The following is a 115343-nucleotide window of genomic DNA, read 5'->3' as shown; positions in this document are numbered from 1 at the left end:
TGCTTGCCCAGTTCCTTGAAGACATTTTCAATCTCTTCATCGCTGGCAACATCGCAGGGGAAGGTCAGTGTGCTGCCCCATTGCTCGGCGAATTTCTCAACACGTGGCTGGAGCTTTTCGTTCTGGTAGGTGAAAGCCAGTTCAGCGCCTTCGCGGGCAAATGCCTCGGCGATGCCGTAAGCAATGGACAGTTTGCTGGCTACGCCAACGATCAGTGCTTTTTTGCCACTGAGGATTCCCATGGGTCGTTCTCCCTGTGTTCCTGATTTGGGTGCATTATCCCTGAGTGCTCTGGCCGGGGTAACGCTCAAATAGTCGTAGTTGTGTTCTGGTAAAAGAACGCGGCACTCAGCAGCTCACGGGTGTAGTCCGCGCGAGGTGAATGGAAGATCTCATCCGCATTACCGTATTCCACGATCCGGCCGTGTTGTAGAACCAGGAGTTTGTGGCTCAGGGCGCGTACAACGGCCAGGTCATGGCTGATAAAGATATAGCTTAGACCATAACGGGACTGGATATCCCTCAACAGTTCAATGACCTGCTTCTGTACCGTGCGGTCCAGGGCAGAAGTGGGTTCATCCAGAATGATCAGGTCGGGCTGCAGTACCAGTGCCCGGGCAATGGCAATGCGCTGACGCTGGCCGCCGGAGAATTCATGGGGGTACCGGTGACGCGCCTCGGGATCCAGGCCGACATCGGTCAGCGCACGTATGACTTTCCCATCGTGTTCGGCGGCGTTATCCGCATCGTGGATCTCCAGCCCCTCGCGGACGATTTCTGCGATGGACATTCTCGGGCTCAGGCTACCGAACGGGTCCTGGAAGACGATCTGGACACGCCGACGCCAGGGCCGGAATTCCTTCTGGTTGAGAAATGCCAGTTCTTCGCCGGCAAGGCGGATACTTCCAGTGCTTGCGGTAAGCTTCAGCAAGGCATGGCCTATGGTGGTTTTGCCGCTGCCGCTTTCCCCGACAATACCAAGAGTTTCTCCCCGACCGAGCTGGAAATCCGCACCTTGGACGGCGTGGAAGGATTCCTTTACCTTGCCCAGAAGGCTTTTGCTGATCGGGAAGCGCACGTCCAGGTTCTCGACGGCCAGCAACGGCTCTGCGTGTTTTCCAGGGGGCAGGGGCGCTTCCGGAGGTTCGGCATCCAGCAGCTTTCGGGTGTAGGCATGCTGTGGGCTGGCGAAAAGGGTGTTGGTATCGGCTTCTTCCACGAGCTTTCCGCGCTCCATCACCGCCACCCGGTCTGCGTAGCGTCGTACGATGGTCAGATCGTGGGTGATCAGAAGGATGGCCATTCCCAGTTTCTTCTGCAGATCCCGGAGCAGCTCCAGAACCTGCTTCTGGACGGTGACATCCAGCGCGGTGGTGGGCTCATCCGCGATCAACAGGTCTGGCTCGTTGGCCAGGGCCATGGCGATCATCACACGCTGCTTCTGTCCGCCCGACAACTGGTGAGGGTAAGCACACAGCTTGGACTCCGGATTCTGTATCCCCACAAGGTTCAGCAGTTCCAGGCATCGCTGCCTGGCCTGGGGACCACGCATCCCCTTGTGCAGCTCCAGGGTTTCGCCAATCTGCTTTTCCACGGTGTGCAACGGATTCAGGGATGTCATCGGTTCCTGGAAGATCATGCCGATCTCCCGGCCACGAATCTGGCGCATTCGCTTTTCTGTAGCAGCCAGCAGGTCTTCGCCCCGGTACCGGATTTGCCCGCTGGGGTAGCTGGCGTGGCGTGCATCAAGAAGCCGAAGGATCGAAAGCGCGGAAATGGATTTTCCGGAGCCGCTTTCGCCTACTAGCGCCAGGGTTTCTCCTTCCCGAATAGCCAGCGATAGCGATTCGACCGCTGCGGGCCCCTGATCGAAACAGATGGAGAGATCTGAGATCTGAAGCAGTTGGTTCATATCAGCTCTTCCTGGGATCAAAGGCATCGCGCACGGCTTCGCCAACAAACACCAGCAGGGTGAGCATCAGCGACAACGAGACAAAAGCAGAAATGCCCAGCCAGGGGGCATGCAGATTGGCCTTGCCCTGGGCGATCAGTTCACCCAGCGAGGGCGAACCAGAGGGCAGACCGAAGCCAAGGAAATCCAGGGAGGTCAGCCCAGTAATCGCTCCGGTAAGAATGAACGGCAGAAAGGTGAGGGTGGCCACCATGGCGTTTGGCAGGATATGCCGGAACATAATCTTGCGGTTGTCCAGCCCGAGCGCTCGGGCCGCTTTGACGTACTCGAAGTTGCGGGCCCGGAGGAATTCCGCCCGGACCACATCCACCAGACCCATCCAGCTGAACAGCAGCATGATGCCCAGCAGCCACCAGAAGTTTGGCTGCACAATACTGGACAGAATGATCAGCAGATACAGAACCGGCAACCCAGACCAGATCTCGATAAACCGCTGTCCCAGCAGATCGATCTTTCCGCCGTAAAAGCCCAGGATAGCACCGACAACAACGCCAACAATGCAGCTTGCAATGGTCAGGGTAAGACCAAACAGAACCGAGATGCGGAAACCGTAAATCACCCGGGCGGCAACATCCCGGCCCTGGTCGTCGGTGCCGAGCCAGTTCTCGGCACTGGGTGGCGCCGGTGAGGGCACCTCAAGATCGTAATTGATGGTGTTGTAGCTGAACCGGATGGGTGGCCAGACCATCCAGCCATTGGCACTGATCTCATCTGAGATAAACGGGTCCCGATAATCCGCCTCCGTGGGCAGAAAACCACCAAAGGTCTCTTCTGGTACCGACTGGATAACCGGAAAATACAGGTCACCCTTATAGGAGACGATCAGCGGAGAATCGTTGGCAATCAGCTCGGCCGCCAGTGACAGACCGAACAGAGCCAGAAAGATCCACAACGACCAGAAACCACGCCGGTTTTTCCGGAAGTTACGCAGGCGTCTCTGCTGGATTGGAGTCAGGGAAAGGAAACTCACGCACCCTCCCGGCTTTCAAAATCGATCCGGGGATCGACCAGGACATAGGTGATGTCGCTGATCAGCTTCAGGATGAGCCCCATCAGGGTAAAGATATACAGGGTGCCGAAGATCACCGGGTAGTCACGATTCAGGGCGGCCTCAAAACCCAGCAATCCGAGCCCGTCGAGGGAGAAGATGACCTCGATAAGCAGTGAGCCCGTAAAGAAGAGGGCGACCAGAACACCCGGCAAACTGGCAATCACGATCAGCATGGCGTTGCGGAACACATGCCCGTAGAGCACCTCTTTCTGGTCCAGCCCTTTGGCGCAGGCGGTCACCACGTACTGTTTTCCGATTTCATCCAGGAACGAGTTCTTGGTGAGCAGGGTGAGGGTGGCAAAACCGCCAATCACGTTTGCAGTCACTGGCAACGCCAGGTGCCAGAAGTAATCCCCGATTTTCTGGTACCAGGTAAGCTCGTCGAAATTGGACGAAGTAAGGCCGCGAAGCGGGAACCAGTCAAAGTAACTGCCGCCGGCGAACAGCACGATGAGGAGTATGGCAAACAGGAAGCCGGGGATCGCATAGCCCACCACAATGGCCGAACTGGTCCAGACATCGAACCGGGAGCCGTCAGTGACCGCTTTGCGGATGCCCAGGGGAATGGATATGAAATAGATAATCAGCGTCGACCAGAGGCCCAGTGAGATGGATACGGGCATCTTGTCCAGAATCAGCTCAATGACGCTTTTCTCGCGAAAAAAGGAATCGCCGAAGTTGAAGGTGGCGTAATCGCCGAGCATCTTGAAGAAGCGTTCGTGGGCCGGCTTGTCGAAGCCATACATGACTTCGATTTCCTTCAGGAGTTCGTCCGGTATGCCCCGGGAGCCACGGGTGTCGCCGGAAGAATCGGCCACCTCGCCACCGGTACCGCCGCCAGAGGCCCGGGCAAGGGCGCTGCCTCCATGGCCTTCCATTTCCGCAATTAACTGCTCAACCGGGCCGCCCGGAGCGGCCTGCACGATAACAAAGTTGAGCAGCATGATCCCGATCAGCGTGGGAATGATCAGTGCCAGACGCCTGAGTATATAGATGCCCATTTAGCGGCGTTTTCCTCAGGGCTTCGCCCACCAGTTGTCCAGGTCGATGCCGTTCTTGGGCGTCTCCGCCGGACGTTGCAGATGGTTCCAGTAGGCGACGCGATCGCTTCTCAGGTGCCAGTGGGGAATCACATAGTGGTGGTGCAGCAGAACCCGGTCCAGCGCACGAACCCGGTGCACCAGCTCCTCGCGATCGGGGGCCTGAATCACCATGCTTACGAGCTCGTCGATCACTGGATCGCTAACGCCCATGTAGTTCCGTGAGCCTTTGGCGTCCACGGTAGAAGAATGCCAGTATTCCCGCTGCTCGTTGCCCGGTGAATCCGACTGGCCGAACACCTGGGTGATCAAGTCAAAATCGAATTCCCGCAAACGCTGGATATACTGGTTGCTGTCTACCAGGCGGACAGTGATATCAATGCCAAGCCGGCCGAGGTTGTTCTTGAAGGGTAACACCACCCGCTCGAAACTCTTCTGGAACAGCAGTATTTCGAACGCCAGTGGTTCGCCGGACTCTCCGTGTACCATTTTGCCGTCCCGGATCTCATAGCCCGCTGACTTCAGCAGCTCCATGGCTGTCCTGAGATTTTCTCGCAATCCCTGCTGACCCTCTGTTGTGGGCGGCTGATACTCTTCTGTGAAGACCTCTTCGGGGAGCTGATCCCGGTAGGGCTCCAGTATCTCAAGTTCCCGACCTTCTGGCAGCCCAGAGGAAGCCAGGTCGCTATTCTCGAAATAGCTGTCCGTGCGGGTGTACTGGTCAAAGAACAGGTTCTTGTTGGCCCACTGGAAATCAAAGCCATAGGCCAGGGCTTTTCGCACAAGTGGGTCGGAAAACACCTTACGGCGGGTATTGAAGGCGAAACCCTGCATACCCGAGGGGCGGTGGTGTTCAATGGCTTCCTTGATAATGGTGCCATTTTCAAACCGTTCACCAGTGTAGGCCGTTGCCCAGTTCTTGGCGGAAGACTCCAGACGGAAATCGAAACTGCCCGCTTTGAAGGCTTCAAGGGCCACGGTGTCATCGGTGTAGTAATCGTAGGTGATCTGGTCGAAGTTGAACCGGCCCTTCCGGACCCCGATGTCTTTGGCCCAGTAGTCCTTTACCCGCTCATAGGTTATGGACCGGCCTGCCTCGAAGTCGCCGATCCGGTAGGGGCCACTGCCCACCGGCGGATTGAGCCCGTTCTTGCCAAACTCACGATCGGCCCAGTAGTGCGCCGGCAAGATCGGCATCTGGCCCAGAATCAGCGGCAGCTCCCGGTTGCTGGTATCGCTGAAATCAAAACGTACCCGGCGGGGGCCCTCTACCGTCACCGAACTGACGTCGGCGTAGTAGTTTCGAAAGAAGGGGTGCCCCTTGGTTGTCAGGGTTTCGAACGAGAATTTCACATCTTCTGCGGTAATGGCTTCGCCATCGTGGAATTTCGCCTGTTCCCGGATATTGAATACCACGTAGCTCCGGTCTTCAGGGGTTTCCAGGGATTCGGCAATCAGGCCGTAGGCAGAAAAGGGTTCATCATCCGAGGATTCCAGCAGGGTGTCGTAGAGATAGGTGCTGATACCTGCTGCCGCCACACCCCGGATATCGAACGGATTAAAGGAGTCGAAACCGTTTGCGACAACGGCCATCTTTAGTATACCGCCTTTCGGGGCGTTCGGATTCACATAGTCAAAATGACTGAAACCTGAGGGGTATTTGGTGTCTCCGTGCATGGCAATGCCATGTGCTGGCATTGCCTCTTGGGCGGCGGAAAATGGAGAAATGAACGGTGTGGCAATCAGAGCCAGGGCTGAAAAAAACGACGTAAGGGATGGGGCTTTCCGTGTTCTTGTCATAAGTCTCGCACGTCAGGGACTGTTTCGGATATCAACGTAGAGTACCAGACTTTGCCCGGGTTGCAGATAACGGGCCGTATTCAGGTCATTCCAGCTTGCGATGTCCCGCACATTCACGGAAAAACGGCTGGCAATCCGGGCCAGAGAATCGCCTTTGCGTACCCGATAGCCGACTTTGCGCACCATGGCTTTGCCGCGAGTACTATTGGCTGCCACCATCGTGGGCTGACTGGTTTTGGACCAGATGACCAGTTCCTTGCCCGGGATCAGCGGGTCACCGGGAGCCATACCATTCCAGGCAGCTACTTCACGCACAGAAACCCGGTGCTCCCGGGCAATGTCCCAGAAGGTATCGCCTTTGCGAACGGTGTAGCGCACCTTGTTTCCTTCTCGCTTACGCTCCTGTTTGCGCTCGAGGCGCTGGGAGGCGCTCAGGGCGTAAGCGTCACTACCCTTGGACGCGGACGGGATCATAAGGCGCTGGCCAATGCGGATCAGATCGCCGTCCAGGTTGTTCACCTGCTGCAATACAGATGGAGTCGTCGAGAATTTACGGGAAATTGAATTCAGGCTGTCGCCGGATTTGACCTTATAGTTGCGCCAGGAGACCCGCTGATTTGCAGGAATCTGGGCCAATGCCGTGCGGAATTTCTCGGCGTTCTGAACCGGAACAAGCAGCCGGTGAGGGCCGTCCGGGGAGGTTGCCCAACGGTTGTAGGAGGGGTTGAGCAGGTAGATTTCGTCCACATCGACACCGGCCAGTTCAGCAGCCTGGGCGAGATCCAGCTGGGAGCCTGTTTCAACAATCTCGAAGTAGGGCTCGTCCTTCAGTGATGGCAGCTCTATGCCATAGGCCTCGGGATTATCGAATATTTTCGCCAGCGCAATCAGCTTGGGAACGTAATGGCGGGTTTCCCGCGGCAACTGCAATGACCAGAAGTCGGTCGGCTTGTTGCTGTTACGATTCCGGCGCATGGCGCTGGAAACCGTGCCACCACCGCTATTGTAGGCGGCCAGGGCCAGGGTATGGTCGCCGTCAAACCGGTTCGCCAGACGGTCAAGGTAGGTGAGGGCGGCATCGGTAGCGGCAATAACGTCCCGACGCTCATCGTGCCACCAGCTCTGGGTAAGGCCGAAGTACTTTCCTGTCGACGGAATGAACTGCCAGAGACCGGCGGCCCGGCCATGGGAATAGGCGAAGGGATCGAACGCGCTCTCAACAATGGGGAGCAGGGCATACTCGGCCGGCAGGCCGCGCTTTTCAGTCTCATTGACAATGTAGTGCAGGTAGCGGCTACCACGCTCCACCACCCGGTCGATGTAACCGGGATGGCGGGCATACCAGTTTAACTGGTCCCGGACGCGCTCATGGTCGATATCATGATCCAGTACGAATCCGGAGCGAAGCCTGGCCCACAGGTCCTGCTCGACCGCTTCTGCTTCTGCTTCTGTTGTTTTCTGTACCGGATTGTCGAGCTTCTCCCGGGCATCCCTGGCAGCGTCCTTGAGTTCGGGCGCAATGGCTTCGTCAAGCGGCTCGTTGCGAGCGACGTCGACGTTCTCTCCGGTTTCAACGGCTTTTTTCAGCCCCTCGTCGCCAGCGGCAACGGCAACTTCCTGAGTGTTCAGGGGGCTTTCCTCGCCCTGATTGATCAGGCTACTGCAGCCGCTGGCCAAGGCTCCGGCGAAAAACATCAAGGACAATCGACTGACCGACATAAAGGCATCCGGTTTCAGGTTGAGGCCGGACTCAGCAACTGAAAACCCGGCGTATTGAATAATTTACGGTAACAAAGTTGAAACGATTCTATGGGACCGCTTTTTAAAGGGTCAAGAAACCTCTCGTTACGGCTCTGAGAGGATTTGTTAAGTGCGTAGCGCAGGCCGTCAGAAGTTATCCTTGCCGTGGCGTATGGCCGCAAAGATGGCGTTTTCGGAATCCGCCGGCAGACCGTGGCTCGCACAATAGGCTCGGGCCGAATCCACGACAGCCGGATCATCCCAGCGGAGAAATGGATTCAGCCGTTTCTCGTCATCCAGTACCGAGGGGACGGTGGGCCTTCCCTCATTACGAGCGGCCTGGCACTGCTGCTCGAAATCCCGCAGTCCCTCGTCTTCAGGGAGCCAGCTTCTGGCGAAACGGAGATTGGCGAGGGTATATTCGTGGGCGCAATAAACCGCGGTTTTACCCGGCAGGGCCCTCAGGGTCTGGAGCGATTGGCGCATTTGCTCAGGAGAACCCTCGAACAGGCGACCGCAACCACAGACAAACAGGGTATCGCCGCAGAACAGAACTGGCCGGCCCTGAACCTCTACATCCGTGAAATAGGCTATGTGGTCCAGGGTATGACCGGGTACGCCCAGCACCTGGAAAGTGATTTCCCCCCAGATCACCTCGTCGCCCGGGTGAACCAGGTTGGTACTACCTTTATAGGGGGAGTCCGCGGGGCCGGTGACACGGCAATCCGGAAAACGGGAAACCAGCTCTTTGACGCCGCCAACGTGGTCCGGGTGGTGATGGGTCACAAGGATGGTGTCCAGTGTCAGGTTGTTCGCGGCCAGGTGGTCCAGAACCGGTTGAGCCTGCCCCGGGTCCACAATCAACGCTTTATCGCTGTTGGTGTCCGAAAGGCACCAGATATAGTTGTCACTGAACGCGGGTATGGCAGAAATGGTCAACATAGGGCCCCACATGTGCTTATCGAATGTGACTGATATGATAGAGCATTAAATACAAGGCCCCAACCACAGGTTCCGGCTTCCGGGAGTGCCGCTTTGGTGAGTGAATCCGACGCAGTTGATTATTCCGCCAGACATGAAAGCTTTGAGCGCTGGTTCCAGACCCCGCTGGGGCGGGCACTTCTGGCAGACCAGAGGCGGTTTGTGGATGCTGAGCTTCAGCGCCTCACTGGCGCCAGACAATTGCAGGTAAGCATCAGCCACCGCCTGCCACTGGCTACGGGAACGGATTTCTCCCAGAAGATCATGACAACGCCGCGATGGTATCCCCACATCCCCGAGGGAGTCGCCATTTGCGATGCTGACGAGTTGGCCTTTCCAGGTGACTCCATGGATCTGGTGGTGCTGCACCACGCTGCGGATTTTTCACCCTATCCGCATCAGGTGATTCGGGAGGCAGCGCGTGTGCTTCGCGGAGAAGGGACCATGGCTTTGTTTGGATTCAATCCGCTCAGCCTCTGGGGAGCACGGAAACTGATCACCAGGAGTAGCGAAGGCCCATGGGGCGGTCGTTTCCTGTTGCGCGGTCGGATGGAAGACTGGCTTCACCTGCTGGGCTTCAATGTCGAGGCGTCCGTCACGAGGTTCTTCCGAGCGCCTCTCCAACGCGCCGGACGAAAGCCACGGTCCCGTATCGATGATCGCCTGTCGGGAAATCGACTCCTGCCAGTGGGCGCCTATTACTGTATCCTTGCCAAAAAACGCGTGCATGCACGGCTGCCAAGACGCCCTGTCTGGCGACAAAGCAAGGTCATTGCCTTGCCGGGGACTGGCACCGTTGGCGCCTCCCGGGGCTGCAGCCGGAGCGGTTCGTCCCTAAGCAAGCGTAAGTGATCCATTGATTATCGAACCAGGAGACTGAATGGCCGGCAAGGTAACCCTTTACACTGATGGCGCCTGCAAGGGCAATCCGGGCCCGGGAGGCTGGGGAGTGGTTCTGCGCTATGGCGATAACCGCAAAACCCTGCACGGCGGCGAAGCCAGAACCACCAACAATCGTATGGAGCTCATGGCGGCCATTCGGGGCCTCGAGGCCCTGAAGCGCCCGTGTGAAGTGGAGTTATTCACAGACTCACAATACGTGCGCAAGGGTATTACTGAATGGATGGCGGGCTGGAAACGCAATGGCTGGAAAACCTCTGCGAAAAAACCCGTCAAGAACGAGGATCTCTGGCGGGAGCTGGATTCCGAAGTCGCCCGGCACAAGATTAACTGGCACTGGGTCAAGGGGCATTCCGGCGTGCCCGACAATGAGCTGGCGGATGAACTCGCCAATCGCGGTGTCGAAGAGCTTTCCAACGCATAACTGCAGATAACCAGGTACAGGCAATGAGACAGATCGTACTGGATACAGAGACTACGGGTATTGATCCCGCAGAAGGCCATCGAATCATTGAGATCGGCTGCGTTGAACTTATGGAGCGCCAGCTCACCGGTCGCAACTACCACGTTTATATCAATCCCGACCGAGAGGTTGAGGCCGAGGCCATCACGGTCCACGGCATTACCAATGAGTTCCTGGCCGATAAACCCCGATTTGCCGAGATTGCCGACGAATTCTTCGAGTTCATCAAGGGAGCGGAGCTGGTTATCCATAACGCCGCCTTCGACGTTGGCTTCATGGATTCGGAATTCGCCCGGGTGAAGCCGGTGCGTAAGACCGCTGATCACTGTTCGATTGTCGATTCGCTCGCTATCGCAAGGGCACGCCACCCCGGGCAGAAGAACAATCTGGATGCGCTCTGTAAACGCTATGGCGTGGACAACAGCAACCGTGACCTTCACGGCGCTTTGCTGGATGCGGAAATTCTGGCCGACGTTTACCTGCTGCTCACCGGCGGCCAGACCGCGCTGTCACTGGATGCCGGCTCCGAAAGTGGTGGCGGCAACGGCGGAATCAGGCGGCTTCCGGCTGACAGAAAGCCGCTTTCCGTTGTTCGGGCCTCAAGTGCTGAAAATGAAGCCCATGACGAGTTCATGTCGCTGCTCGAAAAACAGGCCGGTGAAACCGTCTGGGGTAAACTCCAGAGCGCAGAATGAGAACTGGGTCGGCCTGTACTAAATGTTACATTCCGCCTTTCTTGAGGTACTTGAGTTTTATGTTATAAGTAATGATAAGTTCGCCAGTTTTTTGCGAACTGTCTTTGGCCGGATAAGGGGTTAACCGGCCCAGAACAAAAAGGCCTGGTCCGCTGCAGCCGGACCAGAGACCACCAAAGAGGATGCGGTAGTCTCCGCAATATTAACGGGAAGCGTTTATGGTTCAGTCGTCTCTCGCGACGAAATCGCAGTCGTTTGATCTGGTCAAAAGTGAAATCGAACAGACCATCAAGCAGGCAGAATCCAGCCTTGAACGCTTTCAGGAAAACCGCGAAAGGGGTGAGGATCTCCAGAACTGTGTTGATTTCATCAATCAGTTGCGGGGCATTTTTATCCTGGTGGAGCTTCGGGGCGGCACTTTGCTGTGCCAGGAAGCGGTCACCATGGCCAACGACGTACCCGTTGGTGCCAACGACGACAAAAACATCCTCCTGACCACACTGAACAGCGCGCTATTTATTCTCCGCCGCTATGTAGAGTATTACCACCAGCAAAGGGAAGATCATCCCGAACTGCTTCTTCCTGTTATCAATGATCTCCGGGAAGCCCGGCGGGAGAAACCTTATCCCGAATCCTGTTTTTTTGATGTCGATGTCAAGGAGCGCCCGGATTTCTGTGCCGGCATGACGCTGCAGGCCTTTGACGGCAATGAGGCCGATTACGAAATTATGGCCCGCCGCATGCGGCTGACTTTCCAGGTTGCGCTTCTGGGCATTCTGCGCGATCGAAACGACGTGGTGAATAAAAAGCTGATCGGGCGAGCGTCTCGTGGTTTTGCACGCCTGTGCCAGGGAGCGCCCATGGGGCAGATGTGGTGTCTTGTCGGGATAGTTGCGGACACCATGCTTGATCGGGCGATGGTGTTCACCAAGGCCCGCAAGCGCATGTTCATGCGGATCGAAAAATACGCCCGGGAAGTGGTTTACGTTGGCAAAGTCGCCACCGGCAAAGACGCCCCGGATTCCCTGATCCGCGACCTGGTCTATCTGTTGTATCGCAGTGGCTCTGCCAACCCTGAAGTCACCCAGGTGCTGTCCGCCTATCATCTCGCGCCAGCCGATTTTCCCGACTCCATGCTCGAGGCCCACGCCCGCAGGTTATATGGCCCCGGCAGCGACGTTCTCAAGTCCCTGTCAGAAGCGCTGCAGGATGAATTGAACCAGTTAAAAGACAAGCTGGACATCATCGAGCGTGGCATAGAGCCGGATCTGGCCGAGTTGTCTTCCATTGCTGATGCCCTAGAGCGTCTGGCAAACACCCTGGTTATGCTCGACCTGAACAAGCTGGCGAGCGTTTCACGGGAAGAGGCGGGCAAACTCCGGAGCTGGGAAGAAGAGTCCCGGCTGCCTGGTGATGATGAGCTTTACCGGCTGGCGGATTCCGTTCTGGGCATTGAAGATGCGGTAATGCAGATTGTCACCCGGGGTATCACGTCGGAAACCGATGCCCTGGCCAGTGGTGGGCGCAAGCGTGAAGAGTCTGTGTACCTTCGGGAAGCGCTGTATGTGGTTGCCGATGAAGCCCGTGGTGCTCTGACCCTGGCCAAACGAGCGATTACTGCCTTTATCGAATCCGACTACGACAAACTCCATCTGGCGAATCTGCCGGCAACCCTGCACAGTATCTGGGGCGGCCTGCAGATGGTTAACGACCCCGGGGCGGCAGGCGTTCTTGAGCGTGTGGCAGCCTCTATCCAGGAGCGTTTGCTGGATGCCAAGGAAGCCCCCGCAGCTCAGGTGCTTGAAGCCCTTGCCGACGCGCTGACGTCACTCGAGTACTACATCGAGAACATCGGCAAGAGTGAGGACCGTAATGTTGACCTGTTGAAGTTGGCAGAATCGTCGCTGGACGATGTAGGTTTGTAGTTCCATGTCCTATACGCTCGCGACCATTGTCCTTGCCGCTGCAGGCGCGGTGATGGTTATCGCGGGCCTGCTGTTTTTCAGACACCCCGGATGGCTGTTGACCTGGCTGAAGGGTACGGTGGTATTCAACGTTATCCTTGCCGGGCTTTACGTCCTTGTTATTGCGGTAAACCTCACCAGCTACCAATCGCTGGTCGGCATGCAGACCGTGGCAACCATTTCTACCCAACGACAGGCCGAGCAAATCTGGGAGGTTTCTCTCCAGGGCCAGAATGACATAGCCGCCATACGGACACTTCAGGGCGACCAGTGGCAGATCGATGCCAGGATTATTCGGTTTACCGGCCCGTTCCGATGGCTGGATATTGCTCCCGGCTATCGGCTGGAACGATTGAGCGGGCGTTACACGTCTCTTGAGCAGGAGCGGTCTGCGCCAAGAACAGCCGTAGGGCTTTCCGAGGACATCTGGCCGGATCTATGGCAGTGGGATCAGCAGTACAACTTGCCGTTTCTGGAGGCGGTGGACGGCAGCATGACTTTCATGCCAATGCGGGATGAGGCTGTTTTCGAGGTTAAACTTTCCGCCTCGGGACTGGTGGCCGTTCCGGTGAACGATCAGGCGAGGGCAGCCGTCCAGTTCTGGAACCAGTAGAATCCCGGGGTACAAAAAAACCTGCGTCGAAACGCAGGTTTTTTTACAACACTTGCCGGGGACAATCAGCCCATCTTGAACAGTTCGCCCAGCTTGGTTGCCAGCATCATGTCGCCTTCGGCGCGCAGCTGGCCTGCCATGAATGCCTGCATGCCGTCGGTCTCGCCGGAAACGATGCCGTGCAGGGTTTCGGAATTCATGATCAGGGTGACGGAAGGGTCGTCATGGGCGCCTTCGTGCATCTTGCAGGTGCCGTCATTGATGACCAGGTGATAGGTTTTGTCGTCTTCGATGTCGAACTGGAATACCAGGTCCAGGCCTTGAGCTGCGTCTGCGTTGAAATTCTGTTCGAGTTGTTCAAATACCTGAGCTACAGACATTGTTTTACCCTTTTGATGGTTGTCTAGTCATGATCACGACGGCTTGATGTCCCTGGCTGCACGAGCCTGATCGGTTGCCCGGGTAGAGCCGACCTCGCAATCCGACTTTATGGTTAGTGGTCCGGTCTGTCAAGATCGATCGAACGCTTGTTTTAATTTTTTTGCTCTCCTTATCACCATAAATTCGGTAAGTTACACTCTTGCCTTTGTACATTCAGTTGGAGAAGCACTTTGGAGTTCCTGACAGAATACGGTTTGTTTTTGGCCAAGATCGTTACCTTCGTGGTGGCGGCTCTGGTGGTGATCTCTGTCGTCATGTCCGCCGCCCAAAAGGATCGGGGTGATCATGAGGGCGAGGGAGAGCTCAAGATCCGGAAGCTCAATGAGAAATACGAGAAACTGCGTGAAACGATTCAATCCCGGCTGATGTCGGATCAACAACGCAAGCTCTTCCAGAAGGCCCGGAAGAAAGAACAGAAGGCCGAAAAAAAGGCGGCCAAGGCCAAGAAAGATAGCGACGAGCATGAGGACAGTCGCGGCCGAGTTTACGTTCTCGATTTCGATGGCGATATCAAGGCAAGCGACACCGATCCGCTTCGCCGCGCCATTACCGCCGTACTGAGCATCGCCGATCCGGAAAAGGACGAAGTTGTTATCCGCCTGGAAAGCGGTGGCGGACTGGTTCATTCGTATGGTCTGGCTGCCGCCCAGCTGGATCGCATTCGAAGCAAGGGCGTACGCCTCACCGCCTGCGTTGACAAGGTCGCGGCCAGCGGTGGCTACATGATGGCCTGTGTGGCCGACCGGATTGTGGCATCCCCGTTTGCCATACTTGGCTCCATTGGCGTGGTTGCCCAGCTCCCGAACTTCCACCGTTTCCTGAAGAAAAACGATGTGGACTTCGAAGTGCTGACTGCCGGCGAGCACAAGCGAACCATGACCATTTTCGGTGAAAACACCGATAAAGGCCGTCAGAAATTCCTGGAAGACCTTGAAGACACCCACGGTCTGTTCAAGGAATATGTCAGCGAACGACGGCCTGACCTGGATATCGCTGCAGTTGCCAATGGCGATATCTGGTTTGGCAAGCGGGCCCTGGAGGTAAAGCTGATCGATGAGATCAAAACCTCCGACGAATATCTCATTGAAGCCTGCGACCGCGCAGACGTAGTCTCAGTGGCATACCAGCGCAAACGGAGCCTTCCGGAAAAGCTCGGATTGGCAACCAGTGCGGCGCTTGAACACACGATCTGGAAAGTACTGGGCGCCTTCCGCAACCAGAAGTTCCAGTAGACCACTGAAAACGGGGAACAACGATGACAACCAATACCGAATTCAAAGCCTGGCGTGTCGAAGAGCAGAACGGAGAGTATGTCGGCGCCGAGAAAACCCTGAGCACCGGTGATCTGCCCGATGGCGAGGTCCTGATCCGGGTCAGCCACTCCTCGCTCAACTACAAGGATGCGCTGTCCGCGTCCGGCAACAAGGGAGTCACCCGTTCTTTCCCTCACACCCCGGGTATCGACGCCGCCGGTGAGGTCGTTGAGTCAGCTACGGGAACGCCGTCTAACGGCAGTCCCGTTATCGTAACGGGCTATGACCTGGGCATGAACACCGACGGTGGCTTTGGCGAATACATCCGCGTTCCTGCCGCCTGGTGCGTCCCCATGCCTGCCGGTTGGAACGCCCGCACCGCCATGATCTATGGCACCGCCGGTCTCACCGCAGGCCTCTGTGTCCAGAAGCTTCTGACCATGGGTGCCAAACCGGAGCAGGGTAAGGTTGCCGTTTCAGGTGCCTCCGGTGCCGTTGGCACCGTTGCCGTTGAGCTGCTTTCCAAACTCGGGTTCGAGGTCGTCGCCATCAGTGGTAAGGCCGAGCACGCGGATGATCTCAAGGCCCTGGGTGCCAGCGAAGTGGTGGGTCGTGAGACCCTGGCAGAAGAAAAGAAACCTCTGGTCAAACCTGCGTTTGCCAACGCGGTGGATACGGTCGGTGGCGGCCCGCTGGCCGAACTGCTCAAACAGATTCAGCCTGGCGGCTCCGTATCCTGCTGTGGCCTTGTCGCGGGACCCGGTCTTCAGACCACGGTACTTCCGTTTATCCTGCGTGGCGTGAATCTGCTGGGTGTGGATTCGGTAGAGATTCCGCTGGCGGAGAAAGAAGCCGTTTGGAAGAAATTCGCAGGGGAGTGGGCGTGTCCTAAAACGGAAGCTTCAGCCAGAGATATTGGCCGGAAGGATCTGGATGGCGCATTGAAGGCGTTTCTAAAAGGTGAGTCGTCCGGGAAGATTGTTCTGGATCACGCCAAGTAATTGGGAGTGAAGAGAGGGGTGAACCCCTCTCTTCATTCTTCCGATCTAAATCAGGAGGCCCGACGGCGGAAGAGAGGCATGTCGGTGTCGGTGGCGGCCTGATAACCCTGGCTGAAGAAGTTCAGGCACCGTGCGGCTTTGTTGATGTCCTTGTCAGCTCGAAGCACATAGGCGTCAAAACCGCAGCGCTTCATGAACTGCAGCTGATCCAATAGCACGTCGCCGATGGCACGCAATTCGTTCACGTAGCCAAAGCGTTCCCGCAGCAAACGGCCAATGCTGTAACCCCGGCCATCACTGAACTTCGGGAAGTTCACCGCAATCACCGGCAGCTCATTGACGTGGCCATTCAGGATCTCCGGCTCGTCGTGGCTGTCAAACCACACGCCGATATCCTGTCTGCCGGTGAAATGCTCGTAACCGGCCAGCCACAGATCCGCCGGGATCAATGCCGGCTGGTCAGCCGGGATGTCCAGTGATTCACCCTCAGCCGGGCGGGGAACCACAACCCAGTTGTCCTGACGGATGCTGCCGTCCGGAGAAATAACGTTAGGCATATACCCGCTCCTTGAAAGGATCAATTCCGACACGACGATAAGTATCCAGGAAGGTCTCTTCTTCCGTGCGCTTATCAACGTAGACATCAATGATCTTGGAAATCACCTTGGGCATCTCGTCCCGGGCGAATGACGGCCCCAGGATCTTGCCAATCGAGGCGTCGTGGTGGGACGAACCGCCAAGGCTGATCTGGTAGAACTCTTCACCCTTCTTGTCGACGCCAAGAACACCGATATTGCCGACATGGTGGTGGCCGCAGGCATTCATGCAGCCGGAGATGTTCAGATCAATGTTGCCCAGGTCGTACAGGTAGTCCAGATCATCGAACTGCCGCTGGATGGCTTCGGCCACAGGGATGGACTTGGCATTAGCCAGCGCGCAGTAGTCGCCGCCGGGGCAGCAGATGACGTCCGTCAGGGTGTTCAGGTTCGCGGTGCCGAAGCCCATCGGAGTAATGGCCTGCCACAACTCTAAAAGGCGATCCTGGCGCACATCTGCCAGCACCACATTCTGCTGGTGGGTGACCCGAACTTCGCCAAAACTGAACTCGTCCGCCAGATCGGCAATCTGCTCCAGTTGTTTGTCGCTGACATCTCCCGGAGGTGTACCGGTCTTTTTCATGGTCAGGGTGACAATGGCGTAGCCCGGCTTTTTGTGGGTGTCCACATTGTGGGTCAGCCACTGATCGAAGCCCCGATTCTCAAAGCGCTGGCTGGCCAGCAGGTCTGTGGCATTATCCAGTGCCGCGTAATCCGGCTCGGTAAAGTAAGCCTGGATGCGTTGAATCGCCTCCGGTGTCAGCCGGGTAGGGGAATCCTTGATGTGCTGCCACTCGGCTTCCACCTTCTCGGCGAAGCCTTCGGGAGTGAGCGCCTTCACCAGAATCTTGATCCGGGCCTTGAACTTGTTGTCCCGCCGGCCATACCGGTTGTAGACGCGCAGCACGGCTTCCAGGTAGGTCAGCAAGTCCAGTTCCGGAAGGAACTCACGGATAACCGGGCCAACCATGGGTGTCCGACCCAGGCCGCCACCAACATGAACACGGAAGCCGAGTTCGCCAGCCTCATTACGCGCCATCTGCAAGCCGATATCGTGCACCTGGATGGCGGCGCGATCGGTATGCTCGGACGCATTCACGGCAACCTTGAACTTTCGCGGCAGGAAGGCGAATTCCGGGTGAAAGGTGGACCACTGTCGAATGATTTCGCAGTAGGGGCGCGGATCCGCAATTTCATCGGACTGAACACCGGAGAACTGGTCTGTGGTGGTGTTACGAATGCAGTTGCCGCTGGTCTGGTTGGCATGCATTTCCACCTCGGCGAGTTCCGCAAGAATATCCGGAACGTCTTCCAGCGCCGGCCAGTTAAGCTGAACGTTCTGGCGGGTGGTGAAGTGCGCATAGCCTTTATCGTAGTCCCGGGTAATCCGGGCAAGTCTACGAAGCTGGTCCGAACGCATCATGCCGTAGGGAACACAGATCCTGAGCATGGGGGCAAGACGCTGAACGTACAGGCCGTTCTGCAGGCGAAGGGGAAGAAACTCGTCTTCTGCCAACTCACCGGCCAGAGCCCTTTCGGTCTGGTCACGGAACTGGGCAACCCTCTCGGCGGCCATTTGCCGATCGTGTTCATCGTATACGTACATAGTGGGAAGATCCTGCTTGAAAGCGACATATCGAGGCCGACGGCCTTATATCTGGGGGGAAGGATAACAGCGGGTTTATATTCTTAAAATGATTATTTCAAAATATGTTTATCGATTCAGGCGATAAGCAAGCGGAACAATGGACTGGACGAATATCAATTAACTGCTTAACTTAACAAAGGCAGCCGGGCCGATGTGCCGGGCTGTGTGAAAACAAGAAAAACACGAGACCCAACTCGGAAAGAGGAACAGACATGAAAAAGACCGTACGCTCAGATAGTCAGGCCGATGCCGTTGCCGCCGTTCTGCTGGTGGTGCTTGCCGTTGCGTTCGCCGTTGTCTGGGTGGCTGGCCAGTAATCTTACTGGCTCGCCAGGACCAGATTCACGATAACGATCAGGCCAACCACAAAGCTGGCTGTGAACAGAATGCCGGCGATGATATAGGGCCAGGGGCTATGGCTTGAGAAGTCCTCTTCCCGGCGCTTGTCGGACTGTACCCCGAAAGCGCCGGCCAGAATGCTTTGCATGACTTTTAAAACGCTAGGCCCGCGCTGCTTCTCTTGATCCTTTCTTTCTGCCTTTGAAGTCTCCGTCATACATCCGCCCCTGGTCTGTGCGTTGGCCGAAGTTTATTCTGCCGGATCGTAGGCCAGGCTTGGCGCTAGCCAGCGCTCTGCTTCGGCCTTGGAAATGCCTTTGCGTTCAGCATAGTCCTCAACCTGGTCAACGCCAATTTTGCCTACTGCAAAGTACTTGGATTCCGGATGTGCAAAGTACCAGCCGGATACGGCCGCAGTCGGGAACATGGCGAAATGTTCAGTCAGCTCAATACCTGCCGTGTCAGTGGCTTCAAGCAGGTTGAACAGGGTTGCCTTTTCGGTGTGATCCGGGCACGCCGGATAGCCCGGTGCAGGCCGTATCCCGCGGTACCTTTCCTTGATCAGGTCTTCATTGGCCAGCTTTTCATCGGCCGCGTAGCCCCAGAACTCCTGTCGGACCCGTTCGTGCATGCGTTCTGCGAACGCTTCCGCCAGACGGTCGGCCAACGCCTTCACCATAATGGCGTTGTAATCATCGTTGGCGTCTTTGAATTCCAGTGAGAACTCTTCCGCGCCAATGCCTGTGGTCACAGCGAAACCACCCACGTAGTCCAAAGTACCGGAGCCCTCAGGCGCAACGAAATCAGACAGTGCCATCATGGGTTTGCCGGGTGCCTTTTCATCCTGCTGACGGAGGTGGTGCAGGGTGGTCAGCTCCTCTCCGCACGACTCGTCTGCGTACAGAACAATATCGTCGCCCCGACGGTTGGCTGGCCAGAAACCAATAACGCCACGGGCCTGGACCCGTTTTTCGTCAATCATCCGGTGAAGAATCTTCTGGGCATCGTCGAACAGATGACGAGCCGCCTCGCCGCGTTTCGGATCATCAAAGATGGCCGGGTACTTGCCGGAAATGTCCCAGGACAGGAAGAACGGTGTCCAGTCGATGTAATCCACCAGCTCAGTGAGGTCATATTCCTCAAATACCCGGATACCGGTGAATGCCGGCCTGGGAGGCTGGTAGCCTTCGAAGGAGATTTCCGGCGCGCGGTCGCGGGCTTCTTTCAAAGACACCAGCTTGGTCCGGTCGCCGCGGTTTTTCCGGCGTTCACGAATCTCGTCGTATTCGGTGCGGGCCGCTTCGACAAATTCCGGCTTTGCAGTCTTGCTGAGAAGCTGGGATGCCACGTTCACGCAGCGGGATGCATCCGACACATACAGGGCAATGTCATTTTTGTATTGGGGCTCGATTTTCACCGCTGTGTGAGCCTTCGATGTTGTCGCACCGCCGATCATCAACGGGATGTTGAAATCCAGCCGTTGCATCTCACGGGCCACGTGGACCATCTCGTCCAGGGACGGCGTGATCAAGCCGCTCAGGCCAATAAGGTCGACATCATGCTCTTTGGCGGCGGCAAGGATCTTGTCGCAGGGCACCATCACGCCTAGGTCAATCACCTCGTAGTTGTTGCACTGGAGCACAACGCCCACGATGTTCTTCCCAATGTCATGGACATCGCCCTTCACCGTGGCCATGAGGATCTTGCCCTTGGCTTTCTGGTCTTCGGTTTTTTCTGCCTCAATGTAGGGAATCAGGTGCGCGACGGCCTGCTTCATCACTCGGGCGCTCTTGACCACCTGGGGCAGGAACATCTTGCCGTCGCCGAAGAGATCACCGACCACGTTCATGCCGTCCATGAGCGGGCCTTCGATTACCTCGATGGGGTGGCTGGCGTTTAAGCGACAGGCTTCGGTGTCCTCGACGATATAGGTTGTAATCCCTTTCACCAGGGCGTGTTCGAGGCGTTTTTCGACAGACCATTCACGCCAGGCGAGGTCTTCTTCCTGGGTTTTGCCGCCTTTACCTTTGTAGCGCTCGGCAATCTCGAGCAGGCGGTCGGTGGCATCATCGCGCCGGTTCAGGACAACGTCTTCCACCAGCTCCTTGAGCTCCGGATCAATTTCATCGTAGATCACCAGCTGGCCGGGGTTCACGATACCCATGTTCATGCCGGCCTTGATGGCGTGATACAGGAACACCGAGTGGATGGCTTCCCGGACCACGTCATTGCCCCGGAACGAGAAAGAAACGTTGCTCACGCCGCCGGAAATCGAAGCGTGGGGCAGGTTTTCCCGGATCCAGCGGGTGGCGTTGATGAAGTCCACCGCGTAGTTGTTGTGCTCTTCGATGCCGGTGGCAATGGCGAAGATGTTGGGGTCGAAGATGATATCCGCCGGGTTGAAGCCAATACCGGTCAGTACATCATAAGAGCGTTTGCAGATTTCTGTCTTGCGCTCGTAGGTGTCGGCCTGGCCCTGTTCGTCAAAGGCCATCACCACCACAGCGGCTCCATAGCGCATGCAGTCCCTGGCCCGTTTTATGAACTCCTCTTCGCCTTCCTTGAGACTGATGGAATTCACCACGGCCTTGCCCTGGATGCAGCGCAGGCCTGCTTCGATCACATCCCACTTGGAGGAGTCGATCATGATCGGTACCCGCGAGATATCCGGCTCGGAGGCAACCAGGTTCAGGAAGGTAACCATCACCTCCTTGGACTCCAGCATGCCCTCATCCATATTGATATCGATGATCTGGGCACCGTTCTCAACCTGGTCCCGGGCAACGCTGAGGGCTTCTTCGTACTGTTCTTCTTTGATCAGACGCAGGAAACGCTTGGACCCGGTGACGTTGGTTCGCTCGCCCACGTTAATGAAGAGAACATTGTCGTCGCCGGTGAACGGCTCGAGGCCAGACAGGCGCAATGCTCTCGGACGCTCTGGAATTTTCCGGGGTGGGTATTTGGCCACCGCCTGCGCAATCGCTTCAATGTGGTCCGGTCGCGAACCGCAGCAGCCGCCGATGATGTTCAGGAAGCCATCACGGGCAAAACCTTCGATAATCTCGGCCATTTCCTCGGGGGTCTGGTCGTATTCGCCAAACTCGTTGGGAAGACCGGCGTTCGGGTGCGCGCTGACGAAGGTTTCCGCCTTGTCAGAGAGCTCCTCCACGTACGGGCGTAAAGCATCTGCACCCAGCGCACAGTTAAGGCCGACTGAAATGGGTTTGGCGTGCGCTACCGAGTTCCAGAAGGCTTCGGTGGTTTGGCCGGAAAGGGTCCGACCGGAGGCATCGGTGATCGTGCCGGAAATCATGATCGGCAGGGTGACGCCACTGTCTTCAAAGTATTGCTGCGTGGCGTAGATCGCCGCCTTGGCGTTCAGGGTGTCGAATATGGTTTCGATCAGGATGAGGTCGCAACCACCCTCGGCCAGGCCTTCGACAGCTTCATAATAGTTATCGACCAGGGTCTGAAAATCGACGTTCCGGTAGCCCGGGTTATTCACGTCCGGTGAAATGGATGCGGTACGCGATGTGGGCCCGACGGCGCCGGCCACAAAACGGGGCTTGTCCGGATTTCTGGCGGTGTATTCGTCTGCAATCTCACGGGCCAGCCTGGCAGCGGCCACGTTAAGTTCCTTGGCAATTGCCTCCAGTCCGTAATCTGCCTGGGACAGTTGGGTGGAGTTAAAGGTGTTGGTTTCGATAATATCTGCGCCGGCATCCAGGTAATCCGCATGAATGTTGCGGAGCAGGGCAGGCTGGGTCAGGTTCAGAAGATCATTGTTACCCTGGACTTCCCGATCATAGTCGGCAAACCGATCACCACGGAACGCCTTCTCGTCCAGCTTGAGATTCTGGATCATGGTGCCCATGCCGCCATCAAGGATCACAATGCGTTCCTGCAGGGCCTTTTGGAGCTGGTCGAGACGGGTGGTGCGATCGGTCATAGAAGTACTTCCGGATGTCGTTAATAACGCAGTATTAATGTCAATGGCGCGGGATCATAGCAAAAATGCCTGAGCCCGTCTTAGTACGAATGACGATTATCAACTGCCTTCTGCAAATACCTGCCAATACGGGAAATTGATTACCTTCGTAAAGCCCGACTATTTTACTTGGTCTTTCATGTTCCCGCGAACTCCCTTAAAATGAACTCAAACTTTCAAACGGGTTGAAAACATGGCTCAGGTTACTGTGACAGATCCCGCACGGGACTATCTTGCACAACTTATCGAAAAACAGGATGTGGAAGGCATGGGTGTGCGTATATTCGTTACCCAGCCCGGCACCAAGAACGCCGAGACCTGTCTGGCCTACTGCCCACCCAACGAAGTTGTACCGACGGACGAGCAGGTGGATCTGGACAAGTTCATCCTTTATCTGGACCACAATTCCGTTCCGTTCCTTGAAGAAGCGTACGTGGATTACTCCAAAGACCAGATGGGTGGCCAGCTCACCATCAAGGCACCGAACGCAAAGGTGCCGAAGATTGATGACGATGCGCCGCTTCCGGACCGGGTGAATTACATTCTGGCTTCCGAAATCAATCCCAACCTGGCAGCTCATGGCGGCGAGGTGTCTCTGGTAGAGATCGTTGATGAATCAGTGGCGGTGTTGCGTTTTGGTGGCGGCTGCCAGGGTTGCTCTGCAGTCAGTCTGACCCTTAAACAGGGCGTAGAGACCACCCTTCGGGAGCGTGTTCCGGAAATCACTGCCGTAAGGGATGTGACCGATCACTCTTACACTGAAAACGCCTACTACCAGTAAGCGCCAAGGTCTTTTCTTTCCTGTGGACCGCGCCCTCAGGGCGCGGCGCCCACTCAAGACTGCCGCAGTACCCTCATCTCCCTGGCTACACGGCCAATGTTGTGACATTTCAATTACTTCATCATTCGTCACATACACGGAAACATCAGGCATGTACCATCCTGGCTGCCTGTTAACAGAATTATCACCAGCTTGAACGGATTACACTCTTACACCGGGGTCAAACTTGTACGACGTTGCGCTTCTGTCTGTGCCACTCATGGCGGCCGTTGTTGGTTGGCTGACCAACTGGCTTGCCATCCAGATGTCCTTTTACCCGGTTCAATTCATCGGCGTGGGCCTGGTGGGCTGGCAGGGGGTTATTCCCCGCAAGGCGGAAAAGATGGCGCACATCTGCATCGACAGGACCCTCCAGCAGTTCGGCGACCTCAACGCCGTCTATCAGAAGCTCGAACCCCAGCGCATCGTTGAGCAGGTTGTTTCCCAGGTCACCCCCAGAATGGATGAGTACATTGATGAAGTCATGTACGAGATTCAGCCGGTCCTCTGGGACAATCTACCCCTGTTTCTGAGGAATCGGATTTACCAGTGGGCACGGGAGCAATTGCCGTCCCGGGTAAAGGAGCTGGTCGAGGACTTTGGCGATGATCTGGATGAGTTGGTGGATCTCAAGGCGTTGCTCAGCCGGGAACTGGAGAAGCAGCCGGATATGATGAACCGGATCTTCCAGCAAGCCGGGGCGGTGGAACTCCAGTCCGTGATCAACCGTGGCGCGATTATCGGCGGCATCCTCGGGGCAGTCCTCGTGCCTTTGTGGACCCATTATCCAGAACCCTGGCTGTTGCCCCTCGGGGGCTTTGTGGTCGGGTTCGTAACCAACTGGATTGCGATCAACCTGATCTTCTCCCCGCTCAGGCCGCGCCGGTTTCTGTTCTGGAAAATCCAGGGACTGTTTCTGCGCAGGCAACCAGAGATCAGCGATGTCTGGGCAAAGTTGGTGGCCGAAGAACTGATCACGGTTGAGAAAGTTGCCGATGCCATGATCAATGGCAGTCAGGGCGACAGGACCCGGGCGATCATCCAGAAACATCTTCGCCCCTTGCTGGACAATTCCGTCATCATGAAACTGACAGCGCAGGTGACCATGGGCATGACGGGTTACACCGAACTGCAACGGGTGATGAACCAGAAGGCGGTTCTGGCCACCGGAGATGTCTTTAGCGACCCCGCGTTTAACCGGGAGAGGGCGCCGGTGGTGGCGGAAGTGTTGTCGGGGCAGATGAAGGCACTGAAACCGGATGAATTCCAGGACATTCTTCGCCCGGCGTTCAGGGAAGAGGAACTCCAACTGATGCTCGTGGGCGGTATTTTCGGTGCCCTGGCAGGGCTGCTTCAGTTCCTATCCTTTGTCGGTATGTGAGCTGCTGCGCGGCGCTACAGGCAATTGGTGGGGCGGGGAAGCCCGGCTATCCGGCAGGCGGTCTTGGCTGGGGTTCCGGGAAACAGTTGCATCAGATAAATGCTGTTGCCCCTGTCCTCGCCCAAGGCCTCTTTGACCGCTTTCACGAACAGGCGGTTCGAGGGTGGCGATATTTCATGTTCCTTATAAAAAGACCGCAAAAACTCTATGATTTCCCAATGTTTTTCGGTCAACTCCATTCCGTCCTCAGCGGCTATGGTAGCCGCGACATCTTCCGTCCAGTCTCGGGCGTCTTCAAGAAAACCTTCGTTATTTCGTTCCGGCATTGTGGTATTGGTCATGGCTTACCAACTGATTACCCGTTGTGCTTGAACTGACAGCGAAACCATCTCCGCGTAATCCACAGCGCTGACGTTACCTGCCAGATTGGCCAGTCCCCGGGCATCGAGGTCCTGCGTGAGTGCAAATACCCTGCTGATCCCAGGCAGATTATCCGTTGCAAGAAGTAGAACGCCCCCGCCGATCAGCAAGAGGCAATCCTCCTCAGCGACCATCTCAAGGCAGCGGGTTGCACGCGGGTGGTCCGGAGACTTGTTCAGAATGTGCAATGTCTGGATGGCAGTCATGGATCAACCTGCGAAAGCGGTGTGGTCATAGGCGGCAAGTAGGGCGGCGTCTGCATCTACCAGAGTTACGCCCTCAATGAGCGAGTTCTCATCCAGTCCGTAGGTGCGGCATGCGGCGCGATCCGCCAGGATGGCTTCTATACCGAAAATAGGCGCAGCCGCGAGATTCTTGTCCACTGACTTCTGGCCAATGCCTCCGGCTTCCTGGCCCTTTTTTAACCAGTTGACGCCAGCTCCGGTGAATAGGAGTGACGCCGCTTGGTCAAAAGCTGCCAGCGAAAACGCCATATCCAGTGCTTCCCGCCCGCTCCAGGTGCCGTAAGGAGCCTGGTCAATCATGATCAGAGTGCTCACGGTCAGTCTCCAGCGTGAAAGTAGAGAGTTCGGGTGGACTTTATCCGTCCTTCGACCCATTCGCCGAGCCCTGCGATTTCAAACGGGGCGCGCAGATTGGATGCGGGCAACTCGTAGCGTTTCTGCTCGGTTTCGTTTACCAGCCCACGACGCAGCGCAGAGGCAATGCAGGCAACACCGGGAATGCTGTGCTCGGTGAGAAACTGCGACCACGCCTCGGGCCAGTGGGTTTCGTCCGATGGCGGTGCGCACAGTGCTGACGCAAGATGCACGCCATCCCCGTAGAGAAAAACCCGGTCGATGCGATGCCCGGCGTTAACGGCAGCCTGAGCAAAGCCAAGGGCGGTCTGGGGCGCCTGGGACGAGTAGGGTGCGCCGGTAATTACCAGGGTGAAGCTTTCAGAAGCAGTTTCGGCCATATTTCCTGTGTGTTCCTGATCTGTCGTTCAGGGCTTTCAGTTTACCGAAAGCAAAAACCCCGGCAACTGCCGGGGTTTCGAGCAAGCTTAATCAGTCTGGCATCAATCTTCGCCGCTGAACGCAGACAGCAAGTGCAGCAGGCTGACGAACAGGTTGTAGATGGATACATACAGTCCAACGGTGGCAATCACGTAGTTGCGCTCTCCACCTTTGATGATCTGGCTGGTTTCAAACAGGATCATGATGGAGGCGAAAATAGTGAAGCCAGCAGACACTGCCAGATGCAGAGCAGAGCTCTCCATCAGGAAGGCCAGCAGCATGGCGCCGATCAATACGAAGGCACCAGCGGTCAGGAAGCTCGACATGAAGCTGAAGTCTTTTTTGGTAATGATTGCCGTGGCAGACAGGCCAACAAAGGCGACAGCCGTCAGTGTCAGAGCCTGGGCAACAATCTGGGAAGCGCCGGCGGCTACGAATGCGCCGATGATCGGGCCCAGGGTGTAACCCATGAAGCCGGTCAGCGCGAACGTGGTCACGATGCCCCACGGGCTGTTCTTCAACTTATAGGTTGCGAACAGCAGGCCAATGTATCCCACAATGGTGATCAGGAAGCCCGGATGGGTTCCGTTCATGTTCAGGAATGCGGTGAGCGCCGAGAAGGCGAGGGTCATGCCCAGGAGCATGTAGGTGTTGCGCAACACCTTCATCGCGTCATCGCTGATACCAGTGGTCGCGCGCTCGGTCTGGGGAGTCGAATAGGCTCCCTGAGAGTTCTGAACGCCGAATCGTCTGTCTTCCATTGTCATCTCCGTTTATAACGACTGGATACTGTGTCCCATAATAGTGTCAGATACGCAACTTTCAATCATTTACGACAGGAAACCGGCTCCCGGATTCCATTAAAAACCGTTAATGTTGAAAAATACGGCGGGTTTTATGCAGAGCGTTGACAGCACAGGCAATTCCGGTATCATGCACACCGCTGTCGCAATGGCGGCGAATGGAAAAACCGGTGGGCTGGCAGAGTGGCTGAATGCAGCGGTCTTGAAAACCGCCGAAGGTTAGTAGCCTTCCCGGGGTTCGAATCCCTGGCCCACCGCCATTTTTCCTTCTATCCCTTGTCTCCCCGAAGAACTCTTTAGCACCAATTCCCCACGGATCGTCGTGTTTATCCCTACTTGGTTTGGCGCCAGGTCACCCTCACTATCCAGTTATCGAACGTATGAGGGCGAAACATGACTAACTTCCAGAAGAATCACCCATCACGCGACCGCTCAATGGAACGCCGCGATCGGAAGTTCTCTGTCTCCGCAAATCGGGGTAAGGCCAGTCACAGGGTGCGTTACGTGGAGGCAGGCGGTGCTGCGGTTGATACTGAGGAATGCACGTTCTGCCAGTCTGTACCGGATCTTTCAGCGAATGAGCGGGAGACGGGGGAGGAACGGAGCAGCTGATACTGCCCCGGTTGTAAGCCTGGGCCGGCTCAAAGATCCCGGCCCGGATAGGTCATTTCTTTTTGCTCATCGGCTCTTTGTTGCCGTGCAGCCAGTGCATCAGGTTCGTTCTTCGGCACCTGCCAGCCTTCCAGATTATCCTCGATCAGTTTCACCAGAGCTTCGATGTGGCCGGGCGTGGCGTTCAGTGCAGTGATATAGCTGAAGCCTTCACCGCCGGCTTCCATGAAGTACTCGCGGTTTTCCTCGTCGATTTCCTCAATGGTCTCCAGGCAGTCCGATGAGAAGCCGGGGCAGAACACGTCGATGGATTTCACGCCCTTGCCCGGCAGAGATTTCAGGGTTTCATCCGTGTAGGGCTTGAGCCACTCTTCCTTGCCAAATCTGGACTGGAAGGTGGTCATGTAGTCTTCCTTGCTCAGGCCAAGGCGTTCCGCCAGCAACCGTGAGGTTTTGTGGCATTCGCAGTGGTAGGGGTCGCCTTTGGTCAGGTATTTCAGTGGCACCCCGTGATAGGAGAACACCAGCTTCTGGTTCCGCCCGTGGTTCGACCAGTGTGCCTCGATGTGGCGGGCCATGGCTTCAATGTACGGCGGGTAATCCGGGTAATGGGAAATAAACCGGAAATCCGGCAGCCAGCGCCGTTTGGTGAAATCCCTGGCGATGGCGTCGAAAGTGGAGGCAGAGGTCGAGGCGGAGTACTGGGGGTACAGCGGCAGAACTAGCAGCTTCCGCACTCCCTGTTCCTGCATCTCATCCAGAACCCGTGCAATCGACGGATTGCCGTACCGCATGGCAAACCCGACGACCACGTTGGGCCCATACTTGCGTTTCAGGGCCTCCCGGATGCCCTCAGCCTGCTTTGCGGTGTGCAACAGCAGTGGAGAGCCTTCTGGCTGCCACACACTGGAATAGGCCTCCGCACTGCGCTTGGGCCGAATGCGGAGGATAACCCCGTGCAGGATCAGCCACCACAGAGGCCTCGGCAGCTCCACCACTCGCGGGTCCGAGAGAAATTCAGCCAGGTAACGCCGGAGTGCCGAAGTGGTCGGGGCATCCGGGGTGCCCAGGTTGGTGACCAGCACCCCCAATCGGTCGGGCTGGTTGTGGCTGAAATTCTCTGAACCTTTGTATTGCATGCGGTGGATCCTGAACGTAGATGAAACGGTTGGATTATCAGCTGTTATCGGCGGCCTGCTGTGCCATCCTCGGAGCAAGGCCTGAGATGTCGTAGCCGGCGTTGCGTGCCTTGGTAAAGATTTCATTGGCTGATGTATTTCTGGCCGAGCTCAGTGCCCACAACACGGTGCAGCGGGTTCCGGAGCGGCAGAAGGCCAGTACGGGCTTTTCCGCGTCCCGGATCATTGGCGCAAATCGGTTTACATCGTCATCGGTGATGTTGCCTGACTCCACCGGCATATAGACCCACTCAAGGCCCTGTTCCCGCGCGGCCGCTTCAATGTCCGCCATTGCGGGCTGGCCGGGTTCCTCGTGATCGGGGCGGTTTGCTACCAGGGTCTTGAAACCCAGCCTGGCGGCCTCTGCCACATCTTCGACGGAAATCTGGGGTGCAACTGAAATGTTGTCATCAATCTTTCTGATATCCATGGATGTCCTCTCCGGATCGAGTAGTGGGGCTGCCGCCATGATCGCATAGCCTCCGGGCTGTGTCAGAATGGCGGCAGGGAAATTAACAGAAACTACTTATGCTTTCGCGCGGCTGCGCTCAATCACCTCGAAGATGCCCATACCCGCGACCATGGCGGCCACAAACACCGCTGCCTTGATTTCGCCGGCACCGAGCGCGACCAGCCCGGGGCCGGGACAAAAACCGGCTATGCCCCAGCCGATGCCGAACATCAGACCGCCCAGGATCAGCCGTTTGTCGATATGGTTGCTGGTGGGCATCTTCATGTGGAAGCCGAGAAAGGAGAGGGTACGTTTACGGGCAACGGCAAACGCGACCACGCCCACCATGATGGCGCCGCCCATCACAAAGGCGAGTGAAGGATCCCAGGCGCCGGCAATATCCAGGAAGCCGAGCACCTTCTCGGGATTTGCCATACCGGACACGATAAGGCCCAGACCAAAAACCAGGCCGGCAAACAGGGAGGCAAGTGAAAATTTCATGGTGTCAGACTCCCAGAAGATGACGAATGACATAAACAGTGACAAATCCGGCCGCCATAAAGCTGAGGGTGGCGGCCAACGAGCGAAGTGAAAGCCGCGACAGCCCGCAAACTCCGTGACCACTGGTACAGCCGGAACCGTATCGCGTGCCGATACCGACAAGCAGTCCGGCAATAATCAGAGCCGGATAGCCGGCTTCGATTTCAATGGGGGGAAGTTCAGTAGCCAGTACCCAGACAACCGGAGCACCGATCAACCCCAACAGAAACGCGAGGCGCCAGGCGATATCGCCCTTTGCCGGCGCAAGAAGCCCACCGAGAATTCCGCTGATGCCGGCAATGCGACCGTTCAGAAGCAGGAAGCTGGCAGCGGCGATGCCCACCAGAATGCCCCCAAGAAGCGCGGACCAGGGGGTGAAGTTACTCCAGGCGATTTCAATCATCTGTTACTCCGAACGTGAGACGAGGTTTTTGGAATAAGCATATATCTGGGGGCGATAATACCAAAAAAAAGCCCGGCAAAGGATGCCGGGCAGAGGCGTGCGAGTAGTATCCATGAAAGACTTCCAGACAAACCGGCATCAGCAGGGACGCCGGTATTGGGAAGTATTGACTATATTTTGAACACTTCAAGCGAGAGTCACTTTCGTTTGAAAACATTTTTTCATATCGGATACGTCTTTATACTGCGGCCTTTCACTGTGCGGCTCTCAGGCCGACTGAAATCCGGCCAAACCTGTAATACAATAGGCCGTCGAAAGAAATATCCGTACCCCCGAGGTTGTTACATGTCTGACGAGAACGACAATAAGCCGGAGAATGATCCGCAACTGGCGGCAAAAATCAAGGATTCCGCCCGCCAGATCTGGTTGGCCGGGCTGGGTGCCTATACTAAAGCCGAAGAGGACACCGGCCGATTCTTCGATCGTCTTGTTCAGGAAGGTGAGCAACTGGAGAACAAGACCCGGGGTGTGGTCGAGAAGCAGATCAAGTCCGTGGAAGACCGGGTCGAGGGGGTTCGTGAACGTGCCACCGGTACCTGGGACCGGCTTGAGCACATGTTTGATGAACGGGTTTCCGGGGCACTGAGGCGCCTGGGGATCCACCGCAGGGAAGAGATCGAATCCCTGGAACGGAGGATTGAAGCCCTTGAATCAGAGCTTGCCCGCCTGCGCAATCGTGCCGGTGACGATGAAGAGGAATAATCGCGCCCCTCAGAGATAGTCCCGGCTCATCAGTCGGGCTTCTTCGCGGTGGCCGGGTTCGAGGTAGGGAAGGATCAGGTGCATCATCTGGTAGACCCCACGCCCCGGATCGACTGATTCCCTGTCATCCAAGTGGGATAGGGTGTCAAAAGCACTCCAGTAACAGGCAGTTAGCGTTAACTGCTCACACAAAGACTCAAGTTCTTCAGCGTCTATTGCCATGATTTCCTGGCGCCGGAAGCTGTCGCAAATGGTTCTGAACGCGACGATTTTCTTCTTCTGGATGCGCTTGAAACGAACCTGCAGTTGATCGTAGCGGGACAGAACGTTCACCAGATCCTGGTAGAGAAACCGGTAGCGGGCGACGGTCTCAAACAGTAGGTGCAGGAAAAACCCCTGTTGATCGAGGCTGATGTCGGCGTCTTCCGGAACCGCCAGAAGATCCACCATGTCGTGCTCGAACTGGTCGAACAGCTCCTCGACAATGTCGCCCTTGCTTTTGAAGTGGTAGTAAAGGTTGCCCGGGCTGATATCCAGCTCATCCGAGATCAGCAGTGTTGTGACATTGGGCTCGCCAATACTGTTAAACAGCGCCAGGCTGGTCTGAAGAATACGGTCGCGGGTTTTGATTTTTTTCATGTCGCGCCCGGCCAGCCCCTAGAGTTCGAAGCTCGCCCAGACCGGACAATGGTCGGACGGCCGTTCCATGGCTCGAATGTCGTAGGAAACGCCTGCCTGGCGGGCTTTGGGCAGCAGACTGTCGCTGGCCATGATCAGATCAATCCTGAGACCGCGCTTGGGATCCCGTTCAAATCCCTTGCTGCGGTAATCGAACCAGCTGAATGTGTCCGCCTCGTCCGGGTGCAGGTGGCGGAATACATCGGTGTAGCCGCGCGACTCAACCTGGCCCAGCCATTCCCGCTCCTCGGGCAGAAAGGAACATTTGCCGGTGCGCAGCCAGCGCTTGGCGTTGTCTGCGCCAATGCCAATGTCCTTGTCGGTTGGAGAGATGTTCATATCGCCCATGACCACGACATGCCCTCCGGCTTGCTTGAGCTCGTCCAGGTAGCGCATCAGATCGGCGTAGAATTTTTCCTTGGCAGGGAACTTCACCGGGTGGTCGCGGCTCTCGCCCTGGGGAAAGTAGCCGTTAATTACTGTCAGTTTTTCACCATTTACGGTGAACTGGCCGGTGATCAATCTGCGCTGGGAGTCCTCGCCGTCCCAGGGGTAGCCTTTGACAATCTCGTCCGGCTCAGCCTTTGAGAGCAGCGCAACGCCGTAGTGGGTCTTCTGGCCATGAAAGTGGACGTGGTAGCCGAGTTCGCGGATTGCTTCGACGGGAAAGTCGTCGTCCTGGACCTTGGTTTCCTGAAGACCGATAAAATCCGGAGCCAGGGCGTCGATGACGGCCTCAAGCTGATGCAGGCGGGTACGGATACTGTTGACGTTGAAAGAGACTAACATCATTACGAAAAACTCTCCGGCGTTGGTTCCCGGCGGAGTTTAACACACTGACCCCCTGGGTCTGCCTTGGCAGGGGCGACAGTTTCAGGGGGTCAGTTCACAATCCGGGCTGGTTTGCACGGAATAGCGAATATGTGCGGTGTAGTTCTCGTCCTGGTTTTTCCGGATATTGGTCAGGCCAAGATAATCGGAAAGGGCACCGGCGTTGTTGTAACCCAGCACGATAGGATCCACCAGGAACCTCAGCACCATGCCTGTCGGACGTATCTGGACTACATGGTCGGCGTCTACTTGTTCGTTCTCGACACGTTCCAGCACAAAGCCATAGTGCTCGCCCCGGGTAGGCCCGAGGAAACGGAATTCTACCGGATCACCGGCCAGTACGCTTTGCCAGTTCTGGCGGACAAAGTTGTCGAACCCCGCATCGACAACGGTATTGGACGAGTACCCCACCTGGAATCGCTCCGAATCGCCCACAGGCGTCTGCCAGTTGATCATCAGAGTATCGGGTTCGGGATAGGTGATCTCCATCTTTTCGTCGAACGTGGGCTGCAAGAAATCCACGGTCGGTCGCAGAACTGACGCCCCATATTCCAGGGACTTACGCGCGAACGACGCTTCCGAGCCAGGCTTGTGATAGGCCACTTCATGCTGTCGGGGCCGGAAGATTCCTTCCTCACAGGTTCCATCAACGGCATGCCGTTCCTCGTAGATGACGTTACCGCCGTCGGTGGTCGCGGTACCGGTGAAGCGAAAATCCTGTGCCACCGCCGGCAACGCTGCAGTCATCAAGGCAAAGGAAACGACCAAAGGCCTGGTTCTCATTGCACCAGCTCCGGATATAGCGTTTTGCGGGCGTACAAAAGCAATGGAAAAACCACTAGCCAGCCAAATGCGAGTGCGATCAGTGAGGGCATCAACTCCGGCAGCTGCACGGCGCCGAGCTGGCTGGCGGACCAGTAGGCGAACGGGCCAGCGAAGGGTGCAAGAACGAACGGCAACCACGCCTTCTTGCTGATCCAGTCCAGAGAATGGCTCAGAGTGGTCATGAAAATGGCCCAGATGGCCACCAACCACGGTGGCGTCAGCATCACCTGTCCGGTTCCGTCGTCCAGAATTCCGGTCCGGAACCAGATGCCGTCCAGAACGGAGCCAACCACGGTTCCCAGGCCGATGAACTGCAGCTCTGTCATTCGGTTCTGGCTCACAAGCACAAAGTGCAGCACCAGAAAAACCACCACCACGCCAGCTCCGATCAGGCCCGGATAAAACACGCAGGCAAACCAGCCTGCCTGGAACAGCAGAAAGTTCAGGATGTTACGGGCAGTTTCAGAGGCGATCATACGCTCAGGATGTTCTCACGTTTGTTGCCGGGCTTGGCGAAAACCAGCTGCGCCACGCCAATGGCACGTTCACTGAAGCCCGCCTCGCAATAGGCAAAGTAGAAGTGCCACAGGCGACGGAAGGCCTCGTCGTAGCCCATGGAATCCAGCTTGTCACGCTGAGCCATGAAGCGTTCACACCAGTCGTGAAGCGTTCGGGCATAGTGAAATCCGATGTCTTCGGCATGGGTCAGCACCAGTTTGCTATCATTGCGGACGGACTCCAGGATCGCGCCGAAAGAGGGAATAAAGCTGCCCGGGAAGATGAAGCGCTGAATAAAATCGACGTTTTTCAGGGCCCTGTGGTACCTCTGCTCCGGCATGTTGATGGCCTGCACAAGTGCCAGCCCATCGGGCTTTAACAGCGCGTTGATCTGGGAGAAGTAGCTGTCCAGGAACTGCGGGCCGACGGCTTCGATCATCTCGATGGATACCAGCTTGTCGAACTGGCCTTCAAGATCCCGGTAATCGTCAAACAGAAGGGTAATACGGTCTTCCAGGCCTTCCTTCTGAACCCGCGCCTTCGCCAACTCCAGCTGCTCTCTGGAAATGGTCGTGGTAGTCACATGGCAGCCGTAATGTTTGGCGGCGTGAATCGCAAAGCCGCCCCAACCGGTGCCGATTTCAATCACTTTGTCCCCAGGCTGGAGATCGAGTTTCCGGCAAATGGTATCCAGCTTGTGCACGGCCGCTTCTTCGAGCGTGGATTCGGCGCTTGGGTATATGGCTGAGGAATACATCATGGTTGGGTCCAGGAACGCCTCGAACAGATCGTTACCCAGATCGTAATGGGCGCTGATGTTCTTCCGCGAGCCTTCCTTGGTGTTCCGGTTTAGCCAATGCAACCCTTTCAGGGCCGGTTTGGTAACCCAGCTGAACCGATCTTCAAACTCGTTCATTCGGTCAACGTTACGGGTAAAGAAACGGAGCAGGGCAACCAGGTCGGGCGTGGACCAGTCACCGGCCACAAAGGCCTCCGCAGCACCGACACTTCCGCCGGTCAGAAGATCACGCCAGGTACTGTGATCGTGAACGATTAATTCGGCAGGTTGGTACTGGCTGTTGTCATCTCCGAATACCAGGTCTTCAAAACCGGATTCTTTGACTGTCAATTTGCCTTCGCCCAGTAGACGGAGCTGCTGAATCACCAGAGTCCTTGCAAACCGGCTAAGAACCGGCAGGCTGCCCGAGTCGGATGAGGTGTTTTCAACTGAGGTATTCAGGTTCTCCATGAGCTTACCCTTCCACGGATCTTGTCATTGGTCTCGGAGCTGGTGACATCCAGCCCGGAATCATCGTGCCCACGGCGGTAGGCGCTGTCGTCTTCGGGAAGCTTGTCCGGGTGGCTGTAGAATGGCGCCCCCTTCAGCTTGAGGCGCAGCGCATGCCAGTAAATGCCGGCCACAACCTTGAACGCTTCCAACGGAAACTTTCGAAGACTTCTGTGCACATCTTTACGATTGAGAGGGGTGCGTTGGACTACCAGGGTGGCATCAAAATGTTTTCGGTCGCCCTCAAGAACATTCATGTGAATTCTGAGATCCGGGCCGCGGAAACTGAATGTCCATTCGTAGTGCTGGTTCATGCCATTGAATGGCGAGACGTGAAAACGCTTGCTGAAGCCGAACCGCTCGGTGCGCCACCCGGCCTGGTTAGGTTCTGCCCCCATGGTTTCCAGACAATAGACATGGCGATCGTGCCAGGGGGTGTTGGTAATCTGGGCAACGATCACTTTGGGAACCACGCCATCAGCCGGGCGCTCCCCGGACCGGTAGCAAAAGTAGAAACTGACCGGGTTGAACACATAACCGAAATACCGGGGATGGGTGATCAGCTCCACTTCGCCGTCGGGGCGCCAGCCTGTGGCTTCCTCAACGTGATCGCGAACCGCAACCGAGAGGTCCCCGGTGTCCGGTCGGAAATAATCCCTGCGTTTCAGGGAAATCCAGTTAAAACGTTCCAGGGAGAACAGCGGACTGACCCCTGAAACCGTGTCCCACTCGTCGGTGTCCAGGGCCAGCATGCCCGTGCTGTAGCTGAATTCGTGTTGCACCGGGTACTTCCGTCTGTGCCGGACAGTACCCTCCAGCCACTGGCTGTTCATGATCAAAGCTCCACCCCGAAGGCTTCGGTTACCCGCAGCGCACTGCGAACACCGTCTTCGTGGAACCCGTTGAACCAGTATGCACCGCAGAAATGGGTCCGATTCTGATTGCCGATTTCGTCGTAGCGTTCCTGGGCAGCCACCGCGTCCAGTGTGAATACCGGGTGGGCATACTCGAAGCGTTTAATAACCTTGTCGGGATCAATATCACGGCTGCGGTTCAGGGTCACACAGAAAGTTTCCGGGGCATCGTGGAAATTCTGCAGGATATTCATGTTGTAGGTAACCGAGACCGGTTCGGTACTATGGGTCGGGATGAAATAGTTCCAGGCCGCCCACGCCCGGCGATTATCCGGTAACACACTGCTGTCGGTGTGGAGTACCACATCATTATTCTGGTAGGCCATGGCGCCCAGAATGTCGCGTTCCTTGTCGGTTGCGTCGGCGAGCATCGCTAACGCCTGGTCGCTGTGACAGCCAAAGATCACCTGATCGAAGTGGTGTTCCTCGCCTTTCACAGTAAGCATAACGCCGCCTTCATTCCGGACAACCCTGTCAACAGGGCTGTTCAGATGCATGCCATCACCGAGCCTGTACATCATTTTCTTTACGTACTGGGCGGAGCCGCCTGAGATCACCCGCCAGGTTGGGCGGTCATCCACCGAGAGCATGCCGTGATTGTTGAAAAACTGGAGGAAGAAGCGGATCGGAAACTGTTCCAGCACGATTTCCGGCGCTGACCAGATGGCCGCTCCCATGGGTACGATGTAGTAGTTCCGGAAGTAACGGGAATAGCCGTTCCGGTTCAGGTATTCGCCCAGGGTTTCTTGGTTGTTGATGTTGCCCGCTTCCAGGTCAGCCCGCGTTTCCTTGTTAAACCGCAGAATCTCCCGGACCATCTTCAGGAATGGCAGGTTGAGCAGGTTCTTCCGCTGGGCGAACAGGGTATTGAGGCTGGTGCCGTTATACTGCAGGCCGGTGCTGCTGCAATCCACACTGAAGCTCATATCGCTGACCTCAGATGCAACTCCGAGCCGCTCCATCAGCTTGATGAAATTGGGGTAGGTCCAGTCGTTGAACACGATGAACCCGGTGTTTACCGGCCAGGTACGACCACCGGCCTCTACCTCTTCGGTGTTGGTATGACCACCGGCGTAGTCGCCGGCCTCAAAAACCTGAACCTCGTGTTTCTCGGCCAAAAGCCAGGCAGCCGTGAGGCCGGAAACGCCGGCCCCAATGACAGCAATTCGCTGACGTTCACTACTCATTCATTGTTTTCCTGTTCGGCGTTACTTTTACGGGCCATGGAGGCCGACATCCGGTCAATCAGGGGCCGGGGAAGGGCACCAAGCACTTTGAGCATCCAGGTAAATCGCTTCGGGAAAGCGATTTCGTTTTTACCACGTGCCAGCCCGCTTACAATCCGTTCTGCCGCGTCCTCGGCCGAGACCAGGAAGGGCATCGGGAAATCATTGCGGTCGGTCAGAGGGGTTTTTACAAAGCCAGGAGAGACTACGACCACATCAATACCCTCGGCCGCGAGATCCGCCCTGAGGGATTGGGCAAAGTAGGTCAGCGCAGCCTTGGAAGCGCCGTAACCTTCGGCCCGGCCAAACGGGAACCACCAGGCAGACGAACTGACAATTACCAGGGTGGCCGGTTGCCCCTTTGCCCGGCTGCGGCGCAGAGCGGGCAGAGCAATCTCCAGGCACCTGGCCGTGCCAATCACGTTGGTGTGGATGTTCTTCTCGATAACATCACTGTCATAGTGTGCTATCTCCAGATACTCACATGTACCGGCGTTGAGAATCACCATGTTCAGGTCGCCGTGGTTCTCAAGCGACCCCGCAATGGCTTGAAGATCCTCCTTGCTGGTGGTGTCCGCTGCAGCCGGGATAATCCTGTCGGGCGCCACGGATGCCAGTTCTTCGAGCGCTCCCTTGCGTCGCCCGGTAATAACGAGCCGATGACCGCCGCGTGCAAGTGCGCGGGTAACGGACTCACCAATGCCGGAACTGGCACCCGTTATCCAGATATTCGAGGTTTCCTGAAGTCGATCACTCATCCTGCCTGATCCTTGATCCAGCGAATGACCCTGCCAACTACCGGCAGGTTTTCGTAGAGCATTTCCCCTGCGTCAAAGTAGTCACGGTGGTAGCACACCATTCCATCACGTATCTCCAGATGGCTTATGCCCCGAACCTGGACCTCCCGCCCCTTGCGAATCCGCTTGTGGCGCAGGTGCATCACCCAGGGCACGGCGGCAAATTCTCCCTGTACAATCGCTTCGCCAAAATCGAAGCGGCAGGAAATAACGTTTGCATAGGCACCGGCGAAATAGCGGGTGAGCTCATCAAGCCCTTGTACTGTCTCCAGCGGGTCCTGAAAGCGGATATCCTCGCTGTAGACCTCTGAAAGTTTGTTCAGATTGCCTTTATCGAGTTCGTTGAAGAGCGCCCTGAAATGGCCGAGCGCCGCCGGAAGCGCCGAGTTCCGCTTACCGACTTCGATCTTTGAGGCGGTTGTCATTTGTTGCTCCTCCTCGCTTTATCCAGTTCGCGTGTCTCCTCCTGAATATGCTTGGGAATCGGATTAAGCTCCCAGATGATTCCCAGCTTCGACATCAGCCACAGTCCATACCATGTGATATCGATTTCATACCACCGAAAGCCCTGCCGGACAGACTGTGGCCAGCGGTGATGGTTGTTGTGCCATCCTTCCCCGAGGGTAATCAGAGCCAGCCAGAAATTGTTTCTGCTGTCGTCGGATGTCTCGAACCGGCGTTTGCCCCAGACGTGGGAGAGGGAATTGATCGACACAGTGGCGTGGAACAACACCACGGTCGAGATAAAGAAACCCCACACCAACAACTGCAGCCCATTGGTGCCCAGGCCCGGAGCCCAGGCTGCCAGAGCTTCGCCCAGGGCATAGATGCCGACGGCTGCAAGGGCAGGAACCAGCGCATCGAACCGGTTGATCAGTTTGAGCTCTGGAAACTTGAGCCAGTCGCGAACGCGGCGTTCGTCCGTTGCAAACCCGGCGTCACAGGTGAACCAGCCCATGTGTGACCACCAGAAACCGCCTTGGTGAGGCGAATGAAGGTCCAGTTCGTCATCGGAGTGCTGATGATGGTGTCGGTGATGCGCTGCCCACCACAGGGGGCCACGCTGGGCAGCGCTGGCGCCCAGAACAGCGAAGACGAACTGGGCAGGGCGACTGGTCTTGAACGTTTTGTGGGCAAAGTACCGGTGATAGAATCCTGTAATCGCGAACATCCGCACCAGGAAAAACGCAAACGCAAACCCGATGGCGAATGCGCTTGCCCCCGTGTAAAACGCCAGCAAACATGCCAGATGAAGCGCTATGAACGGGATAACCCGCAAAAAATTGAATGATCTGGATGTCGTGTCGATGTGATCCGAACCCGCCTCGGAATCGAACCACCTCAGAATGTTTGTAAACCAATGCTGCATTCGGGTCATACCCTGATTGCCCTTTCTCTTGTATGGAACCTTGATCGCACGCTCAGCCCTGTGGCCGAAGCCGTTTCATGGGATGTTGTACGATCTGACTACCGGAATTGGATGCACGATAAACCATGTTTAATCAAACCTTTGATTCACCACTTATACGCCGTATCGCTATCGTTGGTTCAGGCCTTGCCGGGCTGACAGCGGCGATCCAGTTACGAAGCCTGGGCCATGACGTTACGGTCTTCGAGAAAAGCCGGGGGCCCGGTGGCAGGCTCGCGGCAAAACGGGTAACCGGCGGTTCGGCAGATGTCGGGGCGCAGTACTTCACCTCCCGGAATCCGGATTTCCTGCCGTTTCTCCGCAACTTCGCCGGCCCGGAAAGTTTCGGGCCGTGGGAAGGGCGGTTTGGTTTCCAGACCGAAGCAGGCAATTGGGAGCCATTTCCGGACGAAACGCGTTTCGTTGGAACCCCGCGCATGACGGCCATTACCCGCGCCCTGTCGGTCCACGCAACCGTTGTTGCTGAAACCCGAGTGGGTAAGTTGGCCCGAAACGACCAGTCCTGGCGCCTCCTGGATACCTCTGGCACCCAACTTGGCGACTTTGACCAGGTGATCATTACCGCTCCGCCGGCACAGGCCCGGGATCTTCTCGCCGACAGCGGTCTGGAAGAGCTTGCTTCGCAACTTGATGATCCGGTGAGTCGGGTTTTGCCATGCTGGGCTGTCGCTGCTCATTTCCCCGAGTCGCCCTGGCCGCACCATGAGGGAATGCGCTGCCAGCATCCGGCATTGTTCTGGGTGGCCAACAATTCCAGCAAACCCGGTCGGGAAGACAAAGGGCAGTGGTGGGTTTTGCACGCCAGTCCGGCCTGGACCGAAGAGCATGTGGATGCGCCTGCCGAACAAGTCGCCGACAAACTCCTGGCCGCATTCCGGGAATTGACCGGCTTTGAAACCCCGCCAGACGAATGGGTCACGCACCGCTGGCTCTATGCCCGCTCCGAGGGTGGCGACCAGCCCGGGCACTTATGGTTTCCGGATTACGGGCTGGGGCTTGCCGGCGACTGGCTCAGTGGCGGACGGGTTGAAGGCGCCTTCGACAGCGCCAGCGGCCTGGTTGCCGAACTGACCACTGCGGCTGTTACTCAGTGAGAGCCTCCTGGCTGCCCGTAGTAACATCCGGGCGAGTGTAGAAATGGGTGATGGTGCCGTCGCTGAATTTGCTGAAGAAGGCGCTCACATCGGTGATCTTCTTCAGTGAACGGCCACGGTGAATGGGCTCGCGCACCAGCACCTTGATGCCGTTAAAATTGTCCTGGATATTCGAGAAGCGTGCCCGCATGGAGCAGGTCACCACCTGGGCCGGGTTGAGCGAAAGCTCGCCAGCCAGCCAGGCGCTGTGCCGCTCAATGCCCCTGGCGGACAGGTCTTCACGGGTATCCAGGTGGTTCAGCTTCACCCGGTTTACGATGCAGAAGGAAAAGCTCTTGGGGTGTTTGCGGGCCACTTTCCGGAAGGCCTCCCAGAAAAAGTTGTCGGTCAGCTCTGCAAAATAGGCCATGTCGCTCAGGCAGGTATCCACCCATTCAAAGTTCTCCGGGTCATCAAGTACCTCATTGATCGCTTCCCGAAGCAGCCAGTCAAAGCCGAGTGCGGTCTTGTGGGCATACACCTTCCGGTACATCTGGTGGCGACTGTAGACAAAGTCTTCCAGCGCCCCCAGCCCCTTCTGGGTAATGGCCAGCCCCAGCCAGGGTTCAGAAACATCCCAGCCAAAGCGCAGGTTGCTCAGCAGGTGGTCCAGATTGAAGCCGCCGATGGTCACCGACGAGTGGAAGCCATCCCGCAACATGTAATCAGCGCGGTCGGCATCGATTTCGCCCGATACAATGGATGACAGCAGATCCATTACCAGGCCCGGAATGTCTTCGCTCAGGGGAGAACCGGCGGCCGCATCCTCTCCCGCGATAAAGGCCCAGAACGTTCGAGCGTGGCGGCAGAATGTTTCGCTGGGCCTTACTTCGGTCGTTTCCATGATGCCGATGACATCCCGGGCGTATAGGCCTGCACTCTCCAGATCCACGGCCGTTAGTACATCGTGGGCGACTCGCACGGAGTAGTGTTCGTGTTCGAGTTCATCGGGCTCTTTCGGGTGGTACGTGGAATAATCCACGCCGTGCCAGAGATCCCGGAATCGTCCCGGCCGGGACATCAACTCCCGAATGCGTCGAGCCTGGGTGAACTGATGCGAGAAACTGGAGTGGCCACTGTCGTGCAGCAGACAGCCCAGACGGATGGTTTTTGCCAGGTAGTCGATGGCGTCGAGCTGGCTCAGGCTCAGGTCGGTTTGTTCGCTCAGCTGGCGTTCCCGCAGATAGGCGTCAATCATCGAGCGGAACATACGGGTGCCCACGTGCATCACGCCGATGCTGTGGAGAAACCGGGAATGGGTTGCTCCGGGGAAGACCAGGCTGAGGATGTCGTTCTGGCAGATGTTTCGAAGGCGCTGGAACAGCGGATGGTCGATCACCTGGATTTCGTGCCGGTAGAGTGGAATGCCTCCATGAACCGGATCCATGATCAGCTTGTCATAGGCTCCGAGTAGATCGTTTACGGCACGTCGCATCAGCTGGAATCCTCCGATTTCATGAACTTGGCCTTGTTATATCACAGGGGCGTGCCAGAATAGGCTTATTCAAGCCAATTTATCGTTTATCGCTGGTAGTTTAGGGCAGTCGCCATGACCTCGCGCACCGAGCGCATACTTATAATAGACGCCGATGAAAAGGCCCGTACGGATCTCGCCCGATACCTCGAAGCGCGGGGGTTCTACGTAACGGGGTATCCGGATCTCGCCGGCGCCAAGGCCCTGTTTGACGATAACATTCCCGATGTCATCTTTGCAGATCTGTCTCCGGAGGCCATCCGGGACCTTGCCAGCCGCCTGGAAGAAGCCGAAACCTTCACCCCGATCGTGGCCTGTTCCTCCAGTGAATCCAGTGCCGATGTGGTCAATGCGCTCCGGGCCGGGGCGGCCGATTTTGTCCTGAAACCCTGCAACGACGACAAAGGTGCCCTGGATGATGTCCTCGGGAAACTGTTTGACCGGGTTCGGGTCAATCGGCTGAATCAGCTGTACCGACAGGAACTGGAAGAGGCCAACCGGGATCTCCGGGACGGCATTGCCGAGTTACGGGCAGACCAGCGTGCCGGACGGAAAGTCCAGCTACGAATGCTGCCCGAGCACGAGCAGGTCATGAGCGGCCTACACGTGGACCACATGATCAAGCCGTCGCTCTATCTGAGCGGCGATTTTCTGGATTATTTCCGCATTTCCGACGACAAGGTACTGGTCTACATTGCTGATGTCTCCGGCCATGGCGCCAGCTCAGCTTTCGTGACGGTATTGCTGAAAAACCTGACGAACCGCCTCCAGCGCAACCTTCGCCGGGGCTCCAGTGAAGATATCCTGCACCCGGACCGCTTCCTGGAACGAATCAACTCGGAATTGTTGGATACCGGTCTCGGCAAACACGTAACCGTATTCGTTGGCATCATTTCCCTGAGTGAGCGTAAATTGAACTACGCAGTGGGCGCACATTTCCCGATGCCCATCCTGTCCTTCGAGGGAGGGAAGACGGCTTTCCTGGAGGGGAGCGGGCTACCGGTCGGGTTGTTTGAGACCCCGGAGTGGGAGGTGTACGAAGTCCCCCTGAACAAACCGTTTCATCTGACCCTGTTTTCGGATGGAATTCTGGAAGTTATCCGGGAAAAAGGTCTGGATGAAAAGGAACGGACACTACTTGAACTCGTATCGGGAGGTCGTCACACTATCGCCTCTCTGAGCGATGCTCTGAATCTCGACCAGATCACAGAGCTGCCGGACGATATCGCTATCGTATCGGTTACTGATACCATTGGGACATCAGATAACACCCCGTCGAATTAGTGGCAGTGTGAGACATGGCTGGTTACAAGATCCTGCAAGCTGAAAAACAGGGCATTTATGTCCTGAAGTTTATCGGGGAAATCCGGCTGAACCTGTGTTCGACGCTGGACAATCTGGTTGAGTCCATTACCCAGGACCCACAGTTCAAGACTGTGGTAATCGACCTGACCGAAACCGAGATCATCGACAGCACCACGCTCGGACTGCTTGCCAAAATAGCCATGGCGGCCCAGAAACAAAGCCACTTCCTGCCCACACTGATTTCGACCAACCCTGACATTACCCGCATTATCACTTCCATGGGGTTCGACAAGATATTCATCATCGTTCGAGAACCCGCGTCCCGTATTGAAGAGCTTGAAGAGATACCTGTACTCAGAGCCAGCGAACAGCAGGTTCGGGACAAGGTGCTCGATGCCCACAAGGTACTGATGGGCCTGAACAACCGAAACAGGGAAGAATTCAAGAATCTGGTGCGCGCTCTGGAATGTGAAGAGCCCGGTTAATGCCTCCTTGCCTCGATGTGAGGCGCTGCCGGTTTCACACCTGATCTGACAAAACGGAAGAACTATGTCTGAACAATCGACGCCTCAAGACACCGGGGCAACCAGACCGGTGCACGACGTAGCGGTTCTCGGCGGTGGCAGCTTCGGCACCGCCATGACCAAGGTACTGGGTGAAAACGGCCACCGCGTGCACTTCTGGATGCGCGGCCAGGACCAGGCCGCGGAAATTCGTACCACCCGGGTGAACAGCCGCTATATGCCCGGCGTTGAACTGTCCGGAGATATTCAGCCCACCACGGACCTTGCGGATGCGGTCAGCAAGGCCGAAATTGTCTTCGTCGCCATTCCCAGCAAGGCCTTTCGGGCCGTCATTCGCGAAAACTGTGAAAAATTCCGCGATGACCAGATTGTGATCAGTCTGACCAAAGGCATTGAAGAGCACGGCTTCAAGTTGATGAGCGAGATTCTCCAGGAGGAGATTCCCCGTTGCCGCACAGGCGTGCTCAGTGGTCCCAATCTGGCAGGAGAAATCGTCAATCGAGATCTGACTGCTACCGTTATCGCCGCCAAGGATCCGGACGTGCGCCGTTCCGTTCAGGATCTGTTGGGCTGTGAATACTTCCGCGTATACGCCAATGTGGATGTGTATGGCGTAGAACTCGCCGGAGCACTGAAAAATATCTATGCAATCGTTGCTGGCCTCGCCTCTGCCCTGGAGATGGGCGAGAACGCCAAGGCCATGCTGATCACGAGGGGGCTTGCGGAAATGAGCCGGTTCGCCGTCAGCCTCGGTGCCAACCCGATGACCTTCATGGGGCTGGCGGGCGTCGGTGACCTGATTGTCACCTGTACCTCATCCAAGAGCCGAAATTTCCGAGTGGGCTATGCAGTAGGCCAGGGCCAGAAGCTGGATGATGCGGTGGCAGAGCTCGGGCAGGTAGCCGAAGGTATCTATACCCTGAAACTGGTTAAGGAAAAGGCCGAGGCGATCGGTATCTATATGCCGCTGGTCCGTGGTCTTTACGAGATTCTCTACGAGAACGCATCCATCAAGGCGGTGATCAACAGCCTGATGATGTCGGTCCAGAATTCCGACGTAGAGTTCATCTTGCCGCGTACCATCAGCCAGTAAAACGGTTTGCAAAGGCCGGAGACGGTCTGAAAGGAGAGAGCCCTTGCAACTGCTCATCATGCGTCACGGCGAAGCCGGCTGGCACACGCTGGATCAGGAGCGTGAACTGACAGAATCCGGCCGCCTGGGCGCGGCCGAAGTGGCTGCCCGCATCGCCGAGTCGCCCTGGCGCCCCAAACTGATATGGAGCAGCCCATACGTCCGGGCCCGGCAAACAGCGGCGATTGTTTCCGAGATCCTGAATTGTCCCGTTGAAGAAAAGCTGTTTATCACCCCGGACGACGATCCCGGCGCTTGCCTCGATGCATTGATTGAACAGCACGAATCGCCATTGATGATTGTCTCCCACATGCCGCTGGTCGGTAGTCTTGCCACCCTCCTGGTAGATGCCCACCGCCGGGGCATTCCGTTCATGACTTCCCAGGCGGTGATGCTCGATATGCCGGTGGTTGGCCCGGGCTGCGCAGACTTGAAAGCGCAGTTTCTGCCCTGATACTCGGTTTATCCGATTTCTGAATTCTCAAATCCGAGCCTGATTATGTACAGCTTTCCGATTGACTACGTAGAGCCGGTATTCCGGCCTCCCAGTGAAGCCAAGTCATTGATCCTTCCGGTTACCAACGGCTGTTCCTGGAACAAATGCACCTTCTGTGAGATGTACACCCAGCCCCAGAAGAAATTCCGGGCCCGCAAGCCCGACGACGTGCTTAAGGATATCCAGAATGCAGCTCGCAGTCTGGGTGGTGTGCGCCGTGTCTTCCTGGCGGATGGGGACGCCATGGTGTTGCCGACCCGTCGCCTGCTGGAGATTCTCGGGCAATTACGGGAAGCTTTTCCCGACCTCCAGCGGGTTTCCAGCTACTGCCTGCCTCGTAATCTTGCCAAAAAAACCGTGGAAGAGCTGGCACAGCTGAAGGAAGCCGGCCTCCAGATTCTCTACGTCGGGATGGAATCCGGCGATGATGAGGTTCTGCGCCGCGTCAACAAAGGCGAAACCTGGGAATCGACCCGCTCGGCGCTGGTCAAGATTCGCGAAGCGGGCCTTACCAGTTCTGTGATGGTGCTGAATGGGCTTGGCGGTGAAAGTCTCTCCCGTCAGCATGCGATCAACACCGCCACCCTCTGTAATGAGACCCAGCCGGACTACCTGTCGACCCTCGTGGTGAGCTTTCCGCAGGGGGAGGGGCGTTTCCGGGAAGGGTTCGGTGACGATTTCGTTCCACTGTCACAGCAAGGGCTGTTCGAGGAAATCCGCCTGTTCCTGGAGCACCTGGAACTGGATAAAACCATCTTCCGCAGTGATCACGCCTCCAACTATCTCGTTCTCAAGGGGACGCTGGGCAGGGACAAACAGAAGATGCTGGACCAGGTGAACCTGGCCATCACCAATCCCGGTGCGGCGCCGCTGCGTGCGGAATGGATGCGCGGGTTGTAATTTACCGGACCGGGAGCCACGGTTATGAGCATGAATCCGGATAATCTTGCAAAACAGGTGGAGGAAACCGTGAAGAATGCCGGAAACCCGCCCCTGGATAAGTGGAACCCCGAGCTCTCGGGCGATATGGACCTGCGCATCACCCGTGATGGCCAGTGGATATTCAAGGGTGAGCCATTGGCGCGGGAAGCCATCGTGCGTCTCTTCTCCACCATTCTCCGCAAGGAAGAAGATGGCGAGTACTACCTGGTGACCCCGGTCGAGAAGTGGCGAATCCAGGTTGAGGATGCACCGCTTCTGGCGCACTCGCTCCAGGTAACCGGAGAGGGCGACCGGCAGGTCATCTCACTGACCACCAATGTGGGCGAAACCCTGGAGATTGGCCAGGACCACCCGCTGGAAGTGGGGACCTATCCGGGCTCCGACGAGCCACGCCCGGTTGTGAAGGTTCGCCATGGCGTCGACGCGCGCCTGGTCACGGCTGCCTATTACGATCTGGCCGAGCATGTGGTGGAGCGAAACGAGGGTGGCCATCCGACCCTCGGCGTATTTAGCCACGGAATTTTCTATAAAATCGGGCAGGGTGGTTGAAAACCCGTACCGCGGCCCCAGAATTACGGTAGAAAACGCATCAACTCAGTTGTTAAACTGTGTTTTCATACTTGTTATGAGCCTGGCTCTCTAACGAGGCCCGGTGGTCGTTAGTCCCTCTGTTCAGTCTGGCTGTTCACGATCACTTTCGATTGCCTAAATCAATTAAACAGTCATTGCGGACACGCAAGGAGATCACATGGCCCAACCTCGTGTTGTCACCATCCATTACACGCTCACCAACGATCAGGGAGAGCAGCTTGATTCCTCCCGTGTAGAAGGTCGCGAGCCTCTGTCTTACCTGGAAGGTGCACAGAACATTATCGGTGGACTGGAAAGTGCACTGAACGAAAAGAACGCAGGCGATCAGGTTAAGGTTTCTGTAGAACCTGCAGAAGGCTACGGCGAAGTAAACGAAGAACTGATCCAGCCGGTTCCACGTTCTGCATTTGAAGGCGTCGACACCATCGAGCCGGGCATGCAGTTCCAGGCACAGACCCCGGGCGGCCCCCAGGTTGTTCGCGTGGTTGAAGTTGGCGACGAAACCGTCACCATCGACGCCAACCATCCGCTCGCCGGGCAGACTCTGCACTTCGACGTAGAAGTGGTAGAAGCTCGCGACGCGACTGACGAAGAGCAAGAGCACGGTCACGCTCACTAAGCTTTTCTGAAGCGCAACGAAAAACGGCTCCTCATCGAGCCGTTTTTTTATGCCTGGAATTAATTCAGCCGTAATCGGACAACCCGATATCCAAAAAAAACGGCCCAAAAGGGCCGTTTTGCAACAGAAGCCGAACTTACATGTTCGGATAGTTCGGGCCACCGCCCCCTTCCGGAGTCACCCAGTTGATGTTCTGGGCAGGATCCTTGATATCGCAGGTCTTGCAGTGAACACAGTTCTGGGCATTGATCTGGAAGCGCTTGCCGCTGCCGTCGTCTTTCTCGACCACTTCGTACACGCCGGCCGGGCAGTAACGCTGCGCAGGCTCGTCGTATTTCGGCAGGTTGTCACGAATCGGCAGCTCCGGATCCGTCAGCTTCAGGTGTACCGGCTGGTCTTCCTCGTGGTTGGTGTTGGAGATAAACACCGAGGACAGGCGGTCAAAGGTCAGCGTGTTATCCGGCTTGGGATAAGTCACCTTCTTGCACTCGGACGCCGGCTTCAGGGTGGCGTAGTCCGGAGTGGTATCGTGGAAGGTGATCGGCAGGCTGCCACGCAGGATGTTCTGCTCGAAGAAGGCAATGGCGCCGCCCACCACGTTGCCGAACTTGTGCATGGCCGGGCCGAAGTTACGCTCGGCGTAGAGTTCCTTGTACAGCCAGCTATCCTCGAAGCGCTTCTGGAAGCTGGTGATTTCCTCACCGCTCTTGCCTTCCTTAAGGGCCTCGAAGACCGCTTCGGCGCCCAACAGGCCGGACTTCATGGCGGTGTGGGAGCCCTTGATCTTGGAGCTGTTCAGGGTGCCGGCGTCGCAACCCAGCAGCAGGCCGCCCGGGAAGCTCATTTTCGGCAGGGCATTGTAGCCGCCCTTGGCGATGGCGCGCGCACCGTAGGACACCCGCTTGCCACCTTCCAGGTGCTTCTTGATCTCCGGGTGCAGCTTCAGGCGCTGGAACTCTTCGAATGGGCTCAGATGCGGGTTGCTGTAGGACAGATCGGTAATCAGGCCCACGTAAACCTGGCCGTTCTCCAGGTGATACAGGAAAGAACCGCCGGTGGAGCCGGTCTCGTTGAGCGGCCAACCGGTGGTATGGACGACCAGGCCTGGCTCGTGTTTGGCCGGATCGATGTCCCACAGCTCCTTGATGCCGATGCCGTAGTGCTGGGGATCCTTGCCTTCATCCAGCTTGAAGTCGTTGATCAGGCGCTTGCCCAGGTGGCCACGGCAGCCTTCGGTGAAGAGGGTGTACTTGGCGCGCAGTTCCATGCCCGGCATGTAGCCGTCTTTCTCGGAACCGTCGCGGGCCACGCCCATATCGCCGGTGATAATACCTTTTACCTGGCCATCCTCAACGATGGTCTCGGCGGCCGCAAAGCCCGGATAGACCTCAACGCCAAGCTGCTCGGCCTGTTCGGCCAGCCAGCGGCACAGGTTGCCCAGGCTGATGATGTAGTTGCCATGGTTGTGCATGTTCTTGGGCACAAAGGCATTGGGGATCTTGGTGGCGCTATCCTGGTTCTTCAGCAGGAAAATGTCGTCACGGGTAACGGGCGTGTTCAGCGGAGCGCCTTTCTCTTTCCAGTCCGGGAAGAGTTCGTTGAGGGCAGTGGGCTCGAATACGGTACCGGCCAGAATGTGCGCGCCGATCTCAGAACCTTTCTCTACCACACATACGGTGAGTTCCTCGCCGGATTCCTGTGCCAACTGCATGACACGGCACGCTGCAGACAGGCCCGCCGGGCCGCCGCCGACGATCAGAACATCAAATTCCATCGATTCGCGTTCCACGTTGGTCTCCTCAAACATCTTTAATGGAAATTATGTGCCCGCAGGCCAATTATTCTGGGCCGCCATCATACCGGTAAAACTGCGTATAGACGACCGCCCCAAGCCGTTTGTCCCGACTTGCATAACCAAAAGGATACCGTATTTGAAGAATCAAACAAACGTTTGTTTGAAATTCACTCTGACCTTTGGCATTGTAAGAGCACACTGAAACATCGTGTGTTTTGAGTCGAAATCTAGTATCGTCTCATTGCCGTTCCCGGTCAATACCGGGGAATTGGCTGAAAGTTCAGTCCTGGCGCGTCGTTTGAGGCTATTGATTCTGCCGAGTGTTGCCTCCATCATTAGTGCGCATTGAATGTCGGCAGGCTCTGCGCGAGGACTGCAAGTCATAAACCCATCGTAGAAGAACGAGGAATCTATGAAGGTTCTGGTCGCTGTAAAACGAGTAATCGACTACAACGTAAAGGTGCGCGTCAAGCCGGACAACACCGGTGTTGACCTCGCCAACGTCAAGATGGCAATGAACCCGTTCTGCGAAATCGCGGTAGAAGAAGCCGTTCGCCTGAAGGAGAAGGGTGTTGCCAGTGAAATCGTGGTGGTATCCATCGGTCCGAAAGCCTCTCAGGAGCAGATCCGTACTGCGCTGGCGCTGGGTGCAGACCGTGGCATCCACGTCGAAACCGACGAGGAGGTTCAGTCTCTCGAAGCGGCCAAGCTGCTGAAGGCTGTTGTTGAGAAAGAAGAGCCGAAGCTGGTCATTCTTGGCAAGCAGTCCATCGATTCCGATAACAACCAGACTGGCCAGATGCTGGCCGCGCTGACCGGCATGGGTCAGGGCACTTTCGCTTCTGAAGTAGTTGTTGAGGGTGACAAGGTTAACGTAACCCGTGAGGTAGACGGTGGTCTGATGACCGTTTCCCTGAATCTGCCTGCGGTTGTCACCACCGACCTGCGTCTGAACGAGCCGCGCTATGCTTCTCTGCCGAACATCATGAAGGCCAAGAAGAAGCCGCTGGACAACATGAGCCCGGCCGATCTGGGTGTCGACATCGCTCCGCGCCTTTCCACCCTGAAGGTTGAAGCGCCTGCTTCCCGTCAGGCGGGTGTGAAAGTGGCCGACGTTGCCGAGCTGGTCGATAAACTGAAGAACGAAGCGAAGGTGATCTAAATGAGCATCCTTGTAATTGCTGAACATGACAACAGCAGCCTGAAACAGGCTACCCTGAATGTTGTAGCGGCTGCCAAGGCCATCGGCGGAGACATCGACGTACTGGTTGCCGGTGAGAACTGTGGTGCCGTTGCTGAAGCAGCTGCCAAGGCCGAAGGCGTTAACAAGGTACTGTTTGCCGACAACGCTGCTTATGGTCACTTCCTGGGCGAGAACCTGGGTGAGCTGGTTGCCGAAGTTGGCAAGGGCTACAGCCACATCCTGGCCGCCGCTGGCACCGTGGGCAAAGACTTCATGCCGCGCGTTGCTGCACTGCTGGACGTTGCCCAGGTTTCCGACATCATGCGCGTGGAGTCCGAAGATACCTTCGTTCGCCCGATCTACGCTGGTAACGCCATTGCCACTGTAAAATCCAGTGACAGCATCAAAGTCGTTACTGTTCGTCCGACCGCGTTCGACCCGGTTGCTGCTGAAGGTGGCTCCGCTGCCGTTGAACAGCTGGACGTTGTAAAAGACGCTGGCCTGTCCCAGTTCGTTAGCGAAGAGCTGGCCAAGTCTGACCGTCCTGATCTGGCAAGCGCCGGTATCGTGGTTTCCGGTGGTCGCGGAATGCAAAACGGCGACAACTTCAAGATGCTTGAGCAGGTTGCCGATCTGATGGGTGCCGCTGTTGGCGCATCCCGTGCTGCTGTTGACGCCGGCTTCGTACCGAACGACATGCAGGTTGGCCAGACCGGTAAGATTGTTGCTCCGCAGCTCTATATCGCCGTGGGCATTTCCGGTGCCATTCAGCACCTGGCGGGTATGTCTGATTCCAAGGTGATCGTTGCGATCAACAAGGATGAAGAAGCGCCGATCTTCCAGGTTGCCGATTACGGCCTGGTAGCGGACCTGTTTGAAGCGGTTCCGCAGCTTGAGGAAGAGCTGAAGAAAGTTCTGTAACTTTCTAACAAGCTTGAAAAAAGGCACCTCCGGGTGCCTTTTTGCGTTGGGTGAAACCTCAATACCTGCCATGATACCCGGCCTGACAGTTGAACCGGATTCAAACACCATGACCACCGCACCCTTTGATGCTTTAGCCTGCCCGTTGGACGGGTGCGCGCTCACCGCCAGCGGAACGTCCTGGCGGTGCGAGAACGGGCACAGTTTTGATGTCGCCCGGCAGGGCTACGTGCACCTGTTGCCGGTCCAGAAGAAACGTACCCTGGACCCGGGCGACAGCAAGGCGATGGTGGCGGCCAGACAACGGTTCCTGAATTCCGGCTTCTACGCAAGGATCGCTGAGTCGGTTAGCGATCGGGCGCTGCAGTCGCTGCCCGATGAGGGGAAGGGGTCGGTGCTGGACGCGGGTTCCGGAGAAGGCTATTACCTACGGCACCTGGCAGGCAAGGCTGGCGATAAAGACCTTGCGATGATTGGTGTCGATATTTCGAAATGGGCGGTCCTCGCAGCGGCAAAACAGGATAAACAGACCCGATGGGTAGTGGGCAGCAATGCAAACCTGCCGGTTCTGGCGGAATCGCTGGATCTGGTTCTTTGCCTGTTTGGTTTTCCGGTCTATGGCGAATTTGCCCGTGTGCTCAAGCCAGGAGGGCGGGTGATCCAGGTGGATGGCGGTGCGGATCATCTTCGGGAATTGCGAGAAATCATCTATCCCGAGCTGAAACCGCCTGGAAAGACCGACAGTGCAGCGCCGGAGGGCTTTCGACAACTGGACTCTACCGTCGTGCGTTTTCCCCTGACACTGCCGGATCAGGAAAGTATTGCCGATCTTCTGGCCATGACTCCGCATCTGTACCGGGCCAGCGCCGAGGGACTTGAGAAGGCAGCGGCGCTTGACTCACTGGAGGTGACCGTCGACGTGGTGCTCAAATCCTGGGAAAAGAGCTGACTCCCGAAAGTTATTGATCGTCGGAACCCGAGTCCTTGCCACGCTTGCGCGACGCGAGCCGCTTTTCGGCCTTGCCGATGATTAGGGTATCGGCAAGGATGTGAAGCGCCTTATTGGTGGTGCGCACCGTTCGGTAGATCTGCTGGCTGGTCTGGTCATGGGTGGCTCGCGCTTTTCGGGCCGTCTGCCGGAACTCTTCATCTTTCGAGAATAGATCAATCAGCCCGAAGGTGGTGTTGGAAATCGCCTTGTGAACTTTCTCCACTGCGCTGGCACCGCCTGAGACGGAATCTTCCAGCAGGCGGGCACGGTTCCGTACTTCCAGAAGATCCATTCTGCTTTTCTGTAGGGCGCTGTGTGCCGCCACCCGGTGAGAATTGAGAATCCGGGCTTCACGGCGGCACAGCAGGAGCTGCCAATAGGCGATGCCGAAGCCCATGAAGGCCAGTAGCAGGAGAAAAGATACGATCGCGGTGGTGATCATGTTAATGCGCTTCCATCAACCGGAGTGACTACCCGAATCATCGATACTCGAGCTGCATGTCGACCTCGATTTCACGCTCTGCCATTTCGCTTTCGAGCTCTTTTAGCACTTCCTGGTACACCATTTTGCGGACCATCACGGGGAGTTTGTCGGCAAGCACGCGGGCAGAGCGTGATTCCCGTTTGGCCAGGGCAATCGGATCCAGTACCCGTAGCGTAATAACCATCTCCGGCTGCTGCTCGGAATCTGCGATGTCGTCATTCTCCATCATCTGTGCGATCACTTTGCGCTGTTCAAGAACCTGCCAGCAGACGAAAGCGCTGAACAGCACAAGCAAGATGCTCAGTACCATCAAAAAGGTGATCAATTCGAACCTCCGAAAATCGTGTCGTGCACTGTGTTGCAGTGTGCCCCATGAAGTGTGACAAACGATTGGCCGTGACGACGGATTCAATAGCGCGGCGGGGAAAGTAGAACGAGCGCTCAAAACTGCTAATATCGGTTGCAGTTGTAGGATGAGCTACGCAGAATCAACGAGTTAAGGCCAGCTATTCACACCAACAGAGGATTGTTCATGGTTTGGTTCAAGGCGTTTGCAAGTGGTTTTCTCGCGACCCTGGTATTCCATCAGGGCCTGTTCGCACTGTTCTGGCTGGGCGGTGTTGTGCCCGCAGCGCCGTTCAACATGTCACCGGTGCCACCGCTGGGCGCTCCGCAGGTTGTATCACTGGCGTTCTTTGGTGGCCTCTGGGGTATGTTGCTGTGGCTGATTCTCGGTCGCCTTGCGGGGATGAAGTTCTGGCTGGGGCATGTCATTGTAGGGGCAGTTGGTCCCACAGCCGTTGCCATGCTGGTGGTGTTTCCTCTTAAAGGGCTCGATGTCTCTGCTCAGACCTGGGTTGGCGGGCTTATCCTCAACGGGTTCTGGGGCCTGGGCGTGGCCGTATTCATGCGCCTGATGGGCACCAAGGCAACCGCAGCCATTCGTTGAACCCTGAACCAGTGCTCTGTTAAATCTCTATCAACTTTCCAGATAATTTTGACTAAGGAAGAGCAATGACCAAATCCTCAGAAACGGCCTATGACCTGGTGGTGTTCGGAGCCACCAGTTTCGTTGGCCAGATTCTCACCCGTTACTTGCTCGAAACCTACGGAGTGGGTCAATCGGTGAAATGGGCAATTGCCGGTCGCTCCGAGAGCAAGCTCAACACCCTGAAGGGTGAACTTGGTTCCAAAGCCAAAGACCTGCCAGTGATCCTGGCGGATGCGTCCGACGAGGCCGCCCTGAAGGCCATGTGCGAGCAAACCCGCGTCATTATTTCCACCGTTGGCCCCTACGCACTTTACGGTGAGCCTCTGGTGCAGGCGTGTGTGCGCAGTGGCACGGATTATTGCGACCTGACCGGCGAAGTGCAATGGATCCGCAAGATGGTGGAACGCTACGAGGAAGAAGCCAAGTCCTCCGGTGCCCGCATCGTGCATTGCTGCGGCTTCGATTCGATTCCCTCCGACATGGGCGTGTGGTTCCTTCAGAACCAGGCAGAGCAGACCTTCGGTGCGCCATGCCGGGATGTTCGCATGCGGGTGAAAACCGCCAAAGGCGAATTCTCGGGTGGGACCGTTGCCTCCCTGATGAACGCGGTAAAGGAAGCCGCGGCCGATCCGAAACTGCGGAAACAAATGGCCAATCCGTTTTCAATCTGCCCGCCAGATCATCGCTCCAAGACCCGTCAGCCGAGCCTGAAAGGTGCAGAGTACGACAAGACCTTCAACGCCTGGCTGGCGCCTTTTGTGATGGCAGCGATCAACACACGCGTGGTTCATCGTTCCAACGCCCTGCAGAACGCGCGTTATGGCAAGGAGTTCACCTACGACGAAGCCATGATGACCGGTCGTGGTACCAAGGGCCGTCTGGCAGCGTATGCCGTCACCGGCGGTCTGGGGGCATTCCTGATGGCCTCTGCCGTCAAACCCACCCGCTGGCTGGTTGAGAAGTTCGTGCCCAAGCCGGGCGAAGGACCCAGCCCGGAAGCCCAGAAGGCCGGGTTCTATGACCTTCGTTTTGTTGGCCGCACAGAGGATGGCAAAACCATTATCACCAAGGTGACCGGCGATCAGGACCCGGGCTACGGTTCCACCGGCAAGATGTTGGGTGAAGCAGGGATGTGTCTGGCGTTCGATATTCCGGCGGATCAGCCCGGCGGGTTCTGGACGCCGTCTTCGCTGCTCGACGGCAAGCTGATGGACCGTCTCACCAGCAAGGCGGGCCTGACTTTCGAGGTACTCGAGACCCGTTAACCGCTGAGGTAAATCACACGGTCGGTGTCCGGGAGGGCATCCGACCCGTGTGCCAGGCTAACCACGGTTTTTCCTTCCAGACGCGTTTCCATCCGTTTTGAAATCCGCGCCCGGGTATCGGCATCCAGGCCGGTAAACGGCTCATCCAGTATTACCAGCGGGGCGGGGTTCAATAGCACACGCGCCAGGGCCACACGCCTTGCTTCACCGCCGGAGAGTCGGCTGCCGGCACTGCCGAGCCAGGTATCGAGGCGATCCGGTTCGGTGGCGAAGCGCTCAGCCAGCTCCATTTGCTCCAGCATGCTCCAGAGTTCGGTGTCCGAGGCCTCGGGCGAGCCCAACAGCAGATTGGCCCGGAGGGTATCCTCAAACAACACGGTTTTCTGGGTGAGGTAAACGCACTCCCTCCTCGCCAGATTGCCCTGGGCGGTGGGCAGCAGGCCGGCGAGCACATCCGCCAGGGAGGATTTGCCGCTGCCCGAATGCCCGAGAATGCCGATGTGCTCTCCATCCTCAATCCCAAGGTTGAAGTGCGTAAATAAAGGCGCGTAATCCTCATGTTTTACGGCAATATCTTCCGCCAGAAGGGCTTTTCCCGGCGGCAGTTCTGAGGCGCTGGGCGCGGCGTTCTGGTCATCCTCCCGGCAATCCCGGTTCAACCGCGCCGCAGACGCGACAGTTGCCCCGAGCTTGCCAAAGGCATCCGGCAGCATGGCGTAGACCTCGGCCAGGCCGAGCAGCGCAATGGGCAGTAACACCAACACCGGGCCAGACACCGACCCCGACTGGAACAGGGCAAAGCCTGCCCAAAGGGCCAGAACGGCAGAGAGATTGACGAACCAATGGGCGCCAGCCAGATGCCAGCCCACCCGGGTATCGGCCCTGGCTTGCTCGGCCGTTACCTGATGGGCCTGGCGCATGAGCCAGGCCGCATGTTTACCAGTACGCCCGGCGGCGGTCAGCTCCGGGAAACCCTCGATGTGCTCGATCACCGCCGTTCGAAGGTCTTCCTGCCGGTCGCTTTGCCGGGCCGCCAAGCGCCAGGTTCTCAGATAAACCCCTGCGGTGGCGATTACCAGGGCAACGACCAGCAACAGTCCCACCAGCAATGCCGTGCCGATATCAAAGAGCACGGCAGCCAGAACCATCACCAGCAGAGTAACCAGGCCCGCAAGGGCGGTGGGGGCGATCAGGCGCAGGTAGAGGGTGTCCAGGGCATCCACATCGGTGGTGAGCCTGGATAGCCACTGGGCGCCGCTCAGCTCGCCACGGCGAACGCGACTGGCGCGGGACAAACGTTTGAACAAAGCGACACGGATGTCCGTGAGCAACCTCAGAACGGTATCGTGGTTGTAGACCCGCTCCAGATACCGGAATACCGTGCGGGAAACGGCGAAAAACCGGATCGCGCCGCCGGGTACATAGAGGTTTATGGTCGCCGCCACGCCGGCGGCCAACAGCAGGCCCACCAGCGCAGTTTCAGTAATGAACCATCCGGATACCGCCAACAGACCTATGCCGTAGAGCAGGGTAGCCAAAATCAGGAAACCGCCCACAACCAGGCGCCCCGGGCGTTTGAAGATCAGGTCCAGCCAGGGCTTCAGTTCACGCATCGCGCACCTCCCCGTCGGAGACCAGCAATACACAATTGGCAAGAGTCAGCAGGGCCTGGTGGTGGGTGGAGAAAATCAGGGTTTTGCCGGCCACCGCCAGTTTATGCAGGGCCTCCAGCACAAACACTTCACTGTCGCTGTCCAGGCCGGCAGTGGGTTCATCGAGCAGAATCAGGTCGTAATCCGCCAGGAAAATACGCGCCAGACTCAGCCTTCTTGCCTGGCCGCCGGAAAGCCCCTGGCCCTCCTCGGATACCGGGCTGTAAATACCCTGCTGGCGACTGTCGAGCAGGGAACCGAGGCCCACATTACGCAGGGCCGTCTCGATGGCGATATCGGAGGCATCCGGAGTGGTCAGTCTGAGGTTGTCGGCCCAGGTGCCGTGAACCAGAAACCCTTTCTGGCCCAGCCAGCCAAACCGGAAGCTGCCCGGCGTCTCGCCGAACAGGTGGATCTGACCGGCATCCGGTGCGATAAAGCCGGCCAGCAGGTGTAGCAGGGTGGACTTCCCGCCGCCGGAGGGGCCTGTCAGGGCAACCACTTCGCCTTTGCGGATGGTCAGCGTGAGATCACTCAACACCTTCTGACCCGACCGGAAGCTCTTGCTGACGGAACGCAGCTCGATCCGGTCTTCCGCGCCCTCCGCAGACACGGTTTCACTCGCGCTCTGAAGGTTCACCGGGGATGCCAGCCGCTCAAGAATTTCGGTACCAGCACCCATCGCTGCGGCACGATCATGATAATGCTGGGAAAGGGTGCGCAGCGGCTGGAAAAACTCCGGGGCCAGTAAAAGAATCAGCAGCCCGGAAAACAGGGTCAGATCTTCGGAAGGGCCGTAGGTGATGTAGCCCAGCAGACCAAACCCGATGTAGATGGCGATAACGGCGATGGCAACCGAGGCAAAGAACTCCAGAACCGCCGACGACAGAAACGCGACCCGGAGCGTTTTCATGGTAATGCGTCGGTAATGATCCGAGCGCTTGCGAATCAGCTCGGCTGCCCCCTCGGTCTGCCCGAAGAGCTGCAGCGTAGTCAGGCCGCGTACCTTGTCCAGGAACTGGCCGGATAGTCGGCTGATGGTTTCAAAATGCTGCTGGTTCAGTTTCTCCGCACCCATACCCACCAGCGCCATGAACAGGGGAATCAGCGGCGCGGACAACAGCAGGAAGGTGCCGGCCAGCCAGTCCAGCCAGAACACCAGGGCGAGGATCAGCAGTGGCACAATCATCGACAGGGTCATCTGCGGCAGAAAACGGGCGAAGTAGCCATGCAGGGCTTCCACGTGATCTATCCATTCGCGGGCAAGCGCGCCAGCCGAAGACTGGCCCAGTTCAACGGGGCCGGTGGCCTGCCAGTGCTTGTGGAGTTGCCGGCGGGCGTCACGGCGAACCTGTTCGCTGCATCGAGCGGCGAAGCGGGTCTGGTAGCCCTGGCCAAGTGCGCGCACAACGAGGGCGATAATCAGACCCAGAAAAAGAGGAGTGAGGTCCGCAACCGGAACCTCGTCAATGATGCCCAGGTGGATAATCCGGGCAAGCAAAACCATCTGAATAATGGTGGCAATGCCGGCAACGGTGCCGGCAGCCACGGTACTTCGGATCCACAGGCGACTGCCACGGGCCAGATCCGCAAGCCATCCTTTGACGGCTTTCTGATCGGCGGCGAAGGTATTCTCTCCGCCCCCATTGGCCGATGGCTCCGCCACTTAGTGATATCCCTCGCCGGCGCGTACCTTGCCGCGGAAGACCCAATAGGTCCAGGCGGTGTAGACCAGCACAATCGGAATCACGAACAGCAGACCCAACAGGAGGAACAGCTGGGATTCATAGGCGGAGGCTGCCTCCCAGAGCGTGTATTCCGGCGGGACCACATAGGGCCAGCGGCTGACCACCAGGCCCAGATAGGTGGTGATGAACAGGCCCATGGTAGCCACGAACGGCATGCCGTCTTTGCGATCACGAACCGAACGGTAAATCTGGATAGCGCAAAGCAGTGTCAGAACCGGTAGGACCCAGATAATGCTCAGGTTGGAGAACCAGCGCTCACGCACCATTTCATCCACGAAGGGCGTCCAGACACCGATGATGCCAAAGACCACCAGCACCGCAAGGAGCAAGGGCAGGGTGATCTTGTAGGCCCACTGCTGCAGGTTCCCCTCGGTTTTCATGATCAGCCAGGTGGAGCCCAGCAGGGCATAGCCGGCCAGCATACCCAGACCCGTGAGCACAGTGAACGGCGTCAGCCAGTCCAGCGCGCCGCCAACATAGACGCCATTGGCGGTTTCAAAGCCCTGGATATAGGCCCCGACCACGGCGCCCTGGGCAAAGGATGCAACTGTGGAGCCGCCGGCAAACGCCCAGTTCCAGAGATAACGTGACGTACGGGCCTTGAACCGGAACTCAAAGGCCACGCCCCGGAAGATCAGCCCGGCCAATAGCAGGAATACACCGATATAGAGTGCCGGCAGGAAGATGGAATACACCATGGGGAAGGCGGCCAGAAGACCGGCGCCACCGAGCACCAGCCAGGTTTCATTGCCGTCCCACACCGGGGCCACCGAATTCATCATGGTGTCGCGGGCTTCCTCGTTCGGAGCAAAGGGGAAGAGAATACCCACGCCCAGGTCGAACCCGTCCATCAACACATACATGATGATGCCGAAGCCGATAATGAATGCCCAGATAAGAGGCAGATCAAACAGTTCCATAATCAGTGACCTCCCTGGTTGACGGGCTTGGCAGTACCAACAGTATCGTCAGAATTGTGGTCAATTTCGAAAGGCACATGTGCAGCGGAGAACGGACGCTTGGGTCGATCTGCCTCGTGTTCGTCCTCATCACGGTCTTCAAGACCGACATACAACACACGCATGAGGTAGTAGACACCGGCAGAAAACACCAGAGCGTACACAACGATATAGCCGATGAGCGTGAACAACGCCATGCCGCCGGTCAGTGACGGGGTCAGTGCCTCGGCCTGGGTCATCTGGCCATACACGAGCCAGGGCGCGCGGCCCACTTCGGTGACGAACCAGCCGGTGAGCACCGCAAAGAAGGGCGCAATGCTCATGAAACGCATCCCCTGCAGGAACCAGTTGGTGCGCCAGTACCTGCCGCCGGCACGCAGAACCAGACCGGTTACCGCGAAGGCGATCATCAGCAGGCCAATACCTACCATGATCCGGAAGGACCAGAACACAATCGCCACCGGAGGCTGCTCTTCAACCGGCACTGCGCTCACACCCGGCACCTCTCCGTCCCATTCATGGGTCAGGATGAAGCTGGCCAGGCTTGGAATACCGATCTCGTAGAGGTTCCGCTGGTTTTCCTGATCGGGAATGGCGAACAGCAGCAACGGCACATTGCGGGAGGTTTCCCAGTTACCTTCCATGGCCGCAACCTTTGTGGGCTGGTGCTCCAGAGTGTTCAGGCCGTGGAAATCACCCAGCACCGCCTGAGCAGGCGCAATGAACAGCAACAGCCACAGGCACATGGACAGCGCTTTTTTGTTGGCCTCAACCTCGCGACCCCGTAGGAGATACCAGGCGCTCACGCCGGCCACCACGAAGCCGCCGGTCAGGAAGGACGCCAGCGCCATATGGCCAAAGCGGTAAGGGAAGGACGGGTTAAAGATCGCCTCGCTCCAGGAAGTCACATAGAACACGCCGTCGCGGAGCTCGGTGCCGGCCGGAGTCTGCATCCAGCTGTTGGCCGAGAGAATCCAGAAGGAGGAAATAAAGGTACCCGTCGCAACCATGATGGCGGCAAACAGGTGAACGCCTGCCGGCACCTTATCCCGACCGAAGAGCAGCACCCCGAGGAACGCCGCCTCCAGGAAGAACGCCGTAACCACCTCATAACTCAGGATAGGGCCGAGGAAATTGGCTGAGGCCTGCGCAAAATTGCTCCAGTTGGTTCCGAACTGGAACGACATCACGATGCCCGACACCACTCCCATGCCGAAAACCACGGCAAACACCTTGGTCCAGAAGGCAGAGAGCTTTACCCACACAGGATTCTCGGTTTTGAAGGCAAGGCCTTCGAGTACCGCAATGTAGGAGGCAAGGCCGATGGTAAACACAGGAAAGATGGCGTGAAATGACACCACGAACGCGAACTGGATTCGCGATAGAATGAGAGGATCAAGTTCCATGGGAACCCTCCGGTAACGGTCACATCATAACAAACGGGCCCAGCGAACCCGTTCAGCCGCTGCCTTAGCTCTGTTTGTTATATTGTTATTACCGGCAGATAATTACTATGCTACTAAACATGGTAGCAAATTCGATAGGGCGTTTTGCCGCACCCTTGATTTAAAACAATTATGGTGTTGCCGATGAGCTTTTACGAAGACAGGATTCTCCCCCACATCATAGACCGCGCATGCTCCATGGGCCAGGTGATGAAGCTTCGTAGCCAGGTAGTACCCCATGCAAAAGGCGTGGTGCTGGAAGTGGGTATGGGCTCGGCCATCAATATGGAATTCTACAATGCCAAACACGTGGACATGGTGTACGGCCTTGAGCCCTCAGAGGGCATGCGTCGCAAGGCCCAGCCGAATATCGAAAGATCCCCCATCAAGGTAGAGTGGCTGGACCTGCCGGGCGAGAAAATCCCCCTGGAAGACCACTCTGTTGATACCGTACTTCTGACCTTCACTCTGTGCACGATCCCGGATTGGCATACAGCCCTCCGGCAAATGTGGCGGGTACTCAAACCGGGCGGCGAACTCCTGTTCCTGGAACACGGCGAATCCCCCGACGACGGCACCCGAAAGTGGCAACACCGCATCACCCCCGGGTGGAAAAAACTCGCGGGCGGCTGCCATTTGAACCGCCACATCGCCGACCTGATCCGAGACTCCGGCTTCGAAATCCAGGAACTGGAAAACCTCTACATCCCCAAGGCACCGAAAATTGCCGGATACATCTACAAGGGCAGGGCAACCAAGCCCGCAGAGGCAAGCCCGGCCGCCTGAAGGCGAGGGCAGAATCCGAATTGCGTTACCCCACGCAGACTTATACAATTCTGCCCGTCAAAACCTCCCCCCGAATGCTCCGGTGGTGAAATTGGTAGACACAAGAGACTTAAAATCTCTCGACCGTTAGGTCGTGCCGGTTCGATTCCGGCCCGGAGCACCACTATTTCTTCGACATCGCCTCCAGCATTTTATTCACCGCTTCCAGGTGCTCTGGCTCGTTGTGGCACATGCCCTGGAAGTTGGCGCACACGTCCAGAAAATCCTTCAGTTCCATCCTCGGCGCCATTTTCATCAGGCGTTTGGTCAGGCGTGTGGCTTTCGGCGGCTGGCTGGCCATGCGGCTTGCGATGGCGTTTGCGGCATTCATCAATTCGTCTGCTGGCACCACCTCCAGAACAATACCCAAGTCTTTGGCTTCGGCGGCGTCTATCACGCGGCCGGTGAGGGTGAGCTCGAAGGCGCGCTGATAGCCGATCAGGCGCTGCATGAACCAGGCGCCGCCGTCGCCGGGGATGATGCCGAGGTTGAGGAAGGTTTCGCCGAACTTGGCACTTTCCGAGGCAATGCGGATATCCGCCATGTTGGCCAGATCGAAGCCGGCACCAATGGCTGGGCCGTTCACGGCGGCAATAATGGGCACTTCAACGTTCTGCAGGGCCAGGGGAATGCGCTGGATGCCTTTGCGGTAGCGATCGGCGCATTCGGCCACGTCGCCAGCAAAATCGCCGCTTCGGTTGGCCATGTCCCGGATGTTGCCACCAGCACTGAAGGCAGAGCCCGCCCCGGTGATCACCAGTACCGACACATCGTCGCACTGGTTCACCCATTCTGCGGTGGTCACGATATCGTCGATCAGGTGTGAGCCTGTCAGCGCATTGCGCAGGTCGTGACGGTTCAGGGTAAGGGTGGCTACCCGGTTTTCCATGGTGAGCAGTGCGTCGGTGAGCTTGGGTACGTTGGTCATGAATGCGGTTCCTTGTTTTTGATCAGCGCGTATCTTCGCGCGCGGGAACCGGATTAATCAACTAATAGCCGCGCCTTTCGGTAGCGGCTGACTTCCGTCCAGCCGTGCACAGCCAGAGCTGAGAATACGATGACCCCGCCCACCAGACTGAGGTTTGGCGGTACCTCGCCCAGGAACAGCCACACCAGGAAGGACCCGAACACGGTTTCCAAAAGCAGCATCAGGCTGACCTCTGCCGCGGGAATGTAGCGCGGGCCAATCTGGATCAGGATGCAGGCAGTCGGCAGGAATACAAGGCAGAGCAGGGCAATGAAGAAGAAGTCCCGGCCTGAGGGCATCTGGGCCCCGCCAAACAGAGCGGCCACAGCGGCCAACACCAGGGCTCCGAACATGAGCATCACGCTCATGTCACTGTCGGGCTTAGAGCGGGCCACGTTAAGGTTGGAGGCCAGGGCCGTGGCGGCAACCACGGCCATCAACAACCCCAGCGGGTCGCCCTTGCCGAATTCGCCAACGGCCATGAAGGTCGCGCCGGTCACACATACCAGGATGACGACCCAGGTCCGCAGGGGCAGGGTTTCTTTCCAGACCGCCCAGGCGATGACGGCGGCGATCACCGGGGCGGTGTTGAGAATCACCAGCACGTTGCCTGCGGCGGTGTTTTTCATGCCCACCACAAATCCGAGAGTGCTGATGGCGAAGGCGCCGGCACAGAACAGGCCTTTGCGTCCGCATTTGCGAATTTCAGGCACCAGCCTGGAGCGGTAACGGGCCCAGCTGATCACAAAGAAACTGAGGGCCAGCAATAAACCCCGCCAGAACAGGAACACCACCGGGTCCACGGAGGTGATTTTCACAAGCAGCGCATCCGGCACGATAAACAGCACGCCAAGGGCGGCGATGGTCAGTCCTTTGATTCGGGTTGTCTGCAATGTGTGTTCGCCTGTTCTGGTGAGGTGTGTTGTTCAGTTCAGGGGTTATCCTGCTCTGGCAGCGGCTGGATGCTGTTGATATCGCCGGTTGGTGTTGCCGGTTCGTCCTCGATGATAATGAAGATGGCGCCGCCAATAACCGCGATGGCAAAGATGGCTTTGAGGATTATCGATTTGGACATGCGTTCTTCCTCTCTGCGTTCTGGCTTATACAAACAGCCTATGGGCGGGAGAGGGCTATAACAACCGCAAAGCCCCGAAAACTGAGCATCCTACAAAAGTCGCTTCGACAGTATAGACGCAGTCAGCAATACTCAGGGTAAGTTTGCAGGTTGCCTGGTGCAGCACCGTTAAAAATGGAGTGTCCTCATGACTGAACAAACCGCAGAACTGGTTCACAAGTACAGCGAAAATGGCATTACCACGCTCACGCTGAACCAGCCGGAGAAGAAGAACAGCCTGTCTATGGCCATGCTGGAGGCGCTGTCTGAAGAGCTGGAGATTATTGCCTCCGATACGGAAACCCGGGTTGTGGTGCTTGCGGCCCATGGCAATGTGTTCTGTGCCGGCCACGACCTTCGGGAAGTTCGGGAGCAGTTTGATAGCCATGAATTCCAGCTGGCGCTGTTCAACCAGTGCAGCAAGGTGATGCAGCAGATCGTCAATCTGCCCCGGCCGGTGATTGCCCGGGTAGCGGGTGTTGCCACGGCCGCGGGCTGTCAGCTGGTGGCCAGCTGTGATCTGGCGGTAGCGGCGGATACGGCGCGGTTTGCCACCCCGGGCGTGAACATCGGGCTGTTCTGTTCCACACCGATGGTGGCTTTGTCCCGCAACGTGTCCCGCAAGCACGCCATGGAAATGCTGCTGACCGGCGAAATGATCGGCGCCGTGAAGGCGGAACGCATCGGGCTGGTTAATCAGATAGTCGATGAGCAGCACCTGGACGAGATGGTCTACAAGCTGGCCCGCACCATTGCCGACAAATCCGGCCACACCCTGAAAATTGGCAAGGAAGCCTTCTATCGTCAGCTGGAAATGCCGCTTGAAGATGCTTACGAGTACACATCGAAAGTAATGGCCGACAATATGATGGCCAACGATGCTCAGGAGGGTATCTGTGCGTTCCTGGAGAAGCGTAAGCCGGAGTGGCAGGACAGCTAGAATCGCCTGGGAGTATCAGCCCGGCCTACTGCGTCTGGCAATTACCGTTTCCAATGAATAGCCGGTCGCCGGTCCGGATTCCATGTTCCTGGAAAAAACCGGCGTTCATCTCAACGGCCTGGATAAACGACACGCCGGCGGGGTAGGTGGGGCAGCCGGCACCAGTGGCCGAGGCGCAGGGCACCATCTGCCGGATACTGCCGATCACGCCATCCTCGTTGAGGTAGGCAATGTCCAGGGGGATCAGGGTTTTGTACATCCAGAAGCCGTGGCTTGCTTCCCTGGGCTCGCTGTACTCGAACAGCATTCCGGCGTCAGGCGCCAGAGACGTACGGCCCATCAATCCCTTCCGGCGCTGTTCAGAGCTATTGGCCACTTCCAGTTTTACCGGCACTGTGCCCGCTGCGGACACAAAGCAGGCGTCGACAACCGGAAGACCTTCCTGCGGCGCTGCGATCCCGGAGGAGCACCCGTAGATCAACGAGCTGACCGCCAGTACGACCCAGACTTTCAGGCCTCGAAGGCGTTGCGGTGTTGCTGTCACGAGCGTAACCGGTACCCGGTTTTGAAGATCCACCAGATGCCCACCATGCACGCAGTGAGAAACACCAGGGTCATGCCCACGCTGATGCCGACATGAACGTCGGACACGCCGTAGAATGCCCAGCGGAAGCCGCTGATCAGGTAAACCACCGGATTGAACAGGCTAACCGTTTGCCAGACCTCCGGCAGCATATCGATGGAATAGAAGGTGCCGCCGAGGAACACCAGCGGGGTGATGATCATCATCGGGACAATCTGGAGTTTTTCGAAGCCATCCGCCCAGATCCCGATGATGAACCCGAACAGGCTGAAGGTGATGGAGGTCAGCACCAGGAACGAGAACATCCAGAACGGGTGCAGTACGTCGTAATCCACAAAGAACTTCGCCGTAGCAAGTATGATCAGCCCGAGGATCACGGATTTGGTGGCAGCGGCGCCAACGTATCCCAGGACCACTTCCACGTAGGACACCGGTGCTGAGAGCACTTCGTAGATGGTGCCGGAGAACTTGGGCATGTAGATGCCAAACGAGGCGTTGGAGATGCTCTGCATCAGCAGGGACAGCATCACCAGCCCTGGAATGATGTAGGCCCCATAGGCGATGTTGTCGATATCACCCATGCGCGAGCCGATCGCGGAGCCAAAGACCACGAAATACAGGCAGGTGGAAATCACCGGCGAGAGCACGCTCTGCATCACCGTTCGGCGCATGCGGGCCATTTCGAATTTGTAGATTGCGCGGATACCGTAAAGGTTCATGCCTTTCTCCGTTGGGCCGGCGGGCTTACTCGTGCACCAGGCCGACAAAAATCTCTTCAAGGGAGCTTTCCCGGGTTTGCAGATCCCGGTATTCAATGCCCAGATCCCCGAGTGTCCGAAGCAGCCGGGCAACGCCGGCCTGTTCCTGCTGGGAGTCAAAGGTGTAGATCAGCTGGTAGCCGTCCTCGGACAGCTCCACCGGTTCCAGGGTCAGTTCGCCCGGCACCTTGTCGAGTTTGTGCGCCAGGTGCAGACGCAGCTCCTTCTTGCCCAGCTTGGTCATCAGCTGGGTCTTGTCCTCGACCAGAATGATTTCACCCTGCCGGATCACGCCGATCCTGTCGGCCATCTCCTCGGCCTCTTCGATGTAATGGGTGGTGAGGATAATGGTCACACCGCTCTCACGGAGTTTGCGGACCATATCCCACATGTCCCTCCGCAGCTCCACATCCACACCGGCCGTCGGCTCATCAAGGAACAGGATCTGCGGTTCGTGGGAGAGCGCCTTGGCAATCATCACCCGGCGTTTCATGCCGCCGGACAGCGACATGATGCGGTTGTTGCGTTTGTCCCAGAGCGAGAGGTCTTTGAGCACCTTCTCTATGTGGGACGGCTTCGGCGCCTTGCCAAACAGACCGCGGCTGAAGGAAACGGCATCCCACACGGTTTCGAACGAATCGGTGTTCAGTTCCTGGGGCACAAGGCCGATGGTCTCGCGGGCTTTGCGGTAGTCTTTGACAATGTCGTAGCCGGCGGCTTTCACCTCGCCTGAGGAGAGGTTAACAATGCCGCAGATGATGCTGATCAGCGTGGTCTTGCCGGCGCCATTGGGGCCGAGCAGGGCGAAGATTTCGCCACGGCGGATGTCCAGGTTGATGTTCTTCAGGGCCTGGAAACCGTCACCATATACCTTGCTCAGGTGCTTAACGGAAATATCCGGCTGCACGGGCGTGTCCTGTGGTCAAAATGGGTCGAATTGAAGGCGCGGTATTTTCTCATGACTGGCGCCAGTTTAGAAACCTTTGCCTTGGCGGTAGAAATCCCCATAATGCCCGGCAGGTTTGTTCGGGGTGCCGTTATGTTACGCGCAATAGCAGTGGCAGGATTGATTCTGGGGCTTGTTGCCGTGGCAGTGTTTGGTCCGGGCTTGCTTGAAGATGCTAATAGTGACCTGGAAGGTGCTACTGCCAAAGAGAGTTCGCCCCTTGCCCGCTGTGATTTGCTTCAGGAGGGCCCTTGCAGTTGGTCAGACGGTTCGGGCGAGTGGCAAATCAGCCTGAGCGAACTGGGTGAGGGCACCCAGGGCATGGAGTACCAACTCACGGTAGTTACACCAGAACGGCCGGAGCGTTTTCTCGCCGTTCTTCGGGGAGAGTCCATGTACATGGGCGAGTATCCCGTACCACTGGGCAACCGGGACGGAAACGAATACTCCGCGCGTTTTACGGCGCCATTCTGTACCGTAGACGCTACCATGACCTGGCGGATTGATCTGCAGCAGGGGCAACAGCCTATCGAGGGCATTCCGGCAAAGCTGGTATTTCAGGCCGAGCCACACTGAGACAAGGGCAACCGGACGTCAGTCGGCTGACAACGGGCCCGGATTGTGTAAAATCACCATACCGCCACTACCAGGGACAACGTGATGGATTACGGAGATAGCGTTCAGAAGGTACTGCTGAGAAAAATCCGCAAAGCGGAGCAGGATCTGATTCAGCTCAAACTGGATTACTGCCGGTTTGTCTTCGGATTAACTCACCGGGCGAAAGTGTTGTCCGATGGCGTGGCCTATGTGGTTCGTTCTGTCGATGTGGACAGCATGGCCAATACCGACGATGGTGGATTCAGCCGGCCCGAGATCACCGGCACCCGTGCTGACGAACAGGATCACGCAGAACCTGTGGCACTGGGCACCGATTGGGTACTTGAGACTGCCCCCGGGCAGGCTGCTAAATAAACGCGTTAGCGGTGATGGCCTCGTAAAGGCTCGAAGTCGGCGGTACATAGTGGTTGAACCGCCAGAATTCCGCTCCTTCCAACCCCGCCTTGAAACACGCCAGGTAAACCGTACTGGCCGTCAAGGTATCGATCGCCTCAACGATCTCTGACTGACGAATTCCGGTTTTTCGACTGGCAATCTGGGCAACGGTGGCTGCCAGAGCCGAAGAGTGCCGATTGGTTTTGTCGCTGAGGGCACAACCAGCGCCATAGAGCCAGACCGCCGCGTACGTCTTAACCGCATTCGGCGCCGTTGATAGATCCAGGCCGTTCACTCGACAATCCCTTTCCTGAAGGCCCGCCAGAATATGCAGCTGGGTAATCAGCTCGGCGCGGTCCGGGGCAGCGTCGACAACCGGTTTGCGCACTGCGACTGGCCACTCTGAATGCCGTGAGGCTGGTTCAGACTGATGGGTTCCCGGATGATTGCCTGCCCAGTCTTCCCGATGGCCGGCAGCCAGAGGCTCGGCGCGCATCAGCGAGATCATCTTCACAGCCAGAAGAACAAGCAGTGCAAGCAGCCCAAGCTGAACCAAGAGAATCAATCCGTTTACCATCATCACCAGAACTCTGAATGTTGCAAGAGGTTATCGGAGTGTAACGGAATGTATCCTGCCAATACCGCCAACCCGTCCCCATTACCCGGGCGAGGATTGACTGAAATGACGGAACTGTGACGGGGATCGCAGTGGCTGGGGCTAGCAGGTAGGCATGGTTTGCAGGGCCAGCTTGCGGCGAATGAAGCGGCCAAGGATGTCTACGCCAATGTTCAGCATGGCGGTGATCAGTATGAGCACCATTGCCTGATCAAAACGGATGCTTTGAATGGCACTATCGACGTAGAAACCAAGGGTATAGATTCCAAGAATGCCCAGGATGGCGGTCTCACGCATGATGATTTCCCAGCGGTAGAACAGGAAGGCCAGGAATGCGCGGTAGATTCGGGGTACCAACTCCCAGCCATAACGATTGAAGCCGTGGGGAGCGTCGGATCTCAACCGGATTGTGTTGGTTTGCCGGCCAATGAGATGGCCGATGATTCCGCCGTTGTGCAGCGCCAATGCAACTACGGCCGGCAGCATGGAGGGCCCCCACAGCTGCAGGAGAATGTAGGCCAGGATGTATTCCGGTGTTGATCGCGCAATCACCAGGAAAACATGCCCGGAGGTCCGGCGTATTGGGCCACCAAAATGGTTCGATATCAGCGGGAACGCGAGTAATGCGAGGATGCCGGTGGCCACGAGCGCGATCTGCGTGAGGATCACGGTATTCCAGATACCGGGCAGGGCCTGTTCAATCATCAATTCATTGAGCCACGGCAGTAGGCCAGAGAGGCCCTCATCATCCCTCAGTGGGCTGGGCACAATGTCCTGGGTGAAGAACCGCTCAACGTTGCCCCAGACTATGGGCAAGCCATCGCCAAGGAAGAACGGAGCGCCCAGGATATACACTGGCAACAACTTGGGTTTCACCCAGAGGGGGATGGTGGCAATAAGCACATAGAACAGGATCAGCATCGCGCCGGCATCAGAGTACATGCCTTGCGAGAATGAGGTTTCCAGATAAAACCCCAATGTCGGCAGGCCAACGAAACCGAGGATAGCGCTTGAGCGAAGACCGCATTCAAGACGATAGGCCGTGTAGGTCCGAAGCTGAACCCAGCAATCCGGGATCTTGGTGTACAGGAAGGCCGCAATGGTGCCAGTGCCCGGAGGCAATAACCTGCCCGGTTCCGGATCTGCCTCTTCAAGAATCTCGGAGTAAACCTTGGCAAAAATGCCGGAATAGGGAATTGCGATTGCCAGTACGCCCGTCAGCGGGTGGAAGCCGAAAAATTGGAGAAAAATCAGAGCCCAGAACAGCTCGTGAATGGCCCTGATAAAGGCACAGAATATACGAACCGGGAGAAAGCGATATACCAGTGCCAACAGAAAGCCGCAAATAGCGCCAACCGTCACCCCCACGAACGCAAAGGCCACGGTTCGTAACAGGGCGGTAAGCAGCCCTTCGCTACTGAAGAAATTGGGGGTCAGTACGCCCAGGAAAAAATTGCCAAGGTCTCGCCAGGGATTGTTGGCGGTTATCGCTATGTCGGCAAACAGCAACCCCACGAGCGCAATCGTAAGAAAAATCAGGCTGGTGCGAACCGTCGGGTAGGAGAGCATCGCGGGACAGGTCCTAGTACAGCGACATGATGTCTGCAGCCGTCAATCGTTCTGTAGGCTCATCCAGGGCGACCTGGCCATCCTGGATGCCAACAATGCGGTTACAGTACTTCATGGCCATGTCCACGTCGTGCAGCGCAATAACGCTGGTTTTGAAGCGGTCTTTCAGCAGTTTCATGACGTGATGTGCCATTGGCCCATCCAGTGCGGAGATCGGTTCGTCTGCCAGTAACACGGGAGCGTTGCGATAAAGGGCTCTGGCAATGGCCACCCGTTGGCGCTGTCCGCCGGAAAGGGACGCTGTCGGGATCCAGAGTTTCTCTGACATTCTCAGCGCGTCCAGCAGTTCTGAAATCTGCTTTCTATCCTGCTTGAAGGGCCGGATCAGGGTAACGGTGTTGTACCAGGTGGCGTGTTTGTCCAGCTGCCCCATGAAAACGTTGTGGAATACCGGTAGGGCGTTAACCAGGCCAAGCTCTTGTGGTACGAGAGACGATTCCCGATCCACCCTCTTGTGAATGAGCCGGATCAGAGTGGATTTTCCGGCACCACTCTTCCCGACCAGGGCGACCTGATCTCCCTCCTTAACAGTAAGGGTGAGCGGGCCGATAACCCGCTCACCCCCAAATGAGGCCGTGAGGCCCGAGAGATCAAAGCCTGCCATCAATCAATGATTCCGATTTCTTTTGCAACCTTGCGAATCGGCTCGTAATCATCGTTTGAAGCGGGAACAAACGCAGAGCGCGGGAAGCTTTCAAGCAACTCAGGATCATCCAGGGAGAGCAGGGCCTCGCGGACGCGATCGGTAAAGCCTTCGCCGTAGTTTTCATCCACGTCGCCACGGATGCTCCACTGATAGTTTGGGAAACTTGGCGTTTTCCAGATCACCTTCACCGCATCGGTATTGATGTTTCCGTTTTCCAGTTCTTTTTCCCAGACCGCGAAGTTCATGGCGCCCACTTCATAAGTGCCGGACTCTACCAGGCGGAGGGTGCGGGTGTGGTTGCCGCTGTAACCCACACGGGAGAATACGTCTTCAGGAGCTTCTCCAAAGGTTTCGCGGATGTGGTATTCGGGAATCAATCGCCCGGAAGTCGAGCCTTTCGATCCAAAGGTAAATGTCTTGCCACGCACATCTTCAGGCAAACGGTCTGCGCGATCCAGGCCGGTGCTCTCATGAGCAATAAAATAAACGTAGAAGGCCTGGTCTTCGGAGCCCTGCGCGATCGCCTGCGAACCGGGTACCAGGGATCTGGCCTGAACGCCGGACAGGCCGCCGAACCATGCCAGTTGCACCTGATTGTTCCGGAATGCAGATACGGCGGCTGCATAGGACTTGACGGGGATGTACTTTACATCCGCATCCAGTTCCTCGGACAGGTAGTCCGCAATGCCGCGGAAACGCTCGACGAGCTTGGTTTCGTCTTCATCGGGGATGGCCGTGAAAATAAACGTCTGGGCCGATGCGGCTGCAGAGAACAGAGAACAGAGACCAATAATCAGCAATTTCCGTATAAGATTGTGGGTCATGGTTTTTCCTTGTTGAAACGGATATTTAGAGTGGGGAGTCTGAACGAGCGGCTCCTGTTAAAGAAGGATACCTGTATTCACGTAAACTCTGAACAGCTATACGGCATACGTTTTCAAATGGCTCAAGACGGCCGACCAATTCAGGCGATTAGAATGCGTTTAATCTTGGTTACACCGGCGAAGCCGGGATCGAAAGCAGGGAACCGGGCAACGGCTGAGCGCTGGAAAACCCTGCTGGCAAATGCCGGTCATTCCGTACGTGTGGTTACTGAATACGACGGTGAGCCCTGTGATGCCCTGATAGCGTTGCATGCCTGGCGCAGCGCTGGTGCCATCCGGCGGTTCCGTGAAACGTGGCCCGAAAAGCCACTCATAGTGGCGCTGACTGGTACGGATATCTATCACCACCAGCACGAGTATCCTGAACAAACCCTCTATTCCATGAACGTGGCGGATGCGCTCATCGGACTGCACGGTCTGGTAGCCGACGACATACCGGCCGGTCTGGCGGAGAAACTGGTAACGCTGTATCAGTCAGCCGAGGGTCCAGAGTCCTTTCCAGAACCGGAAATGGACTCCAAGAGCAACCGGTTCGGCGTGTGTGTAATCGGTCATTTGCGGCACGAAAAGGACTCTCTCCGGGCGGCCTATGCTGCGCGGCTCCTGCCAGGGTACTCGCGGATCGAGGTTGTCTGCGCCGGCAAGGCTCACAACGACGAGTGGCAACGCAAAGCAGAGCGGGAAATGGCCGAGAACCCTCGCTTCCGTTGGCTCGGAGAGTTGGATCAGGCCGACACCCGGCAGTTGATGGTAAACAGCCAGGTGATGGTGATCAGCTCCATCATGGAAGGCGGGGCAAACGTGGTATCCGAGGCCTGTCGGGCTGGCTTACCGGTTTTGGCATCCGATATTCCGGGCAACGTCGGTTTGTTGGGGCCGGACTATGGTGGATATTTCCCGGTTGGCAACGAGGAGGCACTGGCCGAGCTGCTGAATCGAGCCGAGACCGATCCCGGGTTTCTGGCCACTTTGGCGCAACAGGTTGGAAAGCTGGCAGAGCGTTTTCTTCCAGAAAAGGAGCAGGCATCCCTGGAGCAGGCGCTACAACTGGCGATGCAGCGCTGCTCAGAGAGGTGTTAATCCCGCAGGGAAATGGGCTCGATGGGCCCCGATTCATCCTGAGCGGTGATGCGGCCGATGACTGCAGTATGTGGGTAGCCCAGGGCCTTTAGCTCCCGCACACATTCCTCGGCTTTGTCTGCCGCAACACTTGCCAGTAGCCCTCCCGCGGTTTGCGGATCAAAGATCAGCGGATACCTTGCGTGGTTAACCCACTTTCCCTGATCCCGGATCCCCCGGCGCAAGCGGATATTGGCCGGTTGCAGGGAGCTGAGGATCCCGGCGGCTGCGGTCTCCTCGGCGCCCGGAAGAATCGGTATGGCAGACAGGTCCAGCTCGGCATCGACGCCCGAAGGTTTGGTCATTTCAACCAGATGCCCAAGCAGGCCGAACCCGGTCACGTCCGTGCACGCTTTGGAGCCAAACTTACGGAGACAGTCTGCCGCGGCCTTGTTGGATTGCACCATGGAGGCGAGGGCAGAGTCGATCCACCGGCCTTTCGCAGCCAGCTTTGCGTGAGCAGCGAACAGGGTACCCGTGCCGATGGGCTTGGTGAGGATCAGAGCGTCTCCGGCTTTCAGGCCACCTTTGCTCATGACCTCTTCCGGGTCGATCAGGCCGTTAACCGCAAAGCCCAGGGCCAGTTCCTTGCCTTCACCGGTATGCCCGCCAACAAGGGCACAACCGGCTTCGTTCAGCACTTCCACGGCACCGGACATCATCTGGTAGACCACGTCCTCCACCTTGGATTCAATGCCGTAGGGCACGGTAGCAACAGCGGTAGCACTTTGTGCCTCGGCGCCCATGGCAAACACGTCACCCAGGCTATGATTCGCAGCGACTTTACCGAAGATGTAGGGATCGTCGATAAATGCGCGGAAGAAATCCACCGTGTGAACCACGGCTTTGCCCGGCGGTACCTTCAGGACGGCTGCATCGTCCGGGGCGTGAAGGCCGATGAGGATATCGTCGCGTTCAATGGGCTTGAGTTCCCCCAGGGCCCGCGAAAGCACTGTACTGCCCACCTTGGCACCACAACCCCCGCATCGCATGGCAACGGCTGAGATTGCCTGGGAAGCCTCCTCGGCATTCTGGGCCGCCGCGGTATCCGGCAATTTGGATTCTTCCTCCATGGGAGGGAGATCGTTGAACTTTTTCATGAACCGGCGATCGATCCAGTCCTTCCATCGCCACACCCAGGCGCCGTCGAACTGGGTATCCCCACGGGAAGCAACCGCGTATTTATCGCCGGTGCTGATCAGCGCCAGCCATTTTTTCTGGGGGTAGAAATCCTTTGGATCCTTGCCAGTCGCCAGGCGCTTGAGGTTGTCAGCCAGCGGTGGGCCTTGCCTTACCGCGAACACACCCGCTTTCTCCCGGGGATGGTTCAGTACATTGGCGATGTCGCCGGCAGCGAAAATGCTGTCGTCGTTTTCCACCTGCAAGGTATCCCGCACACGGAGGAACAGTCCGTCATCCAGGGCGAGGCCAGTATCCTTCAACCACTCCGGTCCGCCAGCCCGCGTTACCCAGAGCACTTCGTCGGTTTGCAGGGTTTCACCGGATTCGGTGATCAATAGCCCTTCCTGAACCTTGCTTACCGGGGACCCCAGGTGCACCTTCACACCGCGTTCCGCCAGCGTCCTGCGGAAAACCTCGCGAACCTTCGGATTGTGAGTGGGCAGGATTTCGCTTGCTGCGTCAAACAGGTGGAAATGGAGCTGCCCAGGGTCTTTGCCACGCTGTTTCAATTCGTTCTTGAGCCGGAACTGCATTGCCAGGGTGAGCTCAACACCACCGGCACCCGCTCCGACAACCGCCACCGTCAGGGGGCCTTCGTGGTTCTCGATCCGGGAGAGCAGCGCAAGCCAGCGGTTGTTGAAACCGGTAATCGGCTTCACCGGCACGGCATGATCGGAGGCGCCTTCCACTTCGTTAACCCGCGGCGAGGAACCAATGTTGATGGAAAGAATATCGTAGGGTACGTCCGGGCGCCCCCGACAGATAACCCGCTTGCGTTCCCGGTCGATGCCCATGGCTTCGGCACGATAAAAGCGCGCACCGGCGTATTCTGCCAGGCGGCTCAGATCTATATGGACATCATCGTAGCTGTAGTGGCCGGCCACATAGCCAGGCAACATGCCGGAATAGGGGGTGTGGGTGTCGCGGCAGATGAGGGTCAGGCGCACGCCGGGGACCGGGTTCATGGCGAACCGTTTGAGTACCCCGACGTGGCTGTGCCCGCCGCCAATCAGGACAATGTCCCGTAATACAGGCTGGTCAGGCGTTCGCATTAGCTGATTTTCTTGGCTTCAGCTGTAAATTGGCTGTATCCCTTGACGTTGGAGAAAGCCTTCAGCTTTTCCTGGTCTGCTGCAGAAGGATTTGCGATCTGGTCGATGGAAGTGATTCCAGCGTCCTTCATCTTCTTGGCAGTGGCAGGACCAATGCCTTTGACCAGTGTCAGGTCGCTCTTGTCCACCGGCTTGGCCGCTTTGGCCGCAGGCGCTTTCCTGGCGGCAGGTTTCTTGGCAGCCGGCTTTTTGGCAGCAGGCTTGCTGGCAGCGGCTTTTGCTTTGGCGGCCGGTTTGGCGGCTTTCTTCGGGGCTGCTTTTTTAGCGGCGGAGCCGGCTTCTTTGCTCACTTCGTCGGTGAGTTTCTTCACTTCCTTGCCCGCCTCCTTGGAGGCAACACCCAGACGTTCAAGAATACTGCTCTGAAGTTCGTGAAATTCGTCAAGGCGGCGTTCAAACTCTTCGTGGAAACGCTTCATCTCACGGTCGCGAAGTTCGTCAATTTCCTTGAGCAGTTTGCGTACTGGCTCCTGAACCTGATTCTGCAGACTGTCGAACTGCTTCAGTGCATCGTTCACCAGACCTTCGATCTGGGCGGAGGTCTTTTCGAACTCCTTGTTGACCTTCTTCACGATCTTATCAACGTTCTGTTTGGCTTTCTTCGCCATGGATTGTCTCCTTACGGACAGGTTTCAACGAAAAATCAGAATCAGGCCATTTGCCGGAAACCGGAAATGGAGCCTGGGGAACGACGTGACTTGAGTGACTGCTTTTTGGATACCACTTCCCGAATTCTGCGAAGCTTCTCCGCCAGGGACGAGCCACCGTTGGAGTCGAGTTCCACGAAATCGATGGAGTAGAAGAAATTGCTGCAGTGTTTTCTGCGTTCGGTGACCAGCCCGGACAGACCTTCCGCACGGATCTTGTCAAACGGCATGTCCATCACGAGATCCAGCACCACGGTATCACCGGGGTTGAACACCTTGTCGGTTTTCATCACGCATCCATAGCCGTCCAGTTCGTAGAGGGCTGCCTCGACAAGTTCCTTTCGAAAAAGGCCCTGTCTGATTCGAAATCGGGCGACAAGATCCGGCAATGCTTCGTTCATGAATCAACTTCTCTGGTGATGTCCGTATCCACAGCAACCTGTCTCATGGGGAGACAGGCTGGATATTGATTAAACAATAGACACTGGACTTTGGTTTTGCAACGCCATCAGTGCCATACGCTCCACCGCTAAGGCAGTTTTTTAACAATCTTTTACGGCAGATCAGGCCAGTTTACTTTGTTTTCAGCTCGTACATATCAACGCGGCGATCTTTCAGGTTAGTGACAGACCCCTCGTTGCGAACCAGCTTCAACTTTTCCAGGTCCATATCGGAGAACATGATCATCTCCGTATTGGGCGTGGTTTCGGCCATCACCGCATCGTGGGGGAAGGCGAAATCCGATGGCGAGAATACGGAGGACTGCGCGTACTGGACGTCCAGGTTCTCGACTTTCGGCAAGTTGCCCACGCTGCCGGTGATTACGACATAACACTCGTTTTCGATCGCCCGCGCCTGTGCACACTGGCGAACCCGCAAGTAGCCATTCTTGGTATCGGTCCAGAAGGGCACCATGATGATATCGACTTCCTGGCTGGCAGCAATTCGCCCCAGCTCCGGGAATTCTATGTCGTAGCAGATCATGATAGCGACCCGGCCGGCGTCGGTTTCAAAGACCTCGAACTGGTTACCACCTTCAATAACCCAGTCGCGCCGTTCATGGGGCGTAATGTGAACCTTGCGCTGCTCGTCCACTCGGCCATCCCGGTGGCAGAGATAGGAAACGTTGTACACCCGGTCATTTTCGATCAACGGCATGGAGCCCGTGATGATGTTGATGTTGTAGCTCACCGCCATTTCAGACATTTCTTCCTTGAACTGCTGGGTAAACCCGGCGAGGAAGCGAATGGCGCGGGTCTGGTCCATCTGGTCCGTAAGCCCCATCAGCGGCGCGTTGAAGAATTCCGGGAAGATAGCGAAGTCACTCTTGTAATCAGACAGCGCATCCACGAAGTATTCCACCTGCTTTAGAACTTCTTCAACGGAGGTGAATTCCCGCATCTGCCACTGCACGGCACCAAGCCTCACCTGCGTCTTCTTGACGCTGAGGACCGGAGAAGGCGGGGTGTAAAGGATGTTGCGCCACTCCAACAGGGTGGCGTAGCCCATCGATTTCTCATCCTCCGGCAGGTATTTATGCATCAGCCGGGTGACCTGGAAATCATTGGAAAGCTGGAAGCTCAGGATCGGATCGTAGATTTCCTTGCGATCCACGCGCTGGATGTACTCCTCGGGGGAATACTGCTCGGCATACTTGAAGTAGTTGGGTATGCGGCCGCCAGCCAGGATGCCCCTGAGGTTCATGGAGCGGCAGAGTTCTTTCCGGGCCTCATAGAGACGACGCCCGAGCCGGTAACCCCGGTAATCCGGGTGAATAAAAACATCCAGACCGTAAAGCGAATCGCCATTGGCGTTGTGCCAGATCTTCTCGTTGCGAAGGATCAGGTCATCGTAGGTATGGGGGTTGCTGAATCGGTCGTATTTTACGGAAACCGTCAGCGCAACTGCTACCAGCTGGCCACTTTCCTCAATGCAGATCTGGCCGTCTGGAAACTGTTCCACCAGAGCTTTGATCGTGTCCTTGGGCCAGGCGCCTCCGATGTCGTCGTAAACGCGGTCCATAAGCTTTTGAAGCTGTTCGTAATCTTCAAGCTTCAGGTTCCGGAGGTTGAGGTGCAGTTCTTCATGGGCCATTCAGTTCGGCTCCCGTTCGTTATGGAGTAGGACAAGCTCGGCATTTGCGTCAATACTTAGAAAGTTTAACAGAAGCCGCTAAAGACTTCGCACCGCAGGCCGAAAGACAAATTAACGAATATCAATTTTCATTGCTGAGGATTTGACCGTGCAGCTGACATTCGGGCAAAAGCTCCTGACTGCTTTCGGTATTCTGTTGCTTTTGGTTATGGGGGCTTTCACCCTCTCTGGCGATTTACGGCTGCAGAACACCACGAAAACCTATGTAGACGCGCTGATTGACGACACAGTGCAGCAAAGCACCTCAAGCATTGCCGAATGGCTCAATACCCGGCTGGTGATGACCGAAGCCACTGCCAAAGCGTTGGAAAGCGCCAAGAATGATGAAGAGGCGCGTGTTGTGCTCCAGGCCATTACGACCGGTGGAGGGTTTCGCGATGTGTATGTGGGCCGCACCGACGGCTACATGCTGATGAAATCGCCGGAAGCCAATGCAACCCTGCCGTCTGATTACGACCCCCGCGAACGTCCCTGGTACAAGAAGGCCATGAGCCTTGGAAGCGCCTCATTTACCGAACCGTACCAGGATGCCAGCACCAACGACATGATTATCTCCACGCTTGCGCCTGTGAAGCGCGGTGACTACGAAGGCGTGGCCGGCGCAGATATCGGTCTGGGCGCTATCGCGGAAACCCTTTCTACTGTAACCCTGGCGGATACCGGCTACGCAGCCTTGATCAACGAACGCGGAACCGTTCTGTTCCACCCTCAGCAGGCGCTTGTGGGCAAGAACATCAATGCTTTGATTGGCGGCAGCCCGGACCTCGGCGGAGCTGCCCACGAATATAACAATGAAGAGGGGAACTGGGAGGCCAGCTTCCATCCAATCAGCGATGCCCGCGGCGTGGAGTGGTATCTGGGCACTTTTGTGAATGCAGACAAGATCAACGCGCCGGTTCAGAGTGCCCGCATGACCGGTCTGATCATGGCAGTCATTGGCCTGATCGTTTCACTGGTCATTCTGCATCTGGGCATCAAGGTGCTTATGGCGCCTGTTCGTCGTCTGAACAAAGCCATGGGAGACATCGGTAGCGGCGATGCAGATCTGACCCAGCGCCTTGACGACAGTGCAAAAGACGAATTTGGTGAGCTGGCCAGAAGCTTCAACCGGTTTGTCGAGAATATCCAGAACGTCGTCCGGGACGTACAGCAGGGCAGTGCGGAGCTGGGCCAGAATGTCAGCTCCCTGAGAGACACAGCCAGCACCAGCCGTTCAAGCGTGGAGAGCCAGCAGGTCGAGATCGACATGGTGGCCACCGCCATCAACGAAATGTCGGCGGCCGCAGGCGAAATCGCACAGAACGCCCAACAGACAGCCGACGCCGCCAATACTGCCGACGGCGACAGCCGGGCATCGCTTGAGACCGTCGCCGCCTCCCGGGATGCGGTGCAGAAGCTCTCGAGGGAGGTCAACGCGGCGGCTGAAGTCATCGACACACTCGGCAAGGATGTCGCTTCAATCACGACTGTCCTGGAAGTGATTCAGGGCATTGCCGAACAAACCAACCTGCTTGCGCTGAATGCTGCTATTGAAGCCGCACGGGCCGGCGAGGCAGGGCGGGGCTTTGCGGTGGTGGCCGACGAGGTGCGCAACCTTGCCCAACGCACCCAATCCAGCACCGAGGAAATCAACAATATGATCGAGCGTCTGCAGAAAGGCGCTAACGATGCGGTTGATGTAATGAAAGCGTCAACTGCGGTTTCCAGTGTCAGCATGGAAAAAGCCCAGGATGCCATGGAGGCCCTGAACCGGATTGCCGAAGCCATTACCTCGATCAGCCAGATGACGTCGCAGATTGCCACGGCCTCCGAAGAGCAGACGTCGGTGACCGAAGAGCTAAACTCGTCGATTACGAGAATCGCGGATCAGGGGCAGGAAGCGGCCGCCGCAGCCACGGAAAATGACGTTTACAGCGGGCAGATAGAGAGCATTGGCAAGGCCCTGAACCAGAACGTCTCCCGGTTCCGGGTATAGCAGGAAAACCTAGCGGCTGAGGATCTCGAGGCGCCGGCGCAGATTCTCAAGGGTGCTGCGCCCTATGTATCGGGATTCCTCACTCAGGTACGGGTTCTCGAGGGCAATTACCCGGCGTTGGCTCAGGTTGAGCTCCTTGACAGCACGGGAGTAGTAGCGCTTCAGGAACTCGCTGAAACTCCCATCATGGATGGCGCGCTCAATGCCGAGCTGCAGGCGATGAGCGGTCTCCTGGTCGTCTGGGCCAACGAACAGATAGGACGGCATGGGGTAGGCGATCAGGAGATTGGGCTCAATCACCAGATTGGGATCCTGCTCCATTTCCAGATCGTACAGGACCTCACTCACGCCGCGGGCGAAACAATCAAAGCGTTCGTTACGGAGCATCCCGAACAGTATTTCGTATCGCGAGTGCGTCACCACCGGAATACCATTTGCCTCCAGCACCGGCGTGTCTGGCCAGTGTGAGCCCTGACCGATCCAGATCTGGCTGGCTCGAAAGTCATCCAGATTCTTTATGTCGGCGAACTTGGGCAGAGATTGCGGCAACACCACGCAGACGCGAAAGCCCAGAAGGCCACCATCAACCGGGAAAGGAATCGCGGTCAGAAACTCTTCCCGCTCGGCCGAGGTGGCTACATTGGCGATATCAACCAGGCGAGACTGGCCATCTGCCAGTTCGCGGAGCACGCGCCCCTGACTCAGTTCTTCACTGCGAATAACCCGGGAGTCGCCATATTCCGGCGTTTTCTCTAATGCAAGCTCGACAAGCGCACGAATAGCCGGGCTGTCATAATTCCTGTACCAGAGAACATAGTCACGACTGGCTGCCCCCGTAATGCCGGACGTTGAGGTTGAGGCTGCGATGGGGGCCACTTCAAGGCACAGACCGAGCAGAGCGAGGAAGATGGCCAGTTTGGGCAACCGGAACAAGTTCCTGAAGGCGGGCAGAGAACATTCCAAATCAGAAATCCTTTCTTAATACTGGAAAAACCGGCAAAAAAGCAGCCGTAATTCAGGCAGCCACCCTCACTTTAGAACATAAATTCAAAAATAAATCAGACGATGTCCAAAAAAATTGTAAAAGATTCTTGCGGCTGCCAGAGACCATTGTAATCATCGGCTTCGACCAAGAATTCGGAGCGAGTGAATGGCAATTATCGACAACCTTATCGGCGCCACTGGCCAGTGGGTCGCCAGCACAGACCCAAAGGCCACCTTGGCCAGTCCGCTGGCCTGGCTAAAGAAAACCGGCGGTTATGCGGCGGTAAACAAGATCATAGGCCTGTCCATACCCTTTGCGCCGCGGAACAACTTCAGTGTGGAAGAAGTGCGGCCGGGCTATGTGCGGGCGAGAATCCGGCTCAAAGGCAACAAGAACCACTTTGGAAGCTTGTATGCCGGCGCCTATTTTCTGGTGGCGGAAATCCCGGGTGGCGTCCTGACGCTGTTTGACCTGGGCCCTGCGTACACCCCGATCCTCAAGGAAATGACCCTGCAATTCCTGCAACCGGCAAATAGCGATGTCACAGTGGAGTTCACGCTTCCGCCGGAAACCGTGGCAGGCATCCTTGCAGACGCCGACGAAACCGGCCGGGCCAAGTTCACCCTGGAGGGGACACTGAAAGACGAGGAGGGCAACCATGTGGCTACCTCCATTGCTCATTACCGGGTACGTAAGAAAGGCTTTAAAGCAGAGGCCTGAAGATCAGGCCGGATCAAGGCCGGCAATGGCTTCCAGAAAGATCTCGCCGTATTTTTCAAGCTTGGCGGCACCCACACCGCTGACTTCGGCCAGCTCTTCAAGGGTGCGGGGCTTGCGTTCAAGCATTCCGAACAGGGTCGTGTCATGGAAGATAACGTAAGGAGGCACGCCCTGTTTGTCAGCCAACTCCTTGCGGCAGGCCCGCAGGGCGTCCCAGCCGGCCTGATCCGTTATCTGGTCTTTAACCGGAGCGCTTGAGCGGCCACCGGAGGCCCGGCCTGCTGCCTTCTTGACCACCGGATCCTTACGCAGCTCAATGGTTTGCCGGCCTTTCAGCAGCGGGCGGCATTCTTCTGTAAGTTGAAGTGCGCCGTAACCCTCCGGATCTGCCCGCAAATAGCCGTTGGCGACCAGTTGGCGGAATACAGATTTCCATTCGTTGGCGCTGAGCTCTGTGCCAATGCCGTAGGTGGAAACCTGATGATGACCGGCCTGTAGAATCCGCTCGTTCTCTGAGCCACGGAGTACGTCGATCAGGTAGGTCACACCGAAGCGTTGCCCGGTGCGGAACACACAGGACAGCGCTTTCTGGACGGCCACTGTTCCATCCCAGGTTTCCGGAGGATTCAGGCAGGTGTCGCAATTGCCGCAAGGCTGATCGAGTTCGTCCCCGAAATAGCGCAGCAACACCTGACGACGGCAACTGGTGACCTCGCAGAGACCCAGCATGGCGTCGAGCTTCTGGCGCTCAACCCGTTTGAAATGGTCGTTGCCCTGGGAACTTTCCAGCATTTGCCGCAGTTTGATCACATCCTGCAAGCCATACACCATCCAGGCCGTCGAAGGCTTGCCGTCCCGTCCGGCGCGGCCGGTTTCCTGGTAATAGGCTTCAAGGCTCTTTGGGAGATCCAGATGAGCGACGAAGCGCACGTCGGGTTTATCGATTCCCATGCCGAACGCAATAGTGGCAACAATGATCACGCCATCTTCTCGCAGAAAGCGTTCCTGATGATGGGCGCGTTGCTCCGAGGACAGGCCGGCATGGTAGGGCAGAGCGGTGTAGCCTTTCTGGGCGAGGGTTTTCGCGGTAGCGTCAACCTTGTTGCGGGACAGGCAGTACACAATGCCGCAGTCGCCCTCATGCTCGGCTTTAATAAAATCCAATAACTGTTTGTTTGCGTTTGTTTTTGGTGCAATTCGGTATTGAATGTTCGGGCGATCGAAGCCACTGACGAAGTGTCTTGCCCCGGTCAGCGACAAACGTTCCGCGATCTCCTTGCGTGTCCGCTCGTCGGCTGTTGCGGTCAGCGCAATGCGGGGCACGCCGGGAAACTGCTCACTCAGCATGCTCAGCTGCAGGTAATCGGACCGGAAGTCGTGGCCCCATTGGGACACACAGTGGGCTTCATCTATGGCGAACAACGAGATCGAGGCATCATGAAGCAGTTCAATCGTGCGAGGTTGAATCAGCCTCTCCGGCGCGCAGTACAGCAGGTCCAGCTCACCGGTCATCAGCGCGTACTCGGTGGCTCGGGCCTGCTCGAAATCCATGGTTGAGTTGAGGAACGCAGCTCTTACCCCGAGCTCCTTGAGCGCTGCCACCTGATCCTGCATCAGGGCGATTAGCGGGGATATCACAATCGCCGTGCCAGAGCGAACCAGTGCCGGCACCTGGTAACACAGGGATTTACCCCCGCCCGTTGGCATAAGCACCAGGGCGTCGCGGCCTTCCGACACTTCCCGGATGATGTCACCCTGCAGCGGCCGGAACGATTCGTAGCCGAAGACTTCGTGCAGCACCTGTTCCGGATCCCTTCCCGAGGTGGTGGGCCGCTCGGTGGAAAGCTGTTCGAAGTCCTGATCAAGATACATAGGGTAACCGGTTCGTCGACGTGGAGCCGCTTTATTGAGACGGGTGGAAAGCCGGGGTCGGCACGGTGGGCAATGATACCAGATTAACCCTGAGGGTTGGCCAGCAAACCCGTGTGCCAGATGGAGGCAAAGCAGTGTAAGAAACGCTACAATACCGCGTTTTTGAACCACCGTTTCACGCCATACTGTGACAGACACTGATAATAACAGGGCTTCCATGCAGGAATTTGATGCCATCCGTCCGTATTCGGACGAAGAAACCGGCGCTGCTATTAACCGCCTGGTCAACGACCGGGAATTTCTGGATATGGTCGGTCGCTTCAAGTCTCCGACACTGGCACGCTGGGCACCGGCCATGTTGCGTGTGTTTACCCGCCGATGGCTCACCAGCCATTTTGGTCGCTATACGCGTGTTGATGATCTCCAGGCTGGGCTTTCCGGCTACGTTGGTGAACTGGTCGACAGCACCACCACACGAGTGACAACCAGCGGCCTGGATAAACTCGATAAACACGGCGCCTATCTGTTCATTTCAAACCACCGGGACATCGTGTTTGACCCCATGGTGGTGAACTACCTGCTGTTTCAAAACGGCTTCCACACCACCCGAATTGCCATAGGCGACAATCTGCTGGCAAACCGTGTGTTCGCCGAAATGATGCGGCTGAACAAGAGCTTTGTGGTACGTCGTAGCATGACCAGCCCGCGGGAGATGCGCGATGCCTACATCACACTCTCCGGCTTCATCAACCACAGCATTGATACCAACCACAGTATCTGGATTGCCCAACGGGAAGGCAGGGCGAAGGACGGCCTTGATTTCACCGATCCGGCCATCATCAAGATGTTCTACATGAGCCGTAAGAAGAGCGGGTTGGATTTTGGCGAGGCCATGAGCCGGCTGCACATCGTGCCGGTTTCCATCGCCTATGAGTACGACCCATGCGATGCCGACAAGGCTCAGGAACTGGAAACCCGCGCCAGAACCGGCAAATACATCAAGCGTGAGGGCGAGGACACCGAGCAGATCATGAAAGGTTTGACCGGATTCAAGGGGCACGTGCATGTGCACTTCGGCGCGCCCATTCATGATTCACCTGATAACCCCAAGGATCTGGCCCAGCGTATAGACCGCGAGATGCATGCGAACTACCACCTGCATGCCTCGAACCTGGTGGCCTACCAGCAACGCGGCCTTCATCCCCAGGCTCACGACACGCCTGATACCGTCAGCGATGCGGTGGTCACCGCCGAAACCTGGTCACCGGCGGAGATGGAAGCGGCCGAGGCGGAGATGGAGCGGCGCCTGGAAGCCTGCGATCCGGCCATCCGGCCCTATCTACTGGATATGTATGCCAATCCGGTAGTTACCGCGCTTGAGGCCAATTCCGAAAAATCCGGCCATTCCGAGTAATTCGGCACCCAATTTTCAGAAAAGAGGTATATCGTGCAGGATCTTCAGTACATCGAGATTGAAACCGGAGAAAACCCGACCGCGGCCGTGATCTGGCTTCATGGCCTGGGTGCCAGTGGCCACGACTTCGAGCCGGTCGTGCCTGAACTGGGCCTTCCGGAAGATGCCGCGGTGCGGTTCATCTTTCCCCATGCGCCGAACCTGCCTGTGACGATTAACGGTGGGATGTCCATGCCGGCCTGGTACGACATCAAGGCAATGGATATTGACCGGGTAGTGGATACCGAACAACTGCGGGCCTCTGCCGATGCCGTCGCCAGACTGGTGGAGCACGAAAAGGAGAAAGGTGTTCCGGCAGACCGGATCATCATTGCCGGCTTCTCCCAGGGTGGGGCGGTTGCCTACGAACTGGGGCTCAGCTACCCGGAACGTCTGGGCGGCATTTTGGCGCTCTCCACCTACTTTGCCACCGCCAAGACGGTTCAGTGTTCAGAGGCAAATGCCGATGTGCCGATCAGTGTGTATCACGGAACATTCGATCCGATGGTGCCGGAGTCTCTGGGCGTTCGCAGTGTCGAAACCCTCAAAGAAATGGGCTACGACCCGTCGTACCAGACATTTCCCATGGAACACAGCGTGTGCCTGGAGGAAATACAGGATATTGGCCGGTTCATTCGCCGACACCTGCTATGAGGCTCAGCCATGCTCCGGGTCAGACCCAGAGCATGGCGCCCATTTCCAGCGGGTGGGTCAGCGACTCATGGTATGGATACATCCTCAGCCTCAGGGTCTGCAAGCCAGGGTAGGGTGGCTGCACATGGGTGGCAAATAGGGTTCGGCCGTCCTCTTCACCCTCTTTTTCCAGAAGGAAGCTGTTTGGCCCGGGGCTGCCATCGGTGCCGGTGCACTCGGGGCTGACCAGGCACTCCACCCGGACATCCTCCGCGGTCAGGCCGTTAAGCGCCGCCTCAACCCGCAGTTCCACGGCGCCATCGTGGGGGCATGAGGATTTCACGCAGCCCACTACCCGCAGTTCAACCCCGTTCCAAGCCTGTCGCACCCTTGCTTTCCAGTTTGCGAGTTCAATCGCTACCCGGCCGCCGTCGGCCATCAGGAGCGCGCCCTGACTGGAGGCGGGGTGGTAATAGTTATTGACGTAGTCCATCACCATCCTCTGGGCATTGAACCTGGGGGTTATGGATTTCATCGACGCTTTGGAGCGCTTGACCCAGCCCTTCGAAAAGCCCTGGGATGCCCGATCGTAATACAGGGGCACCACCTCCAACTCGATCAGATCGATCAGGTCTCTGGCTTCCTCCTCGTTCCGGAACTCCGGGTCCAGTTCGGTATCTCGTGGCGGAATGCCCCACCCATTCTTGCCGTTGTAGCCTTCCCCCCACCAGCCATCGAGTACGCTGAGGTTGAGGGCGCCGTTCAGGGCGGCTTTTTCACCGGATGTGCCACTCGCTTCCTTCGGGTATTCCGGGGTGTTCAGCCAGACATCCACACCACTAAGAAGCCGGCGAGCCATGGCCTGATCATAATCTTCCAGCAGAATAAGGTGCCCCATCAGGGAGGGATGCATGGACAGATCGTGGATAACCTTGATCAGTTGCTGGCCAGGCTTGTCTTTCGGGTGAGCTTTGCCGGCAAAGACCAGCACCACCGGCCTGTCCGGATTGGTGAGAATCCGCTCAAGCCGTTCCAGATCTGAAAAAATCAGCGTCGCGCGTTTGTAAGTGGCGAAGCGTCTGGCAAAACCGATAACCAGCGTGTCCTTTTCCGAGGACATAATCTGCCGGGTCATCCGGTCTGTCACGGAGTGGCCGGTGCCATTGCGCTTATGCTGGCGCTTCAGGCGCTGGACAATATACTCGCCCATTTGCTGTTTAAGCGCTTTATGCACGCTCCAGTAGTGATAATCCGGAATCTGGTCGATAAATTCCCAGAAATCCGGATTCCTTAGCTCGCTTTTCCAGGTAGGCGCCTGTATATCGAACAAGCTGGACCATTCCGGCGCGAGGAAGGTGGGTACATGCACGCCATTGGTGATGTAACCGATAGGGTTCTCGGCTGGTGGTACCTGGGGCCAGACATCGCCCTCCATCAGCGACGCGACGCCTCCGTGAATGCGGCTGACGCCGTTGTGGTAACGGGAGCCACGGAGCCCCAGGCTGGTCATGTTGAAGCTGTCGCCGCCATCTTTTGAACCCAGGGCGAACACCTGCTCGAAATCCAGCCCGGACTCCTCCAGGTAGCGGCCAAGGGCATGATGCACCAGAGCCCTGGGGAAAATATCGTGGCCGGCGGGTACAGGCGTATGGGTGGTGAAGAGGGTGGCACCAGCAACCGCTTCCAGGGCCGCTTCAAAACCGAGTTGCGAACTCAACATGGTGCTTCGGCAGCGTTCGAGGATCTGGAACGCGGCATGCCCTTCGTTGATGTGCCAGACCGTCGGCTTCAGATGCAATGCCTCCAGAACCCGGGTTCCGCCGATGCCAAGGAGCATTTCCTGGCTGATGCGGGTGGACTCGTCACCACCATACAACTGGAGTGTGAGGTCCTGATCCTCTGGGTTATTTTCCTCGGTGTTGCTGTCCAGCAGGTACAGCCGGATATGACCAACCCGAGCCTCCCAGACCCTTGCGACCACATCACGGCCAGGGAAGGGAACCGATACCTTCAGAACCTGGCCATCCATTTCCACGGGTGTTATCGGCAGCTCATCGCTTGAATGGGACTGGTAACGTGCAATCTGTTGGCCGTGGGCGTCGATACTCTGGATGAAGTAGCCCTGCTGGTACAGGAGGCCCACAGCCACGAACGGCAGGGCAAGATCACTGGCGGCCTTGCAGTGGTCCCCGGCCAGGATACCAAGGCCGCCGGAATAAATCGGAAAGCTCTCATGGAAACCGAACTCGGCGCAGAAGTAGGCCACCAGAGCCTGCTCCGGATCCAGTTTTTCGGTGACTTCCGGGCCGGGGCCGGCTTCGAGGTAAGCATCGTAACTGCTCAGAACCCGGCGATACTCAGCCAGAAACGCTCGGTCTTCCGATGCTTCGTCCAACCGGTCCTGGGCGACCCGGCGCAGGAACAGCTTGGGATTGTGCTCCACTTTCTGCCACAGCCGCAGGTCGATCCTGGCGAACAGACTACGGACGCCATGGTCCCAGCTGTAGAACAGATCGTTGGCAAGTTCTTCCAGTCGCTCAAGGGGTTCTGGAATCAAGGGATGGGCTTCGAGTCGAAATTCCGTTGCTTTATGCATGTTGGTTGCCTCCAGGCGGGCAAACGCTCGCACTAATCCAGCTGTTGTTGATCACGTTCTTTGAGAATGCCCTGATACAGGTCACCATAGGTGCGAGCGCGCTGCTTCCACGAATAATCGATGGCCATGCCGTTTTCCTGCAATCGCCGCCATTGTTTTCGCTTTTCAAACACCTGCAGTGCCCGGTGTATCGCAGTCAGCAGCGATGCGGCACTGGCACCGGCAAACACGAATCCGTTGGCCTTGTCGATTCCCACCTGCTGCGGATCCTGTACCGTATCGGCCAGCCCTCCGACACCGTGCACCACCGGAATTGTCCCGTACCGAAGGCTGTACATCTGGTTTAACCCACAGGGTTCGAATCTGGACGGCATCAGGAAGAGATCACAGCCCGCCGTGATGCGATGGGACAGCCCTTCGTTGTAGCCCAGGGTGAGTGAGAACTGCCCGGGCCATTGACGGGCCAGTTGTTTCAGCGGCTCCTCGTAACGGTCCTCTCCCGAACCGAGAATCACAAACTGGCAGCCCTGTTCCAGCAAATCCGGCATCACGGACACTATCCAGTCCACCCCTTTTTGCTCCACCAGTCGGCCAATGAAACCAAGAAGCGGCGCGCCGTTCACTTCCAGCCCAAGCTCGTGTTGCAGCGCTGCCCGACACTGTGCTTTGTTCTTCAGATGGTCGCGTCCGTAGTGGAAGGCCAGCTCTTGATCTTCCTCCGGGTCCCAGACCCGGGTGTCGATGCCGTTGAGAATGCCGGTCAAGGCGTGTTGCCGGTGCCGGAGCAGACCATCGAGGCCATTGCCGAATTCCGGAGTCTGAATCTCACGTGCATAGGTGGGGCTGACGGTGGTGATCCGATCACTGAATACCAGGCCGCCCTTGATAAACGAAAGCTGGCCATAGAACTCCAGTTGTTCAAACCTCCAGAGGGTGTCGGGCAGACCGAGGGCGCGGAACGTCTCGTTTGAGAAAAGCCCCTGGTAGGCAAGGTTATGAATGGTAAACACGGTGCCCGGCCGCTCCTGATAGGCTTCCAGGAATACCGGTATCAGCCCGGTTTGCCAGTCATTGCAGTGCACCAGATCGGGCCTCCAGTTCAGACCGGCTTCGCCCATGGCGATCATGGCCCCCACTTTGCCAAACAGCTCAAACCGGTGGGCGTTGTCCCACCAGTCTCTCCCTTCCTCGTTTTTGTAGGGGTTGCCGGGGCGATCGAAAAGGGGCGGGCAGTCAACCAACCAGAGAGTAACCGCGGTGCCTGGCAGCCGAGTCTGCCACAGGCTCACATTGTATTGGCCAAGCTGGAATCGGGCCTTTCTGCGGGAACCGGCTTTTCTGGCGGCCTTTATCGCGTCCGGGTAACCAGGCAGGAGAATCTGAACATCGTATTCAAGACGACAGAGCGCTTCGGGCAAGCTGGCAGAAACATCGGCAAGACCGCCGGTCTTCACCAGTGGATAGACTTCACTGGTGGCAAAAAGAACCCGGATCATAACGCTGGCCTCAGGATTATCGCGCCCATCGGTGGCAGCGTGAGTTCCAGTGACCAGTCACGGTTCATCCACGGCTGTTGATCCGCTGGCATGGTGTAAGGGTTACCGAGATTGCTGCCGCCGTAGTATTCCGAATCGGAATTGAAGATTTCCCGCCAGTTGCCACCCTGGGGCAACCCGATCCGGTAATGGTGCCGGGGCACAGGGGTGAAATTGACCACAATCACCGAGGTTTCGCCTCCAGCCGTGCGCAGGAAACTGATCACGGATTGTGGGGAGTCATGGCAATCGATCCACTCGAATCCATCCGGCGTGAAGCAGGCGCCGTTTAGCGAAACTTCCCGCCGGTAAACGCCGTTGAGGTCCTGGACCAGCTTCTTGATTCCCTGATGCTCCGGGTGCGCCAGCAGAGACCAGTCCAGCTCCCGGGATTCACTCCACTCACGGCGCTGACCAAACTCCCCGCCCATAAAAAGAAGCTTTGCGCCGGGATAGCAGAACATATAGGTGAAGAGCAGTCTCAAGGTTGCCCGCTGCTGCCAGTCGTCGCCGGACATCTTGTTGATCAGGCTGGCTTTGCCATGAACAACCTCATCGTGGGACAGCGGCAAGAGAAAATTCTCAGAGAACGCATATAACAGCCCAAAGGTCAGTTTGTCGTGGTGGTACTGTCGGTATACCGGGTCTTGGGCCAGATAATCGAGGGTGTCGTGCATCCAACCCATATTCCATTTCAGATTGAACCCCAGCCCACCGATTTCGGGCGGCCGTGTAACACGGGGCCAGGACGTGGATTCCTCCGCACAGATCAACGTTCCCGGAAAGCGGCTCTGGCAAACGCGGTTCAACTCGCGGAGAAACTCGATGGCTTCAAGGTTTTCGTGTCCGCCGTGGACATTGGGCAGCCATTCGCCCTCCTTGCGGGAATAATTGAGATAGAGCATCGACGCCACTGCATCTACCCGCAAACCATCAATATGGAAGGCGTCCAGCCAAAAGAGGGCGCTCCCGATCAGGAAGTTCCGAACCTCGTGGCGCCCGTAATTGTAGATAAGGGTACCCCAGTCCTGATGACGCCCCTTGCGGGGATCTTCATGCTCGTAGAGCGCGCTGCCATCAAACCGGGCCAGGGCGTGCTCATCGGTGGGAAAATGACCCGGCACCCAGTCCAGGATCACGCCGATGTTGTGCCGATGGCACTGGTCTACCAGGTAGCGGAAATCGTCCGGGCTGCCGAAACGACTGGTCGGCGCGTAATAACCGGTGGTCTGGTAACCCCAGGATTCATCCAGCGGGTGTTCCGTCACCGGCAAAAGCTCAATGTGGGTAAAGCCCAGTTCCAGGACATAGGGAACAAGCTGGTCGGCCAGCTCTCTATATGTCAGCCAGCGACCGGACCCGTGATGTCGCCAGGAGGCAGCATGCACCTCGTAAATGGAAATGGGAGATTGCTGCCAGTTCCAGCGGCTACGGCGGGCAAGCCAGTCGCCGTCGCCCCAGCCGAAACGGCCGCGTTCGGTCACAACAGCGGCGGTGGAGGGCCTCAATTCGAAGGCCTGCCCGTAGGGATCGGTTTTTAGAAGCTGGTCGCTTCTTTCTGTCGTGATGGAGTACTTGTAGAGAGCGCCGGTACCTATGCCGGGAACAAAGCAGGACCAGACACCGGTGTCCCCGTTGGACGCCATGGGGTTGGCGCCGGTGGCCCAGTGATTGAAATCCCCGACAACGCTGACGGACTTGGCGTGGGGTGCCCAGACCGCAAACCGCACGCCTTCCACTCCCTTGCTCCGGCAAACGTGGGCCCCAAGGACATTGTAAATGTGCCAGTGACGGCCTTCGCCGAAGAGGTGGAGGTCAAATTCGCTGAGCGTTGGACTGTCCATAGACCGTGCTGTTCCTGACCGGGTAAAGCGCATTGGGCGTCCGTTCATTGGACGCGAAAGGGCCTGTTTAAAAAATGACCCAAAACAAGTTTACGTCATAATTCCGTGCTAGTGTTCTAATATAGTTTAAGGCGTCAAAAACGTGGCAAACCCTAGCGGTTGAACGATCGGTCCGAGGGAAGGTTTGCTTCAGGGAAGCAGCTATGCAAACGGCCAAGCGTTTCGTCAGTCGTCTCACTCGTCAGACTCTTGCACTGGTACTTGCCGGAGGGCGGGGCTCCCGCCTTCATGATCTCACCAAATGGCGGGCCAAACCGGCGGTTCCGTTTGGCGGTAAGTTCCGGATCATTGATTTTCCCCTCTCGAACTGCATCAACTCGGGCATTGGCCAGGTTGGTGTAATCACCCAGTACAAATCCCATTCCCTGATTCGCCACATCCAGCGGGGCTGGGGGTTTCTCCGCGGGGAACTGGATGAATTCGTCGAGCTCCTGCCAGCACAACAACGGATCGAAACCTCCTGGTATGAGGGAACAGCGGATGCTGTGCTCCAGAACCTCGACATCATCCGCAGCCATCAGCCGGAGTACGTGCTGATCCTGGCAGGTGACCATGTCTATAAGATGGACTACGGCACGATGCTGGCCCATCACGTTGAAAACGATGCCGATATCACCGTGGGCTGTATCGAGGTGCCACTCGATGAAGCCTCCGCATTCGGCGTTATGTCGGTGGATGATGAGCTCAGAGTCACTGAATTCGTCGAGAAACCGAAGCAGCCAAAGCCGATGCCCGGCCAACCCGGCAAGGCGCTCGCCTCTATGGGCATCTATGTGTTCAGCACCCAGGTGTTGTTTGATGAGCTGATGCGTGACCACCAGATGGATGGCGATTCCTCCCACGATTTCGGCAAGGATATTATTCCATCGGTGATCAAACGTTTGCGGGTGGTGGCATTTCCATTTCGGAACCCGGTCGAGAACAAACCTGCCTACTGGCGGGACGTGGGTACCGTTGATGCCCTATGGCAGGCGAACCTTGAGCTCATCAGCATCAGCCCGGAACTGAACCTCTACGATTCTCACTGGCCGATATGGACCTATCAGGAGCAACTGCCACCGGCCAAGTTCGTGTTCGACGACGACAACCGACGCGGAATGGCAGTGGATTCCATGGTGGCGGGCGGGTGCATTGTCTCCGGCTCACTGGTAAAACATTCCCTGCTTTTTTCGCAGGTTATGGTGCATTCCTTTAGTGAAATATCAGATTCAGTGATCTACCCGGATGTGCAGATAGGGCGCCATTGCCGCCTTCGAAACTGCCTCATTGATCGTGGCTGCCGGATTCCGGAGGGCACCCGGATTGGGTTTGATGCCGAGGAAGACCGGAAGCGGTTCCATGTTTCTCCAAAAGGTATTGTGCTGATCACGCCCGAGATGCTCGGGCAGGATTATCCCCATGGCCTCTGACACAAAAACGCCGGTAGTACTTTGCTGGCACATGCACCAGCCGTCCTATCAGGACATGCGAACCAATCAATTCCTGTTTCCCTGGGTATACCTGCATACCATCAAGGATTACAGCGACATGGCTGCCCATCTGGAAGGTAATCCAGAGGCCAGGGCAGTGGTCAATTTCGCGCCCGTTCTGCTTGAGCAGATCGAGACCTATCTGATCCAGATCGAGCGTTGGCGGCATGGAGCAGGTGAAATCGGTGATCCTCTGCTGGCTGCCCTTGTCGCCGAGGAGTTACCGGAAACCGGCACCCCGGCTTTTCTTGGCCTGATGGAAAAGTCCCTTCGGGCGAACCGCGAGCGGATAATCAATCGCTACCCCGCGTTCGCGCGTCTTGCTGAACTGGCTGACGTCTATCGCCGAAAACCGGAGCTTCAGAGGTATATTTCGCGCAGATTTCTCTCGGATCTGCTGGTCTGGTATCACCTCGGCTGGATGGGGGAGACGATTCGCAGGAAAAGCCATTGCATCCAGAGCCTTCAGGAAAAAGGCCATAATTTCTCGATGGACGACCGGCGAGCTTTGCTGGACGTGATCTTTGATGTGTTATCCGGCATCGGCCCGAGATACCGCCATCTCGCCCAGAAGGGCCAGGTTGAACTCTCCGTGAGCCCCTACACCCATGCCATGCTGCCTCTGCTCATCGACCTGGCTTCCGCCCGGGAGGCCATGCGAGACATCACTTTGCCGGTGCACAGTGACTACCCGGGTGGTGAGGCGCGGGCCGGCTGGCAACTCCAGGAGGCGAAGACCGTCTTCCAGCGATTCTTCGGCCTTGAACCATCCGGCTGCTGGGCCTCAGAGGGTGGCCTCAGCGCCGCCACACTGGCCTTGCTGGAAGACCATCAATTCCGTTGGACGGCCAGTGGGGATTCGGTGGTGCACAACAGCCTGAACCGAGCCCGGGAAACCAACCCGGAACTGCCCGATTACGGCATTCATCGGCCGTATACCTTTGGTGAATCGGGCACGTTCGTGTTCTTTCGGGACGACGGCCTGTCTGATCTTATCGGGTTTACCTACGCGGACTGGCATGCCAGGGATGCCGTCGGCGACCTGGTTCATCACATGGAGAACATCGCAGGCCAGGGCAAAGGCAAAGCACGGCCGGTGATTTCGGTGATCATGGATGGTGAAAACGCCTGGGAATATTACCCGGAAAACGGCTTTCATTTTCTGGATGAGCTTTATCGGGTTCTGGCGAACCACCCCAAGCTGCAATTGACCACCTACAGCGATTTGGTAGCCAACCCCGTCACCGAGCCCATCAATCTGCCACATCTGGTTGCCGGGAGCTGGATTTACGGCACCTTCTCTACCTGGATTGGTGATCCGGACAAGAACCGCGCCTGGGATCTGCTCTGCGAGGCAAAAGTCCACTTTGACCGTGTGATGGATAACGGCAGCCTCAATTCAGAACAAAAAGAGGCTGCCATGCAACAATTGGCGATCTGTGAAGGCTCCGACTGGTTCTGGTGGTTTGGCGACTACAACCCGGCTCAGATCGTCAGCGACTTTGAACATCTCTACCGCCGCCACCTGGTCAACCTCTATGAAATGATCGGGTACCCGGCGCCGCCCTCGGTATTCCAGCAGCTAAGCCAGGGCAGCGGAGAACCAGCCCGGGGCGGAACCATGCGTCCGGGCCATGACGCGGAAAAACAGGCATGACGCAAACGAATACCAACGACCTGTTCAGTGTAAGGAGAGCGGGGGTGCTGTTGCATCCTACGTGTCTGCCGGGCAGCCTCGGTGTCTTGGGAGCAGGTGCGCGCCGTTTCGTGGATTTCCTGGCCGCCAGCAATATCACGGTCTGGCAGACTCTGCCAATCGGCCCAACACATTCCGATCTTTCCCCCTATCAGTCCCTCAGCGCCCACGCGGGCAATCCGAATTTCATCGACTTGGCGGAGCTGCTGCAGGTCGGCCTGCTGGTGGATTCAGAAATTGCACAGCCGATTGGTGAGTCCCGGCAACAGCTTCTGGGCATTGCCGCCCAGCGTTTTTTCGATGGCAAGGCGCAAGGCCGGAACGGTCTTGATCAACCCGGGTTCGAGCATTTCCGGGCCAGGAACGATTACTGGCTGGATGATTTCTGCCTGTTCTGCTCAATCCGTGAGGTTCAGGAGTCGCCGGGCTGGTTGCAGTGGCCGGTGCCCCTGAGAGACCGGGACCCTAGCGCACTAAAGAGCTTTATTGACCAGAATCAGGCTCGGCTGGCCCGCATACAATTCGAGCAATACCTGTTTAATCATCAATGGCAAGCCCTGCGGGACTATGCGCGCGACAGGGGCATTTTGTTATTCGGTGATATTCCCACTTTCGTCGCACATGACAGCGCGGACGTCTGGGCCAATCGACACCTGTTCAAACTTGACGCCAGGGGTGAACCCACGGTTGTTGCTGGCGTCCCGCCGGATTACTTTTCCGCCGATGGACAGCACTGGGGAAACCCTCTCTACGATTGGCAGATTATGGCTGAAGACGGTTATCGGTGGTGGTTGGAACGGCTGGAAAGTCAGCGTCAGCTTTTCGATCTGATCCGGATTGATCACTTTCGGGGTCTTCAGGCGTACTGGGAGATTCCTGCCGAGTCGCCAGCGCCGAGAAACGGATATTGGGTGCCAGGTCCGGCCGATCATTTTCTGCAAGCCTGCTTCAACCGGTTTCCGGACTTGCCGCTGGTGGCCGAGAACCTCGGCATCATCAGCGACGACGTCGAAGAGCTCAGGCAGCGGTTCAGGTTGCCGGGGATGACGGTGATGCAGTTCGGTTTCGATGGCAGTCCCAGCAATCCCCACCTGTTGCATAACCACCATCATCGGGATCTGGTTTACACAGGTACCCACGATAACGATACGACACTCGGTTGGTATCAGAGTCTAGACGAGCACACCAGACGCAACGTGAACGATTATCTGGGAACCACCGGTGAGGGCATGCCATGGCCGGTGATTGAGGCGGCTCTCAGATCCGTGTGCTCTATCGCGGTGGTACCAATGCAGGACTTTCTGGGGCTGGGAACCGAGGCGCGATTCAATACGCCGGGAACGATTACCAATAATTGGGTTTGGCAACTGGACTGGAATTTTCCACAGGAAGATCTGTCAATACGCATTGCTGAAGCTGTAAAGCGACATGGACGCTTACCCGCTGGCTGAGCATTTTTTGACCAGAGTCAAAGAGGCGTCTCCCAACCTTCGCTATAAAGCACGAACAGTATCAACAATTGCCGTTCTTGATGAGTCACCGGGGGGAAACATGGAACACAGACTCAGTAAACGCGTTCAGGGAAAGCTTGGCCTGTTGGTATACAAACGCGGGATGCCGGTGGCCACCGGACAGATTCGGGATGCGTCCAAACGAGGGCTCTTCATTGCGACCGATTACACGGACGTGCAGTTAAACCAGACGGTAGAGCTGGAGTTTCGCTTCCCAGACCAGCAGGAAAAGCGGTTTCGTCGCCTCAAAGCACACGTAGTCCGCAAATCCGACCGGGGGCTGGGTGTCGACTTCGAAGGCGTTGAAAACGACAGCTTCACCATCTCCTCTCTGCTGCAATGGCTAAGAAAGCACCATATGCCCGTCAATTATTTTCCGGTTCGTCGTCAGCAAGCCTTCTGAATTGATGGGGGAGATCTCTCATGAAGCTCCCTCTAATTTACCGGCCAACCTGAGCGGAGTCCTACTTTGACGCTGGCAGCCTATACCACGCGATCCTTGCCGGACTCCCTGGCCGGTCTGTTTCAGCTGGCCCTGGATCTACGATGGACCTGGCACCATGGCACCGATGAGCTTTGGCGCGCCCTCGATGAGGAAATCTGGGATACCACCCGGAACGCCTGGCTGGTGCTGAACAGTGTCTCCGGCGACCGGCTTGAAGAACTGGCCGCCGATCCTGACTTCCAGAAACGCTACCGTGACCAGATATCAGCACATAGTGAGTTTATTCAGGCTGATACCTGGTATACATCGGAGTGCCCCGGGAATCTGGGCGAGGGCATTGCCTATTTTTGCATGGAATATGGACTGAGCGAATCTCTGCCGCTGTACAGTGGCGGACTGGGTGTCCTGGCGGGGGATTTTCTGAAGGCCTCGAGCGATCTTGGTGTGCCCGTAATGGCTGTCGGGTTGCTTTTCCAGCAGGGCTATTTCCGCCAGGCCATCAGCACCGATGGTGAACAGCTCGAATTTTATCCCTACAACGACCCTACTATGCTGCCGGTTTCCCCCTTAAGGGATGATGAAGGCCAGTGGGTGAGGGTGGTTGTACCTTTCCCCGGGCGAAACGTTCGCCTACGAGCCTGGAAGGCTCAGGTTGGCCGCTGCGAGTTGTTATTGCTTGACAGCAACGACCCGCGCAATGAACCCGGCGACAGGGGGATTACCAGTGAGCTATACACCGGCGACCCGGAAAAACGCCTGCAACAGGAAATGGTGCTTGGCATCGGCGGCTGGCGCCTGATCGAACAGCTGGGCCGAAGGCCTGCACTGTGCCATCTGAACGAGGGGCATTGCGCGTTGGCACTGATTGAACGGGCCTTCAGCTGGCAGGATCAATGCAACGCCGATTTTCAGCTCGCCCGTACCGCAACCAGGGCAACCAATCTGTTCACCACGCACACCTCGGTGGCCTCTGGCTTTGATCATTTTTCCCGATCGCTGCTCCGGTTGTACCTGGCTCCCTGGCTTGAGGGGCGCGACCTGGATATCGACCAGTTGATGGATTTAGGCAGCGAAAACCAGCATTCAGAAGATCAGTCTGGCAGCCAGAAGCTCAACATGGCCCTGCTGGCGTTGAACATGAGCGGACGGTTCAATGGGGTCAGCCGCATCCACCAGAAAGTCACCCAGACCATTTTTCAGCCGTTTTTTCCCCGCTGGCCGGCCGAGGACATTCCCGCCGACTATGTAACCAATGGCATTCACACGCCCAGTTGGGATTCACCGGAATCCGATGCCATATGGACACAGGCCTGCGGCAAGGATAGATGGCGCAGACCACTTCAGAAATCCTGCCCGATGACCGACATCACCGATGAGGCGTTGTGGGAGATGAGGCGTCTGCAGCGGACACGGTTGGTCGGCTACCTGCGGCGACGGCTTTCAAGCCAGCACTGTGAGCAGAATCCTGGCTTCGACCATGCTGCTGCCTGCGGGCTGTTGTTGGACCATGAAACCCTGACCCTGGGGTTTGCCCGGCGTTTTACCGAATACAAACGACCGGACCTTCTGCTCAAGGATCAGGATCGACTGCTAAAGCTATTGGCAAGCCGGGACCGCCCACTCCAGATCGTTCTTGCCGGCAAAGCTCATCCCTATGACCTTGTCGGGAAGGACATCATCCGCCAGTGGAAAGCATTTTCCAGGCGCCCGGATGTAGAGGGCAAGGTCGTGTTCATCGAAGACTACGACCTGGGTGTGGCCAATCAGTTGGTTCAGGGAGTGGATGTCTGGCTCAACTGCCCGAGACACCCCTGGGAAGCCTGCGGCACCAGTGGCATGAAAGTACTGGTGAACGGCGGCCTGAACCTGTCCCAGTACGACGGCTGGTGGGCGGAGGCCTGGAACCGGGATGTGGGCTGGGCCATTCGACCCGGCGCTACGTTCCGGGAGCTCAGTGGCTCCAACAATCACGACCACGACCTTTCAGACGCGAGTGAACTGTTTGATCTGCTTGAAAAAGAGGTCGTTCCCGACTTCTACAATGAGGACGAAGAGGGCATTCCCCGGCAATGGCTGAAGCGAATGCGTGCCAGCATGGACCAGCTGACAGCCGCGTATTCTGCCAATCGCATGGTGCGAGAGTACGTGGAGCAGTTTTACCTGCCCATGGCCGAAAAAGGCAGAAACCGGACGATGGAAACCTCGAAGGAACTGTTGGCGGAATGCAACGCAATCGCGCAGCACTGGCCTCGATTGAGGTTCAACAGTTTCAATGCCATTGAAACCCCAGACGGCCTGTTCTGCAAAGTGGAAGTCTACCTGGATGGAATCGACGAGCAACGGATTGCCGTTGACCTGGTGGCGGAAGAATCAGAGCAGGGGCCCAGAACGGTGGTGGCGATGGAAATGAAGCATCCCCTGGGCGGTTCTGCACACACCTATCTTTACGAGTGCATAGTGCCCTCAAGGCCGCAAGGACATTACACACCGAGGCTTCGAGTGCGTGATGAGCGCCTGAACCTGCCGCTGGAAAATCCGGCGATACTCTGGCTCAAGTAAGCCTCAGCTTCGCCAGAACGCCGGCGAAAGAACGATTACAACACTCAGGATTTCCAGACGCCCCATCAACATTCCCACAGACAGGACCCATTTCGCCGCGTCGGGCAGTGGTCCAAAGTTCCCGGCCGGACCGATGATGTCACCAAGACCGGGGCCAACGTTGGTCAGCGAGGTGAGGGCGCCTGACAGTGCGGTTACGAAGTCCAGTTGCATTGCGGCGAGGGCAATCGTAATCAACAGCAGACATAACAGGAATATAAACGTGTAGGCAATCATGGACGAGATGATCTCATCGCTCACTGCCCGCCCGTTGTAGTTCCGGGTAAGCACCGCTCGCGGGTGCAGAAGCCGCATCAGCTGTTCACGAAGAATAATAAGGGACAGCTGGAACCGGAAAATCTTCATACCGCCGGCGGTGGATCCTGAACAGCCACCCACGAACATCAGGAAGAAAAACAACACGAATGCCAGCGGGCCCCAGGCTGAATAATCCTCGGACGCGTAGCCCGTGGTTGTTACCACCGAAGTAACGTTGAATAGAGTCGACGCATAATTGTGGATGGGATCAAAAGGTACCGGAGACACCATCCAGCGGTAGAGGGTCAACAACAGCGGCACGAAGAACAGGATGGCCAGGAAGAGCCGAACCTGCTGATCCCTGAAAAGCACGCCATGTTGACCATGCATTTCGCGCACAAAAAGGAAGAAGGGCAGGCTGCCGATAATCATGAACAACGTCGCTTCCATGAGAATCAGATCATTGAACTTACCCATGGACATATCCGACGTGGAGAAGCCGCCGGTGGCAATACTGGTCAGGCCATGATTAAAGGCATCGAACAGCGTCATGCCAGAGAAGTAGTAGGTGACCACTGCGATGATCGAGAAAACAAGGTAAACCACCAGCAGACCGCGGCTGAGGGTTTTCATTCTCGGCAATGCCTTGTCGGTCCACTCCGAGGACTCCGTGGCAAACAGCCGCATGCCACCGACGCGAAGAAACGGAAGCACCGCAACGAACATGCCGATAATACCGATGCCGCCGATCCATTGCAGAATGGAACGCCAGATCAGCAGATCCCGATCCATGTCGTCCAGGCCACTGAGAACGGTTGCCCCGGTGGTGGTAATCCCGGAGGTACCCTCGAAGAAAGCGTCCGCAGCGGAAATTCCAAGGTCGCTCAGGTAGAAAGGAAGGGATGAAAACAGTGCGATGATGAACCAGGACGAAACCGTGAGCACAAACATGTAGCGGGGTTTGAGATCCCGAGGCTTGCTATAGGTGGCAGCCATCCCGAGGATGCCCAGGCCGCAGACAATAGCGGCCGATTCCGCAAACGCCATGGCATTCGGCGTCTCGGAGCCCGCAAGTAAAATGACAGGCAAAGTCATGAAAATGCTCAAAAGCACAAACATGACGCTGACAATAAAAATGACGGGGTAGAGATTTCTCAATGGATGCTCGAGCCAGCTGATACCGGGAGACGGCGTCAGAATACCTGTGGGTTCCGGCTTCCGCAAGGTAACACCGCGCGGATACTGAAATTACCGGCGAATTAAATCGGTGTAAATAACGCGTAAATGCGGATCTTTCTAATGGAAAAATCCGTGAGTCTGGTGCAACTTCAGCGATGTACACCGAATGATTCGGTTAAGGAGATACCAGTATGAAACACGTACGTTCAATTGCCGTTATTTTTGCGACCGGTCTGGCGGTTGCCGGCACGGCTTCGGCCCAGGATATGTACAAGTCGGGCGTTGGTGCACTGTATACAGGCCTTAATTACACCTTCGTGAATCTGGAAAGCGGTAACGCCGATGCCGATGTCGGCACTCTCTCTGCGAAGGTGGGCGTAATGGCGACGCCTTACCTGGGGATCGAAGCCCGTGGCGGTTTCGGAGTGGATGATGAGCGCGTCGGCGGCGTCGACTATTCATTGGACAATTTCTTCGGCGGCTACGCCACGTTCAATCTGGCCAACGAATCGCCGATTACCCCCTACGCCATACTCGGCTTCACCCGGGTTGAACTCGAGGCCTCTTCGTTCCTTGGCACGGCCACCGAAGATGAAACGGATGTGTCTTACGGCATCGGTATGAATATGGAATTTGCGCCGAACCTGTCCGGCAACCTCGAGTACATGCGTTACTATGAAGACAGTGATGCTGAAATCGATGGTCTGGGTGTCGGCATTCAATTCAACTTCTGAGACCAGACCACCGGGGAGACTGTTTGAACCATCTGGCTCATGTATTTCTGGCGCCGGACTCGCCTGAAGCAAGGGTGGGAAGCATCCTCGGTGACTTTACCCGGGGTGTCGATCTCTCGGCACTCCCGGACTCGGTAAAACACGGCGTTCGCCATCATCGGGCGGTGGATAGTTTTACCGATCAGCATCCGGATGTACTTGCGAGCAAGCAGGTGTTCTCACGTCAGAGACGCCGATTTGCCGGGGTTGCACTCGATATTCTCTACGACCATTTTCTTCTCAAGCACTGGGACCGATTCAGTGACATTGAGCGAGAGGCGTTTATTCGCCGTATTTACAATGAGTTGCAGCAAAAAGAGCATCTGATGCCGGACAAGATGGCCCGGGTTACCCGAAGCATGGTCTGGAATGACTGGTTTGGAGCCTACAAGGACCTTGAAAACATTGGACACGCTCTGGACCGGGTTGCGGGACGCATACGCTTCAGAAACGAGTTCGCCGGCATTATTACGGAGGTCCGCGCAAACCACGACGAACTGGAATTCAGGTTTCTGTCTTTTTTCCCGGATTTACAGGAATTTGCAGGAGGTATTGAATGAGGTTTGTTAGTAGAGCCTTGCTGGTAGGAGCATGGCTTTTATCATCATCGATGGTGCTTTCGGCGGAGGCGGATGCCAACAGTGAACAGCAAAGACCGTCGGAAACCCTTGGCTATGTTGAGTGGGTGGTTATGAAAGATACCAACCTGAGGCTTAAAGCACGCCTGGATACAGGCGCCAAGACTTCTTCTCTGCACGCGGTAAACATCGAGGGCTTTGAGCGCGATGGAGAGGAATGGGTAAGCTTCCAGATCCCACTAGGTGACCACGAGGACCAGCCGACCGAGGGTGAGTTGGACCATGACGACGTCGTTCTGGAGTTTGAACGCCCGGTTGAGAGGACAGTGCTGATCAAGAGGAAAGGTGCGCCGTCGCAAAAACGGTACGTCGTGATGATGGATTTCTGCATCGCAGGCGCAACCCACACCACCCAATTCTCACTTACTGACCGGGGTAAGTTTTCCTATCCTGCGCTGCTGGGCCGGCGCTTCATGCGTGACGACAACATCCTGATTGATTCCGCAGACCCATTTCTTGCAAAAAACGAATGCGAATATGTGACTCTGGAAGAATTGGCAGAGGCGCACAAAGACAAGTTGTTAAAGCAGTAAATTCTTCGCGGATCACCCGAAGCCGCTGGCTGGACACCGCTTTGACACCCGACTCTGTTGGATACATGGATGCAGGTAACAGTTGACGGCAGCCCTTTGAATGCTAACCTTCCGTTGGTGTTGGGCTTCCTTGTTAGCGTTTCCCCTGAACCAAATTTCTGCATCCTGGATGACAAGTGAGGGATCACCTGAAATTTTTACTTATTGCTTTGTTGCAATGCTGCTTGAGCTTGGCACCCGCTCATGGATCCGTCCGCTCCGAATATGAAGTGAAAGCGGCATTTCTCTTCAACTTTACCCGTTTTGTTACTTGGTCCCATGCTGAAAACAGTGCAGAGCCATTGGAAATCTGCATAGTAGGGACCGACCCCTTCAAGGAACTGCTTGACCCGATTCGCGGCCGTTTGTCTCAGGGAAGGGAGCTCCAGCTCAGGTACCCCGAGATCAACTCAGACCTATCCGGCTGTGATGTTCTTTATATCAGCGAATCGCAGTCAAAAAACCTGAACCTACTTTTTGATGCTGCCCGACAGCAAGGCATTTTAACGGTCAGTGATCTACCAGAATTTGTACGTAAGGGCGGTATGGTGGGTTACGTCAAACAGGGCAATGTCATTCGTTTCGAGATTAATCTGAAGGCTGCGACTGACGCAGGCCTGACGATCAATTCACGACTCCTCGAACTGGCTGTGAGGGTGTTGCGATGATCGGACGATGGCGTTATTGGCGGCTTAAAACGAAACTGCTTTTCCTCACACTCTTCACCAGTGCGCTGGGTATTTCACTGGTTTGTATCAGCCTCATCCTGGTTGAAAACCAGAATTACCGTAAACAGCTTGAATCAGAACTCCATGTAATTGCTGGCATACTCGCCGAGCAATCTGCGGCAGCGCTGCTATTTACCGACCGGGAACAACTTGGAAGCATTATCTCCAGCCTCAAAAGAATCGGCACCATCCGGCAAGCCTGCATTTACAGCCCTGGCGGCGAGGTTCTGTCCGCTTTGGAAAGCATGGATAGGCAACCTTGCCCCGATATAACGCAACGAGTTGAAGCCGGCTTCGTGGGTGACGCCTACCAACTCCTGATACCTGTCACCCTCGACAGCGAAACGGTTGGGCATTTGTATCTGACCTCGCACCTCGATGTTATGCGCAATCATATACGCACCTTTGTATTGGTAACGATTGCGGTTGGAACCGTCATCCTCCTTGCCCTCGTCTTTCTGGCCCTGAAGCTCCAACGCATCGTGTCTGGGCCGATCCTCACGCTATCGGAAACTGCAGAGCGTATCGCGAGAGATGCGGACTACACCATTCGAGCGCCCGTGTCGGGAACCGATGAACTTGGCCGGCTCGGTAATACTTTCAATGAAATGATCGGGACCATAGAACAGCAGAACCGCCGCATTCTCGAAAGCCGGGATAGCCTCGAAAGAATAGTGGAGGCACGAACATCAGAGCTGAGCATGGCAAATCGCGAGCTCGAGGCATTCAGTTACTCAGTATCTCACGACCTCCGGCAGCCTCTGCGGGCCATCGAGGGCTTTGGACAGGCGCTTGAGGAGGACTGCGGTGAACAGCTCAATGACGCCGGGAAAGATTATCTCCGGCGAATTCGAGCCGCCAGTGTACGAATGGCAAGCCTGATCGATGGTCTGCTTGTGCTGTCCAGAGTCAGCAGGCAACCGATGGAGAACGAATCGGTTGATCTGACCAACCTTCTGCAAGAAATTTCGGATGAACTGATGAACATTGAGCACTCCGTGCCAACGGAAGTGAACATTCAGAAGGGCATTCACGTGGTTGGTGACAGCCGGATGCTACGGGTTGCATTTCAGAATCTTCTCGAAAATGCCTGGAAGTACAGCGCCAAGGTCGAGAAGCGCCGGGTTGATGTGTCCGCAGTGGAAACCGGAGGTTTTATTACGATTGAAGTGCGGGACAACGGTGTGGGCTTCGACATGCGTTATATCGATAAACTGTTCGTCGCGTTCAACCGCCTCCACACACCCTCGGAATTCGGTGGTACCGGGATCGGTCTAGCGACAGTTTACCGTGTCGTTCGGCGCCATCACGGTGAAATTTCCGCCTCATCCGAAGTTGGAAAAGGTGCCCGTTTTGACGTCACGTTGCCTGTTTCGCGGCGTTAGCGCTACACTTGTAAATAGAGCAAAACTATAACGCAACTGATTGAAGGGCAAAAGAAATATGGACGGACGTTCAATCCTTGTGATTGAAGACAATCCTGACGACCAGATTCTTACAGTTCGCGCCCTGAAAAGTGCCAGCGTTGATAGCCCGGTGATTGTCCTTGAGGACGGGGAAGCCGCCTTGAAATTTCTGTTCGGTGACGGCGACCAACCCTCAAGGAACGTGGAGTCACTGGGCGTGGTGTTACTGGATGTGAAGCTTCCAAAGGTTGGAGGGCTGGAGGTGCTCAGGCATCTGCGATCGTCTCCCTCAACCCAGTGGTTACCGGTCATCATGGTTACATCTTCTGATGAACCGGCGGATCTGCTGGAGGCCTATAGGCTGGGGGCCAACAGTTTCATCACCAAACCCATCGACTATCGTGAATTTGTGGAGCAGATGACCTTATTAGCCCGTTATTGGTTGCAGGTAAACAGAGTACCGAATGCTAGTGCCGTTCGCTCATTGTGACAAGGTGAAGGCAATGACAGAGACCGCCAGCCGACTCAGAATGCTGATCGTCGAGGATTCTGAAGACGACGCACTTCTCCTACTGCGCGAACTGCGTAAAGGCGGCATTGATCCTTACAGCGAGCTGGTAGACAGTGAAGAGCGCCTGTGCCTCGCTCTACGCGAGAACAAATGGGACATACTTATCACCGATCACAACATGCCCGGGTTCTCGTCATTCCGGGTTCTGGAGCTTGTTCGGGAATATTCCGCAGACCTGCCCGTAATCATTGTTTCAGGCACCATAGGGGAAGGCGTTGCCGTTACCGCCATGAAATCGGGTGCACAAGATTACATTATGAAGGACAACCTTTCCCGTTTGATTCCAGCTATTAATCGGGAAGTGCGGGAAGGTTCGATTCGACGGGCTAAACGCGTGGCGGAAACCACGCTGGAATATATGGCCTACCACGACAGTTTGACCGACCTGGTAAACCGTCGGGAATTTGAACGCCGTCTGATGAGAGCTCTTGAAGATACCCACAATGGCGACGGGGATCATGTGCTGCTGTATCTCGATTTGGACCAGTTCAAAATCATTAATGATACATGTGGCCACATCGCGGGTGATCATCTGCTCAAGCAGATCGCCGCGTTGCTATCCGAACAGATTCGATCTGATGACACCCTGGCGCGACTTGGAGGCGACGAGTTCGGAATACTGTTGCACGGCTGTGATGGATATTATGCGCGTAGAGTTGCGGAAAAGTTGTGCCAGGAAGCCAGCGAATTTCGCTTTGTGTGGCAAAACAAACCTTTTTCCGTATCCCTGAGCATAGGAATGGTGCTGATCGAAAAGCACTACGACAATGCCAGCGAGCTTCTTTCCCATGCAGATCTGGCGTGCTACGCCGCCAAAGATAGAGGCCGCAACAATGTCCAGCTGTACCAGTCGAACGATGCAGACATGCAGCAGCGTCAAAATGATATGCATTGGACCAGCCGGATTCAGCAGGCCCTCCAATCAGACAGCTTTTGTCTCTGGAAACAGGATATGGTCGCATTGCAGCCCAACGATACTGATGGCTACCGAACCGAGTTCCTTGTACGCCTCAAGGAAGGGGATGACGTCATTCCGCCCGGCGCCTTCATTCCGGCGGCCGAGCGCTTTAGCCTGATGACCAAAATTGATCGCAAAGTCATTGAATTGGCCTTTCGATACCTTGATCAGACTGGCCTGGGCCGAGAGGAAACCGGCACTTTTTTTATCAACCTGTCGGGCAGTTCCTTCAATGAGCCAGAGCTTTTTCTGTACATCTGCGAGCTTGCCGATACGCACCGTCTCAAGCCCGAGCGAGTGTGCTTTGAAATTACTGAAACCTCGGCTATCGCTAACCTGAACGTGACTCAACAGTTCATTAATACAGCCAAGAAAAGAGGCTTCAAATTTGCTTTGGACGATTTTGGAGCGGGTATGAGCTCCTTCTCCTACCTCAAGGCTCTTCCAGTGGATTACCTGAAAGTCGACGGCGGATTCGTTCGTAACCTTCTGACCGATCCAATTGATCTGGGAATTGTAGACGCCTGCAACCGAATCGGGCATGCCGCCGGCCTCAAGACGGTTGCTGAATTCGTTGAAAACGAAGAAGTCAAAAAACGGCTTGTAGAGCTTGGTCTCGACTGCGCCCAAGGATATGGCATATCAAAGCCGTGCCCTCTGGATTAATGAAGCTGTCGGGCTGTCTGCCATTCGTTGGTCATATCTTCTAAGGACTCTCCATGCTCGGAAACGGTGACCTGATACTGCGCTATCTGGAGCACCTCGGTGTTGAATATGTTTTTGGTGTTCCGGGGGGCAGTATAGAGCCCTTCTATGACGCTTTGGCCAGAAGCGAGCGCCGTGGCGGAATCCGGGCCATCACGGCACGGCACGAAACCGGCGCAGCTTTCATGGCGGAGGGCTACGCACGGGAGACTGGCAAAATAGGCGTTTGTTGCTCAACGGCGGGTCCCGGTGCCACGAATCTGCTTACGGGTGTGGCCTCGGCCTATGCAGATGGCATTCCAATGCTCGTTATCACAGCGCAAACCGCACTTGACCGATTTGGTCAGGGTTCCTTCCAGGATACTTCATGCACCGGTATCCATACCGTTGAGATGTTTGCCAAGTGCACACGGTATAACACGTTAATCTCCCATCCCGCGCAGCTTGAAACCAAATTGCTTCAAGCGGTGAGCCACGCGATGGGCAACCAGCCGGGCCCCGCTCATCTGGGAATACCTCTGGATGTGATGCGCCACAGGATCCCAGACAATGAAATCGACGCGACGCTCAACGCCTTCACTAATCATGAAGTTGCACCGAGCGATCATTCTACCAAGTCCGCATTAAATGAACTGGAGTCTGCCCGAAAAGTTACTCTCGTTCTGGGTGAGGGCGCATCTGAAGCCAGCGAACTGCTGGTGCGCTTAGCTGAGGCACGAGACTGGCTGATGGTGACAACGCCACGCGGAAAAGGGCTGATCGACAGCTTTCACCCGCTTTATCGGGGAGTGTTCGGCTTTGCCGGTCACGAAAGCGCATCTGATGCCCTGCGAGAAGATAGCGCCGACCTAGTGGTCGCTATTGGTACCGCACTGGATGAAGTTTCTACCAGCGGATGGGACCCCACTACAATACTTTCCGAGCGGCTTATTCACATCTCCAACAACCCGGTAGACCTGAGCCGATCTACCATGGCCCGATTGGTGGTTCTGGGTTCGCCAAAGCTCCTGTTCGAATCCATATCCAATGCCCTCGGTGTGGATTCAGTGTCTCAGAGTAACCGATCTGTCTTCTACAACGACCGTTTACCAGCCAACACCAGATTTGATGACCCTGAAAAATGCTTCGATAGATCCGGACCCATAAAGGGTCAAACTCTGATGACCTACATGAGCCGGATTTGTCCCCAGAATACGCGGGTTTTGATGGACGCCGGCAATAGCTTCCTATGGGGCATTCATTATTGGAATATACACCGCCCCATGAATATGCACCCTGGTGCTAATCACTTTCATATAGGTCTCGGGTTCGCCGCTATGGGCTGGGCTATTGGCACCTCTGTGGGCATGGCCAGCGCCAATCCAGATCATCCTGTGGTCTGTTTCACCGGTGACGGGAGCTATCTCATGGCCGGGCAGGAGTTGACCACAGCCCTCCAGGAAAACCTGAACATTCTCATGGTGGTGCTGAACGATTCTTCACTAGGTATGGTTAGCCACGGACAGAAACTGAGTGGGGGGGAGCAGTTGGCCACTCGGCTGCCAAGGGTGGATTTCTCAATGATCGCCCGGGCATTGGGTGTCGAGTCCTACCGCATTGAGACTATGGAACAATTTGCTGACCTTGATATTAAGGGGATTCTGTCCCGACCTGGCCCATGCTTGTTAGACGTAATCGTTGACGGCGACCAGGTGCCACCATTGGGCTCCCGAATAAAAGTGTTAACCAGCTCAATACAAACTCACGAATAGAGTAGGGGGCCGGCGTGCCATCAGACTATGTTTATCACTCCAATTTCTGGCTTGAAGAGCCGGAAGAGTCCAATCCTTTCGCAGCCAAGGCATGTTACTGCCACGGCTATGACGTTTATGGGCAGATCATTGCCCGGGCAAGCTGGTTCGAGTATCTGCTTTTAATGTTCAAGGGAGATCGACCCGAGCCTGCCCATGTGGTGCTGCTTGAAAAGCTTGCGCTAGTTCTTGCCAATGCCGGCCCAAAAGAGGCCAGTATTCGTGCGGCCATGAATGGTGGGGTCGCCGGAACCAACCATAGCTCCGCCCTCATGGCAGCACTCGCTGTTGGTTCTGGACTCTATGGTGGTTCCCAGGAGCTCGAGATCTGTATGCGTTTATGGCAGGAATGCGGGCAGGATGTTGAGAAATGGATAACCCGTCTGCAATCTCCCGAGGAAGACGAAAGGGCTGATATATGGCCGGCTATGGAGCATCCACCTGGCTTTGATCCCAACGGGGACCAGATACCGACGACGCTTCTTCAATCCCTGGAGTTATTGGTCCAGTTCGCTCCCGAGAGCGGCGCGTTAGCCTGGCTGGCGATAAACCGCAGTGATCTGGAAGAGTTTTTTGGCTGTCCCATATCCATCAGTGCAGTCGCGGCGGCAACTTTGGTAGATCTTGGTTTGGATAAGGACCAGGGCAGTATGCTCTACCTCATGCTGAGGCTCCCGGGTGCCGCGGTTCATGCCTTGGAACAACGAAAGATGGGCTGGAAAAAGTTTCCTTTCTACAGTCCCGCAATTGAACTGGAAGAAGATCCTGGCCCCTATAAAAAAGCCGGTGAGGAGGAGTAGCCAATGAATCATGAGCGGCTGTACGAAACTGAGAGCCACCTGACAACCCGCATTGGAAAGGCTTTTCTCACCGAGCGTGTGGTTATGCATGGTAAAGATCTTCATCATGAGCTGGACCATATGGAATGGCTGCACCTTTACCTGTTTGCGATTCTGGGGAGGGACCCCGGTAAAAATGTTGCCAACATGCTGAACTGCTACTGGGTGGGCAGCAGCTACCCTGACCCATCGATTTGGCCAAATCACGTAGCAGCGCTGGCAGGTTCTGTACGTACCACCCCTTCGCTCGGCATGATGGCAGGTTTAAGTATTTCCGAGGCATCGATTTACGGTCGCCGTCCCGAAGTTCGAGCACTCGATTTCTTTTACAGGGCAGGAAAATGGTGCGAGGAGGGCGGTAAGATCGAAGAATTTGTCGATAATGAGAAAGCCCTCGGGCGTATTCTATTCGGCTACGGGCGCCCTCTCGCCAAAACAGACGAGCGCATTGCCTTTACTCTGGACAAGGCAAAAGAGTACGGCTTTTCAAATGGACGCCATTTAAAAATGGCGTTTGAGGTTTTTGAGCATGTGAACAGTGTGTACGGATATTCAATGAATGTTGCCGCCGTACATGCCGCTCTTGCGGCAGACATGGGCTTCAGTTGCGAAGAGTATCAGCTCCTGCTGTCACCCGGTTTCGTAACGGGTATGGCCCCATGCTTCAAAGATGCGAAAGCACGACCAGAGGGCAGCTTCTTCCCGATTCGCTGCGAGAGCATTGTCTATCATGGTGTGGGCAAGCGAAATTGGGAGGATTGACGCAGAGGTTTTAATCAGAACGTATAGGACAGTTCTCCGACCAGACGGCGGCCCGGCATCGGAAAGTCGTTTGGTATGGCCGGACTGGGCTGGGCAAAAGGGCTTGGGTCTCGCACATCATCATTGAAAATATTCTTCACAGACACCGAGAGATCGAGCCCACGCCATAAGCCCTTTGTTCGAAGGGTCATATCCACAGTCGTCGAATCGGGCACAGGTTCTCTCTGATCCGCGGCAGTTCTTTTCTGCTCGCCTACCCAGTTGACCTGAGAGCTCAGGAACCAGCCAGACCACAGAGACCAATCGGCGCGGGCATAAACCTGGTGGTTGGGAGCATCGCCCACAGACTCGCTGGTGAGTTCATCCTTGGCGGTCTGGTAAGTATAATTTGCCGTCACCGAAAATTCATCAGTGGCCTGGTAGCTCAGTTCGAACTCACCACCGTGTCCGGTTCGCTGACCTACGTTCTGATATTGATTGGCAATGAGGCCTGCAACCGGCTCAGCATTTATGAGATCGTCAATCTCGTAATAGAATAGGTTCAGGGAGTACAGAACACGGGCGGTTGCCTGATGGGATACACCGATTTCATAGGTGTCTATGGTCTCGGCATCAAGTTCTTCGTTACCAATAACCACCGGATTATTGGATGCATGCAGTTCATTCAAAGACGGCGCGCGAAAGGCTCGTCCGTATAACAATTTGGTTGTGATACTGTCTGTTGTCGCCCATATCAAGGCGGCACGAGGATTGACCGTGCTCCCGAAATCGGAGTATTCATCAAAACGAACGCCGCTAACCAGCTGCCAGTTCTGAGCAAACTTCCACTCATCCTGAACGAACAGATAGTAGTTGGTACGGTCTTCCTCAGGCATCCAGACTTGATTCGGATCATCAGAGACGTCTACCACGCCGCCCTTGGGACTGAAGTCGGGATTGAAATTCTTACTTTCTGTCACTTCATACAAATCGGCCCAGAACGTACCGCCACCCATATGGACCCGATGGTCCTTGAAGCCACGGTAAACCGCACTCAAATCGAGCCGAACCTGATTTTCCTTGTAGCCAGGGCTACCAATCAAACCATCGGGAAAGTCACCATCAAAAGCACCTGGTGGATAAAGAACAATGTCGTTCTCCGGTTCTTGGGTGATATTGAAATAAAACACCCGAGCCTCAACATCCAGGCCAGGGGCGAGGTGTGACCAACGATAACTGTAATCCAGATTTACCCGGCGAGACGCATATTGTCCCTCTGGATCCAGCGCCTGAGCCAGGCCAGGGCCGGTACCGAGATTACTGCGATCCTGCAGGCCTGCGCGCAGGGTCCACCGGTCGTCACCCATTTCAAAGCGGGCATCAAACTGGTCCGACCCCGTATTGACCGGACCTGGGGCAAGAGACGCTGAAGTTCCGAACAGCTCATCGAAGCTCGTCTGTGCGTCCTGCTCAATAACGTCGTCCCAGCCTTCTGTCGTCTGGTATTCCAGAACAAGGCTCATCGCCAGTTCACCACCAATATGGTGCACTGACTCCAGCCAACCACCCCGAGTATCAAAGCTGCCGAGGCGCCCACCGACAGTCTGACCTCCAATCGAGTCCGGGCCCTTTGTAATAATGTTGATAACGCCAGAGTAGGCGTCTGCACCGTACAGTGCAGATCCAGGACCCCTGATCACTTCGATCCGTTCGATTGCCTTTACCGGCATGCCTCCCCAGGCATTCCCGCGGTTGCCGTAAACCATTGTGGTAGTGGGAATTCCATTAATAAGAACGAGTGCCTGGGCGTTATTACTCGACGTTATGCCTCGGAAGACATATTTGGGAGAAAATCCCTGATCGGAATGATTCACGTGAAGGCCGGGCACAGTCTCAAGCACTTCGTCGAGGTCCGTCGCACCTATGGCCGCAATGTCATCAGCATTGATAACTGAGGTAACAGCAGCCGCCTTATCCAGAGGGGTTTCAGTGCCGGATGCAATCGATACGACGCGGATCTGCCCAAGCTCCTCCAGGGGGATGTCCCAGAGGGATTGATCAGCAGCAGCAACACCATTGGATATCGCAAGACAAACCACGCTCACTCGCAGCGGAGCGGGAAGAAGTAGAAGCGCAGTGCGGCCCAGGGCCAATAGGGGTTGCTGCATAAAAAATCTCAGCACTTTGACCTTGTTAATGGATGAAACGATTCAATCATTGGCTGCATTCCGGGAAGTGCTTCAGCCTTAACTGGTCCTGTAGGCATGCCGAAGTTATACGGCTAACCCATTAATCGGTGGTAAAAAAGCAAGCCGAATAGGAGTTTAGCTTCATTGGCTGTATAAGCAAGTCTTTATCGGGGCATGTCAAAGGTTTGATGGGGGCGGGACTTGGCTTGCGCGAAGGGTAATCAATGTTGATATGGTGCACCGGATGTAGCTGCATGTTCGTAATTTAACATAATATACATTATGCGCAGTTTGATACTAGGGATTGGATGCTGTTTTGTCCGTTTGTTTGGCCGACAACAACAAGTACTAAAACTTTCCACAACAAGTGCTAAATTTCCACAACAAGTACTACAACGTTCAGATTGCTGATTTTGGTGTATTTGTTAACTGCGGCCCTGATCAAAATTCCTACTACCGGCTATTTCCTAAATTTGGACAGTCGACCTGATTGTGAAGTGAGGATCTAATAAAGATGGGACTACGAATAAGAGCTCTACTCTTATTGTTGTTGGCTCCAATGGATGCCGCTGCCGGCTGTTACGTCATCGGTAACCTTGAGGGTCAGTCCACGCGCGAAGGTTTCGAATTTGAAATCTCTGAGGACGGTATCACCGAGGCAAAGTTTATCGTTGAATTGAATGGGCCGGAAAGCAAAGTTACTCCTAATGACATGAGTTGCAGCCAAGTCGGAGCACTGACTCTACTGTGCGTTGACGCCGTTGAAAATGGTAAATCGGTTATCGAAACCTGGTCTGTTTTCCCTGAAAGAAAGAAGTTGGTCCACACCAAATCAATCAATGGTTTGGGCGCCTTCAACGGAGGAAACTTGTTTGTAGGGAAAATAATTGGGCGTTGCGACTGAGATCGCCGGCTATGTAACCACTACTAACCTTCAATATTCGTTCCCCTAGCCAAAATCCGTTAAAATAACATTATTACGGATTTTATCTTTCCCCTTTCCTTGCATCCTTGCGGCTTACCAGGAGCTTACCCGATGAGCAAAACCGGCCAGGCACGCGTGCTCACGCCCGAGCAGTTCGCCCACCTCTTGGGTAAGATCAAAGAGCATCGTTACCCGGAAAAGAATACGGCTCTGGTTCAGATCAGCTTCAAGCTCGGACTTCGAGTTCAGGAGATCGCGCTACTCCAGATCAAAGACGTCGCCGAGCTTGGCCCTCTGAGTTCGGGTTCTGTTCAGCGCTCCTTCAAACTTAAGGAAATCCTTGCGTTGCCTGCGGCTTACACTAAGGGTGCCGATGCGTTGAGGCGATCCAAATCCACGTATCAGCGGCGTCGGATCAGTTTTAGTGTGCACGATTTCCACCAGCTTGTTCAGCGAATTGAAACCATGGCCAAGGCCGGCGCCGAGATCAAGCCAGAGGATTTTTATCCTGAGGTCAAAAAACATCGTGGTAGATCGCGTGATCTTCCAATGGATGACATCGCGCTGAGAAAAGCTATCGAAAATTACCTTGCGATCCGCTTGGCGGCGCAACCTTCGGTGAATAAGACCGATCCCCTATTCCTGACTCAAAAAGGAGGCCCCTATTCTCCCAATACTCTCCAGGAACACTTCGCTCTCATGCAGCGGCAGTGGGCAGGTATTGAGCGAGCCAGCTCCCACAGTGGTCGGAGGACGTTAATGACGAATATCATTCATGAACAAAAGAAGTCCGTTAAGGTCGCTCAAAAGATTGCTGGCCATGTGTCACCTTCAACAACGCTTATCTACGAAGAACCTCCTGAGGAGTCGTTGAAGGAAGCGTTGCAGGATGTTGGCTGCGAATATGTTGGTTAGTCCAGCACCCGAATAACATTTAAAGCACGGTCGTTATTAGTATCCAAACGCCTCGAATGCCCTTGGTTTGCGTACATGACCGGTTAAAATTTTCACCTACCTTGGAATAAACTTGTTGATAGGGCCGTATACAGGTAGCTGCCCTGCCCCCTCGAGATCGACTAATTTGACTACTCCGGCCCACCCAACGTGGATTTCATGGCTAATAGCATACCCCGTTGACTGAAAAGCGAAGTTGGGTTTGGTCGCAAAGCGGATATTCAGACAGATAGACCAAGACTCTCCCTAGAAGAAATTCGGACTCTTTTTAGAAAGGTGCGCAGTAACGGGGTAGAACCCCTTTGTAGTGGTCAACTAATCCCGGACAGTATTTTAAGGTTTTCCTCTGCTGCAACGGGAGAAATGCCGCCGTTGAACGTATGAGGTCTTTGCTGGTTGTAGTAGTCCATCAGATAGCCACCAACATCTTTTTTGGCCTCAGGCAGATTTCGATATCCCAGGGCCGGTATCCATTCAGATTTCAGACTCCGGAACAGCCTCTCCATCGGTGCGTTGTCCCAGCAGTTGCCACGTCGGCTCATGCTTTGTGTCATTCGATAGCGCCAGAGCCGCTGACGGAACTTTCGACTGGCATACTGG

110 protein-coding genes and 2 tRNA genes (1 of these 112 running past the window's edge) are annotated in these 115343 nt (G+C 56.5%); 51 read left to right on the top strand and 61 right to left on the bottom strand.

Features of this window, described 5'->3' with window-relative positions; all coding sequences use genetic code 11:
• The 7 genes from GJU83_RS00560 to gloB form a co-directional block, all read right to left on the bottom strand.
• A protein-coding gene (locus GJU83_RS00560) for an enoyl-ACP reductase FabI (RefSeq protein WP_069183554.1) crosses the window boundary here: on the bottom strand, positions 1-242 show its 5' end (the start). The gene continues 544 nt to the left of window position 1, outside the view; only the first 242 of its 786 coding nucleotides appear in the window; its start codon is at positions 240-242; its stop codon lies beyond the left edge, outside the window.
• 65 nt (positions 243-307) lie between these two features.
• Positions 308-1912 carry an ABC transporter ATP-binding protein gene (locus GJU83_RS00555; protein ID WP_069183555.1) on the bottom strand — a complete coding sequence of 535 codons (1605 nt, stop codon included), beginning with the start codon at positions 1910-1912 and terminating at the stop codon, positions 308-310.
• 1 nt (position 1913) lies between these two features.
• Positions 1914-2942: an ABC transporter permease gene (locus GJU83_RS00550; RefSeq protein WP_153633500.1), complete on the bottom strand. Its 1029-nt coding sequence runs from the start codon at positions 2940-2942 to the stop codon at positions 1914-1916.
• On the bottom strand, positions 2939-4024 hold the full coding sequence (locus GJU83_RS00545) for a microcin C ABC transporter permease YejB (RefSeq protein WP_153633499.1): 1086 nt from the start codon (positions 4022-4024) through the stop codon (positions 2939-2941). The genes GJU83_RS00550 and GJU83_RS00545 overlap by 4 nt, the downstream gene beginning before the upstream one ends.
• Before the next feature lie 15 nt (positions 4025-4039).
• Complete coding sequence (locus GJU83_RS00540) at positions 4040-5863, bottom strand: extracellular solute-binding protein (protein WP_153633498.1); 1824 nt, start codon at positions 5861-5863, stop codon at positions 4040-4042.
• Positions 5864-5875: 12 nt separating this feature from the next.
• Positions 5876-7582, bottom strand: a complete 1707-nt coding sequence (locus GJU83_RS00535) for a LysM peptidoglycan-binding domain-containing protein (protein ID WP_153633497.1) — start codon at positions 7580-7582, stop codon at positions 5876-5878.
• Between the two features lie 168 nt (positions 7583-7750).
• Positions 7751-8545 (bottom strand): hydroxyacylglutathione hydrolase, encoded by a 795-nt coding sequence (gene gloB, locus GJU83_RS00530; RefSeq protein WP_153633496.1) that lies wholly within the window; start codon positions 8543-8545, stop codon positions 7751-7753.
• 96 nt (positions 8546-8641) lie between these two features.
• Between gloB and GJU83_RS00525 the strand changes: the two genes are divergently transcribed.
• The 5 genes from GJU83_RS00525 (at position 8642) to GJU83_RS00505 (ending at position 13219) form a co-directional block, all read left to right on the top strand.
• Positions 8642-9436 carry a methyltransferase domain-containing protein gene (locus GJU83_RS00525; protein WP_153633495.1) on the top strand — a complete coding sequence of 265 codons (795 nt, stop codon included), beginning with the start codon at positions 8642-8644 and terminating at the stop codon, positions 9434-9436.
• Between the two features lie 28 nt (positions 9437-9464).
• Positions 9465-9908 carry a ribonuclease HI gene (rnhA, locus tag GJU83_RS00520; protein ID WP_069183562.1) on the top strand — a complete coding sequence of 148 codons (444 nt, stop codon included), beginning with the start codon at positions 9465-9467 and terminating at the stop codon, positions 9906-9908.
• A 23-nt stretch (positions 9909-9931) separates the two neighbouring features.
• Entirely contained in the window at positions 9932-10642 is a 711-nt protein-coding gene (dnaQ, locus tag GJU83_RS00515; protein WP_136629574.1) for a DNA polymerase III subunit epsilon, read from the top strand.
• Between the two features lie 218 nt (positions 10643-10860).
• Positions 10861-12567, top strand: coding sequence for a FimL-related protein (locus GJU83_RS00510; RefSeq protein WP_069183564.1), 1707 nt, complete (start codon positions 10861-10863; stop codon positions 12565-12567).
• A gap of 4 nt (positions 12568-12571) precedes the next feature.
• The gene (locus tag GJU83_RS00505; protein WP_153633494.1) at positions 12572-13219 is read left to right on the top strand and encodes a multidrug transporter; all 648 of its coding nucleotides are present in this window, start codon (positions 12572-12574) and stop codon (positions 13217-13219) included.
• Positions 13220-13284: 65 nt separating this feature from the next.
• On the opposite strand, the gene GJU83_RS00500 is transcribed toward GJU83_RS00505, so the two are convergent.
• Entirely contained in the window at positions 13285-13599 is a 315-nt protein-coding gene (locus tag GJU83_RS00500) for an SCP2 sterol-binding domain-containing protein (protein WP_136629577.1), read from the bottom strand.
• Positions 13600-13830: 231 nt separating this feature from the next.
• Here GJU83_RS00500 and sohB point away from each other — a divergent pair, with 231 nt between their 5' ends.
• Together sohB and GJU83_RS00490 are read left to right on the top strand one after the other, a co-directional pair.
• Positions 13831-14892 carry a protease SohB gene (sohB, locus tag GJU83_RS00495; protein ID WP_153633493.1) on the top strand — a complete coding sequence of 354 codons (1062 nt, stop codon included), beginning with the start codon at positions 13831-13833 and terminating at the stop codon, positions 14890-14892.
• Positions 14893-14915: 23 nt separating this feature from the next.
• Positions 14916-15914: a YhdH/YhfP family quinone oxidoreductase gene (locus GJU83_RS00490; RefSeq protein ID WP_153633492.1), complete on the top strand. Its 999-nt coding sequence runs from the start codon at positions 14916-14918 to the stop codon at positions 15912-15914.
• Positions 15915-15964: 50 nt separating this feature from the next.
• Here the strand turns inward: GJU83_RS00490 and GJU83_RS00485 are convergent, their stop codons facing one another.
• The 4 genes from GJU83_RS00485 to metH all read right to left on the bottom strand — a co-directional run bounded on the left by GJU83_RS00485 (position 15965) and on the right by metH (position 22446).
• Complete coding sequence (locus GJU83_RS00485) at positions 15965-16471, bottom strand: DUF934 domain-containing protein (RefSeq protein WP_153633491.1); 507 nt, start codon at positions 16469-16471, stop codon at positions 15965-15967.
• Entirely contained in the window at positions 16464-18116 is a 1653-nt protein-coding gene (locus GJU83_RS00480; protein WP_069183570.1) for a nitrite/sulfite reductase, read from the bottom strand. The genes GJU83_RS00485 and GJU83_RS00480 overlap by 8 nt, the downstream gene beginning before the upstream one ends.
• A gap of 361 nt (positions 18117-18477) precedes the next feature.
• Complete coding sequence (locus GJU83_RS00475; protein ID WP_153633490.1) at positions 18478-18714, bottom strand: DUF2970 domain-containing protein; 237 nt, start codon at positions 18712-18714, stop codon at positions 18478-18480.
• A 33-nt stretch (positions 18715-18747) separates the two neighbouring features.
• Positions 18748-22446, bottom strand: a complete 3699-nt coding sequence (gene metH / locus GJU83_RS00470; protein ID WP_153633489.1) for a methionine synthase — start codon at positions 22444-22446, stop codon at positions 18748-18750.
• A gap of 232 nt (positions 22447-22678) precedes the next feature.
• On the opposite strand from metH, the gene nfuA reads away from it, so the two are divergent.
• Entirely contained in the window at positions 22679-23266 is a 588-nt protein-coding gene (gene nfuA, locus GJU83_RS00465) for a Fe-S biogenesis protein NfuA (protein ID WP_069183573.1), read from the top strand.
• 226 nt (positions 23267-23492) lie between these two features.
• Entirely contained in the window at positions 23493-24686 is a 1194-nt protein-coding gene (locus tag GJU83_RS00460) for a hypothetical protein (RefSeq protein ID WP_217352201.1), read from the top strand.
• Positions 24687-24700: 14 nt separating this feature from the next.
• Here GJU83_RS00460 and GJU83_RS00455 read toward each other — a convergent pair whose 3' ends face one another.
• The 5 genes from GJU83_RS00455 to GJU83_RS00435 form a co-directional block, all read right to left on the bottom strand.
• Complete coding sequence (locus GJU83_RS00455) at positions 24701-25027, bottom strand: TusE/DsrC/DsvC family sulfur relay protein (RefSeq protein ID WP_069183574.1); 327 nt, start codon at positions 25025-25027, stop codon at positions 24701-24703.
• Positions 25028-25030: 3 nt separating this feature from the next.
• Positions 25031-25312 (bottom strand): sulfurtransferase complex subunit TusB, encoded by a 282-nt coding sequence (tusB, locus tag GJU83_RS00450; RefSeq protein ID WP_136632245.1) that lies wholly within the window; start codon positions 25310-25312, stop codon positions 25031-25033.
• A gap of 3 nt (positions 25313-25315) precedes the next feature.
• Positions 25316-25666 carry a DsrE family protein gene (locus GJU83_RS00445; protein ID WP_069183576.1) on the bottom strand — a complete coding sequence of 117 codons (351 nt, stop codon included), beginning with the start codon at positions 25664-25666 and terminating at the stop codon, positions 25316-25318.
• A gap of 2 nt (positions 25667-25668) precedes the next feature.
• A complete protein-coding gene (gene tusD, locus GJU83_RS00440) occupies positions 25669-26085 on the bottom strand; it encodes a sulfurtransferase complex subunit TusD (RefSeq protein ID WP_153633488.1) in 417 nt (138 codons plus the stop codon).
• Positions 26086-26187: 102 nt separating this feature from the next.
• On the bottom strand, positions 26188-26886 hold the full coding sequence (locus tag GJU83_RS00435) for a Bax inhibitor-1/YccA family protein (protein ID WP_069183578.1): 699 nt from the start codon (positions 26884-26886) through the stop codon (positions 26188-26190).
• Positions 26887-27097: 211 nt separating this feature from the next.
• On the opposite strand from GJU83_RS00435, the gene GJU83_RS00430 reads away from it, so the two are divergent.
• A tRNA-Ser gene (locus GJU83_RS00430) sits at positions 27098-27188 on the top strand.
• 381 nt (positions 27189-27569) lie between these two features.
• Here GJU83_RS00430 and hemH read toward each other — a convergent pair.
• From hemH to GJU83_RS00405, 4 genes are all read right to left on the bottom strand, one after another.
• On the bottom strand, positions 27570-28679 hold the full coding sequence (hemH, locus tag GJU83_RS00420) for a ferrochelatase (RefSeq protein ID WP_069183579.1): 1110 nt from the start codon (positions 28677-28679) through the stop codon (positions 27570-27572).
• Between the two features lie 37 nt (positions 28680-28716).
• Positions 28717-29148 (bottom strand): protein tyrosine phosphatase family protein, encoded by a 432-nt coding sequence (locus tag GJU83_RS00415; RefSeq protein WP_069183580.1) that lies wholly within the window; start codon positions 29146-29148, stop codon positions 28717-28719.
• A gap of 96 nt (positions 29149-29244) precedes the next feature.
• Positions 29245-29670: a YeeE/YedE family protein gene (locus tag GJU83_RS00410; RefSeq protein ID WP_153633487.1), complete on the bottom strand. Its 426-nt coding sequence runs from the start codon at positions 29668-29670 to the stop codon at positions 29245-29247.
• A gap of 4 nt (positions 29671-29674) precedes the next feature.
• Positions 29675-30112, bottom strand: a complete 438-nt coding sequence (locus GJU83_RS00405) for a YeeE/YedE family protein (RefSeq protein WP_153633486.1) — start codon at positions 30110-30112, stop codon at positions 29675-29677.
• Positions 30113-30457: 345 nt separating this feature from the next.
• Here GJU83_RS00405 and GJU83_RS00400 point away from each other — a divergent pair, with 345 nt between their 5' ends.
• A complete protein-coding gene (locus GJU83_RS00400) occupies positions 30458-30874 on the top strand; it encodes a phasin family protein (RefSeq protein ID WP_069183582.1) in 417 nt (138 codons plus the stop codon).
• Between the two features lie 9 nt (positions 30875-30883).
• Here GJU83_RS00400 and GJU83_RS00395 read toward each other — a convergent pair whose 3' ends face one another.
• The 10 genes from GJU83_RS00395 to GJU83_RS00350 form a co-directional block, all read right to left on the bottom strand.
• Positions 30884-31513, bottom strand: coding sequence for a TetR/AcrR family transcriptional regulator (locus GJU83_RS00395; protein WP_136632202.1), 630 nt, complete (start codon positions 31511-31513; stop codon positions 30884-30886).
• A gap of 18 nt (positions 31514-31531) precedes the next feature.
• Complete coding sequence (gene xthA, locus GJU83_RS00390; RefSeq protein WP_153633485.1) at positions 31532-32344, bottom strand: exodeoxyribonuclease III; 813 nt, start codon at positions 32342-32344, stop codon at positions 31532-31534.
• An 81-nt stretch (positions 32345-32425) separates the two neighbouring features.
• On the bottom strand, positions 32426-33166 hold the full coding sequence (locus tag GJU83_RS00385; RefSeq protein ID WP_153633484.1) for a hypothetical protein: 741 nt from the start codon (positions 33164-33166) through the stop codon (positions 32426-32428).
• The gene (locus GJU83_RS00380; protein ID WP_136632205.1) at positions 33163-33684 is read right to left on the bottom strand and encodes a DUF2878 domain-containing protein; all 522 of its coding nucleotides are present in this window, start codon (positions 33682-33684) and stop codon (positions 33163-33165) included. Before GJU83_RS00380 ends, GJU83_RS00385 begins: the two co-directional genes overlap by 4 nt.
• Positions 33681-34955 (bottom strand): SAM-dependent methyltransferase, encoded by a 1275-nt coding sequence (locus GJU83_RS00375; protein ID WP_153633483.1) that lies wholly within the window; start codon positions 34953-34955, stop codon positions 33681-33683. The genes GJU83_RS00380 and GJU83_RS00375 overlap by 4 nt, the downstream gene beginning before the upstream one ends.
• Positions 34943-35827: a DUF1365 domain-containing protein gene (locus tag GJU83_RS00370; protein ID WP_069183588.1), complete on the bottom strand. Its 885-nt coding sequence runs from the start codon at positions 35825-35827 to the stop codon at positions 34943-34945. The genes GJU83_RS00375 and GJU83_RS00370 overlap by 13 nt, the downstream gene beginning before the upstream one ends.
• Positions 35828-35829: 2 nt before the next feature.
• Positions 35830-37095: an NAD(P)/FAD-dependent oxidoreductase gene (locus tag GJU83_RS00365; protein ID WP_153633482.1), complete on the bottom strand. Its 1266-nt coding sequence runs from the start codon at positions 37093-37095 to the stop codon at positions 35830-35832.
• Complete coding sequence (locus GJU83_RS00360) at positions 37092-37892, bottom strand: SDR family NAD(P)-dependent oxidoreductase (protein WP_153633481.1); 801 nt, start codon at positions 37890-37892, stop codon at positions 37092-37094. The genes GJU83_RS00365 and GJU83_RS00360 overlap by 4 nt, the downstream gene beginning before the upstream one ends.
• Entirely contained in the window at positions 37889-38356 is a 468-nt protein-coding gene (locus tag GJU83_RS00355) for a nuclear transport factor 2 family protein (RefSeq protein WP_069183591.1), read from the bottom strand. The genes GJU83_RS00360 and GJU83_RS00355 overlap by 4 nt, the downstream gene beginning before the upstream one ends.
• Positions 38353-39309 (bottom strand): acyl-CoA desaturase, encoded by a 957-nt coding sequence (locus GJU83_RS00350; protein ID WP_069183592.1) that lies wholly within the window; start codon positions 39307-39309, stop codon positions 38353-38355. Before GJU83_RS00350 ends, GJU83_RS00355 begins: the two co-directional genes overlap by 4 nt.
• A 116-nt stretch (positions 39310-39425) precedes the next feature.
• On the opposite strand from GJU83_RS00350, the gene GJU83_RS00345 reads away from it, so the two are divergent.
• The gene (locus GJU83_RS00345; RefSeq protein ID WP_153633480.1) at positions 39426-40454 is read left to right on the top strand and encodes an NAD(P)/FAD-dependent oxidoreductase; all 1029 of its coding nucleotides are present in this window, start codon (positions 39426-39428) and stop codon (positions 40452-40454) included.
• Here the strand turns inward: GJU83_RS00345 and GJU83_RS00340 are convergent.
• Entirely contained in the window at positions 40444-41928 is a 1485-nt protein-coding gene (locus GJU83_RS00340) for an HD domain-containing protein (RefSeq protein ID WP_153633479.1), read from the bottom strand. The genes GJU83_RS00345 and GJU83_RS00340 overlap by 11 nt on opposite strands.
• A gap of 114 nt (positions 41929-42042) precedes the next feature.
• On the opposite strand from GJU83_RS00340, the gene GJU83_RS00335 reads away from it, so the two are divergent.
• The 7 genes from GJU83_RS00335 (at position 42043) to GJU83_RS00305 (ending at position 47576) form a co-directional block, all read left to right on the top strand.
• Positions 42043-43251: a PP2C family protein-serine/threonine phosphatase gene (locus tag GJU83_RS00335; protein WP_069183595.1), complete on the top strand. Its 1209-nt coding sequence runs from the start codon at positions 42043-42045 to the stop codon at positions 43249-43251.
• 14 nt (positions 43252-43265) lie between these two features.
• Positions 43266-43757 (top strand): STAS domain-containing protein, encoded by a 492-nt coding sequence (locus GJU83_RS00330; RefSeq protein WP_064230439.1) that lies wholly within the window; start codon positions 43266-43268, stop codon positions 43755-43757.
• 64 nt (positions 43758-43821) lie between these two features.
• Positions 43822-44889 (top strand): NAD(P)H-dependent glycerol-3-phosphate dehydrogenase, encoded by a 1068-nt coding sequence (locus GJU83_RS00325; protein ID WP_153633478.1) that lies wholly within the window; start codon positions 43822-43824, stop codon positions 44887-44889.
• A gap of 43 nt (positions 44890-44932) precedes the next feature.
• The gene (locus GJU83_RS00320; RefSeq protein WP_069183597.1) at positions 44933-45382 is read left to right on the top strand and encodes a SixA phosphatase family protein; all 450 of its coding nucleotides are present in this window, start codon (positions 44933-44935) and stop codon (positions 45380-45382) included.
• A 45-nt stretch (positions 45383-45427) separates the two neighbouring features.
• Complete coding sequence (locus GJU83_RS00315) at positions 45428-46324, top strand: radical SAM protein (protein ID WP_153633477.1); 897 nt, start codon at positions 45428-45430, stop codon at positions 46322-46324.
• 24 nt (positions 46325-46348) lie between these two features.
• Positions 46349-46915 (top strand): DUF1285 domain-containing protein, encoded by a 567-nt coding sequence (locus tag GJU83_RS00310; protein ID WP_153633476.1) that lies wholly within the window; start codon positions 46349-46351, stop codon positions 46913-46915.
• Between the two features lie 199 nt (positions 46916-47114).
• Positions 47115-47576 carry an FKBP-type peptidyl-prolyl cis-trans isomerase gene (locus tag GJU83_RS00305; RefSeq protein WP_008171631.1) on the top strand — a complete coding sequence of 154 codons (462 nt, stop codon included), beginning with the start codon at positions 47115-47117 and terminating at the stop codon, positions 47574-47576.
• Positions 47577-47712: 136 nt separating this feature from the next.
• On the opposite strand, the gene GJU83_RS00300 is transcribed toward GJU83_RS00305, so the two are convergent.
• On the bottom strand, positions 47713-49365 hold the full coding sequence (locus GJU83_RS00300) for an electron transfer flavoprotein-ubiquinone oxidoreductase (protein ID WP_069183712.1): 1653 nt from the start codon (positions 49363-49365) through the stop codon (positions 47713-47715).
• Between the two features lie 418 nt (positions 49366-49783).
• On the opposite strand from GJU83_RS00300, the gene GJU83_RS00295 reads away from it, so the two are divergent.
• The 3 genes from GJU83_RS00295 to GJU83_RS00285 all read left to right on the top strand — a co-directional run bounded on the left by GJU83_RS00295 (position 49784) and on the right by GJU83_RS00285 (position 52424).
• Positions 49784-50533 carry an electron transfer flavoprotein subunit beta/FixA family protein gene (locus GJU83_RS00295; RefSeq protein WP_069183601.1) on the top strand — a complete coding sequence of 250 codons (750 nt, stop codon included), beginning with the start codon at positions 49784-49786 and terminating at the stop codon, positions 50531-50533.
• Positions 50534-51475 (top strand): electron transfer flavoprotein subunit alpha/FixB family protein, encoded by a 942-nt coding sequence (locus GJU83_RS00290; RefSeq protein ID WP_153633475.1) that lies wholly within the window; start codon positions 50534-50536, stop codon positions 51473-51475.
• Positions 51476-51584: 109 nt separating this feature from the next.
• Positions 51585-52424 carry a putative RNA methyltransferase gene (locus GJU83_RS00285; RefSeq protein ID WP_153633474.1) on the top strand — a complete coding sequence of 280 codons (840 nt, stop codon included), beginning with the start codon at positions 51585-51587 and terminating at the stop codon, positions 52422-52424.
• 10 nt (positions 52425-52434) lie between these two features.
• On the opposite strand, the gene GJU83_RS00280 is transcribed toward GJU83_RS00285, so the two are convergent.
• Positions 52435-52908: a hypothetical protein gene (locus tag GJU83_RS00280; protein WP_141697201.1), complete on the bottom strand. Its 474-nt coding sequence runs from the start codon at positions 52906-52908 to the stop codon at positions 52435-52437.
• Positions 52909-52945: 37 nt separating this feature from the next.
• Positions 52946-53275 carry a hypothetical protein gene (locus tag GJU83_RS00275; protein WP_153633473.1) on the bottom strand — a complete coding sequence of 110 codons (330 nt, stop codon included), beginning with the start codon at positions 53273-53275 and terminating at the stop codon, positions 52946-52948.
• Positions 53276-53482: 207 nt separating this feature from the next.
• Between GJU83_RS00275 and GJU83_RS00270 the strand changes: the two genes are divergently transcribed.
• Both GJU83_RS00270 and GJU83_RS00265 read left to right on the top strand, forming a co-directional pair.
• Entirely contained in the window at positions 53483-53899 is a 417-nt protein-coding gene (locus GJU83_RS00270) for a hypothetical protein (RefSeq protein WP_153633472.1), read from the top strand.
• Positions 53900-53964: 65 nt separating this feature from the next.
• Positions 53965-55206, top strand: coding sequence for a saccharopine dehydrogenase family protein (locus GJU83_RS00265; protein WP_153633471.1), 1242 nt, complete (start codon positions 53965-53967; stop codon positions 55204-55206).
• Here GJU83_RS00265 and cydC read toward each other — a convergent pair.
• From cydC to GJU83_RS00245, 4 genes are read right to left on the bottom strand one after another with little or no spacing between them, the layout of a single operon-like run.
• The gene (gene cydC, locus GJU83_RS00260) at positions 55203-56819 is read right to left on the bottom strand and encodes a thiol reductant ABC exporter subunit CydC (protein ID WP_153633470.1); all 1617 of its coding nucleotides are present in this window, start codon (positions 56817-56819) and stop codon (positions 55203-55205) included. The two genes, GJU83_RS00265 and cydC, sit on opposite strands and share 4 nt — an antisense overlap.
• Positions 56812-58524, bottom strand: coding sequence for a thiol reductant ABC exporter subunit CydD (cydD, locus tag GJU83_RS00255; RefSeq protein ID WP_153633469.1), 1713 nt, complete (start codon positions 58522-58524; stop codon positions 56812-56814). The genes cydC and cydD overlap by 8 nt, the downstream gene beginning before the upstream one ends.
• Complete coding sequence (gene cydB / locus GJU83_RS00250; protein ID WP_069183608.1) at positions 58525-59526, bottom strand: cytochrome d ubiquinol oxidase subunit II; 1002 nt, start codon at positions 59524-59526, stop codon at positions 58525-58527.
• 2 nt (positions 59527-59528) lie between these two features.
• On the bottom strand, positions 59529-60971 hold the full coding sequence (locus tag GJU83_RS00245) for a cytochrome ubiquinol oxidase subunit I (RefSeq protein WP_153633468.1): 1443 nt from the start codon (positions 60969-60971) through the stop codon (positions 59529-59531).
• A gap of 183 nt (positions 60972-61154) precedes the next feature.
• Between GJU83_RS00245 and GJU83_RS00240 the strand changes: the two genes are divergently transcribed.
• Both GJU83_RS00240 and GJU83_RS00235 read left to right on the top strand, forming a co-directional pair.
• Positions 61155-61796, top strand: coding sequence for a class I SAM-dependent methyltransferase (locus tag GJU83_RS00240; RefSeq protein WP_153633467.1), 642 nt, complete (start codon positions 61155-61157; stop codon positions 61794-61796).
• Positions 61797-61872: 76 nt separating this feature from the next.
• Positions 61873-61959: transfer RNA gene (locus GJU83_RS00235), tRNA-Leu, on the top strand.
• Here GJU83_RS00235 and GJU83_RS00230 read toward each other — a convergent pair.
• Genes GJU83_RS00230 through GJU83_RS18930 form a run of 3 tightly spaced genes read right to left on the bottom strand, consistent with a single transcriptional unit; the run spans position 61960 to position 63877 of the window.
• The gene (locus GJU83_RS00230) at positions 61960-62763 is read right to left on the bottom strand and encodes an enoyl-CoA hydratase-related protein (protein WP_153633466.1); all 804 of its coding nucleotides are present in this window, start codon (positions 62761-62763) and stop codon (positions 61960-61962) included.
• 53 nt (positions 62764-62816) lie between these two features.
• A complete protein-coding gene (locus GJU83_RS00225) occupies positions 62817-63695 on the bottom strand; it encodes a DMT family transporter (protein WP_153633465.1) in 879 nt (292 codons plus the stop codon).
• Positions 63696-63733: 38 nt separating this feature from the next.
• The gene (locus GJU83_RS18930; RefSeq protein WP_167352695.1) at positions 63734-63877 is read right to left on the bottom strand and encodes a hypothetical protein; all 144 of its coding nucleotides are present in this window, start codon (positions 63875-63877) and stop codon (positions 63734-63736) included.
• 187 nt (positions 63878-64064) lie between these two features.
• Between GJU83_RS18930 and GJU83_RS00220 the strand changes: the two genes are divergently transcribed.
• Positions 64065-64856, top strand: a complete 792-nt coding sequence (locus tag GJU83_RS00220; RefSeq protein ID WP_069183615.1) for an enoyl-CoA hydratase — start codon at positions 64065-64067, stop codon at positions 64854-64856.
• A gap of 25 nt (positions 64857-64881) precedes the next feature.
• Here the strand turns inward: GJU83_RS00220 and GJU83_RS00215 are convergent, their stop codons facing one another.
• Genes GJU83_RS00215 through GJU83_RS00205 form a run of 3 tightly spaced genes read right to left on the bottom strand, consistent with a single transcriptional unit; the run spans position 64882 to position 67104 of the window.
• On the bottom strand, positions 64882-65400 hold the full coding sequence (locus GJU83_RS00215; protein WP_306344398.1) for a DUF192 domain-containing protein: 519 nt from the start codon (positions 65398-65400) through the stop codon (positions 64882-64884).
• The gene (locus tag GJU83_RS00210) at positions 65397-66158 is read right to left on the bottom strand and encodes an ABC transporter permease (RefSeq protein ID WP_136632317.1); all 762 of its coding nucleotides are present in this window, start codon (positions 66156-66158) and stop codon (positions 65397-65399) included. Before GJU83_RS00210 ends, GJU83_RS00215 begins: the two co-directional genes overlap by 4 nt.
• 25 nt (positions 66159-66183) lie before the next feature.
• Positions 66184-67104 (bottom strand): ABC transporter ATP-binding protein, encoded by a 921-nt coding sequence (locus GJU83_RS00205; RefSeq protein ID WP_069183617.1) that lies wholly within the window; start codon positions 67102-67104, stop codon positions 66184-66186.
• A 132-nt stretch (positions 67105-67236) separates the two neighbouring features.
• Here GJU83_RS00205 and GJU83_RS00200 point away from each other — a divergent pair, with 132 nt between their 5' ends.
• Together GJU83_RS00200 and GJU83_RS00195 are read left to right on the top strand one after the other, a co-directional pair.
• Positions 67237-67719: a hypothetical protein gene (locus tag GJU83_RS00200; protein WP_153633464.1), complete on the top strand. Its 483-nt coding sequence runs from the start codon at positions 67237-67239 to the stop codon at positions 67717-67719.
• Between the two features lie 84 nt (positions 67720-67803).
• Positions 67804-68115, top strand: a complete 312-nt coding sequence (locus GJU83_RS00195) for a hypothetical protein (RefSeq protein WP_153633463.1) — start codon at positions 67804-67806, stop codon at positions 68113-68115.
• Here GJU83_RS00195 and GJU83_RS00190 read toward each other — a convergent pair.
• From GJU83_RS00190 to GJU83_RS00175, 4 genes are all read right to left on the bottom strand, one after another.
• On the bottom strand, positions 68108-68716 hold the full coding sequence (locus GJU83_RS00190; RefSeq protein WP_153634384.1) for a hypothetical protein: 609 nt from the start codon (positions 68714-68716) through the stop codon (positions 68108-68110). The genes GJU83_RS00195 and GJU83_RS00190 overlap by 8 nt on opposite strands.
• Positions 68717-68854: 138 nt before the next feature.
• Positions 68855-70321 (bottom strand): PhnE/PtxC family ABC transporter permease, encoded by a 1467-nt coding sequence (locus tag GJU83_RS00185; protein ID WP_153633462.1) that lies wholly within the window; start codon positions 70319-70321, stop codon positions 68855-68857.
• 13 nt (positions 70322-70334) lie between these two features.
• Complete coding sequence (locus GJU83_RS00180; protein WP_153633461.1) at positions 70335-70985, bottom strand: phosphonate ABC transporter ATP-binding protein; 651 nt, start codon at positions 70983-70985, stop codon at positions 70335-70337.
• Positions 70985-71851 (bottom strand): putative selenate ABC transporter substrate-binding protein, encoded by an 867-nt coding sequence (locus GJU83_RS00175; RefSeq protein ID WP_153633460.1) that lies wholly within the window; start codon positions 71849-71851, stop codon positions 70985-70987. Before GJU83_RS00175 ends, GJU83_RS00180 begins: the two co-directional genes overlap by 1 nt.
• 153 nt (positions 71852-72004) lie before the next feature.
• On the opposite strand from GJU83_RS00175, the gene senB reads away from it, so the two are divergent.
• Positions 72005-72991, top strand: a complete 987-nt coding sequence (gene senB / locus GJU83_RS00170) for a selenoneine biosynthesis selenosugar synthase SenB (RefSeq protein WP_153633459.1) — start codon at positions 72005-72007, stop codon at positions 72989-72991.
• On the opposite strand, the gene selD is transcribed toward senB, so the two are convergent.
• The 4 genes from selD to GJU83_RS00150 all read right to left on the bottom strand — a co-directional run bounded on the left by selD (position 72988) and on the right by GJU83_RS00150 (position 78065).
• The gene (gene selD, locus GJU83_RS00165) at positions 72988-75264 is read right to left on the bottom strand and encodes a slr1591 family oxidoreductase (RefSeq protein ID WP_153633458.1); all 2277 of its coding nucleotides are present in this window, start codon (positions 75262-75264) and stop codon (positions 72988-72990) included. The genes senB and selD overlap by 4 nt on opposite strands.
• Complete coding sequence (locus GJU83_RS00160) at positions 75264-75932, bottom strand: helix-hairpin-helix domain-containing protein (RefSeq protein ID WP_153633457.1); 669 nt, start codon at positions 75930-75932, stop codon at positions 75264-75266. Before GJU83_RS00160 ends, selD begins: the two co-directional genes overlap by 1 nt.
• A 41-nt stretch (positions 75933-75973) precedes the next feature.
• Positions 75974-76372 (bottom strand): hypothetical protein, encoded by a 399-nt coding sequence (locus GJU83_RS00155; protein ID WP_069183626.1) that lies wholly within the window; start codon positions 76370-76372, stop codon positions 75974-75976.
• Between the two features lie 172 nt (positions 76373-76544).
• Positions 76545-78065, bottom strand: coding sequence for a bifunctional GNAT family N-acetyltransferase/carbon-nitrogen hydrolase family protein (locus tag GJU83_RS00150; protein ID WP_069183627.1), 1521 nt, complete (start codon positions 78063-78065; stop codon positions 76545-76547).
• Positions 78066-78213: 148 nt separating this feature from the next.
• On the opposite strand from GJU83_RS00150, the gene GJU83_RS00145 reads away from it, so the two are divergent.
• Positions 78214-80100, top strand: coding sequence for a methyl-accepting chemotaxis protein (locus tag GJU83_RS00145; RefSeq protein WP_153633456.1), 1887 nt, complete (start codon positions 78214-78216; stop codon positions 80098-80100).
• Positions 80101-80109: 9 nt separating this feature from the next.
• On the opposite strand, the gene GJU83_RS00140 is transcribed toward GJU83_RS00145, so the two are convergent.
• The gene (locus tag GJU83_RS00140; protein ID WP_141697203.1) at positions 80110-81024 is read right to left on the bottom strand and encodes a transporter substrate-binding domain-containing protein; all 915 of its coding nucleotides are present in this window, start codon (positions 81022-81024) and stop codon (positions 80110-80112) included.
• A gap of 226 nt (positions 81025-81250) precedes the next feature.
• On the opposite strand from GJU83_RS00140, the gene GJU83_RS00135 reads away from it, so the two are divergent.
• Positions 81251-81805: a PaaI family thioesterase gene (locus GJU83_RS00135; RefSeq protein ID WP_069183630.1), complete on the top strand. Its 555-nt coding sequence runs from the start codon at positions 81251-81253 to the stop codon at positions 81803-81805.
• A gap of 3 nt (positions 81806-81808) precedes the next feature.
• On the opposite strand, the gene recQ is transcribed toward GJU83_RS00135, so the two are convergent.
• Entirely contained in the window at positions 81809-83677 is a 1869-nt protein-coding gene (recQ, locus tag GJU83_RS00130) for a DNA helicase RecQ (RefSeq protein WP_069183631.1), read from the bottom strand.
• Positions 83678-83894: 217 nt separating this feature from the next.
• Here recQ and GJU83_RS00125 point away from each other — a divergent pair, with 217 nt between their 5' ends.
• Positions 83895-85091: a 1-acyl-sn-glycerol-3-phosphate acyltransferase gene (locus tag GJU83_RS00125; protein ID WP_153633455.1), complete on the top strand. Its 1197-nt coding sequence runs from the start codon at positions 83895-83897 to the stop codon at positions 85089-85091.
• Positions 85092-85124: 33 nt separating this feature from the next.
• Positions 85125-85784: an alpha/beta hydrolase gene (locus GJU83_RS00120; protein ID WP_069183633.1), complete on the top strand. Its 660-nt coding sequence runs from the start codon at positions 85125-85127 to the stop codon at positions 85782-85784.
• 19 nt (positions 85785-85803) lie between these two features.
• On the opposite strand, the gene glgP (GJU83_RS00115) is transcribed toward GJU83_RS00120, so the two are convergent.
• Genes glgP (GJU83_RS00115) through glgB form a run of 3 tightly spaced genes read right to left on the bottom strand, consistent with a single transcriptional unit; the run spans position 85804 to position 91738 of the window.
• Positions 85804-88359, bottom strand: a complete 2556-nt coding sequence (glgP, locus tag GJU83_RS00115) for an alpha-glucan family phosphorylase (protein WP_174804996.1) — start codon at positions 88357-88359, stop codon at positions 85804-85806.
• A gap of 32 nt (positions 88360-88391) precedes the next feature.
• Entirely contained in the window at positions 88392-89855 is a 1464-nt protein-coding gene (gene glgA / locus GJU83_RS00110) for a glycogen synthase GlgA (protein ID WP_153633453.1), read from the bottom strand.
• Positions 89852-91738, bottom strand: a complete 1887-nt coding sequence (gene glgB, locus GJU83_RS00105) for a 1,4-alpha-glucan branching protein GlgB (RefSeq protein WP_153633452.1) — start codon at positions 91736-91738, stop codon at positions 89852-89854. Before glgB ends, glgA begins: the two co-directional genes overlap by 4 nt.
• A 203-nt stretch (positions 91739-91941) precedes the next feature.
• Between glgB and glgC the strand changes: the two genes are divergently transcribed.
• The 5 genes from glgC to glgP (GJU83_RS00080) all read left to right on the top strand — a co-directional run bounded on the left by glgC (position 91942) and on the right by glgP (GJU83_RS00080) (position 99478).
• The gene (gene glgC / locus GJU83_RS00100) at positions 91942-93207 is read left to right on the top strand and encodes a glucose-1-phosphate adenylyltransferase (protein WP_069183637.1); all 1266 of its coding nucleotides are present in this window, start codon (positions 91942-91944) and stop codon (positions 93205-93207) included.
• Positions 93197-94924 carry a glycoside hydrolase family 57 protein gene (locus GJU83_RS00095; protein WP_069183638.1) on the top strand — a complete coding sequence of 576 codons (1728 nt, stop codon included), beginning with the start codon at positions 93197-93199 and terminating at the stop codon, positions 94922-94924. The genes glgC and GJU83_RS00095 overlap by 11 nt, the downstream gene beginning before the upstream one ends.
• Positions 94921-96414, top strand: coding sequence for a 4-alpha-glucanotransferase (gene malQ / locus GJU83_RS00090; protein ID WP_069183639.1), 1494 nt, complete (start codon positions 94921-94923; stop codon positions 96412-96414). The genes GJU83_RS00095 and malQ overlap by 4 nt, the downstream gene beginning before the upstream one ends.
• 100 nt (positions 96415-96514) lie before the next feature.
• Positions 96515-96877, top strand: coding sequence for a PilZ domain-containing protein (locus GJU83_RS00085; RefSeq protein WP_069183640.1), 363 nt, complete (start codon positions 96515-96517; stop codon positions 96875-96877).
• Between the two features lie 66 nt (positions 96878-96943).
• Complete coding sequence (gene glgP, locus GJU83_RS00080) at positions 96944-99478, top strand: alpha-glucan family phosphorylase (protein WP_069183641.1); 2535 nt, start codon at positions 96944-96946, stop codon at positions 99476-99478.
• Positions 99479-99481: 3 nt separating this feature from the next.
• Here the strand turns inward: glgP (GJU83_RS00080) and GJU83_RS00075 are convergent, their stop codons facing one another.
• On the bottom strand, positions 99482-100894 hold the full coding sequence (locus GJU83_RS00075) for a TrkH family potassium uptake protein (RefSeq protein WP_174805027.1): 1413 nt from the start codon (positions 100892-100894) through the stop codon (positions 99482-99484).
• A 251-nt stretch (positions 100895-101145) separates the two neighbouring features.
• Here GJU83_RS00075 and GJU83_RS00070 point away from each other — a divergent pair, with 251 nt between their 5' ends.
• From GJU83_RS00070 to GJU83_RS00025, 10 genes are all read left to right on the top strand, one after another.
• On the top strand, positions 101146-101688 hold the full coding sequence (locus tag GJU83_RS00070) for a porin family protein (RefSeq protein WP_069183643.1): 543 nt from the start codon (positions 101146-101148) through the stop codon (positions 101686-101688).
• 23 nt (positions 101689-101711) lie between these two features.
• Entirely contained in the window at positions 101712-102287 is a 576-nt protein-coding gene (locus tag GJU83_RS00065; RefSeq protein ID WP_069183644.1) for an acyl carrier protein phosphodiesterase, read from the top strand.
• Positions 102284-102898 carry an ATP-dependent zinc protease family protein gene (locus GJU83_RS00060; protein ID WP_069183645.1) on the top strand — a complete coding sequence of 205 codons (615 nt, stop codon included), beginning with the start codon at positions 102284-102286 and terminating at the stop codon, positions 102896-102898. Before GJU83_RS00065 ends, GJU83_RS00060 begins: the two co-directional genes overlap by 4 nt.
• A 176-nt stretch (positions 102899-103074) precedes the next feature.
• On the top strand, positions 103075-103605 hold the full coding sequence (locus tag GJU83_RS00055; RefSeq protein WP_083231789.1) for a YfiR family protein: 531 nt from the start codon (positions 103075-103077) through the stop codon (positions 103603-103605).
• Positions 103602-105050, top strand: coding sequence for an ATP-binding protein (locus tag GJU83_RS00050; RefSeq protein ID WP_069183646.1), 1449 nt, complete (start codon positions 103602-103604; stop codon positions 105048-105050). The genes GJU83_RS00055 and GJU83_RS00050 overlap by 4 nt, the downstream gene beginning before the upstream one ends.
• 58 nt (positions 105051-105108) lie before the next feature.
• On the top strand, positions 105109-105561 hold the full coding sequence (locus GJU83_RS00045) for a response regulator (RefSeq protein WP_069183647.1): 453 nt from the start codon (positions 105109-105111) through the stop codon (positions 105559-105561).
• A 13-nt stretch (positions 105562-105574) separates the two neighbouring features.
• A complete protein-coding gene (locus tag GJU83_RS00040; protein WP_227514504.1) occupies positions 105575-107266 on the top strand; it encodes a putative bifunctional diguanylate cyclase/phosphodiesterase in 1692 nt (563 codons plus the stop codon).
• A 53-nt stretch (positions 107267-107319) separates the two neighbouring features.
• On the top strand, positions 107320-109056 hold the full coding sequence (locus GJU83_RS00035) for a thiamine pyrophosphate-binding protein (RefSeq protein ID WP_069183648.1): 1737 nt from the start codon (positions 107320-107322) through the stop codon (positions 109054-109056).
• A 14-nt stretch (positions 109057-109070) separates the two neighbouring features.
• Positions 109071-109895 (top strand): citryl-CoA lyase, encoded by an 825-nt coding sequence (locus tag GJU83_RS00030; RefSeq protein ID WP_069183649.1) that lies wholly within the window; start codon positions 109071-109073, stop codon positions 109893-109895.
• 3 nt (positions 109896-109898) lie between these two features.
• On the top strand, positions 109899-110696 hold the full coding sequence (locus GJU83_RS00025) for a citrate synthase family protein (protein WP_069183650.1): 798 nt from the start codon (positions 109899-109901) through the stop codon (positions 110694-110696).
• A 14-nt stretch (positions 110697-110710) separates the two neighbouring features.
• On the opposite strand, the gene GJU83_RS00020 is transcribed toward GJU83_RS00025, so the two are convergent.
• Positions 110711-112843 (bottom strand): TonB-dependent receptor plug domain-containing protein, encoded by a 2133-nt coding sequence (locus GJU83_RS00020; protein ID WP_153633451.1) that lies wholly within the window; start codon positions 112841-112843, stop codon positions 110711-110713.
• Between the two features lie 535 nt (positions 112844-113378).
• Here GJU83_RS00020 and GJU83_RS00015 point away from each other — a divergent pair.
• Positions 113379-113768 carry a hypothetical protein gene (locus GJU83_RS00015; RefSeq protein ID WP_217352200.1) on the top strand — a complete coding sequence of 130 codons (390 nt, stop codon included), beginning with the start codon at positions 113379-113381 and terminating at the stop codon, positions 113766-113768.
• Positions 113769-113900: 132 nt separating this feature from the next.
• Positions 113901-114704, top strand: coding sequence for a tyrosine-type recombinase/integrase (locus GJU83_RS00010; protein WP_153633450.1), 804 nt, complete (start codon positions 113901-113903; stop codon positions 114702-114704).
• A gap of 350 nt (positions 114705-115054) precedes the next feature.
• On the opposite strand, the gene GJU83_RS00005 is transcribed toward GJU83_RS00010, so the two are convergent.
• Positions 115055-115343, bottom strand: a 289-nt coding sequence (locus GJU83_RS00005) for an integrase core domain-containing protein (protein WP_153633449.1), incomplete at its 5' end; no start/stop codon positions are given.

The sequence above is a fragment of the Marinobacter salsuginis genome (genome assembly GCF_009617755.1).
Classification (GTDB): domain Bacteria; phylum Pseudomonadota; class Gammaproteobacteria; order Pseudomonadales; family Oleiphilaceae; genus Marinobacter; species Marinobacter salsuginis.
Note: the sequence above shows the minus strand (reverse complement) of the source record. Positions and strands in the feature narration are given on the sequence as shown.

Bases quoted from the DNA above. Each gene is read 5' to 3' on its own strand.
- GJU83_RS00555 (WP_069183555.1), bottom strand. From the start codon at position 1,912: ATGAACCAACTGCTTCAGATCTCAGATCTCTCCATCTGTTTCGATCAG.
- GJU83_RS00545 (WP_153633499.1), bottom strand. From the start codon at position 4,024: ATGGGCATCTATATACTCAGGCGTCTGGCACTGATCATTCCCACGCTG.
- GJU83_RS00540 (WP_153633498.1), bottom strand. From the start codon at position 5,863: ATGACAAGAACACGGAAAGCCCCATCCCTTACGTCGTTTTTTTCAGCC.
- GJU83_RS00535 (WP_153633497.1), bottom strand. From the start codon at position 7,582: ATGTCGGTCAGTCGATTGTCCTTGATGTTTTTCGCCGGAGCCTTGGCC.
- gloB (WP_153633496.1), bottom strand. From the start codon at position 8,545: ATGTTGACCATTTCTGCCATACCCGCGTTCAGTGACAACTATATCTGG.
- rnhA (WP_069183562.1), top strand. From the start codon at position 9,465: ATGGCCGGCAAGGTAACCCTTTACACTGATGGCGCCTGCAAGGGCAAT.
- dnaQ (WP_136629574.1), top strand. From the start codon at position 9,932: ATGAGACAGATCGTACTGGATACAGAGACTACGGGTATTGATCCCGCA.
- GJU83_RS00510 (WP_069183564.1), top strand. From the start codon at position 10,861: ATGGTTCAGTCGTCTCTCGCGACGAAATCGCAGTCGTTTGATCTGGTC.
- GJU83_RS00505 (WP_153633494.1), top strand. From the start codon at position 12,572: ATGTCCTATACGCTCGCGACCATTGTCCTTGCCGCTGCAGGCGCGGTG.
- GJU83_RS00500 (WP_136629577.1), bottom strand. From the start codon at position 13,599: ATGTCTGTAGCTCAGGTATTTGAACAACTCGAACAGAATTTCAACGCA.
- GJU83_RS00490 (WP_153633492.1), top strand. From the start codon at position 14,916: ATGACAACCAATACCGAATTCAAAGCCTGGCGTGTCGAAGAGCAGAAC.
- GJU83_RS00485 (WP_153633491.1), bottom strand. From the start codon at position 16,471: ATGCCTAACGTTATTTCTCCGGACGGCAGCATCCGTCAGGACAACTGG.
- GJU83_RS00480 (WP_069183570.1), bottom strand. From the start codon at position 18,116: ATGTACGTATACGATGAACACGATCGGCAAATGGCCGCCGAGAGGGTT.
- GJU83_RS00475 (WP_153633490.1), bottom strand. From the start codon at position 18,714: ATGACGGAGACTTCAAAGGCAGAAAGAAAGGATCAAGAGAAGCAGCGC.
- metH (WP_153633489.1), bottom strand. From the start codon at position 22,446: ATGACCGATCGCACCACCCGTCTCGACCAGCTCCAAAAGGCCCTGCAG.
- nfuA (WP_069183573.1), top strand. From the start codon at position 22,679: ATGGCTCAGGTTACTGTGACAGATCCCGCACGGGACTATCTTGCACAA.
- GJU83_RS00455 (WP_069183574.1), bottom strand. From the start codon at position 25,027: ATGACCAATACCACAATGCCGGAACGAAATAACGAAGGTTTTCTTGAA.
- tusB (WP_136632245.1), bottom strand. From the start codon at position 25,312: ATGACTGCCATCCAGACATTGCACATTCTGAACAAGTCTCCGGACCAC.
- tusD (WP_153633488.1), bottom strand. From the start codon at position 26,085: ATGGCCGAAACTGCTTCTGAAAGCTTCACCCTGGTAATTACCGGCGCA.
- GJU83_RS00435 (WP_069183578.1), bottom strand. From the start codon at position 26,886: ATGGAAGACAGACGATTCGGCGTTCAGAACTCTCAGGGAGCCTATTCG.
- hemH (WP_069183579.1), bottom strand. From the start codon at position 28,679: ATGCAATACAAAGGTTCAGAGAATTTCAGCCACAACCAGCCCGACCGA.
- GJU83_RS00415 (WP_069183580.1), bottom strand. From the start codon at position 29,148: ATGGATATCAGAAAGATTGATGACAACATTTCAGTTGCACCCCAGATT.
- GJU83_RS00410 (WP_153633487.1), bottom strand. From the start codon at position 29,670: ATGAAATTTTCACTTGCCTCCCTGTTTGCCGGCCTGGTTTTTGGTCTG.
- GJU83_RS00405 (WP_153633486.1), bottom strand. From the start codon at position 30,112: ATGATTGAAATCGCCTGGAGTAACTTCACCCCCTGGTCCGCGCTTCTT.
- GJU83_RS00400 (WP_069183582.1), top strand. From the start codon at position 30,458: ATGTCTGACGAGAACGACAATAAGCCGGAGAATGATCCGCAACTGGCG.
- GJU83_RS00395 (WP_136632202.1), bottom strand. From the start codon at position 31,513: ATGAAAAAAATCAAAACCCGCGACCGTATTCTTCAGACCAGCCTGGCG.
- xthA (WP_153633485.1), bottom strand. From the start codon at position 32,344: ATGATGTTAGTCTCTTTCAACGTCAACAGTATCCGTACCCGCCTGCAT.
- GJU83_RS00385 (WP_153633484.1), bottom strand. From the start codon at position 33,166: ATGAGAACCAGGCCTTTGGTCGTTTCCTTTGCCTTGATGACTGCAGCG.
- GJU83_RS00380 (WP_136632205.1), bottom strand. From the start codon at position 33,684: ATGATCGCCTCTGAAACTGCCCGTAACATCCTGAACTTTCTGCTGTTC.
- GJU83_RS00375 (WP_153633483.1), bottom strand. From the start codon at position 34,955: ATGGAGAACCTGAATACCTCAGTTGAAAACACCTCATCCGACTCGGGC.
- GJU83_RS00370 (WP_069183588.1), bottom strand. From the start codon at position 35,827: ATGAACAGCCAGTGGCTGGAGGGTACTGTCCGGCACAGACGGAAGTAC.
- GJU83_RS00365 (WP_153633482.1), bottom strand. From the start codon at position 37,095: ATGAGTAGTGAACGTCAGCGAATTGCTGTCATTGGGGCCGGCGTTTCC.
- GJU83_RS00360 (WP_153633481.1), bottom strand. From the start codon at position 37,892: ATGAGTGATCGACTTCAGGAAACCTCGAATATCTGGATAACGGGTGCC.
- GJU83_RS00355 (WP_069183591.1), bottom strand. From the start codon at position 38,356: ATGACAACCGCCTCAAAGATCGAAGTCGGTAAGCGGAACTCGGCGCTT.
- GJU83_RS00350 (WP_069183592.1), bottom strand. From the start codon at position 39,309: ATGACCCGAATGCAGCATTGGTTTACAAACATTCTGAGGTGGTTCGAT.
- GJU83_RS00345 (WP_153633480.1), top strand. From the start codon at position 39,426: ATGTTTAATCAAACCTTTGATTCACCACTTATACGCCGTATCGCTATC.
- GJU83_RS00340 (WP_153633479.1), bottom strand. From the start codon at position 41,928: ATGCGACGTGCCGTAAACGATCTACTCGGAGCCTATGACAAGCTGATC.
- GJU83_RS00335 (WP_069183595.1), top strand. From the start codon at position 42,043: ATGACCTCGCGCACCGAGCGCATACTTATAATAGACGCCGATGAAAAG.
- GJU83_RS00330 (WP_064230439.1), top strand. From the start codon at position 43,266: ATGGCTGGTTACAAGATCCTGCAAGCTGAAAAACAGGGCATTTATGTC.
- GJU83_RS00325 (WP_153633478.1), top strand. From the start codon at position 43,822: ATGTCTGAACAATCGACGCCTCAAGACACCGGGGCAACCAGACCGGTG.
- GJU83_RS00315 (WP_153633477.1), top strand. From the start codon at position 45,428: ATGTACAGCTTTCCGATTGACTACGTAGAGCCGGTATTCCGGCCTCCC.
- GJU83_RS00310 (WP_153633476.1), top strand. From the start codon at position 46,349: ATGAGCATGAATCCGGATAATCTTGCAAAACAGGTGGAGGAAACCGTG.
- GJU83_RS00305 (WP_008171631.1), top strand. From the start codon at position 47,115: ATGGCCCAACCTCGTGTTGTCACCATCCATTACACGCTCACCAACGAT.
- GJU83_RS00295 (WP_069183601.1), top strand. From the start codon at position 49,784: ATGAAGGTTCTGGTCGCTGTAAAACGAGTAATCGACTACAACGTAAAG.
- GJU83_RS00290 (WP_153633475.1), top strand. From the start codon at position 50,534: ATGAGCATCCTTGTAATTGCTGAACATGACAACAGCAGCCTGAAACAG.
- GJU83_RS00285 (WP_153633474.1), top strand. From the start codon at position 51,585: ATGACCACCGCACCCTTTGATGCTTTAGCCTGCCCGTTGGACGGGTGC.
- GJU83_RS00280 (WP_141697201.1), bottom strand. From the start codon at position 52,908: ATGATCACCACCGCGATCGTATCTTTTCTCCTGCTACTGGCCTTCATG.
- GJU83_RS00270 (WP_153633472.1), top strand. From the start codon at position 53,483: ATGGTTTGGTTCAAGGCGTTTGCAAGTGGTTTTCTCGCGACCCTGGTA.
- GJU83_RS00265 (WP_153633471.1), top strand. From the start codon at position 53,965: ATGACCAAATCCTCAGAAACGGCCTATGACCTGGTGGTGTTCGGAGCC.
- cydC (WP_153633470.1), bottom strand. From the start codon at position 56,819: ATGCGTGAACTGAAGCCCTGGCTGGACCTGATCTTCAAACGCCCGGGG.
- cydB (WP_069183608.1), bottom strand. From the start codon at position 59,526: ATGGAACTGTTTGATCTGCCTCTTATCTGGGCATTCATTATCGGCTTC.
- GJU83_RS00245 (WP_153633468.1), bottom strand. From the start codon at position 60,971: ATGGAACTTGATCCTCTCATTCTATCGCGAATCCAGTTCGCGTTCGTG.
- GJU83_RS00240 (WP_153633467.1), top strand. From the start codon at position 61,155: ATGAGCTTTTACGAAGACAGGATTCTCCCCCACATCATAGACCGCGCA.
- GJU83_RS00230 (WP_153633466.1), bottom strand. From the start codon at position 62,763: ATGACCAACGTACCCAAGCTCACCGACGCACTGCTCACCATGGAAAAC.
- GJU83_RS18930 (WP_167352695.1), bottom strand. From the start codon at position 63,877: ATGTCCAAATCGATAATCCTCAAAGCCATCTTTGCCATCGCGGTTATT.
- GJU83_RS00220 (WP_069183615.1), top strand. From the start codon at position 64,065: ATGACTGAACAAACCGCAGAACTGGTTCACAAGTACAGCGAAAATGGC.
- GJU83_RS00210 (WP_136632317.1), bottom strand. From the start codon at position 66,158: ATGAACCTTTACGGTATCCGCGCAATCTACAAATTCGAAATGGCCCGC.
- GJU83_RS00200 (WP_153633464.1), top strand. From the start codon at position 67,237: ATGTTACGCGCAATAGCAGTGGCAGGATTGATTCTGGGGCTTGTTGCC.
- GJU83_RS00195 (WP_153633463.1), top strand. From the start codon at position 67,804: ATGGATTACGGAGATAGCGTTCAGAAGGTACTGCTGAGAAAAATCCGC.
- GJU83_RS00190 (WP_153634384.1), bottom strand. From the start codon at position 68,716: ATGATGGTAAACGGATTGATTCTCTTGGTTCAGCTTGGGCTGCTTGCA.
- GJU83_RS00185 (WP_153633462.1), bottom strand. From the start codon at position 70,321: ATGCTCTCCTACCCGACGGTTCGCACCAGCCTGATTTTTCTTACGATT.
- GJU83_RS00180 (WP_153633461.1), bottom strand. From the start codon at position 70,985: ATGGCAGGCTTTGATCTCTCGGGCCTCACGGCCTCATTTGGGGGTGAG.
- GJU83_RS00175 (WP_153633460.1), bottom strand. From the start codon at position 71,851: ATGACCCACAATCTTATACGGAAATTGCTGATTATTGGTCTCTGTTCT.
- senB (WP_153633459.1), top strand. From the start codon at position 72,005: ATGCGTTTAATCTTGGTTACACCGGCGAAGCCGGGATCGAAAGCAGGG.
- selD (WP_153633458.1), bottom strand. From the start codon at position 75,264: ATGCGAACGCCTGACCAGCCTGTATTACGGGACATTGTCCTGATTGGC.
- GJU83_RS00160 (WP_153633457.1), bottom strand. From the start codon at position 75,932: ATGGCGAAGAAAGCCAAACAGAACGTTGATAAGATCGTGAAGAAGGTC.
- GJU83_RS00155 (WP_069183626.1), bottom strand. From the start codon at position 76,372: ATGAACGAAGCATTGCCGGATCTTGTCGCCCGATTTCGAATCAGACAG.
- GJU83_RS00150 (WP_069183627.1), bottom strand. From the start codon at position 78,065: ATGGCCCATGAAGAACTGCACCTCAACCTCCGGAACCTGAAGCTTGAA.
- GJU83_RS00135 (WP_069183630.1), top strand. From the start codon at position 81,251: ATGGCAATTATCGACAACCTTATCGGCGCCACTGGCCAGTGGGTCGCC.
- recQ (WP_069183631.1), bottom strand. From the start codon at position 83,677: ATGTATCTTGATCAGGACTTCGAACAGCTTTCCACCGAGCGGCCCACC.
- GJU83_RS00125 (WP_153633455.1), top strand. From the start codon at position 83,895: ATGCAGGAATTTGATGCCATCCGTCCGTATTCGGACGAAGAAACCGGC.
- glgP (WP_174804996.1), bottom strand. From the start codon at position 88,359: ATGCATAAAGCAACGGAATTTCGACTCGAAGCCCATCCCTTGATTCCA.
- glgA (WP_153633453.1), bottom strand. From the start codon at position 89,855: ATGATCCGGGTTCTTTTTGCCACCAGTGAAGTCTATCCACTGGTGAAG.
- glgB (WP_153633452.1), bottom strand. From the start codon at position 91,738: ATGGACAGTCCAACGCTCAGCGAATTTGACCTCCACCTCTTCGGCGAA.
- glgC (WP_069183637.1), top strand. From the start codon at position 91,942: ATGCAAACGGCCAAGCGTTTCGTCAGTCGTCTCACTCGTCAGACTCTT.
- GJU83_RS00095 (WP_069183638.1), top strand. From the start codon at position 93,197: ATGGCCTCTGACACAAAAACGCCGGTAGTACTTTGCTGGCACATGCAC.
- malQ (WP_069183639.1), top strand. From the start codon at position 94,921: ATGACGCAAACGAATACCAACGACCTGTTCAGTGTAAGGAGAGCGGGG.
- GJU83_RS00085 (WP_069183640.1), top strand. From the start codon at position 96,515: ATGGAACACAGACTCAGTAAACGCGTTCAGGGAAAGCTTGGCCTGTTG.
- GJU83_RS00075 (WP_174805027.1), bottom strand. From the start codon at position 100,894: ATGTTTGTGCTTTTGAGCATTTTCATGACTTTGCCTGTCATTTTACTT.
- GJU83_RS00070 (WP_069183643.1), top strand. From the start codon at position 101,146: ATGAAACACGTACGTTCAATTGCCGTTATTTTTGCGACCGGTCTGGCG.
- GJU83_RS00060 (WP_069183645.1), top strand. From the start codon at position 102,284: ATGAGGTTTGTTAGTAGAGCCTTGCTGGTAGGAGCATGGCTTTTATCA.
- GJU83_RS00050 (WP_069183646.1), top strand. From the start codon at position 103,602: ATGATCGGACGATGGCGTTATTGGCGGCTTAAAACGAAACTGCTTTTC.
- GJU83_RS00045 (WP_069183647.1), top strand. From the start codon at position 105,109: ATGGACGGACGTTCAATCCTTGTGATTGAAGACAATCCTGACGACCAG.
- GJU83_RS00040 (WP_227514504.1), top strand. From the start codon at position 105,575: ATGACAGAGACCGCCAGCCGACTCAGAATGCTGATCGTCGAGGATTCT.
- GJU83_RS00035 (WP_069183648.1), top strand. From the start codon at position 107,320: ATGCTCGGAAACGGTGACCTGATACTGCGCTATCTGGAGCACCTCGGT.
- GJU83_RS00025 (WP_069183650.1), top strand. From the start codon at position 109,899: ATGAATCATGAGCGGCTGTACGAAACTGAGAGCCACCTGACAACCCGC.
- GJU83_RS00020 (WP_153633451.1), bottom strand. From the start codon at position 112,843: ATGCAGCAACCCCTATTGGCCCTGGGCCGCACTGCGCTTCTACTTCTT.
- GJU83_RS00015 (WP_217352200.1), top strand. From the start codon at position 113,379: ATGGGACTACGAATAAGAGCTCTACTCTTATTGTTGTTGGCTCCAATG.
- GJU83_RS00010 (WP_153633450.1), top strand. From the start codon at position 113,901: ATGAGCAAAACCGGCCAGGCACGCGTGCTCACGCCCGAGCAGTTCGCC.